General features: G+C 55.7%; 91 protein-coding genes and 5 tRNA genes (1 of these 96 running past the window's edge). 31 read left to right on the forward strand and 65 right to left on the reverse strand.

Annotated features, from left to right (window positions below):
• Positions 1 to 143: 143 nt before the first annotated feature.
• The gene (locus tag VF639_RS07615) at positions 144 to 1,661 is read right to left on the reverse strand and encodes an OmpP1/FadL family transporter (RefSeq protein ID WP_331145298.1); all 1,518 of its coding nucleotides are present in this window, start codon (positions 1,659 to 1,661) and stop codon (positions 144 to 146) included.
• 65 nt (positions 1,662 to 1,726) lie between these two features.
• The gene (locus VF639_RS07620) at positions 1,727 to 3,100 is read right to left on the reverse strand and encodes a hypothetical protein (protein WP_331145299.1); all 1,374 of its coding nucleotides are present in this window, start codon (positions 3,098 to 3,100) and stop codon (positions 1,727 to 1,729) included.
• Between the two features lie 200 nt (positions 3,101 to 3,300).
• Between VF639_RS07620 and proS the strand changes: the two genes are divergently transcribed.
• The gene (gene proS / locus VF639_RS07625; protein ID WP_331145300.1) at positions 3,301 to 4,776 is read left to right on the forward strand and encodes a proline--tRNA ligase; all 1,476 of its coding nucleotides are present in this window, start codon (positions 3,301 to 3,303) and stop codon (positions 4,774 to 4,776) included.
• Positions 4,777 to 4,855: 79 nt separating this feature from the next.
• On the opposite strand, the gene VF639_RS07630 is transcribed toward proS, so the two are convergent.
• Entirely contained in the window at positions 4,856 to 5,101 is a 246-nt protein-coding gene (locus VF639_RS07630) for a hypothetical protein (RefSeq protein ID WP_331145301.1), read from the reverse strand.
• Positions 5,102 to 5,502: 401 nt separating this feature from the next.
• Between VF639_RS07630 and VF639_RS07635 the strand changes: the two genes are divergently transcribed.
• The 3 genes from VF639_RS07635 to VF639_RS07645 all read left to right on the forward strand — a co-directional run bounded on the left by VF639_RS07635 (position 5,503) and on the right by VF639_RS07645 (position 8,473).
• Complete coding sequence (locus VF639_RS07635; RefSeq protein ID WP_331145302.1) at positions 5,503 to 6,006, forward strand: NfeD family protein; 504 nt, start codon at positions 5,503 to 5,505, stop codon at positions 6,004 to 6,006.
• 104 nt (positions 6,007 to 6,110) lie between these two features.
• A complete protein-coding gene (gene floA / locus VF639_RS07640; RefSeq protein ID WP_331145303.1) occupies positions 6,111 to 7,112 on the forward strand; it encodes a flotillin-like protein FloA in 1,002 nt (333 codons plus the stop codon).
• 161 nt (positions 7,113 to 7,273) lie between these two features.
• On the forward strand, positions 7,274 to 8,473 hold the full coding sequence (locus tag VF639_RS07645; protein ID WP_331145304.1) for a glycoside hydrolase family 26 protein: 1,200 nt from the start codon (positions 7,274 to 7,276) through the stop codon (positions 8,471 to 8,473).
• Between the two features lie 272 nt (positions 8,474 to 8,745).
• Here VF639_RS07645 and VF639_RS07650 read toward each other — a convergent pair whose 3' ends face one another.
• Positions 8,746 to 10,788 (reverse strand): OmpA family protein, encoded by a 2,043-nt coding sequence (locus VF639_RS07650; RefSeq protein WP_331145305.1) that lies wholly within the window; start codon positions 10,786 to 10,788, stop codon positions 8,746 to 8,748.
• A 370-nt stretch (positions 10,789 to 11,158) separates the two neighbouring features.
• Between VF639_RS07650 and VF639_RS07655 the strand changes: the two genes are divergently transcribed.
• A complete protein-coding gene (locus VF639_RS07655; RefSeq protein ID WP_331145306.1) occupies positions 11,159 to 13,165 on the forward strand; it encodes a hypothetical protein in 2,007 nt (668 codons plus the stop codon).
• Positions 13,166 to 13,319: 154 nt separating this feature from the next.
• Here VF639_RS07655 and VF639_RS07660 read toward each other — a convergent pair whose 3' ends face one another.
• The 6 genes from VF639_RS07660 to VF639_RS07685 form a co-directional block, all read right to left on the reverse strand.
• Positions 13,320 to 13,724 (reverse strand): response regulator, encoded by a 405-nt coding sequence (locus VF639_RS07660; RefSeq protein ID WP_331145307.1) that lies wholly within the window; start codon positions 13,722 to 13,724, stop codon positions 13,320 to 13,322.
• A 115-nt stretch (positions 13,725 to 13,839) separates the two neighbouring features.
• On the reverse strand, positions 13,840 to 15,543 hold the full coding sequence (locus VF639_RS07665) for an ATP-binding protein (RefSeq protein WP_331145308.1): 1,704 nt from the start codon (positions 15,541 to 15,543) through the stop codon (positions 13,840 to 13,842).
• Entirely contained in the window at positions 15,536 to 15,865 is a 330-nt protein-coding gene (locus tag VF639_RS07670; protein ID WP_331145309.1) for a circadian clock KaiB family protein, read from the reverse strand. Before VF639_RS07670 ends, VF639_RS07665 begins: the two co-directional genes overlap by 8 nt.
• A gap of 1 nt (position 15,866) precedes the next feature.
• Positions 15,867 to 16,205: a circadian clock KaiB family protein gene (locus tag VF639_RS07675; protein ID WP_331145310.1), complete on the reverse strand. Its 339-nt coding sequence runs from the start codon at positions 16,203 to 16,205 to the stop codon at positions 15,867 to 15,869.
• 7 nt (positions 16,206 to 16,212) lie between these two features.
• Positions 16,213 to 17,952 (reverse strand): circadian clock protein KaiC, encoded by a 1,740-nt coding sequence (gene kaiC / locus VF639_RS07680; protein WP_331145311.1) that lies wholly within the window; start codon positions 17,950 to 17,952, stop codon positions 16,213 to 16,215.
• A gap of 226 nt (positions 17,953 to 18,178) precedes the next feature.
• Positions 18,179 to 19,006, reverse strand: a complete 828-nt coding sequence (locus tag VF639_RS07685) for a hypothetical protein (protein ID WP_331145312.1) — start codon at positions 19,004 to 19,006, stop codon at positions 18,179 to 18,181.
• A gap of 137 nt (positions 19,007 to 19,143) precedes the next feature.
• Here VF639_RS07685 and VF639_RS07690 point away from each other — a divergent pair, with 137 nt between their 5' ends.
• Positions 19,144 to 20,121 carry an isopenicillin N synthase family dioxygenase gene (locus tag VF639_RS07690; RefSeq protein ID WP_331145313.1) on the forward strand — a complete coding sequence of 326 codons (978 nt, stop codon included), beginning with the start codon at positions 19,144 to 19,146 and terminating at the stop codon, positions 20,119 to 20,121.
• A gap of 121 nt (positions 20,122 to 20,242) precedes the next feature.
• Here VF639_RS07690 and VF639_RS07695 read toward each other — a convergent pair whose 3' ends face one another.
• The 7 genes from VF639_RS07695 to VF639_RS07725 form a co-directional block, all read right to left on the reverse strand.
• Complete coding sequence (locus tag VF639_RS07695) at positions 20,243 to 20,617, reverse strand: hypothetical protein (protein WP_331145314.1); 375 nt, start codon at positions 20,615 to 20,617, stop codon at positions 20,243 to 20,245.
• Positions 20,618 to 20,662: 45 nt separating this feature from the next.
• A complete protein-coding gene (locus VF639_RS07700) occupies positions 20,663 to 21,085 on the reverse strand; it encodes a hypothetical protein (RefSeq protein WP_331145315.1) in 423 nt (140 codons plus the stop codon).
• 105 nt (positions 21,086 to 21,190) lie between these two features.
• Entirely contained in the window at positions 21,191 to 21,568 is a 378-nt protein-coding gene (locus tag VF639_RS07705; protein ID WP_331145316.1) for a hypothetical protein, read from the reverse strand.
• A 38-nt stretch (positions 21,569 to 21,606) separates the two neighbouring features.
• Complete coding sequence (locus VF639_RS07710) at positions 21,607 to 22,173, reverse strand: hypothetical protein (RefSeq protein WP_331145317.1); 567 nt, start codon at positions 22,171 to 22,173, stop codon at positions 21,607 to 21,609.
• Positions 22,174 to 22,193: 20 nt separating this feature from the next.
• The gene (locus VF639_RS07715) at positions 22,194 to 23,006 is read right to left on the reverse strand and encodes a bacteriorhodopsin (protein ID WP_331145318.1); all 813 of its coding nucleotides are present in this window, start codon (positions 23,004 to 23,006) and stop codon (positions 22,194 to 22,196) included.
• Positions 23,007 to 23,060: 54 nt separating this feature from the next.
• Positions 23,061 to 24,068, reverse strand: coding sequence for a Brp/Blh family beta-carotene 15,15'-dioxygenase (locus tag VF639_RS07720; protein WP_331145319.1), 1,008 nt, complete (start codon positions 24,066 to 24,068; stop codon positions 23,061 to 23,063).
• Between the two features lie 208 nt (positions 24,069 to 24,276).
• A complete protein-coding gene (locus tag VF639_RS07725; protein ID WP_331145320.1) occupies positions 24,277 to 24,960 on the reverse strand; it encodes a carboxypeptidase-like regulatory domain-containing protein in 684 nt (227 codons plus the stop codon).
• A gap of 824 nt (positions 24,961 to 25,784) precedes the next feature.
• On the opposite strand from VF639_RS07725, the gene VF639_RS07730 reads away from it, so the two are divergent.
• Positions 25,785 to 26,459, forward strand: coding sequence for a hypothetical protein (locus VF639_RS07730; protein ID WP_331145321.1), 675 nt, complete (start codon positions 25,785 to 25,787; stop codon positions 26,457 to 26,459).
• A gap of 30 nt (positions 26,460 to 26,489) precedes the next feature.
• Positions 26,490 to 28,193, forward strand: coding sequence for a PAS domain-containing hybrid sensor histidine kinase/response regulator (locus VF639_RS07735; RefSeq protein ID WP_331145322.1), 1,704 nt, complete (start codon positions 26,490 to 26,492; stop codon positions 28,191 to 28,193).
• Between the two features lie 12 nt (positions 28,194 to 28,205).
• Here the strand turns inward: VF639_RS07735 and VF639_RS07740 are convergent, their stop codons facing one another.
• Positions 28,206 to 28,967, reverse strand: a complete 762-nt coding sequence (locus VF639_RS07740; protein WP_331145323.1) for a LytR/AlgR family response regulator transcription factor — start codon at positions 28,965 to 28,967, stop codon at positions 28,206 to 28,208.
• 576 nt (positions 28,968 to 29,543) lie between these two features.
• Here VF639_RS07740 and chrA point away from each other — a divergent pair.
• Complete coding sequence (chrA, locus tag VF639_RS07745) at positions 29,544 to 30,701, forward strand: chromate efflux transporter (protein WP_331145420.1); 1,158 nt, start codon at positions 29,544 to 29,546, stop codon at positions 30,699 to 30,701.
• An 87-nt stretch (positions 30,702 to 30,788) separates the two neighbouring features.
• Here chrA and rfbA read toward each other — a convergent pair whose 3' ends face one another.
• The 7 genes from rfbA to prmC form a co-directional block, all read right to left on the reverse strand.
• A complete protein-coding gene (rfbA, locus tag VF639_RS07750; RefSeq protein WP_331145324.1) occupies positions 30,789 to 31,667 on the reverse strand; it encodes a glucose-1-phosphate thymidylyltransferase RfbA in 879 nt (292 codons plus the stop codon).
• 21 nt (positions 31,668 to 31,688) lie between these two features.
• On the reverse strand, positions 31,689 to 32,696 hold the full coding sequence (locus VF639_RS07755; RefSeq protein ID WP_331145325.1) for an SDR family oxidoreductase: 1,008 nt from the start codon (positions 32,694 to 32,696) through the stop codon (positions 31,689 to 31,691).
• A gap of 104 nt (positions 32,697 to 32,800) precedes the next feature.
• Positions 32,801 to 33,856 (reverse strand): dTDP-glucose 4,6-dehydratase, encoded by a 1,056-nt coding sequence (gene rfbB, locus VF639_RS07760; RefSeq protein WP_331145326.1) that lies wholly within the window; start codon positions 33,854 to 33,856, stop codon positions 32,801 to 32,803.
• 87 nt (positions 33,857 to 33,943) lie between these two features.
• On the reverse strand, positions 33,944 to 34,966 hold the full coding sequence (gene galE, locus VF639_RS07765; RefSeq protein ID WP_331145327.1) for a UDP-glucose 4-epimerase GalE: 1,023 nt from the start codon (positions 34,964 to 34,966) through the stop codon (positions 33,944 to 33,946).
• Positions 34,967 to 35,064: 98 nt separating this feature from the next.
• Positions 35,065 to 36,360, reverse strand: a complete 1,296-nt coding sequence (locus VF639_RS07770) for a nucleotide sugar dehydrogenase (RefSeq protein WP_331145328.1) — start codon at positions 36,358 to 36,360, stop codon at positions 35,065 to 35,067.
• Between the two features lie 82 nt (positions 36,361 to 36,442).
• The gene (locus tag VF639_RS07775) at positions 36,443 to 37,036 is read right to left on the reverse strand and encodes an acyltransferase (RefSeq protein ID WP_331145329.1); all 594 of its coding nucleotides are present in this window, start codon (positions 37,034 to 37,036) and stop codon (positions 36,443 to 36,445) included.
• Between the two features lie 219 nt (positions 37,037 to 37,255).
• Positions 37,256 to 38,113 (reverse strand): peptide chain release factor N(5)-glutamine methyltransferase, encoded by an 858-nt coding sequence (gene prmC / locus VF639_RS07780; protein WP_331145330.1) that lies wholly within the window; start codon positions 38,111 to 38,113, stop codon positions 37,256 to 37,258.
• 162 nt (positions 38,114 to 38,275) lie between these two features.
• Between prmC and ribD the strand changes: the two genes are divergently transcribed.
• The 3 genes from ribD (at position 38,276) to VF639_RS07795 (ending at position 40,525) form a co-directional block, all read left to right on the forward strand.
• Positions 38,276 to 39,325: a bifunctional diaminohydroxyphosphoribosylaminopyrimidine deaminase/5-amino-6-(5-phosphoribosylamino)uracil reductase RibD gene (ribD, locus tag VF639_RS07785; protein WP_331145331.1), complete on the forward strand. Its 1,050-nt coding sequence runs from the start codon at positions 38,276 to 38,278 to the stop codon at positions 39,323 to 39,325.
• Positions 39,326 to 39,504: 179 nt separating this feature from the next.
• Positions 39,505 to 39,987, forward strand: coding sequence for a GAF domain-containing protein (locus tag VF639_RS07790; RefSeq protein WP_331145332.1), 483 nt, complete (start codon positions 39,505 to 39,507; stop codon positions 39,985 to 39,987).
• 16 nt (positions 39,988 to 40,003) lie between these two features.
• A complete protein-coding gene (locus tag VF639_RS07795) occupies positions 40,004 to 40,525 on the forward strand; it encodes a dihydrofolate reductase family protein (RefSeq protein ID WP_331145333.1) in 522 nt (173 codons plus the stop codon).
• 259 nt (positions 40,526 to 40,784) lie between these two features.
• On the opposite strand, the gene VF639_RS07800 is transcribed toward VF639_RS07795, so the two are convergent.
• From VF639_RS07800 to VF639_RS07825, 6 genes are all read right to left on the reverse strand, one after another.
• The gene (locus VF639_RS07800) at positions 40,785 to 42,302 is read right to left on the reverse strand and encodes a RagB/SusD family nutrient uptake outer membrane protein (RefSeq protein WP_331145334.1); all 1,518 of its coding nucleotides are present in this window, start codon (positions 42,300 to 42,302) and stop codon (positions 40,785 to 40,787) included.
• 19 nt (positions 42,303 to 42,321) lie between these two features.
• On the reverse strand, positions 42,322 to 45,534 hold the full coding sequence (locus tag VF639_RS07805) for a SusC/RagA family TonB-linked outer membrane protein (protein WP_331145335.1): 3,213 nt from the start codon (positions 45,532 to 45,534) through the stop codon (positions 42,322 to 42,324).
• Positions 45,535 to 46,123: 589 nt separating this feature from the next.
• Positions 46,124 to 46,804 (reverse strand): phosphatidylserine decarboxylase family protein, encoded by a 681-nt coding sequence (locus VF639_RS07810; RefSeq protein ID WP_331145336.1) that lies wholly within the window; start codon positions 46,802 to 46,804, stop codon positions 46,124 to 46,126.
• A 327-nt stretch (positions 46,805 to 47,131) separates the two neighbouring features.
• Entirely contained in the window at positions 47,132 to 48,421 is a 1,290-nt protein-coding gene (locus VF639_RS07815) for a Glu/Leu/Phe/Val family dehydrogenase (protein ID WP_331145337.1), read from the reverse strand.
• Positions 48,422 to 48,698: 277 nt separating this feature from the next.
• The gene (locus tag VF639_RS07820) at positions 48,699 to 49,643 is read right to left on the reverse strand and encodes a phosphatidate cytidylyltransferase (RefSeq protein ID WP_331145338.1); all 945 of its coding nucleotides are present in this window, start codon (positions 49,641 to 49,643) and stop codon (positions 48,699 to 48,701) included.
• A gap of 142 nt (positions 49,644 to 49,785) precedes the next feature.
• On the reverse strand, positions 49,786 to 50,835 hold the full coding sequence (locus tag VF639_RS07825) for a CPBP family intramembrane glutamic endopeptidase (RefSeq protein ID WP_331145339.1): 1,050 nt from the start codon (positions 50,833 to 50,835) through the stop codon (positions 49,786 to 49,788).
• Positions 50,836 to 51,054: 219 nt separating this feature from the next.
• Between VF639_RS07825 and dusB the strand changes: the two genes are divergently transcribed.
• A complete protein-coding gene (gene dusB, locus VF639_RS07830) occupies positions 51,055 to 52,044 on the forward strand; it encodes a tRNA dihydrouridine synthase DusB (protein ID WP_331145340.1) in 990 nt (329 codons plus the stop codon).
• Positions 52,045 to 52,101: 57 nt separating this feature from the next.
• Entirely contained in the window at positions 52,102 to 53,061 is a 960-nt protein-coding gene (locus VF639_RS07835) for a DMT family transporter (protein ID WP_331145341.1), read from the forward strand.
• Between the two features lie 187 nt (positions 53,062 to 53,248).
• On the opposite strand, the gene VF639_RS07840 is transcribed toward VF639_RS07835, so the two are convergent.
• The 5 genes from VF639_RS07840 to VF639_RS07860 form a co-directional block, all read right to left on the reverse strand.
• A complete protein-coding gene (locus VF639_RS07840) occupies positions 53,249 to 54,793 on the reverse strand; it encodes a B12-binding domain-containing radical SAM protein (protein WP_331145342.1) in 1,545 nt (514 codons plus the stop codon).
• A 143-nt stretch (positions 54,794 to 54,936) separates the two neighbouring features.
• Positions 54,937 to 55,917, reverse strand: coding sequence for a lipid A deacylase LpxR family protein (locus VF639_RS07845; protein ID WP_331145343.1), 981 nt, complete (start codon positions 55,915 to 55,917; stop codon positions 54,937 to 54,939).
• Between the two features lie 238 nt (positions 55,918 to 56,155).
• Positions 56,156 to 56,770, reverse strand: coding sequence for a hypothetical protein (locus VF639_RS07850; protein ID WP_331145344.1), 615 nt, complete (start codon positions 56,768 to 56,770; stop codon positions 56,156 to 56,158).
• A 2-nt stretch (positions 56,771 to 56,772) separates the two neighbouring features.
• The gene (locus VF639_RS07855) at positions 56,773 to 62,259 is read right to left on the reverse strand and encodes a DUF3320 domain-containing protein (RefSeq protein WP_331145345.1); all 5,487 of its coding nucleotides are present in this window, start codon (positions 62,257 to 62,259) and stop codon (positions 56,773 to 56,775) included.
• Between the two features lie 105 nt (positions 62,260 to 62,364).
• Entirely contained in the window at positions 62,365 to 64,128 is a 1,764-nt protein-coding gene (locus tag VF639_RS07860) for an amino acid permease (protein ID WP_331145346.1), read from the reverse strand.
• 216 nt (positions 64,129 to 64,344) lie between these two features.
• Here VF639_RS07860 and VF639_RS07865 point away from each other — a divergent pair, with 216 nt between their 5' ends.
• The 3 genes from VF639_RS07865 (at position 64,345) to VF639_RS07875 (ending at position 67,142) form a co-directional block, all read left to right on the forward strand.
• A complete protein-coding gene (locus VF639_RS07865) occupies positions 64,345 to 65,040 on the forward strand; it encodes a carboxypeptidase-like regulatory domain-containing protein (RefSeq protein WP_331145347.1) in 696 nt (231 codons plus the stop codon).
• A gap of 185 nt (positions 65,041 to 65,225) precedes the next feature.
• Positions 65,226 to 65,993: a carboxypeptidase-like regulatory domain-containing protein gene (locus tag VF639_RS07870; protein WP_331145348.1), complete on the forward strand. Its 768-nt coding sequence runs from the start codon at positions 65,226 to 65,228 to the stop codon at positions 65,991 to 65,993.
• 39 nt (positions 65,994 to 66,032) lie between these two features.
• Positions 66,033 to 67,142: a carotenoid 1,2-hydratase gene (locus VF639_RS07875; RefSeq protein ID WP_331145349.1), complete on the forward strand. Its 1,110-nt coding sequence runs from the start codon at positions 66,033 to 66,035 to the stop codon at positions 67,140 to 67,142.
• Between the two features lie 169 nt (positions 67,143 to 67,311).
• Here the strand turns inward: VF639_RS07875 and VF639_RS07880 are convergent, their stop codons facing one another.
• A complete protein-coding gene (locus VF639_RS07880; RefSeq protein ID WP_331145350.1) occupies positions 67,312 to 68,493 on the reverse strand; it encodes a HAMP domain-containing sensor histidine kinase in 1,182 nt (393 codons plus the stop codon).
• 355 nt (positions 68,494 to 68,848) lie between these two features.
• Between VF639_RS07880 and hemA the strand changes: the two genes are divergently transcribed.
• Positions 68,849 to 70,120, forward strand: a complete 1,272-nt coding sequence (gene hemA / locus VF639_RS07885; protein WP_331145351.1) for a glutamyl-tRNA reductase — start codon at positions 68,849 to 68,851, stop codon at positions 70,118 to 70,120.
• 318 nt (positions 70,121 to 70,438) lie between these two features.
• On the opposite strand, the gene VF639_RS07890 is transcribed toward hemA, so the two are convergent.
• Positions 70,439 to 70,747 carry an ArsR/SmtB family transcription factor gene (locus VF639_RS07890; protein ID WP_243798306.1) on the reverse strand — a complete coding sequence of 103 codons (309 nt, stop codon included), beginning with the start codon at positions 70,745 to 70,747 and terminating at the stop codon, positions 70,439 to 70,441.
• 244 nt (positions 70,748 to 70,991) lie between these two features.
• Here VF639_RS07890 and VF639_RS07895 point away from each other — a divergent pair, with 244 nt between their 5' ends.
• Positions 70,992 to 72,221 (forward strand): Glu/Leu/Phe/Val dehydrogenase dimerization domain-containing protein, encoded by a 1,230-nt coding sequence (locus tag VF639_RS07895; RefSeq protein ID WP_331145352.1) that lies wholly within the window; start codon positions 70,992 to 70,994, stop codon positions 72,219 to 72,221.
• A gap of 114 nt (positions 72,222 to 72,335) precedes the next feature.
• Complete coding sequence (locus tag VF639_RS07900) at positions 72,336 to 73,478, forward strand: mechanosensitive ion channel family protein (protein ID WP_331145353.1); 1,143 nt, start codon at positions 72,336 to 72,338, stop codon at positions 73,476 to 73,478.
• A 20-nt stretch (positions 73,479 to 73,498) separates the two neighbouring features.
• On the opposite strand, the gene VF639_RS07905 is transcribed toward VF639_RS07900, so the two are convergent.
• The 3 genes from VF639_RS07905 to VF639_RS07915 all read right to left on the reverse strand — a co-directional run bounded on the left by VF639_RS07905 (position 73,499) and on the right by VF639_RS07915 (position 80,083).
• Positions 73,499 to 76,033, reverse strand: a complete 2,535-nt coding sequence (locus VF639_RS07905) for a glycosyl hydrolase (RefSeq protein ID WP_331145354.1) — start codon at positions 76,031 to 76,033, stop codon at positions 73,499 to 73,501.
• 275 nt (positions 76,034 to 76,308) lie between these two features.
• Positions 76,309 to 77,223 (reverse strand): TerB family tellurite resistance protein, encoded by a 915-nt coding sequence (locus VF639_RS07910; RefSeq protein WP_331145355.1) that lies wholly within the window; start codon positions 77,221 to 77,223, stop codon positions 76,309 to 76,311.
• 310 nt (positions 77,224 to 77,533) lie between these two features.
• Positions 77,534 to 80,083, reverse strand: coding sequence for an AsmA-like C-terminal region-containing protein (locus VF639_RS07915; protein ID WP_331145356.1), 2,550 nt, complete (start codon positions 80,081 to 80,083; stop codon positions 77,534 to 77,536).
• A 163-nt stretch (positions 80,084 to 80,246) separates the two neighbouring features.
• Between VF639_RS07915 and VF639_RS07920 the strand changes: the two genes are divergently transcribed.
• The 5 genes from VF639_RS07920 (at position 80,247) to VF639_RS07940 (ending at position 85,384) form a co-directional block, all read left to right on the forward strand.
• Positions 80,247 to 80,321: transfer RNA gene (locus VF639_RS07920), tRNA-Val, on the forward strand.
• 23 nt (positions 80,322 to 80,344) lie between these two features.
• Positions 80,345 to 80,419: transfer RNA gene (locus tag VF639_RS07925), tRNA-Val, on the forward strand.
• A 301-nt stretch (positions 80,420 to 80,720) separates the two neighbouring features.
• Positions 80,721 to 82,322, forward strand: a complete 1,602-nt coding sequence (locus VF639_RS07930; RefSeq protein ID WP_331145357.1) for a hypothetical protein — start codon at positions 80,721 to 80,723, stop codon at positions 82,320 to 82,322.
• 77 nt (positions 82,323 to 82,399) lie between these two features.
• Entirely contained in the window at positions 82,400 to 84,088 is a 1,689-nt protein-coding gene (locus VF639_RS07935) for a hypothetical protein (RefSeq protein WP_331145358.1), read from the forward strand.
• 123 nt (positions 84,089 to 84,211) lie between these two features.
• Positions 84,212 to 85,384, forward strand: a complete 1,173-nt coding sequence (locus tag VF639_RS07940) for a GNAT family N-acetyltransferase (protein ID WP_331145359.1) — start codon at positions 84,212 to 84,214, stop codon at positions 85,382 to 85,384.
• Positions 85,385 to 85,552: 168 nt separating this feature from the next.
• Here the strand turns inward: VF639_RS07940 and coaE are convergent, their stop codons facing one another.
• The 8 genes from coaE to VF639_RS07980 form a co-directional block, all read right to left on the reverse strand.
• The gene (coaE, locus tag VF639_RS07945) at positions 85,553 to 86,149 is read right to left on the reverse strand and encodes a dephospho-CoA kinase (RefSeq protein WP_331145360.1); all 597 of its coding nucleotides are present in this window, start codon (positions 86,147 to 86,149) and stop codon (positions 85,553 to 85,555) included.
• A 166-nt stretch (positions 86,150 to 86,315) separates the two neighbouring features.
• Positions 86,316 to 87,278 carry a YbbR-like domain-containing protein gene (locus VF639_RS07950; RefSeq protein ID WP_331145361.1) on the reverse strand — a complete coding sequence of 321 codons (963 nt, stop codon included), beginning with the start codon at positions 87,276 to 87,278 and terminating at the stop codon, positions 86,316 to 86,318.
• A 120-nt stretch (positions 87,279 to 87,398) separates the two neighbouring features.
• Complete coding sequence (gene yajC, locus VF639_RS07955) at positions 87,399 to 87,716, reverse strand: preprotein translocase subunit YajC (RefSeq protein ID WP_331145362.1); 318 nt, start codon at positions 87,714 to 87,716, stop codon at positions 87,399 to 87,401.
• Positions 87,717 to 87,771: 55 nt separating this feature from the next.
• Positions 87,772 to 88,302 carry a DUF1573 domain-containing protein gene (locus VF639_RS07960; RefSeq protein WP_331145363.1) on the reverse strand — a complete coding sequence of 177 codons (531 nt, stop codon included), beginning with the start codon at positions 88,300 to 88,302 and terminating at the stop codon, positions 87,772 to 87,774.
• Between the two features lie 223 nt (positions 88,303 to 88,525).
• Positions 88,526 to 89,530, reverse strand: coding sequence for an isocitrate/isopropylmalate dehydrogenase family protein (locus tag VF639_RS07965; protein WP_331145364.1), 1,005 nt, complete (start codon positions 89,528 to 89,530; stop codon positions 88,526 to 88,528).
• 117 nt (positions 89,531 to 89,647) lie between these two features.
• The gene (locus VF639_RS07970) at positions 89,648 to 89,959 is read right to left on the reverse strand and encodes a YtxH domain-containing protein (RefSeq protein ID WP_331145365.1); all 312 of its coding nucleotides are present in this window, start codon (positions 89,957 to 89,959) and stop codon (positions 89,648 to 89,650) included.
• 147 nt (positions 89,960 to 90,106) lie between these two features.
• Positions 90,107 to 91,291: a transcription antitermination factor NusB gene (gene nusB / locus VF639_RS07975; RefSeq protein ID WP_331145366.1), complete on the reverse strand. Its 1,185-nt coding sequence runs from the start codon at positions 91,289 to 91,291 to the stop codon at positions 90,107 to 90,109.
• A gap of 116 nt (positions 91,292 to 91,407) precedes the next feature.
• Entirely contained in the window at positions 91,408 to 92,499 is a 1,092-nt protein-coding gene (locus VF639_RS07980) for a Glu/Leu/Phe/Val dehydrogenase dimerization domain-containing protein (protein ID WP_331145367.1), read from the reverse strand.
• 261 nt (positions 92,500 to 92,760) lie between these two features.
• Between VF639_RS07980 and VF639_RS07985 the strand changes: the two genes are divergently transcribed.
• Complete coding sequence (locus VF639_RS07985) at positions 92,761 to 94,548, forward strand: ABC transporter ATP-binding protein (RefSeq protein WP_331145368.1); 1,788 nt, start codon at positions 92,761 to 92,763, stop codon at positions 94,546 to 94,548.
• 342 nt (positions 94,549 to 94,890) lie between these two features.
• Here the strand turns inward: VF639_RS07985 and VF639_RS07990 are convergent, their stop codons facing one another.
• Positions 94,891 to 95,445, reverse strand: a complete 555-nt coding sequence (locus tag VF639_RS07990; RefSeq protein ID WP_331145369.1) for a T9SS type A sorting domain-containing protein — start codon at positions 95,443 to 95,445, stop codon at positions 94,891 to 94,893.
• Between the two features lie 512 nt (positions 95,446 to 95,957).
• On the opposite strand from VF639_RS07990, the gene VF639_RS07995 reads away from it, so the two are divergent.
• Both VF639_RS07995 and VF639_RS08000 read left to right on the forward strand, forming a co-directional pair.
• Positions 95,958 to 96,031: transfer RNA gene (locus VF639_RS07995), tRNA-Pro, on the forward strand.
• A 105-nt stretch (positions 96,032 to 96,136) separates the two neighbouring features.
• Positions 96,137 to 96,210: transfer RNA gene (locus VF639_RS08000), tRNA-Pro, on the forward strand.
• Positions 96,211 to 96,295: 85 nt separating this feature from the next.
• Here the strand turns inward: VF639_RS08000 and VF639_RS08005 are convergent.
• The 7 genes from VF639_RS08005 to VF639_RS08035 all read right to left on the reverse strand — a co-directional run bounded on the left by VF639_RS08005 (position 96,296) and on the right by VF639_RS08035 (position 103,869).
• On the reverse strand, positions 96,296 to 96,823 hold the full coding sequence (locus VF639_RS08005) for a hypothetical protein (RefSeq protein ID WP_331145370.1): 528 nt from the start codon (positions 96,821 to 96,823) through the stop codon (positions 96,296 to 96,298).
• Between the two features lie 12 nt (positions 96,824 to 96,835).
• Positions 96,836 to 97,993, reverse strand: coding sequence for a zinc-dependent alcohol dehydrogenase (locus tag VF639_RS08010; RefSeq protein WP_331145371.1), 1,158 nt, complete (start codon positions 97,991 to 97,993; stop codon positions 96,836 to 96,838).
• Between the two features lie 339 nt (positions 97,994 to 98,332).
• Positions 98,333 to 98,857: a hypothetical protein gene (locus VF639_RS08015; RefSeq protein WP_331145372.1), complete on the reverse strand. Its 525-nt coding sequence runs from the start codon at positions 98,855 to 98,857 to the stop codon at positions 98,333 to 98,335.
• A 114-nt stretch (positions 98,858 to 98,971) separates the two neighbouring features.
• Positions 98,972 to 100,696 (reverse strand): ABC transporter ATP-binding protein, encoded by a 1,725-nt coding sequence (locus VF639_RS08020; RefSeq protein ID WP_331145421.1) that lies wholly within the window; start codon positions 100,694 to 100,696, stop codon positions 98,972 to 98,974.
• Positions 100,697 to 101,101: 405 nt separating this feature from the next.
• Positions 101,102 to 101,893 carry a tRNA pseudouridine(38-40) synthase TruA gene (gene truA / locus VF639_RS08025; protein WP_331145373.1) on the reverse strand — a complete coding sequence of 264 codons (792 nt, stop codon included), beginning with the start codon at positions 101,891 to 101,893 and terminating at the stop codon, positions 101,102 to 101,104.
• A gap of 81 nt (positions 101,894 to 101,974) precedes the next feature.
• A complete protein-coding gene (locus tag VF639_RS08030) occupies positions 101,975 to 102,514 on the reverse strand; it encodes a GNAT family N-acetyltransferase (protein ID WP_331145374.1) in 540 nt (179 codons plus the stop codon).
• A gap of 152 nt (positions 102,515 to 102,666) precedes the next feature.
• Positions 102,667 to 103,869, reverse strand: a complete 1,203-nt coding sequence (locus VF639_RS08035) for a thiolase family protein (RefSeq protein WP_331145375.1) — start codon at positions 103,867 to 103,869, stop codon at positions 102,667 to 102,669.
• 90 nt (positions 103,870 to 103,959) lie between these two features.
• Between VF639_RS08035 and VF639_RS08040 the strand changes: the two genes are divergently transcribed.
• The gene (locus tag VF639_RS08040) at positions 103,960 to 104,436 is read left to right on the forward strand and encodes a DUF4293 domain-containing protein (protein WP_331145376.1); all 477 of its coding nucleotides are present in this window, start codon (positions 103,960 to 103,962) and stop codon (positions 104,434 to 104,436) included.
• A gap of 81 nt (positions 104,437 to 104,517) precedes the next feature.
• Here VF639_RS08040 and VF639_RS08045 read toward each other — a convergent pair whose 3' ends face one another.
• From VF639_RS08045 to VF639_RS08065, 5 genes are all read right to left on the reverse strand, one after another.
• On the reverse strand, positions 104,518 to 105,405 hold the full coding sequence (locus VF639_RS08045; protein WP_331145377.1) for a proline and serine-rich protein 1 family protein: 888 nt from the start codon (positions 105,403 to 105,405) through the stop codon (positions 104,518 to 104,520).
• A gap of 186 nt (positions 105,406 to 105,591) precedes the next feature.
• Entirely contained in the window at positions 105,592 to 107,520 is a 1,929-nt protein-coding gene (locus tag VF639_RS08050; RefSeq protein ID WP_331145378.1) for a CHU_0125 family OmpA-like outer membrane integrity protein, read from the reverse strand.
• A 107-nt stretch (positions 107,521 to 107,627) separates the two neighbouring features.
• Positions 107,628 to 108,113 carry a hypothetical protein gene (locus tag VF639_RS08055; RefSeq protein WP_331145379.1) on the reverse strand — a complete coding sequence of 162 codons (486 nt, stop codon included), beginning with the start codon at positions 108,111 to 108,113 and terminating at the stop codon, positions 107,628 to 107,630.
• Between the two features lie 212 nt (positions 108,114 to 108,325).
• Positions 108,326 to 109,186, reverse strand: a complete 861-nt coding sequence (locus tag VF639_RS08060) for a (Fe-S)-binding protein (protein ID WP_331145422.1) — start codon at positions 109,184 to 109,186, stop codon at positions 108,326 to 108,328.
• 142 nt (positions 109,187 to 109,328) lie between these two features.
• Positions 109,329 to 110,735: a (Fe-S)-binding protein gene (locus tag VF639_RS08065; RefSeq protein WP_331145380.1), complete on the reverse strand. Its 1,407-nt coding sequence runs from the start codon at positions 110,733 to 110,735 to the stop codon at positions 109,329 to 109,331.
• Positions 110,736 to 110,902: 167 nt separating this feature from the next.
• Between VF639_RS08065 and VF639_RS08070 the strand changes: the two genes are divergently transcribed.
• Positions 110,903 to 110,975, forward strand: a tRNA-Phe gene (locus tag VF639_RS08070).
• Positions 110,976 to 111,148: 173 nt separating this feature from the next.
• On the opposite strand, the gene VF639_RS08075 is transcribed toward VF639_RS08070, so the two are convergent.
• Positions 111,149 to 112,261 (reverse strand): acyltransferase family protein, encoded by a 1,113-nt coding sequence (locus VF639_RS08075; protein WP_331145381.1) that lies wholly within the window; start codon positions 112,259 to 112,261, stop codon positions 111,149 to 111,151.
• Between the two features lie 437 nt (positions 112,262 to 112,698).
• Between VF639_RS08075 and VF639_RS08080 the strand changes: the two genes are divergently transcribed.
• A complete protein-coding gene (locus VF639_RS08080; RefSeq protein ID WP_331145382.1) occupies positions 112,699 to 112,944 on the forward strand; it encodes a hypothetical protein in 246 nt (81 codons plus the stop codon).
• Between the two features lie 254 nt (positions 112,945 to 113,198).
• On the opposite strand, the gene VF639_RS08085 is transcribed toward VF639_RS08080, so the two are convergent.
• Positions 113,199 to 114,368, reverse strand: coding sequence for an efflux RND transporter periplasmic adaptor subunit (locus VF639_RS08085; RefSeq protein ID WP_331145383.1), 1,170 nt, complete (start codon positions 114,366 to 114,368; stop codon positions 113,199 to 113,201).
• Positions 114,369 to 114,481: 113 nt separating this feature from the next.
• Positions 114,482 to 115,343, reverse strand: partial view of a CusA/CzcA family heavy metal efflux RND transporter gene (locus tag VF639_RS08090; protein ID WP_331145384.1) — the 3' end only. The gene runs 3,533 nt beyond the window's last position; the window shows 862 of its 4,395 coding nt (coding positions 3,534-4,395); its start codon lies beyond the right edge, outside the window; its stop codon occupies positions 114,482 to 114,484.

Genomic DNA, 115,343 nt, shown 5'->3' on the forward strand with positions numbered 1-115,343 from the left:
TAACGGAACTGTCCAACGTGGCCGTGAACGAGCGGGGGATGCTCATGTTTGACGGGCTCTATTGGCCCTAGCCTCTAATCCATCTTGCTCCCGCCCGTTGCGTCAAGGCCTAAGTTTAAGCACTTGCTCAAACATAGGAGCCTCTAAAAGAGGAAGCCAGCAGTAAGAGTCGTGGTGAAGCGGTTGGTATCTACTACCACTTCGGGTGTGTCTTGCGGATTAGAAAGCGTGTAAGGATTGTAATACCGTTTTGCAGTGCCATACACGCCAGCCAGATCCAGGTAGAAATTCTTCTGGCGTAAGCCAACACCACCAGTATAATAGGTCTGTGACCTGTCGCGGCTGCTGTCCTTATAAGGGTCGCCGTAGCGGGCGAAGCCAGCTCGGAACCGGAAAATGTCGTAGCGCAGCTCGCCTCCAAGCCGTAAGTTTACAGTTGATTGGTAAAGGCTGCGAACCGCGTCGTTATCATCCGTAAAATCATGATCATTAACACTTCCTGTGGAGTTGTTGGTATCATCATTGGCAAGACGTATCTGCCCGTAGTTTACGTATTCTACGTCGCCACTCAAGAAGCCGTGCTTACCTACCACGATGGCGGCCCCGCCCGAAGCTCGAAAAGACGAAGTCAATGTATAATCTAAATCGAATACCCCTGGCTCCGTGGTGGCTGTCCCAGTCGTGTACGTTCGGTTCTCTACGGTGATAGGCTTGTCATATACCGCATTCAGCGAGGCGCTGTAGGTGTCTGACAGGGTGGAAAACGTAGGCGTCTGAATGGATGCGCCTAACCGCACGGCATCATTAAGACGATATAGGGCGCCAACTCGGGCATTGATGCCTGTACCTCGGGTTTCCTGTATTTCACGATAAGTAAGGCTGCCGAAAGAGGTGCCTTCCGTAGCATCAACTGAGGTTGGGTCGGTGGCAGTGAGGGTGTTAGTCGAGCTAAACCGGGTGTTGATAATACCAATGGCACCACCTAGATATAGCCGGTCGCGGTAGTTGGCTCCGTAGCCAATATCAAACTGGGTTTGAGAGCCAGTGGTTGTTATCGTTTGATCCTGGGTTAAAGGCCCGGTATTATCATAATCGCTAGGAATGTACGTTCCCTGATTATCCCGCTCCGTGACGAATGCTTCGTAAGCCAAGTCATCCAGCACTGTCAACTCCTTCTCTAAGGGATTACGCCCTAAGTAAGAGAACAGGTCACTGTTTAATTGCGGAACACCACGAAAGCGGAAGCTCTGATTGAAATCGTTAATGCGGTTAAGACCCAAAGCCAGTGTGCCTCCTCGCCAAGGATTATTGTCGTTGTCGGGACGACGGTTGGTAAACGCCACCCCGAGACTAGCAATATGCAGACTGTTACGCGCGTCGGTAGTCGTGTTGCCAAAAGCCTGGCTGCTCGTATTCCCAATTCCCACACCGGGTGTAAAGCTAATTTCCGAGCGTTGAAATAAGCCTAAGCCCGCAGGGTTAGTGACCAGATTTCCTATATCGGCTCCCACTGCTACGTTGGCGCCGCCCACACCTAATGAGCGGGCTGTTCCAGAGGGCTGTGTTTGTGAGAAGCGCAACGCATCTTGCTGATATTGGGCAAAGCTGTAGCTGGCCGGGCTCAGCAGAGCCACGGCAAGCCAGTATTTCAGGTTTTTCATCTTAAAGAAAAAAAGAAGTCGGCCACCAAAGGCCCGTCACAAATTAGGTTTCGGACAGGACAGAATTAGTTGCGCCCGCGGCCGCGGCCGCCGCCATTGTCGCCACCGCTGTTGGATGGGGCAGAGCTACGCGAAGGAGCTTCGTAGGACCGTGATGGCGCTTCGTAACTGCGCGCCGGTGCCTCGTATGTCCGTTGCGGTGCCTCATAAGTACGCTGTGGGGCTTCGTAAGTACGTTGAGGAGCTTCGAAAGTACGTTGCCGACGTATCGGCTGCGCGGCCTCTTGGCTCTGCCCACTGCTCTGGTTGGTATTAGTATTCAACTCACTGAAGCGGCTTCGCCGTGGTTGCGAGTACTGTGGCGTTGCCGCCTCAGTACCTGCCCCCGTTGTTTCGGCCACACGCCGACGGCTCCGACTTTCGTAGGTAGCCGGTTGTTCAACAGTACTGCCATTGTTGATTTGGTTGATTACGTTGTCGGTATTCTGTCCGGGTGTTGCATTTGCGTTTCGTGCGCGAACAATCTTTTCGGCTTGAATTTGGTCGGCAGTAATAACTCCGGGGGTAGCACCAGATTCCGTGGTACGGCTACGGCCCCGGCCGTTCGGCTGTGTGTTGCCATTACCCACTAAACCATCCGTGGCAGCTCGTCCGCCAGTTGGTTCTGCAACTCCGCCTGTAGCACGGCTACGTGAACCTATAACCGTACCTGCGCCTGAGGTGGAACGTCCGCCTGTAACCGCTTCGCCACCAACACTATTACCACGGCCGTAGCGCACGTTGCGCACCGAGCCTAAGCCACTCCCACTACCGTAATAGTTATTGACGTTATAGTAGTTGTTGTAGCCATAGCCGCCGTAGCCACCATAACCGCCGCCATAGTAGTTGTCGTAGATGCCACCATAGCCCCGGCCATAGCGCCATGGGTTGTAGCCCCAGCCCCAGGGGCTGCCAAAGCCAATATTGATGTTCACGTAGCTACCGAAACCTCCATAGCCCCCGTAGCCATAAGCCGGACCGTAAAAGGGGTCGTAGAACGAGTTGCCGTAGTAAGACGAGGAACCACCGTACCAGAAAGGATCGGCATAGACGAAGTCGTTGTAGCCGTAGCCGAAGCCGCGGTAGTAAGGCTGATGGAAGCGGCGAATGCGCGAGGAGTACGCGTAGTCGTCATCATAATATTCGGTCGACTCTGTTACGGTAGAACTCCGCTGGCCGTCCGTGGCATAGTCCGGATTGGAAATATCGTCGCCCGACTCTGCCTCCGCCTGTGCAGGAGCAGTGTTAGCCACCGAAGCGGTGGCATTTTGAGTGGTGCGGTCCTGAGAGGAATAATAAACACCGTCGCTCTCCGTAGTAGAGAGGGCGCTGGTGCCAGCACAACCACCCAACATAAGCAGGGCCAAGGCGGGCAATAGAGTAGGGAGGAGATTTTTCATGGCTGCTTGCTTGAAAAAAAGGCGGGCGAAATAAAGAGCAAGTGAACCGACGAAAGGTTGTTTGGGGTAGCAAACATTCCGTAAGGTCAGGCTTCAGTTTATTTATTAACGTAATTTGGCAGCGAAACGGTGCCGTTTTGGATATGACAAATTTTAGGCCAAACCGGAACTTTTCTATCTGACCAAAGATACCTTAAATCATGAGCAAAGGTTTGCCTAAACGCAGTGAAGATTACTCGCTGTGGTACAATGAGTTGGTAAAGCGCGCAGGACTCGCCGAAAACTCCGCCGTGCGGGGCTGTATGGTGATCAAACCCTACGGCTACGCCATCTGGGAAAAGATGCAGCGCACCCTTGACGATATGTTCAAGCGCACGGGCCATCAGAACGCTTACTTCCCGCTTTTTGTCCCCAAAAGCTTGTTTGAAGCAGAAGAGAAAAACGCGGAAGGATTCGCCAAAGAATGCGCCGTCGTAACACATTACCGCCTACAAACCGACCCGGACAATCCGGGCAAGCTGCGCGTCGACCCCAACGCCCGCTTAGAGGAAGAACTAATTGTGCGTCCTACTTCGGAAGCCATTATCTGGAGCACCTACAAAAACTGGATTCAAAGTTACCGCGACCTGCCACTGCTCATCAACCAGTGGGCCAACGTGGTGCGTTGGGAAATGCGCACCCGCTTGTTTTTACGCACCGCCGAGTTTTTGTGGCAGGAAGGCCACACGGCCCACGCCACCGCCGAAGAAGCCGTAGCCGAAACCCGGCAGATGCTGGAGGTGTACGCCCAGTTTGCCGAAGAATGGATGGCGCTGCCGGTCGTGAAAGGCGTGAAAACCGAGAACGAGCGGTTTGCCGGTGCCCTGGAAACCTACTGCATCGAGGGCTTGATGCAGGACGGCAAGGCCCTGCAAGCGGGAACTTCGCATTTCTTGGGTCAGAACTTCGCGAAGGCATTCGACGTGCAGTTCACCAACAAGGAAGGCAGCCTAGAACACGTGTGGGGCACGAGTTGGGGCGTAAGCACCCGCTTGATGGGCGCCTTGGTGATGGCTCATTCTGATGACGAAGGCCTGGTACTGCCTCCCAAGCTGGCGCCTATTCAGGTGGTGATTGTGCCCATCTACAAAACCGGCCAGCTCGACGAGTTACTGGCGCGCATTCGCCCTATGCAAATGGGTTTGATTGAGCGCGGCATCTCGGTGAAAGTAGACGACCGGGACACGGAGCGCCCTGGCTTTAAGTTCGCGGAATGGGAGCTGAAAGGCGTGCCCGTGCGCCTTGCCGTAGGCATGCGCGACCTGGACGCCGGTACGGTGGAAGTAGCCCGCCGCGACACCAAGGAGAAGATGAATCTGCCCCTGGCCGACATCGTGAACAACGTAGCCGCGCTGCTCGACGATATTCAAGCCAGCATCTACCGCAAGGCCCACCAGTTCCGCGAAGCCCACACCCGCCGCGTCGATACTTACGAAGAGTTCAAGCAGGCCCTGGAAGGGGAAGGCGGCTTTGTAGTAGCGCATTGGGACGGCACATCCGAAACCGAAGAGCGCATCAAAGAGGAAACCAAAGCCACCATCCGTTGCATGGCACTCGCCGAGCCCGACGAAGACGGCGTGGATATGCTGACCGGCAAGCCCTCGAAGCGCCGCGTGCATTTTGCCCGAGCTTATTAGGCTACTGCCGTTTGCAACCGCAACAAGAAAGCCCCACCGTACTCATTGCGGCGGGGCTTTCTTGTTGCGGTTGCGCTAGTTATTGTGCGGCGGCAATGGCATCGACTAACTCCTCGTCCGATAAATTGTCGAACCATTCCTTGTTCAACTCAAGGCGTACCGTTTGGGCACCCCCGCTAGGCGTACATACCACGGGCACGTCGCCGGCGTCTGTTTCGCTCAGTTTTGTAGCCTCCGCAGAAGCTGCGCTATCTACGCCAGCATAAGCTTGAACGCAGGTCCAGGTGGTGTGGTGTTGGTCGGTTACTTCGCGTTGCTTCATCATAGGTTCCCCTACGCACCGCGAGCGTGAAAGTCAGGAGGCGCTGCTGGAATATTCTTTCTTGTAATTACCAAGCACCCGGCGCTGCTCAGCTTAGACGACGGCCGCAGTTGGCTGTTGCACCTGCTGCGCGGGGCCTAAGACGTAAGTTGTCACAAAGAGCAGGTTCTCCGCTGGCACTCGATTTCACCATCCAATAGCTCGGTCAGTACTGCCTTATGGTTCAAGCTTTTGCCTCCGGCCGGTGTCAATAAACCTTGTACTATTGTTAAGATTCGGCTAGCCCTTTGTCCTTCAGTGGGCGTGGGCATACTTCAGAGCGAAATAGAGCCTAGCGCCCCTGCCTGCTAGTACCTTCTACCCACTCTTTCTGCGTATCTTTTCACGTCCAACAATTTATTGCTATGGATCTGCTCATGTGGACTCGCCTGCCATTGCCTATGGACTCACTTACTATTGCCTTGCTGCTTCTGTTCGGCCTGCTGTTCCTGGTGGCCGAAATCATCTTTATTCCGGGCACCACGGTGGTGGGGCTGGTTGGGTTTGGGCTACTGGCAGCAGGCGTGTGGTTCGCCTACCGCGACCTAGGCTCTAACACCGGTCATATTTTGCTGGTTGCCTCCTTGGCGGCTACGGGCTTGCTGGTGTATATCGGGCTACGCCCCAAAAACCTGGCCCGCATTGCCCTCAACGATGTAAACAACTCTCATGTGCGGGATGCCCGCTTACCCGACGTACTGCCTGGCACTACGGGCCGCACGCTCTCGGCGCTGCGGCCGGCCGGAACGGTGCTGTTTGAAGAAGACCGCCGGGAAGTAACTACCCGCGGCGAGTATGTAGCGGCTGGCACCGAGGTCCGCGTATTGCGCATCGAGCACAACCGTATAGTAGTGGAAAGTGTGGTATAAGCTTTAGCTTGTACCGGGAAGAGGAGGTAACCGGCAGGTGATAAAAACTTTTATGCCTGTCACCTCCTCCCCTGTCACTTGTTGCCTCTTCTAACAGAACCCTTATGAACTTTCCTATTTACCCACTGCTTGTTGGGGCCATCGTTCTGTTGGTCTTCCTCTATTTCTTCCCGATTAGCCTCTGGATTACGGCGGTTTTTTCGGGAGTAAGAGTGAGCTTGTTTCAGTTGGCATTCATGCGGGTTCGGAAGGTGCCACCTTCTCTCATCGTCAACTCGATGATTACCAGCACAAAAGCTGGCTTGGCGCTGACTGCCAATGATCTGGAAACGCACTACTTGGCCGGCGGCAATATTCCGAGCGTCATCAAAGCCTTGATTTCAGCCGATAAAGCCAATATTCCGCTCACCTTCAAGCAAGCTACTGCTATCGACTTGGCCGGCCGCGACGTATTTGAGGCCGTCACAACCAGCGTAAACCCCAAAGTAATCAACACGCCCAACGTAGCAGCGGTAGCGCAGGATGGCATTCAGCTTATTGCCAAAGCCCGTATCACGGTGCGCGCCAATATCACGCAACTGGTGGGCGGCGCCGGCGAAGAAACCATCCTGGCCCGGGTGGGCGAAGGCATCGTAACCAGCATTGGCTCGTCGAGGTCACACAAAGAAGTGCTCGAAAATCCCGACAAGATTTCGAAGCTCGTACTCAGCAAAGGCCTTGATGCCGGCACGGCCTTCGAAATTCTCTCCATCGATATTGCCGACATCGACATTGGAGAAAACATCGGAGCCAAGCTTCAGATAGACCAAGCCACCGCCGACTTGAAAGTAGCCGAAGCCAAAGCCGAGGAGCGGCGCGCCATGGCTGTGGCCGTTGAGCAGGAAAACCGCGCCAAAACGCAAGAGGCCAAAGCCCGCGTAGTGGAAGCCGAAGCCGAAATTCCGAAAGCCATGGCTGAAGCCTTCCGCTCCGGCAACCTCGGCATCATGGACTACTACAAGATGCGCAACATCCAGTCGGACACCGACATGCGCGACTCGATTGCCAACCCCGGCAACCAAAGTAGCAGCAGCAAACCTGGCCGCGACGAAACGCGACTATCGTAGCGTCTGCGCCGATAATTTTCTTTGTTTCAAACGCAGAGAAACCACTATCTCAACTTTCCAAGTTGGCGGCTAAATCGATTTAGCTATTTTAGGGCACCTTTAGTCACTGCACAAGCTTATTGGCAGATTGGCTGGGGCATGCCACCTAACGTTGCCGCTTTATGAAGTTGAGAACAGTGTCGCTGCTGATGCTCTTTACCACCGCTTGGCTGTTTGGATGCGGCAGCCTCCGGATGGGACGCTCCTTTCGCTACCCCATCCAACTGACCGATCCCAAAGCAACCTACCAGACCAAGGCGCTTTTCTACAACCTGCAACATCCGCAGCAAAACGGTATTCTGTTTGGGCAGCAAGACGCTACGCAATACGGTATTGGTTGGAAAGATGAACCCAACCGCAGCGACGTTAAGAGCGTGTGCGGCTCCAACCCGGCGGTTTACGGTTGGGATGTGGCCGACCTTGTGCGGGCCAGCCTGAAAGGAAACGTCAAAGGCAATGAGGCTCTGGAGCGCAACCGCAAGCTGGTGATAGAAGCGTATGAGCGGGGCAGCCTAAACACCTTCTGCTGGCACATGCACAACTTCGTGACCGGCAAAAATTTCTACGATACCACGGCCGTGGTAGCGGCCATCTTGCCTGGTGGCGCCCAACACGAGGCCTACACCCGCAGCCTAGATGTTATTGCCGATTACTTCCGGCACCTCAAGGCCAAAGACGGCACGCTGGTGCCAGTGGTGTTCCGGCCTTTGCACGAACACACCGGCTCGTGGTTTTGGTGGGGCAAGCGGCACTGCACCCGCGAAGAGTTTGTGCAGCTCTGGCAATTCACGGTGCAATACCTGCGCGACAAGAAAAAGGTGCACAACCTGCTCTACGCCTATTCCCCCGACCGGGTACCCAACTCCGCCACTTACTTCGAGCGCTACCCCGGCGACGCCTACGTAGACGTGCTAGGCCACGACAACTATTGGGATTTCAACGTCATATCAACTCCTAATAAAGGTGTATCGACCCTGGACACCCTGGTAGATGCCGCCCAAGCCCGCGGTAAAGTGGCCGCTTTGACGGAAACCGGTTTAGAGAAAATCCCCAACCCGACCTGGTATACCGATAACCTGCTGCAACAAATCAAGAACAGTCCTAAAGCTCGCCAGATAGCCTACCTCATGGTATGGCGCAACGCGCACGAAGGCCACTTCTACGCCCCCTACCCCGGCCATAGCAGTGTGCCTAACTTTTTGCAGTTCTATCAAGACTCCCTCACAACCTTCGAAAACGACCGGCCGCGGCTATATACGGCTCCGAAACCGACGCGAGAACAGCGGCGCAAGGCTTCTCAAGCAGTCAGTAAGTCTAATTGAGCGGCTAATTCGGAAGATGGAACGTCATTCCGATGCAGGAGGAATCTCGCGTGCTGATGTTGTAGCAGTAAATTCTGACATTGGAAGTGGCCATTGCACGCGAGATTCTTCCTGCGTCGGAATGACGTTCTGTTTCTCTGAAAGACTTTAGATCGTAAGTAGCTTCAGGAACACAACGCCCTGTCCAAATAAGATTGGACAGGGCGTTGTGTTTTCTCGTTTGAACACTAATGGGCGGCAACCTTCAGCCGCACTCGTAGGAAGAGGGTGGTCTACTTTTTGGTAATCCGGAACTCCACGCGGCGGTTGAGCTTGCGGGTTTCTTCTTGGTCGTTGTTGGCAATCGGCTTGGTGTCGCCGAAGCCTTCGGTGGTGATGCGGCTGCTGGAAATGCCTTTCGAGACGAGGTACTTTTTCACTTCGTTTACTCGGTCTTGGCTTAGTTTGAGGTTGAGAGCCGGGTCACCTTGGTTGTCGGTGTGGCCTTCAATCTTGATTTCAACCGTGGTATACTCCTTCAGCGTGCGAATGAGGCGCTGCAGCTCGGGGTAGGAGTTTTCGCGCAGGTAATATTTGCTCTGCGAGAAGAAGATGTTGTTTAGCTTGATGGTCTGGCCCACCGCGAAAGGCACCAAATACAAGTCCTGCTTCACCTCGGAGTAATTCTGACGGTCGGTTACGTCGAGGTTGTCGGATTCTGCCAGGTAGTTAGGTGACTCGGCGCGGTAGCCGTAGTGGACGCCCGAGGGCAGCACAATGGTATAAGAGCCGTCGACAGGGCTAGTTTCGGCCACGCCTATTTCCTCGCCCGTGAGCAGGTTTTCGTAGCGGATGGTGGCCATTACAGGCTTTTTAGTGGCCGCATCGAGCACTTGGCCCCGCACCAGCGTTACCACTTCGGGCTTGAACTGCGGCGTCAGGCCGATGCGGAAGATGTCTTTGGAGTTACCAGTACCGTTGCGGGCCGACACCAAATAAGCGTCTTCACCAGCGGCCGACACCACATAGTAAGCATCGAAATCGGGCGAATTTACGCTGGGGCCTAGGTTGCGCGGCTTGGTCCATTTGGTCCAGCTGTCGTCGAGGCGCTTGGAGTAGAAGATGTCGCTTTTGCCGTAGCCGCCGTGGCCTTCCGATGCGAAGTAGAGCGTCTTGCCATCGGCGGCCAGGAAGGGGGCAAACTCCGCCTTTTTGGTGTTGATGCTGGTGCCAAGGTTGATGGGCCGGCTCCAGGTTTTGCCATCTGCCTTGCGCAGCGCCACGTAAATATCCTGTTCGCCCTGGCCATCCTTGCGCTGTACTGCCATCAACAGAACTTTGCCGGAAGTGCCGAGAAAGTAGTCTACGTTTTCAGGATCATCGTTGTAGAAGTCGTCGATTATGATCTTCTGAGGCTTGCCCCAGCCAGTTTTCGTCCGTTTGGACATGCTTAACCCCTTGGGGTCCAGGGAACCGTCTTCGTTGTAGACGTTGATGAGCACCGCTGAATTTCCATCCGATGATACCGAAGCCAAGCCGTTCGGACCAGGAGTATTGATAGGCGAGCCAATATTTTTGGCGGGGTTCCAGGAATTATTTTTCGAATTGACCTGAGTGGAATACCACACATCCTGCACGTCGTTGGCGCCGCCCACGTTCTGGGGGCTTTCCTGGCGGGCAAAGAACAGCGTGCGGCCATCGGGCGAAATAACGGGGTGCGTATCGACGTACTTGGAGTTGACATTGGGCCCGAGGTTCACCATAGCCGAGTCAAACTTCACGCTTTCAGCTTCGCCTTTGAACTCCTTTTTCACCATGGTTTCGGCCACGTCGGCAATGCCAATGGCGTCAATCTGGTTCACCCCATTCACGGCTTTGGTATCCATGCTCACCACAACCCCAATGGTGCGATAAGTACCGGGCGAAAATGTAATTTGCAGGGACCGAAACTGTTCGGGAATCGGGCCAGGACTGTCGTTTTGATAGACCTGGTGCTTCTGTCCCCGCGTATCAACTAGCTCAATCTTCGATACGGAACCTGGATTGAAGTTTTCCACTACCGTAACTTGCTTGGCAACAAGCGACTTGCCGAAGCGCACCTCGATAAACTCGTTACCACTTTCCTTACGTGGGATCCAGGCTTCGTTGCTGACCTGGCCTAATGGCTGCGCGTTGGGCTCACCTAACACTTTCTCGGGTGAGAAGTCTTCTTTCCCCTCTGCCTTCTGCGATGATACGGCCACTATTTTGCCCGCCCAAACAGCGTGCTGTGCCTGTACGCCCTCAGAAATCCCTCCTATCATCCCCATCAACAGCAATACATATTTTATTCTCATAAGCTAGCTGACTGGCAAAACAAGGGCCGGTATCCACGTCTGGTGTTAGAGGTTGTAGGAGCTAATGAGACGTTGAAGAAGGCCGCGAAGTTTCGATTGCGAATTTAGGGGAAGAACAAAGGTAGCAATAGCACCTACTAGCGCGTGTAAATTTTGACTAATATCCGATTCTACTCGACGGTTGCGGTCCTCAGGTCGCTGAAGTAACTTGCTTGTCTTCACCTAAGAGGTGAGTTCCTTACGTCGCTGACTGCGGCCTGCTAAGCCAACTTCGCAATTGCATCTTATGGAGTTAACCTTTACTGACGCAAGGGCCACCTGCGAAGTTGCGAGAGGAAAAGGACCACCTGGAGCGCAGCAAATTTATGTTGTGCTTGGCATCACTCTGGTGCTGTGGTTTGCCCCTCTCACTGAACAAGCGCAAAGCCTCGTCGACGCTGGTAGCACCCCCCTGCTGGCGCGCACCGCCGTGGCGCCCCCCGATTCGCTGTTGCTGCTCTCGTTTCGGGCGCGGCGCGTCGGGGTGAGCACGTACGCACAGCGCACCGACGCGCTTGGCTACCTGCGCCTCTCTGCCCGGCAGCAGCTCCGCTATCGGCTGCAAAGCGAATGGATTTATGACTCGCGCGGAGAACCACCTTTTGTGCGCGAAGATTATGCCGCCGACGCTTTGCACACGCTTGATATAGGCCAGGGTTGGCGCATCGGGCAGTTTGTGCGCTACGAGCAAAGCCGGGCCAATGCTACGCGCACCGGCATGTGGCTGGGGCGCCTTGGATACGAGCACGGCCTACTTGGCTTTCGCCCCAACGATTCCTTGTCGGTAGTGCGCTACGTAGGATTTGCGGGTGCCGTCCAGGACGCCCGTAATGGCCGCCGCGATATGGGCTTGGCCTACGGGCTAGACTTTTCCACTCTATTATTTGCAAGAGGCGCCGCCGCGCCGCCGCTGGCGATACGGCTGCTTGGCACCCGAACGCAGCTAGGGCCGCGGGTATGGCAGCGCCTGCTGGCAGAAAGCTTTTACGAACACACTTTCGATGCGTATTCCAGCGGCAACGTGCGCGCTGCCTACCGGGCGCACCGGGCCGAAGACTACGTCCCGGGTAACGTGCAGCGCATTCAAAGCGATACGCTGGCTGGGCAAGTGAGCTGGCTGTACCGTCTCTCGGAGAAAATCTCGTTTCGCTCTGATAATGCGCTAGCCCTGCCAAGCCGTGCCTTCCGCTACCGACAGCTGGGACCCGAAGCCGACACGCTCCAGAACCTAGGCTATCAGCAGCGGGAATTAGACACGCGCCAAGAGCTTCGGCTTGGCAGCAAAAAGCTACAAGCAGTTGCCTCGTTTGGGTACCGTGAGCGTAACCGAGCTTACGAGCTCGACAACAATCGTTTCCTTACGCCAACCAAGTACGAGTTGGCTTTAGCCCGCGAGCGAGTCCGCGACATCAAGGAGCAAACCACGCACTGGCAAAGCGAGCTGACTTGGTTGCCCGCGCTGCGCCACTCCCTCTCCCTTACCAGCTTCGCTCAGTTGCTGCGCGTCACGGCCCCTAGCAAAGACAACCAACAGGACCGCGACGAAGCCCAGCACGGCCTGCGTCTCACCTGGACCGGCCGCTGGCGTGGCACCTTCCGCACTACCTTAGCGGTGGCAGGCGAATACCGGCAGTTCGTGTTTATCAGAGCCGCGCTCAGCGCCGAGAATTACACCGACCGGCTGCTGCACTGGGAGCCAGGCTTCACGTGGGCGCCTGGCAAGTTCAGTATTCGGAGCATGTATCATTTATGGGTAAGCTACCAAGTGCGCGACCGGGTCAGCGAGCAAAGCCGGAACCGGTCCAACCGGGTGTTGGAGCAGCAGCAGCACCTCACGTATCAGCTTCAGCCGCGCCTGCTGGCCTCCCTGGACTATGCCCGCCGCGAAAACCGTGTGGGCCTGCTCCGCTGGCCAGCCTTCAAGGAAAGCCCCCTCGACACCACTATTACGCATGATTTGAGCGGAAACTTGCGCTATGGCTGGAGTGGCCGCCGGCAGATGTCTACCAGCAACAGTCTGCGCCTAGGTTATCGTTTTCTAGAACAGCGCACGCAGGGCCGAGCGCTCTTGGTGCAGGATGCAGGGCCGTCCTCGCTTATTTATTTGCGCGCCATTACCCGTCAGCAAGGTCCGGATGTGGCTTATGAGCGGCGTGCTGGTAACCTCACGCTCTCAGCCAGCATGTGGCTACAACAGCTGCGCACACTTTACCGCTATCGGCTCGGCACCGGCTCCTTCATCGGGACCAGCTATACCGCTGCCGACCTAGAACGCACTACCAACGAGCTTTATCCTTACTTCGAAGTGGCGCTGGCCTGGCGGGTGCGGCAGTGGTAGGCAAAAAAGCTGGTAGTCGTACTACACGAACTGGCTGTTTGAGTTGAGCTAGATTGGCAACTCAAGCAGTGTTGCTGACAAATACGGCTGGTGCTGCTTCTCGAAGAACCCCTTGCCTGCAAACAGCCGCAATTTCTTGCATATCAGCAACTTGCTATTCGAAGTGGGCACGCAGGACATTCTCCACTTTCTCTTTGGTCAGGGGCTTGTTTAGAAAGCCGGCAATAGGCAGTTTTTCCAGGCGACTTACATCCTGCGGGTGCAAAGAAGTGGTCAGCATCACAATGATAATGGCCTGCTTGTGAGGCAGCGGCAGCTGCTCGTAAGCTTCCAAAAACTCGAAGCCATTCATGACTGGCATCTTTACATCCAAAAAAACCAGCATGGGCTGGCTTTCCCTTGCCTCTTGACTATGGGTTTGCAGCAGTTGCAGGGCTTCGGCGCCATTGAGCGCTACCAGTAGCTTATCGGTCACGCTTAGCCGCTTCAAAAGCAGCTGGTTAAGATAATTGGTAGTCTGGTCGTCATCAACCAGTAAGGTGCAACTAAGTTTGGGCATGGTAAAACTCTGCTTTTAATGAGGAACTCCTTGAAAAGCAGGAGTAGTACGTTGGCTTTGTTTGAACTTCGGGTAGGAAGCCAGACCAGTTCTTCGTTGCGCCGGCTTCCCTGCCTCACCTTCGCAAGTAAACCTTGAAAGTAGAGCCAACATTCAGTTGACTTTCCACCTCAATTCTCCCGCCGGCATTCTCTACTATTTTCTTGACAATGTAGAGCCCCATACCGCTGCCTTCTACGTGGTCGTGCAGGCGCTCAAACATGCCAAATAACTTTTCTTTGTTGGTCAGGCGGATTCCCAATCCGTTGTCTTGCACTATAAGTACGGCGTACTCACCGTCGGGCCGGCATTGAATCTGCACAGTGGGAGGCCGCTCGGGCGCACGGTACTTCACGGCGTTGCTAAGCAGGTTATAGATAATGCTACGCAAGTTCTTTTCCGTGAAGGACAGCATGGGCAATTCCTGCACATCCACCTGCACGTAAGCGCCGGCCTCGTTGATGTGCGGCAACAAATCCAACCGTACTTCCTCAATCAGCCGCACCAAGTCGACCGAAGCGGTAGGCTGGTCGGTTTCTTTTTGCAGCTTGGTGATAGTGGTTAGGTGCTCGATAGTCCGCTTAAACCGGTCCACCGAATCCTGCATCATGTTCATGATTGGGCGTACCTCCTGGCCTTGGTCGGGCAGTTCTAGCAGCAAGGCATTCAACAGGCCTTCGATGTTGGTAATGGGCGCCTTTAAATCGTGCGAGGCCGTGTAGATGAAGTTGTCGAGGTCGACATTAGCCCGGGTGAGTTGCGTATTGTTTTCCTGCAGCTGCTTCTGAGCTAAGTCGATACGCTCCAAATCCAACTTGTGTTGGTGAATGTCGGTGCACGTACCTATCCACTCGATTATCTGGCCCTGCTGGTTGCGCGAGGGCAGAGCCCGGCTCAGCATCCAGCGGTACTGACCGGCGTGGTTGAGCAAGCGAAACTCCGCCTCAAACACTTCTCCCGAGCGTAAGCATTCCTGCCAACGCGCGGCGGCGGCATCGGCGTCGGCGGGGTGTTGGTAGGGCTGCCACTGAAAATGCTGCGTGAGCCCCGCTTGCTGTCCGGTATAGTCAAACCAACGGCGGTTGAAGTAGGTGGTAGTTCCCGCGGGGTTAGCCGTCCAGGCAATCTGCGGAATGCCTTCCAGCATACGATTGGCCTCCGCAGCGGCCTGCTCTATCACCAGACGGGCAGCTTCCTGCACCCTTAGCTCTTCGTTCTTGCGGCTGATTACTGCATTCTGCTCGGTAACCAACGCCTGAATAATTTTGATTTCACGCTCCGCCGAGAGGTTAGTCAGGATGACGGCTACCACCAATGCCTCGTTGAAAGTCAGCACTTTTAGTGATAATGAAAGCGGAAGCAAGGCCCCGTTTTTAGTTTGCAGCGGTAACTCGCCCTTGCCGTGACCGGTCCAGCTCTGTGCCAGCAAGGCGCTCCAGTACGCCTGAAAGCTTGCCGGCACGAAATCGGCAAACGAGCCGCCCATTACCTCCTCCAGTCCCCGTTGCAGCCAACCAGCCAGGCAGGCATTGCAATACAGAATAGTGCCATCGTGGTTGAGCAGCATGGCCCCCTCGTTCATCTGCTCGATGAGGGTGCGGTAGCCTTCGTCGGCCCCTTGCAGCGTGAAAATACGCGGCCCCTCAGGGCTCTGAATGGCCAGCGCATCGACAGCTCCGGTGCGCACGGCATAGATAAGATCTTCGGCTTCTTGCAGCCGATGACGCAAGTCCTCGTTTTCACGAGCTAGCTCCAGCGAAGAAGATGAAGAATCAACCATTGGTAGAGTCACTAGGCGGAAGCGGGGGGAGCCCCAGGGCCGCCAGCACCCGCGCCCGGTCCGACAAGTCGCCGACCAGCCGTCGGACAAGGCCCGGCCGTTTTTTAATGAGAGTTGGAATGCCGATAAGCTGTTCTCCCTGCGCCCGTTCGGGTTGCTGGTAGATGTCAACAATCAGCAGCTCGTGCCGACCTTTCAGGTATAACTCGCAAATTTCTTTGATGTTGCGCACTGCTCGCGTGGAGTTGGGCGTAGCACCGGTAATGTAGAGATGCAGCACGTACTCGGCGCCGCCTTCGGGTGGATATTCATCGGGCTCCATACTAGCGGGTTACCTTGTCGCCAGCCGGCCGTATATCAAGCCCCACCAATACCCGTTCTTCGTTGGACAGGTCACCGATGATTTTGCGAATAGGAACGGGCACTTTTCGAACCAGCGTGGGAATGGCCAAAATCTGGTCGCCCTCGGCCAGCTGCGGATTCACCAGCAAGTCGATAACCTCGAGCTGATAACGGCCCTGGAGGTGCTGCGCACAATATTTTTTTAGGTTGGCCAAAGCGGCTACCGACTTCGTGGTTTGGCCGGCCACGTATAAGCGCAGCTCCCAATAATCCTCGCTGAGGCCCTGATCGGGGTTGGTTGGTTCAGTGTCCATGTCCATAAAAAGGCTACAGGTTAGGTTGCAAACCAGGCGTTGCCGCCTCATCACCGGCGGGCGCAGCGGGCGTTGCTTTTGCTTTGCCGCTGGTATTCGGTTGGTGGCGGTCGTGCTCTTGGCTGTTTATTTGCCGAAACTCTTCTTCCACCGACTCGAACTCGGTGCGTAGGTTCGCAATGGTTGCTTCCAGCACCCGCCGCCGGCGCTCCAGCTCCCGGTTTTTACGTTCCAGCTCTTGCTGCGCGGCTACGGCTTGCGCCTGCTCTTGCAGCTGCCGGGCTAGGCGGCTGGCCCCGGTCACGATACCCGCTGGCCCAACCACCACATCCAGCAGCTGAACGCCTTTATCGGTGATAATGAACTCCCGTACCTGATTGGAGTGGGCCATGCCCCGCGATTTCAGGATACTAAGCCCCCGGTTTCGCTCGCCAATACCTTCCAGGTCCCGCACGCTGATCCAGGTATCCACCAACGACGAGACGCCTTCCTCGGTGGTATCCATCTGCATGGAACCGCTGATGAGGGAAGTAAACAAGGCCGTGATGCTGTTTACCTTCAGAAAATCGATGAGGCGCGTCAGCATACTCCGCACCTCCGTTACATTCCCGACATTGATGAGGTTGCTGATCGGGTCGATGATGACGGCTGTTGGCTTAAACTCCCCCACCATCTTGTGGATGGTGACCAGGTGGCGCTCCAACCCGTTGAGCGTAGGCCGGGAAGCTTCGATTACAAGCTGGCCGTTCTCGACATACGTCTGCAGGTCGATGCTCACCGAGCGCATATTGCGGATAAGCTGCTGCGGCGACTCTTCGAAGGCAAAGTACAGGCAACGCCCACCCTGACGGCATACCTCCTGCGCAAAAGCGGCGGCCAACGTAGTTTTGGCGGTACCCGCCGTACCGGTTAGCAACACGCTGCTGCCAGCGTAAAACCCGCGCCGACCAAACATTTCATCGAGAGCCGCAACGCCCGTCGACACGATTTGGTCGGAAACTTCGTGCTCAAGCTTGAGCGACGTTACAGGCAATACCGAAATACCATCTTCAGTAATCAAGTACGGATACTCATTGGTACCGTGGGTGCTACCGCGGTACTTCACGATGCGCAGGCGGCGGGTGGTAATCTGGTCGATAACCCGGTTATCAAGCAGAATCACGCAATCTGACACGTACTCCTCCAGGCCTTGCCGGGTGAGCGACCCTTCTCCGCGCTCGGCCGTAATTACGGTTGTCACGCCCTTGTCTTTCAACCAGCGAAACAAACGCCGAATCTCGGAGCGCAACACGGCTTCGTTGGGGAAACCCGAGAAGAGGGACTCAATCGTGTCGAGCACCACCCGCTTGGCGCCGATTGTGTCGATGGCGTATCCCAAGCGGATAAACAAGCCATCTAAATCGTATTCTCCGGTTTCTTCTATCTCCGACCGGTCGATGTGTACATGGTCGACGCGCAAAAGCTTTTGGGCTTGCAACTCGGGCAGGTTGAAGCCGAGCGAGGCCACGTTGGCAGCTAGCTCTTCGGCGGTTTCTTCGAAGGCCATCAGCACTCCTGGCTCGTTGTAGACAAGCGCCCCACGCACCAGGAACTCGATGCCCATCAGGGTTTTACCACACCCGGCACTGCCGCAAATCAACGTTGGGCGCCCTTGCGGCAGCCCCCCTGCAGTAATCTCATCGAGGCCTTCAATACCCGTGGGAGCTTTCGGCAGCGCGGCAAGCCCCGACGAGGCAGTGGGATTTTCTTGCATAAACAAAATAATAGAGTATTCCGCACCCAACGTTGCGGAAGTCAGTACTACGTAGATTAACCTGATTCAGACGAGTTGCTCAACTCACTTGGCAAAATACAGCCTCATCTGTTAACAAAGGTACCGTCCTATCACAGACCTGCCCCCGGCTTTTTTAAAAAACCGGGGGCAGGCACCTGCAAAACCTAGACCTTATTGCCAGGTGTTGAATGCTAAATTATTGACACTAAGGCTGCAGCGAGAAGCTGCGAGTAACCGAATTGAACGGCCCCGGAATTAACTTTCCATCGGCATCTACCAGTTCCAGCTTCACGGTATTTTCGCCCATCGGCAGGCCTTCCATGGCGTAAGGGGCCCACTGGTCGAGCATGAACTCATTGCCGTTGACAGTGGCGCGTACTTGCGTGCCGCCAGGTTCGATGGTGGTGTTAACGAGGTAGAAATCCAGCATCACTTTCTGCGTGTCTTTGCCGGTGTACACGTCTTTGGGGCGGCTGTAGAAGAGGTGCGGCGCTTTTAAATCGAAGGTTGGCGCGCCGGCAACTGGTTTGCCCACCGTTACGAGGCGCAAATCGTAGGCGCCGCGGTGTTTGAGGCTCTCGTGGTAAGAGCGCGACAGAAACGACAGCACTACGTGCTGCCCATCGACCAGGTTTTTGGTGAAGCTGGTTTCGTAGTGCGCCGTGTACGGCTCGTTGTCGACGATATTATGGATATGCTGCCCCTTCATGGAGTTGGCCATGTCCTCGGCGTGCATGCCGCCACTCATCTTGGTCAGCAAGAAGTTGGTTGTCTCGTACTTGAACGACACGGCCCCGCTTGGCACCGTTGAGCCGGCCGCCGGAGTGGCCAAGCGCAGCTGCGCCGTTGGGTATTTGGGCGAGTCGAAGAAGGGCGTCAGGCGCAGCCCGTTTTTCTCGATACTGGCCGGCGAAATAGTGCTTGGCGCTGAGGTAGTAGTCGACGAAGTAGCTTCGGTAACTTGTTTGGCTGCGTCGCAGGCCGCTAGTCCCATCAGGAGAAGAGAACCTAAAAGCCGAGTAGAAACTTGCATAAAAAGAATGAGAAAAATGTTTAGAAATTGACTTGTTAAGCTAGAGGTGGTAGAACCGACAGCGCCAAAACGACGTTCGTTTTTTGAGTACCTTGCGCATACGCATTCATTGTTCAAAAGTATAGTAATTTTCTAAGATGGCAGACAAATTGCTGGAAGAAATTCCCTCCCTCGACCTCGCAGACTTTCGTTCTGGTGACCCCGAGCGCAAAGCCCGCTTCGTACAGCAACTCGGCGAAGCCTACCAGAGCATTGGCTTCGTGGCTCTCAAGAACCACGGCCTCACCGAAGAGCAGACCCAGGCTCTTTACGCCGACGTAAAATCTTTCTTTTCCTTGCCCGACGATCGTAAGCAGCGCTACGAGAACCCGGAGCTGGCTGGTCAGCGTGGCTACATCAGCAAAGGCAAAGAGCACGCTAAAGGCCGCAACACCGGCGACCTGAAAGAGTTTTACCACGTCGGCCAGGAGGTGGAAGACGCTGAGGACCCCATTGGCAAGGAATACCCTGCCAACATCTGGCCCGAGGAAGTGCCTTCGTTTCAAAAGAGCACTTTCACCACGTACCGCACGCTGGAAGCAGCCGGCAAAGACGTACTTCGCGCCATTGCGTTGTACCTGAATCTGCCCGAAAACTACTTCGACGATAAGGTACGCAACGGTAACAGCATTCTGCGTCCTATTCACTACTTCCCCATCGAAAACCCGGATGCCGTACCGGCCGACGCCGTACGCGCTGCCGAGCACGGCGACATCAACCTGATTACGCTGCTGATGGGTGCCAGCGCCGACGGCCTCCAGGTGAAGCGCCGCGACGACAAGTGGATTCCCATCACCGCCCTCCCCGACCAGATTGTGGTGAACGTCGGCGACATGCTGCAGCGCCTCACCAACGGCGTACTCAAGAGCACCATTCACCGCGTTGTGAACCCGCCCCGCGAGAAGATGAACTCGTCGCGCTTCTCGGTGCCCTTCTTTATGCACCCGCGCTCGGAAATGAGCCTGGCCGCCCTCGAAAGCTGCGTAACGCCCGACAACCCGAAGAAGGAAGTGGACATTACAGCCGGTGAATTCTTGAACGAGCGGCTGATCGAGCTAGGTTTGAAGAAGAAGTAGTTTATGTAAGTGAGCAGTTTGCTACCTACTCATGTAATAGACAATAAGTTCAGGCTCAAAAACAAGACCCGTTGGCAATTGCCAGCGGGTCTTGCTTTTGAAACCTAAACTCGTGCCTTGACTACTTGAGCACGTTGGTTTCGGCCTTCATTACCTGACGAGCAATGGCCAAGTTGGTATCACGGGCGTTTACTGCGAGGTAGATAAACTTGCTGCCGTCCGCCGACAGTTTGAGCAGGTGGAACTGGTCGGTCAGCGTGAGCAGGATGTCTTGAATAGTCTGGTTCAGATTCAGAGCCGAAATAGCTTTCAGTTTCTGCTTTACCACTTCGGTGTTGTAAGCAGCAGCCGTTTCGATATCGAAGTCAGCCATGTTGGAGTGCGAAGCCAAAGCCATTCCGGTTTCGGTTTCAACAACGGCCACCGCCAATAGCGTGGGCAGTTGCTTCAGGATGTTTTGAACAGTTTGAGCAGGAGCGAGAAGAGCGTTAGACATAAAACTTTTGAAAAATGGGGGTTGGAAAAAGTAGAAAATTAAAGATTAACGAGTGTGCTTGCGCATGATGTCCTTGACGATGGCCAGGTTGGTTTCTGCTTTCCCAACAACCAGGTAGCAGTACCACTGCCCGTGGTTCATGGTGCGAATACAGTGAAACTGATGGTCGAGGACGATGATGATGTCGTCGAGGTCTTGGTTTGACAGCCAGGAGTTTGCCAGGCTTTTGTACGTTTTGCCAATGACCTCTACATTGTACATGTTGGTCTTGTAGGGGTCGAAGCTGCTGGTCGACGTGAAGGCCGATAACGTGCGGCCAGACTTGATGTCGACGACGGACGCGGCTATCAGTTCAGGAATGGCTTGCAGTAGCCCTCTGACCACGGTGTCCGTTCTTTCGCGCTGGAGGCCAACAGCCTTGCCCGTTATCTTATTTATGATGGGCCGACCTAGATAGGAGAATTTCATTCCGTAACTCTTGAGAGTGACGCGGCCTTAAACAGGCCAATGAGTTTGATACTGAATGCGCAATTAGCTGCGCAGGAGGAAATCAGCTACTGGCTGAAACGCGTGCTATATGAACACATCAACTTGCCGACGGAGCACGTCGCGGGCAATAGCCAGGTTGGTATCACGCATGTTTACCACCAGGTACACGAATTTTTTGCCGTCGCCGAGCAGGTTAATCAAATGAATCTGGGTGGTGAGCGTGATAAGAATATCGTCGATGCGCTCGTCGGTCAGCTTCAGCGCCGACATGGCCTTCTGCTTTTGCTTTACTACCTCAGTGTTGTAAGCCGCTGCCGTTTCGGGGTTGAGGCTGGTAGTGGAATGGCTAGCCAAGGCCATACCGGAAGAAGTATCCACAATTGCAACTGCCACGAGGCCGGGCAATTCGTCGATGATGTTTTGCACGGCTTGGCCGGCGGGGGTAGAAGTTGAGTAGGCCATAACAGGTGTAAAAAGAGAAAAACAGTGAGTGAAATGCTTTAAACTGAGTGGCTGCGCAATACTTCGCGAGCTACACTTATATTGGTATCTTTCTGATTAACTGATAGGTACAGCAGCCATTTGGTGTCGTTGATTACCCGGATCAGATGGAGCTGCTGATTAAGCGTGATTAGTATTTCTTCGAGTTGCTCGTCGGGAAGCTCCAGCGCGGCCAGAGCCAGGCGCTGCTGCTTAACTATGTTCGCGTAACAAGAGGCCGCCCGGCCCACCGAAAAATCCTTTGCGTAAGCGTGTTTGGCTATGGGCTGGCCACTGTCGATGTCGATAATGGCGACACCTAAGAGTTCGGGCAAATCGAGTAGCATGCTCTGTACGGCTGTCTGGGCCTGCTCCTGCTCTAGGCTATCGAAGGTTTTGCCAGCTCTTGGCAAGGCAGATTTTGCTACGGCGGTGGCCACTGCTACCATCTCATTGACAGCCTGGACCGGTGATAAGGTATCCGTCTTAGCGCTGGCAGCTTTGGCGGCAGCCTGTTGTTCAGCTTCCAGTTCCGCCGCCAACTGCTCCCGTGTTTTTACAGTTTTAGGTCGAAAGGGGTTAAGCATGGCACTTAGAAGACAAACACTTAGTAAACTGGCTCAGGAATTTCTGCGACAACTGGCTCTGCGTAAACCGGCGCCACGTAGGTGGGCGCGGCACTGGCTATGGCCTGCTGCTGTGCCCGGCGAGCCATGGAATACACCACCAGCCCGAAGCCTACCTTGTTGATGGCATCACCAAAGTTGTAGACCAGGTTCATGTCCAGGTGCAGGTTCTGGAGCAGGTTGCCAGGCAGCATCATATAGCCAAGCGGATAGATGGCCCAGCCGATCAGGACGAAGTAGCCCAGGTAATTGAAGGCCTGCACCACTTCTTCGTTGTCCGACTTGTCTACCACCTTCGCCAAACGTCCGAACCACACTTCGTACACGATGGCCACGTAGCCGAACGTCGAGACGAAACCCCAAAGCATAGGATGGCCCGTGGTGGACACTTCGCCCACATACCCGAAAGCAATCATCCACAAGGCCCCGATAACCAGCGTCCAGAGGGAGCTCATCTTAGCACCGGCCCGGCTCAGCAGCAGGTAGAACTGCGCGGCCAGCATTGGTACAGTCAGCACCCAATCGATGTAGCGAAACTGGGTAGGCGACTCCCCTGTGGTCAGGTACAGGCCCCGCATGTAGAAATAGTTGACGCCAGCAATAAGGCAAATGATGCCGGCAACGGTCATGGAAGTGCGCCACTGCTGGGGCACATTGTTGCGCTCAGCCAGAAAAAACAGAGCCGCCGCCAGCAAAGCAAAGGTGCTCACGAAGAAGGTGAAGCCCACCACGTCGCCCTTGGGAAGGTAGTACTCCGAATGAACTGGCGCTTGTAAGAGTAATATTGGAAACATAACGAAAAGCAAGGAAGTAGCTGGATGGCAGGTATATAGATGGCAGCTTGCGCTTTAAATGATACTCAACCTATTTTCTGGACCGGCATCCGGAACCAGCCCAGGCGCACGGCGCCACTCAGCAGCATCCAGTACCAGGGTCACGAGTAAAGCATGGGGCAGCGTAACGACAGAAGCACAAATCAGAGCCAGTGGGAGCCAGAAAGTTGCCAGGGGCGCGTGCTGGCCCCACCAGCCATATAGGCCAAGCAGGGCTAGAACGCTCAGCAGCAACAGCGGCCAGGCTCGCCGACCGAAGAACTTCGAAGCTTCTATTAAGGGCTGCCCGGAAGTGTTGCCTTCCTTGTATCCCATCATATAATTAAGCCGGCGCACGTGTTGGAGGCTATGCCAAAACACGAAGTACACGCCGCTTGAGAAAACCGGGGGCAGTGCGGCCAGCATTGCACCCAAGAGGATGGTTTCCAGCACATCAACCGTGACCCGATCGACCCGATCTTGCAACAGATACCGCAGCCAGAGAACAGGAAAGCCTACACTCAACACCAGCCACAGGCCGCTAACGCCGGCCGTAAACATGGTATCCGACACGGGTGTAGCCCCTACAAACGTGAGCAATCCATTGATGAGGTCGGCGGTGGCAACCGGCTGGGCGACTCCCGGCACGGCGAATAAAAAGCATCCGCGAAGCACACTGTGTAAGATCCATTGGCTCCGACTACCTGTTATGGGCGCATCGGCTGAACCCCAATGCCACACCGTAAGCAAAAAGAATGCGGCTACGGCTACGGTCGGAATCCACCACCACAACATGATTACCACGGCCGCTAGGCCTAAGTAGGTAGTCAGGAAGTGCAACCAGTACCGGGCTAGCTTTACCCAACCAGTTGGTTGAGGAGCGGCTTGCAATGCCGGAATCACGTGATGGTCGCAGGCGCCGTGTGCGATGCCAAGTACCACCATTCCAGCTAGCAGAGGAAGGGGCAGTAGGCTTGTGGTGGCTGCCGGGAAAACAAACCCGATAAGCACTACAATACCAACAATTGCATAGCTATATAACACGGCACTAAGTGGTTATAGAATAAGCAGTATCAACGGGTAGTGAGCTTCTCAATCGGGAGGCTGCTAAAGCAAGAGCAGCGCAGGCTGCTCTTGCCTACTTGGTAATGTTGAACAGAGTACGCCCGTAAGGCAGGCGCAGCTGCAGCCACCGACGTAGGCTAGTGTGTTCGAACTGCCACTGGCAGATGTCGGTTAGGTTTCGGCCTGCTTAGAACAGAAGCCAGCGTTTAGCTTTCTTAGCTGGCTTGGCTGGGGCGGTTTCAGAAGGCACAAGCGTTACGTTCTCGGTGCGGTTACCCCGTACCTGAATTTCATCGCCCGTGTAGCCACTGTAGTCGTACGACAGTGTGGCAGCGCTGTTGGCTGGCACAGCCATTACGTACTCACCGTTAGCATTAGTGCTTACGCCGCGGGCGCTGCCTTTTTCCATAACCGTGGCGCCAATTAGCGGACGGCCATTTTCGTCGAGGATGCGGCCGCGCACAGTTACCATACGCAAGGACGATGCGGAGCTAGCAGCTTCAGTCGAAGCAACTAATTCTGCGGACGCTTCCGTATTGGCATTGGGCAAGTTGGTGCCGGCAAACACGGTACCGCCAATCAGAGCGATACCAGTAGCTACCGTACCTGCCCGGCGACGAAAGCGTTGTGGCTCGGTCCGGATGAGGTCGAACTGGCGCTGTACCCAGCCTACGGCCTGTACTTGCTCGCCAGCCTGCTGCATGGCATGGAAACGCTGCCAGGTTTGGTCACCCAGGGAGGCGTTTTTCTTTAAGTAAGCATCTACCAACGCGGTATTCTCGCGTGATAAATCACCCCTTAAATAAGCGTCGCGATACACCGGCATCAGTGCGCCGGTTTTCGCGTCGAAAGGGGAAGCTGATAGAACCATGTTGTTAAGGTTTGATAAGAGAGAATAGGACAATGTCGCCAAGCCTGTACACTGCTCATTGACGTTACAAGAGTAATTCTCTTCTGACGATCCTGAATTAGATTTAATCCGTATGTATGGATTTTTACAGCAAACAGCTTCTAATTTGCAGCGAACGTAAATCAAGTTTTTTCAAAAAGAATCAGTCTTTCTCAAAATTAAACTCGTCTATAGTGCATTTCAAGGACTTTTATGAGAAGTCCAATGCTAACTCATTTGAATTCGTCTCGATTTTGGAAAAAGTTGTGTAAGGCTTCACTTTCAGCTGAACCTAGTATCATCCACCCTGCCAGAACATCTCTTCACCTCAAAAAGAAGACGATTCAGCACAAAAAATAGTATTGTAAGATTCCAAGGGCGTCATTTACCTACTTCATCAGGTATCCCGTTCTTTCATGCTTGCCAACTCACCTTCTTTTTCGCCCACCGCTCTTGTTTCTTCGCATCGAATAAACGAGGTAGAGCAAGCACTGCGTCACGCAGAGAAGCGAGCGGCTATTGCCGAACACCGACTCGTACAAATAACCAATAGTCTTATTAGTGGGGTACTGCTTATTGGTAATAATGGCCTTATCACTTCGGTCAACGAATGGTACTGCCGGCTTGTTGATCTATTAGAACCGGCTGCCGCTACCTTCTACTGGATAGGCCAGCCGGCTTGGCTGCTAACCGAGCGCCTGCTTGCACTAGTTGAGCAACAACACCTATATACTCGCCGCTTGGCGCACGTTCGGGCCACCCAGCAACCTGTCTCAGGCGAAAGGCTTCAGCTAAGAGATGGCAGAATGCTGAGTTGGAGCTATGCTGTACTGCCTGACACCTCCGGAGATGCGGGCCCAATTGAGCTGTTCAGCTACCAAGACGTAACGCAGGAACGAAGCCCTGCCTTGTCGCAGCCTCAAGCGCAAATCACCGAGCAAAACCCTAATCCTATTGTTCAGCTCGACTCCCAAGCTAAGTTTGTGTATGCAAACCCGGCTAGCCGCCAATGCTGGAAGATTACATCTAAGCTTCAGCAGCGGCAAATAGTACGGCCACTGCGCCAGGCAACGGCCACTGCCCTGAGCAGCGGCACAGAAGTACGTTATGAGGTAACGGTAGGCAATTCCTACTTTGCTGCTTGCGTAGTGCCTTATCCGATTGAAAAATACGTTACGGTCTACTTGTTTGACATCTTGATCCAACGGGAGGCAGAAGCCGAACTGCGTGACTATCAGGCACTGTACCAAGAAGGTTTGGAGGCCACTTCCCGCGCTGTCTTTGTAAGTAGTATTGACGGGCAATACCTGTTCAAAAACAGAGCCATGCGGGAGCTCGAGCAACTGCTAGTGCCAGTTGGCATGTCTTTGCAGCAAGCCAAAGCCTACAGTCGAAAAGCAACTCGCCAGAGCGATGCCCGGGTGCTGGCATCGGGGAAAGAGATTACCGAGGAAACAAAATACATGCTGGCTTCAGGGTAAGAGAAGTGGCTGCAAACCGTGCAGCGGCCTTTGCAGCACTCCGACGGCTGCCTGTACGTGCTTGGCGAATGCACCGACATTACGGATATCATGCTTACCCGCCAAACACTGGAGCGCAGCGAAAAGCAGTATCGGGACCTTATCCTTTATTCCCCGGCAGTCATTTTCACGCATGATGCAACAGGTAAAATTCTGTCGACCAATCCTACGCTGACAAATCTGCTGCAGCTTACAGCCAGTGAGATTGAGGGCAAAACTATAGGGCACTTTATGCCGGCCGAACACGCCTCTCAAATAGCTCCTTACTTAAACCAAATTTCAGTTCAGCAGAAGCTAACAGGCATCTTTACCATTCAAACGCCCGAAAACCAGGTTCACCATTTGCTCTACCAAAGCTACCGCGTAGACGAATCCGGGCAGCCTTCCTACGTAATCGTATACGGCCAAGATGTGACGGAACGCTTGCGGGCCGAGCGAGAATTGAAGCGTGCTAAAGAAGCCGCCGAAGAAGCTGTACGGGCGCGTGAGAGTTTTTTGGCCAACATGAGCCACGAAATTCGCATTCCTATGAACGGGGTACTCGGAATGGCTCGGCAATTAGCTAAAACGCCGCTAACTCCGCCGCAGCTAGAGCAGTTGGATGTTATTTCTTCTTCGGGTCAGCACTTGCTGCGTATTCTCAATGATGTGCTCGACATGGCCAAGATTACATCGGGCAAGCTGGAGCTAGAGCACAAGGTATTCAACCTCTGTCATTCGCTGAGTGAAGCCATCGAACCACTAATCGTCCAGGCTGTTGAGAAAGGAATTGTGTTTTATAGCACCCGGTTGCAAGAGAGTTGTGCTAGTGCTTGGGTGTTAGGCGATTCGCATCGGCTCAATCAGGTGTTGATCAACTTGCTTTCCAACGCTATAAAATTCACTCCTGCTGGCGCTAGCATTCATGTGAAGGGCGTCGTGCTGAGCGAGACTACCACCCATCTTACAATCGAGTATAGTGTGCGCGACACTGGTATTGGTATTGCAGCCGACAAACTAGAGCATATTTTCCAAGACTTCACGCAGGCCAGCACCGATACCACGCGCCAGTTTGGCGGTACCGGCCTCGGCTTAAGCATTTGCCGGGCTTTGGTCAACCAACTCGATGGCCAGCTGACGGTAGATAGCACATTGGGGCAAGGCAGCACCTTCCGGTTTGTGGTGACACTGCCACGGGCTACTGCCGTAAATGCCCCTGTGCGCCGAGTTTCTTTTGATACTGGCGCTCTGCGTGGGCGGCGCGTGCTGGTAGTAGAAGACAACAGAATTAACCGCTCGATACTCCGGCTGCTACTGTCGGAGTGGGGAGTGGAAGAAGCGGAAGAAGGCGTTACTGCTGTAACCCTGGCAAGCCAGCATTCCTACGATGCCATCCTAATAGATATTCAAATGCCTAACATGAGCGGCGTAGAGGCGACCTTGCAAATCCGGCAGCAATCGAAAGCGCACCACGCCAAAGTGCCCATTCTGGCACTAACTGCTAACGCTTTTCTGGCGGATCGGGAGCGGTACCTGGCAGCCGGCATGAACGACTGTTTGACTAAGTCTTACGAGGAAGCAGAACTGTACCAGAAGCTGGTCGCGCTGATTGAAAACCGGGTTATATTCTACAACCTGGCAGGGCTCTATGAAACAGCACGGGGCAACCACGCTTTCGTGCAGCGCATTGTTCGCTCGTTTCTGACGCAGACCTAGCAGTAAGTTAAGCTACAGCGCGCGCAGGCGCAACGTGAATTCCTCTTGATAAGACTTCCCCACCGGAACTTCGTGCGCTCCCAAGCGCAAACGGTTATCTTCCATTGCATCGACACGATGCAGGTTGACGACATAGGACCGGTGTACGCGCACGAAATGCTGAAATGGCAGCCGCGCCTCAATGCTTTTGAGCGTTCCTCCAACAATGAACTTCTGCTTTGCCGTAACTAGCACTACATAAGTAGAAAGCGCCTCGATATAAAGCACTTCGCTAAAGTTGATGCGCATTAGTTTGCCCTGAACCTTCACGAACAAGTCGGTGCCATTGGCTGACAGGTTATTATCGATGGTTGTGCTGGCGGAAACGGGCGGGACCTGTAGTCGCTTAAGCACCAACGATACGGCTTGGCAGAACCGCGCATACGCTACCGGCTTAATCACATAGTCCACAACTTGCAGGTCAAAGGCATCCACTGCAAATTCTGAATGCGAAGTAACCAAGACCACAGCTGGTTTGGGTTCCTGTAGCAAACGAATAAGCTCGAGCCCATTCAAATGTGGCATTTCTATATCTAGCAGAATAAAATCGGCCTGCCCACCGCCACGGAAAAATTCTAATGCCGCCACACCGCTTCCTATGGAAGCCACTAAGCTGAGTTGCTCGTGCATACTCACGTAGTGCTCGAGGGTCAGACGGTTAATCTCATTGTCTTCAATAATGACGCAGGTGAAGATGGAAGGATTTAATGGCATGAAAATTAATTTATTAGGCAATAGGGTAAGAGGCGCAGCGAGTTTTGATCTTTAGGTTATCAGATAGATACGGGCATGTAAAAAGAAACCACTCCTTAAAGATGTTTAAAAATTCTTCATATTTATATACTTATATTACTGTTGAGCTTACTGCTGATCCACGAATTATTACTTATTCCATAGCCTTTATTGAAAGCATTGTCTGGAAAGGCCACAACACCGGCCGGAACCGTCCAAAAGCTTTACCGCATATAGAAGTAACTTAATAGTTGATCGTGGTTGCTGATGAGAGGTACTTGTTAGCGGTTCTCGTCGAGTAGGAGGACCGGAAGTGCTTAACTTTATCTTTCCCTAGGCTCTTGGCTCCTTTAGCATTGCATAAAAATGTGCCTCCACAGTTGTTAAAAAACAATTAGCTCTTGGAAGTAGACAACATTTTTTTGCGTACTTACTCTCATCACCGCAGCTGAGCCCCCAATCCGACCACCTGAACCCACCATTCTGCCAGTGTTTCCCTCGCCGTCTGCGCCGCCGCCCACCGAAGTCAAACTCAGTCCGCCACGCGGCCGTGGGCGGCGCACTCGTCGAGTACGGGGGATCATATTCCTGAAGGACGTAGCCGCCTTGGCTTGTACTGCTTTTGGTGGGCCACAGGCACACACAGCCATGATGCTCCGGCTGCTAGTGGACAAGCGCCGGTATCTGACCTCGGCTGAATTGCTTGAAATAATGGCTTTGTGCCAGTTGCTGCCCGGTCCCACTTCCACCCAAACAATTACTGCTATCGGCTTTCGGTTAGGTGGCCCTAATCTGGCCTATCTGACGCTCTTCGTCTGGATGCTGCCGGCCGTCGCCATCATGACCTCCGCCGGCCTAGCCATGAGCTACCTCGACAAGCAGCAGGTGGCCGGGCTGGTGCAGTACATTCAGCCCATAGCTGTAGGCTTTGTGGCGTATTCGGCTTATAAAATTGCCGAAAAGGTCATTCATACCAAGACATCAGTAGCGCTGATGGCGGCGTCGGCTCTGTTGGCTTATCGTTTCCAGCTACCAACCATACTTCCGCTGCTGCTGCTAGGCGGTGGACTAGTCACTACGTTTCGGTACCGCAAGCTCACCCCTATTGCTGACAAGCAGCCATTGCGTATTGAATGGGCCAACTTCGTGCTGTGGCTCGGGGTGCTCGTCGGAGCGGCCATATTAGGGCATTATACCCGCGCCTTACCGGTGCTGCTTTTCGAAAACTTCTACCGCAACGGCTCCCTGGTATTTGGGGGCGGCCAGGTGCTGGCGCCCTTGCTGTTTGCCGAGTTCGTGGAGTTCAAGCATTACCTTACTGCTCCCGAGTTTCTCTCCGGCTACGGTCTCACGCAAGCTTTGCCCGGTCCCAACTTCGCTTTCGCTTCCTACATCGGGGCCTTGTCTATGCGTGAATATGGCGTAGGAGGTCAGATACTAGGCGGCTTGGTGGCCGCGGCCGGTATTTTCATGCCGGGTACACTACTCATCTTCTTTCTAATTCGGTTTTGGGACCAGCTCAAGCAGTACCGCGTGGTCAAGGCGTCTTTGGAGGGCGTAAATGCTGTATCGGCGGGACTCGTATGTGCGGCCGTGTTCCTGCTCTACCATCCCCTGCCCGATACACCTATTAACCTCGGTCTTATCGGCGCAACGTTTCTGCTTCTGCTTTGGGAGAAAGTGCCTTCTTACGCCATTGTAGCCGCCGGCTTGCTGGCGGGAGCGTTGTTCAATTAGTTAAGGATTATAAGCCAAGAAGCCGCAAGCAACAACCGTAGGGTTTGTTGTTTGCGGCTTCTTGGCTTACAGCTCCTGATACCTGACTTACTCTTGCACCACCAAGTGTCCGGGTAGCTGCATCAAATAGTCGCCGTACCCACTCTTGCGTAGAGGTTCAGCGATTTTACGCAGCTGGTCGGCATTGATAAAACCTTGACGGTAAGCAGCTTCCTCAATGGAACCTACTTTCAAGCCCTGGCGCTGCTCCAATACCCGCACGAACTCACCGGCTTGCATCAGGCTTTCGAACGTGCCCGTGTCGAGCCACGCGGTGCCCCGGCCGAGAATGCCTACTTTCAACTTTCCGCGCCGCAAATACTCCTGGTTGACGTCAGTAATCTCATATTCGCCACGCGGACTAGGCTTCAGGTCACGGGCTATCTGAATGACCTCGTTGTCGTAGAAGTATAAGCCGGGCACGGCATAGTTGCTTTTCGGCTCTTTAGGCTTCTCTTCGATGCTTAGGGCTTTTCTCTCTCCATCAAACTCCACTACGCCGTAGCGTTCCGGGTCGTGCACGTGGTAGGCATATACCACGCCTCCGTCGGGGTTATTGTTGGACTTCAGTAGCTCTTCCATGCCTTCGCCGTGGAAGATGTTGTCGCCGAGCACTAGCGCTACCTTGTCGTCACCGATAAAATCAGCACCTAAGACGAAGGCTTGGGCCAGTCCGTTAGGCACTTCCTGAATAGTGTACTGGAAGTTGCACCCTAAATTCTTACCGTCGCCGAGCAGCTTCTGGAACTGTGCCTGGTCGTGGGGCGTGGTGATGATAAGTATGTCTTTGATGCCCGCCATCATCAGAATAGACAGCGGATAATAGATCATCGGCTTGTCGTAAACGGGCATGAGCTGCTTACTAACAGCCAAGGTAAGCGGGTGCAATCGGGTACCGGAGCCGCCGGCGAGGATGATGCCTTTCATGTGGAATGGTTGAATTACCAACTAATTTCTAACTGCAATAAACTCCTCATTGGCTTTAAACCAGGCCAGTGTTTCTTGCAGGCCTTCCCGGATGCGAATTTGAGGATCGTAACCGAGCAGTGTTTGGGCCTTGCTGATGTCGGCCAGCGAGTCGCGGATGTCGCCGGGGCGGTCGGGGCCGTACTCGGGGGTGATGGTGGAGCCGGCTTCTTCCTTCAAGATGTTGAAGAGGTCGTTGAGGGAAGTACGGTCGGCCACGGCAATGTTGTAGACCTGGTTCACGGCCTCCGGATTCTGCACTAAGGCCGCCTTGATATTGGCTTGCACGCAGTTTTCTACGAAGGTGAAGTCTCGAGTCTGACCGCCGTCACCGTTCATACGCGGCGGCTTGCCTTCCAGTACCGCATCAATAAAGAGTGGAATGACTGCTGCATAGGCGCCGTTCGGGTCTTGGCGTGGGCCGAAGATGTTGAAGTAGCGCAGCCCAATGATTTCCATACCATAGGTTTTTCCAAACACGTCGGCATACAGCTCGTTGGCGTATTTGGTAACCGCGTAGGGCGAAAGAGGCTTGCCAATTCGGTCCTCCACTTTCGGCAGTGCCTTATGGTCGCCGTAGGTGGAAGAGGACGCGGCGTACACGAACCGCTTGATGCCTGCTTCCTTCGCCCCGACTAACATATTTACAAACCCGCCCACGTTGACGTCGTTGGTGGTGATGGGGTCGTTGATGGAGCGCGGTACCGAGCCTAAAGCTGCTTGGTGCAGTACAATGTCGATACCCTGGCAGGCGTCAATACAAGTTTGCCGGTCGCGGATGTCGCCTTCGATAACGCGCAAGGCCGGATTGCCGTCAAACAAGGCCACGTTCTTGCGGAAGCCGTTGGAATAGTTGTCGAGCACGCGCACCTCTTTGGCACCGTATTTCAACAGATACTCAACCAGATTAGAACCGATAAAACCGGCCCCGCCTGTCACCAAAAAAGCAAGATTATTGAGCGGCTGGTCGTGAAAAGGAATATCGTACATTATTTAATTCTGAATGATGAATTATGAATTCTGAATTATGGCTTGCACTGAGCCCGTAACGCAGAACAATTCATAATCCAGAATTCATAATTCAGAATTGACGCCTAGCGGCTGGCGTATTGGGTGCGGTAGTAATCCTGGTAAGCGCCGCTGGTCACGTTTTGCAGCCAGGCTTCGTTTTCCAGGTACCAGTCTACGGTTTGGGAGAGGCCTTCTTCGAACGTGACCGAGGGTTTCCAGTCTAGCTCGTTCATGATTTTGCTGCTGTCGATGGCGTAGCGCAAATCGTGGCCAGCGCGGTCCGTTACGAAGGTGATAAGCTTGCGGGAGGTGCCTTTTTCCTTGCCCGTTTTCTCGTCGAGCGTGTCGCAGAGCAAGTGAATCAGCTCAAGGTTGGCCCACTCGTTTACGCCGCCAATATTATAGGTTTCACCGACTTTGCCTTTGTGAAACACGGCATCAATGGCGGTAGCATGGTCTTTCACGAACAGCCAGTCGCGCACGTTTTCGCCTTTGCCGTACACCGGCACGGGCTGGCCATGCTGAATGCGGTGGATGGCCAGCGGAATCAGCTTCTCGGGGAAGTGGTTGGGACCGTAGTTGTTGGAGCAGTTGCTGAGCTTGATGGGCAAGCCGTAGGTGTGGTGCCAAGCCCGCACAAAATGGTCGGACGCAGCCTTGGAGGCCGAATAAGGCGAGCGAGGATCATAGGAAGTTTCCTCCGTAAACATCTCCGGACCAAAGTCCAGGGAGCCGTACACCTCATCGGTGCTGACGTGGTAGAAGATTTTGCCTTCGTAGCCGAGTGGCTTCCACAAGTTCTTGGCAGCCTGCAACAAGTTCACGGTGCCGAGCACGTTGGTTTTCACAAACGCCAGCGGGTCGGTGATGCTCCGATCGACGTGACTCTCAGCGGCAAGGTGAATAACCGCATCCGGCTCCTCGTTGGCAAACAGCTGATCGACATAGGCTTGATCGGTGATGTCGCCTTTTACCAGCCGGTAGTTGGGCGCATCTTCGATGTCGCGCAGGTTTTCCAGGTTGCCCGCATACGTCAGCGCATCCAGGTTCAGGATCTGATACTCAGGATACTTGGTTACGAACAAGCGCACCACGTGCGACCCAATGAAGCCGGCCCCGCCGGTGATAATGATTTTCATTTATTTAATTGTTGCATTGTTAAATAATTAAATGGTTGACTATTCAGCATACTATCAAAACAATCAACCATTTAACAATTCAGCCATTTAATTATTCAAACCCTGTTGCCACTTCCAGGCGCTGGCTAAGGCTTCTTCCAGCGTGGAGGTAGTTTGGAAGCCGAGCACTTCCCTGGATTTGGTGACGTCGGCGTAGATGGCGGGCACGTCGCCGGGGCGGGCAGGACCGATGCTGTAGTTGAGCTTGGTGCCGGTGGCGTGCTCGAAAGCGTGCACCACTTCCAGCACACTATTGCCGCGGCCGGTACCTACGTTAAACACTTCGAGGGTTTCACCCTTCTGGTCGAGCAGGCGCTGTACGGCTACCACGTGGGCTTTGGCCAGGTCTACCACGTGCAGATAGTCGCGGATGTTGGTGCCGTCGGGCGTATCGTAGGTGTCGCCGAAAATGGTCAGCTTCTCGCGAATACCGGCGGCAGTTTGGGTGATGAACGGCACCAGGTTTTGCGGCACGCCGAGCGGCAACTCCCCGATTTTCGCGGAGGCGTGCGCCCCAATTGGGTTGAAGTAGCGCAGCAGAATTGTGCGAAGCTTGTTGGTAGGCGCGGCGGCAATATCCGTGAGGATGTCTTCGCACATTTGTTTGGTAGCCCCGTAGGGCGAGCTGGCCTTTTTGGTCGGCGTCAACTCGGTGACGGGCAAGGCATCGGGCACTCCATACACCGTGCACGACGACGAAAACACCAATGCCTCCACTCCAAATTCGCGCATCACCGATACCAGCGTCAGCAACGAAACCAGGTTGTTGCGGTAGTACTCCAGCGGCTTCTGTACCGACTCACCTACTGCTTTGAAAGCAGCAAAGTGAATAACGCCGCGCAGGTTGCCTTCCTCGGCAAACACAGCCCGCAAAGCTTCTTCGTCGTTGCAGTCGATGTTGTGGCTCGGCACCCGCACACCCAAAATAGCCTCGATACCGGCCAGCACCGACTCCTGCGAATTGCTGAAGTCATCGACTATTACTGGCTGAAAACCAGCCTCATACAACTCTACAACGGCATGAGAGCCAATATACCCCGCTCCCCCAGTGACCAGAATCTTCGTACGCATCTTTATATGGCTTAATGGTTTAATTGTTAAATGGTTATTCGTTCTTAAACTCTTAGAACATTCAACAATTCAACAATTCAACAATTCAACAATTCAACCTACAAACTCCAATACTGCATCTGCTGAATCTTGCCGCGGTACAGACCTTTGATATCAATCAGCACCGCGTTTTCTGACGTAATCGACTGGAAATATGCCTCGTCTTTGGTGGCGTAGGGTGCGTGACTAACAGCTACAATCACGCCGTCGTAGTCGTCGCGCAGTTCGGTGGCGGACGTGAGGCGGAAACCGTACTCGTGGTGTAGCTCGTCGGAGCTGGCGTGCGGGTCGACGATGTCTACGTTCACCGAGAAGTTCTTTAGCTCCTGAATAACGTCGGCGACTTTGGAGTTGCGGATGTCTTCTACGTTTTCCTTGAAGGTGGCGCCCATCACCAGCACGCGGCTACGGGCCACGTCCTTGCCTTGGCGAATCATCATCTGCACCGTTTTGCGGGCGATGTACGCGCCCATGTTGTCGTTGGTGGTCCGGCCGCTCAAAATCACCTTGGCATCATAGCCTAGCTCTTTGGCCTTGTAGGTGAGGTAGTACGGATCAACCCCGATGCAGTGGCCGCCGACCAGACCGGGCGAGAACTTGAGGAAGTTCCACTTGGTGCCGGCCGCTTCCAGCACTTCGTAGGTGTTGATGTTCATTCGGTCGAAGATCATCGACAGCTCGTTCATCAACGCAATGTTCACGTCGCGCTGCGTGTTTTCGATGATTTTGGCGGCTTCGGCCACCTTGATGCTGCTGGCCCGGTGCACCCCGGCTTTCACCACCAGCTCGTAGGTTTTGGCGATGTTGTCCAACGACTCGTCGTCGCAGCCGGCTACCACTTTCACGATGGTGGAGAGCGTGTGCTCTTTGTCGCCGGGGTTGATGCGCTCGGGCGAGTAGCCCACTTTGAAGTCCTCGTGAAATTTCAGGCCCGAGAGCTTCTCCATCACCGGAATACAGTCGTCCTCGGTGCAGCCGGGGTACACGGTGCTTTCAAACACCACGTAGTCACCTTTCTTGAGCACCTTGCCCACCGAAGTAGAGGCGCCGAGTAGGGGCTTGAGGTCGGGTTGGGCGTGCTCGTCGATGGGCGTGGGCACGGCCACTACATAGAACGTGGCCTCGCGCAGCACGTCCAGCGAATCGGTGAAGGTGATGTCGCAGCCTTCGAAATCCTGCGTTTCCAGCTCGCCGCTCGGGTCGATGTGGTTGCGCATCATTTCCACGCGCTTGGCATTGATGTCGAAACCAATTACCTGCAGTTTACGGGCAAATTCGAGGGCAATGGGCAAACCCACATACCCAAGGCCGATAACGGCCAGCTTCGCTTGTTTCTGAATAAGTTGCTCGTACACGGATGAGGGTCTTAGGATCTTAAGGACGTAGAGTCTTGGTCTGGAATTGCCAATTAGCAACGAAAACCAGCAACCAGAAACATTATGAATCGGGGCCAACGCGGCGAACCTGCCCGTCGGCTAGCAAGTACTGTTCCCCACTCTCGGGGCAGGTGGCCTGGCCGGCTTCGGTGAAAGCAAGCTGGTGGCCGTGCGCGCTCATCCAGCCGCGCCGGCGGGCGGGGTTGCCGTACACCAGCGCGTAGGGCGCCACGTCTTTCGTAACCACCGAGCCGGCTCCTACGAAAGCATATTCGCCGAGCTGCACGCCGCACACGATAGTAGCGTTGGCGCCAATGCTGACCCCACGCGCCAACACCGTTGCTTGGTACTCGTGCCGGCGCACCACGGCGGCGCGGGGATTGAGCACGTTCGTAAATACGGCGGAAGGACCGATGAACACGTCGTCGGCGCACTCCACTCCACTATACAAGCTGACGTTGTTTTGCACCTTCACATTTCGGCCTAACCGCACCCCATCTGCTATAAACACATTCTGGCCTAAGCTGCATCCTTCGCCCAACTCAGCACCGGCGCTAAGATGGCAAAAGTGCCAGATACGACTGCCTGCTCCAATGCGGCATCCGTCGTCGATGACGGCGGTGGGATGCGCAAAGTAGGGCAACGTATCGGGCATAGACGGGCGTTGGTTTTCAGCCCGCAAAGGTAGAGCTTTTAGGAGTTTGCCACGAAATTCCAACGAAAAGCTTCGCGTTTAGGCCCTATTTAGCTAGCTAATGCAGGTTATCTTATCATTCAGCTCGAATACAACTTTTTTAGAGTCAATTGGCGCTGGCTTAGATACCATTTTTAACTCTAGTGTATCTTGCTCTAGTGTATCTTGCCTCTGAGCTTGTTAACGCGGCCAGGTAGCGCGCACCATCCGCTCTTTATCGAATATGTCGGGGCGGGCTGCTACGGCAGTGTAGCCTAGCCCGGTCAAGAGGCTTACGGTTTGGTTGGCGTATTGCTCGTTGATTTCGAAATACAAGCTACCTCCAGCCTTCAGCAGCATAATGCCGAGCTCCGCAATGCGCCGGTAAAACAGCAACGGGTCGTTGTCGGGCACGAAGAGAGCCGTGGCCGGCTCGAAGTTCAGCACGTTGGGCCGCATCGAGGCCCGTTCGTTTTCCAGCACGTAGGGCGGGTTGCTTACTAGCACATCCAGGGTGTGCGGAAGTATCCTGTGCGGTGTTTCCTTAAGGATGTCAAGTTGCTGAAAGTCAATTTCACAGCCGTAGCGCACGGCGTTGCGGCGGGCTACGGCCAGGGCTTCGGCCGAAATATCGACGGCCGTAACCTGCGTGGGCTGCAAGGCGCGGCACAGCGCCAACGGAATGCAGCCGCTACCCGTGCCCACGTCCAGCACAGAGTCTACCTCGCTGCACTCCTGAATGATGAGCTGCACCAACTCTTCGGTTTCGGGCCGCGGGATGAGGGTGGCGGGCGTGACTTCCAACGTCATATCCATAAACCAAGCCTCGCCGAGCACATACTGCAGCGGCTCGTGCTGCAGCAAGCGGGCTTGCAGCGCTGGCAACTGCTCTTCTACTTCTTCGGGCACGGGTTCCTGCGCCTGCATCCGGCGCTGCAACGGCGTAACGCCAAGCAAATGCTCCAGCACCAAGCCAGCAATGCTGTCGGCTTCCGACGCGGGATAAACGGCTTCCAGCGACGAAGCAAGAGTGAGAGAAAGTTGGCGAAGCGTAGACATCAGGCGAAAGTAACGCGGAAATCCGTTCCGCAACAGCACAACGAGTTTCTATGCGGCAGCACCAGCGGCGCATAGAAACCAGAGGAAACCCGCTTCGCTCGTACGCCAAGCCAACGCTTAGCGTTACTTTCGCTTATCCTACTCTCCTGCCCCACTCTGTCCATGTCTTACTCTCCCTTCGACCACCTCATGATGCGCCGCGCCCTCGATTTGGCCCGGCTTGGCATCGGTCATACCCGCCCCAACCCTATGGTAGGTTGCGTAGTTACGCACGGAGGCCGCGTTATTGGAGAAGGTTGGCACCGGCAATACGGCGGGCCCCACGCCGAAGTAAACGCACTGGCCGCCGTAGCCGACGAAACCCTACTGCCCCAAAGCCGCGTCTACGTGACCCTTGAGCCCTGCGCCCACCACGGCAAAACCCCGCCCTGCGCCGACTTGCTGGTAGCTAAAGGAGTGGTCGAAGTAGTGGTTTGTAACCTCGACCCTAATCCGCTGGTAGCCGGCCGCGGCCTGGAGAAGCTGCGCGCTGCTGGCATCCACGTCGAGACGGGGCTGCTGGAAGCAGAAGGCCGCTGGCTGAATCGGCGCTTTTTTACATCGCAGGAAAAGAAGCGGCCCTACGTGGTGCTGAAGTGGGCCGAAACGGCGGATGGCTACCTGGCTGGCCCCTACTTTCAGCCAGTGCCCATCAGCGGGGAGCTGGCCCGCGTGGCGGTGCATCAGTGGCGAGCCGAGGAACAGGCCATTCTGGTAGGCACCCGCACCGCCCTTCATGACAATCCGCACCTAAACGTGCGCGAATGGCCCGGCCCCAATCCCATTCGTGTCGTCATCGATAAAAACCTGAGCTTGCCGCCCACCCATCACCTCTTCGACGGCAAGCAGCCTACCGTGGTGTACACCTACCGCGAAAAGTCCAACAAGGAGCACCTAGACTACGTGATGCTATCGGAAGCGGAAGACTTGTTCCCGCAGATTTTGAGCAGCTTGCACCAACGCAACGTGCAGTCGGTGCTGGTGGAAGGCGGGCCTACCGTGCTGAACTCGCTGATGAAAGACGGCCTGTGGGACGAAATCCGGGTGCTACGGAACCCGCGGCGGCTGGCGGGCGGCGTACTCGCCCCCAAGCCTGGCCTCAGCGGCCTGCGCGAACATCGAAAGCTAGGCGATGATGAGCTCTTTGTGTATGTGAACGGGGGGCACAGGTAGTGAGGCAGGAGTTGACCAACAACGAGTTACGAGGGCAAGCAGCCAGCTAAATGGCTATGCAGGCTGGCCGAACTATATTCGCGCTGTTGCACCACTGCTGCTACTTCTACGGTGCAGGAAATCCTTCTTACCGGTTTCCTGTTACCTGTCATTCCTTCACCTGTCACCTTTACAGTACAATGGCCGAAGAACTCACGCTCGATACCACCCTCACCAAAGCCGAGCAATACCGCCAGCTCCTGCCCCAGATTGAAGCCCTCACGACTGGCGAGCCAGACTTGGTAGCCAATCTGGCTAACACCGTGGCGGCGCTACGGCAAGCCTTCGGTTTTTTTTGGGTTGGATTCTATTTGGTGAAAGACAACGAATTGGTATTAGGGCCATTTCAAGGACCGATTGCCTGCACCCGCATCCGGCACGGCAAAGGGGTGTGCGGCAGCAGTTGGGCTCAAGCAGCCACACTGCTGGTACCCGACGTCGAGCAGTTTCCCGGCCACATTGCATGCAGCTCAGAATCGAAGTCGGAAATTGTGGTGCCAGTGATCAACAACGGCACCGTAGTAGCCGTGCTCGACGTCGACAGCGACCAGCTCAACGACTTCGACCAAGACGATCAGCAGGCCTTGGAGCAGCTCATGACACTGGCGGCACGCTGGTTTTAGGTTTGCTTTCTAGCGTATGCGCAAAGTTGTTTTTTACATTGCTGCCAGCCTCGACGGCTACATTGCCTCGCCCGACGGCTCGGTGGATTGGCTGCCCCCTCCGCCACCCGGCGAGGATTATGGCTATGCTGATTTCCTAAGCACTGTTGATGCTACCTTGCTAGGCCGCACCACCTATGAGCAGGTGCTCGGCTTTAGCGAATGGCCTTACCCGCGGCTCACCAACTATGTCTTCACCCAAAATCCCCCGCAGGAGGCCACGCATCCATCCGTTGGGTTTGTGGTGGAAGAGCCGGTTGAGTTTGTTCGGAAGCTGCGGCACGAGGCGGGCGAAACCATCTGGCTTATTGGCGGCAGTACGCTAGCAGCCCCATTATTGGCCGCCGGGCTAGTCAACGAGTTGATGCTGTTTGTAGTGCCCCGGCTGCTAGGCGCAGGTATTCCGCTGTGGCGGCAGGGCCCCGCGCAGCCGCTGCAGTTGCTCCGAACCCACACCTGGCCCGACGGTATGACACTGCTTCACTATAATCTAGCTTGAAGCCGGTATATTTCCCGATGAACTAGCACCCTGGACTACCATATCCAGCAGTTTATTATGTATCTAAGAATAACGGGGTCGTTCTCATCTGTTCTCCAAACAACGTGCTGGAGCCATAGGCTGGCTCCTTCAAAGGCCATCCGCCGCCGACTCCTGACACACAATTCCGCATTGATAAGCAAGAAAAAACCGAGCGACTTTGGAGTCACTCGGTTTTTTCTTGCTTATCAATGCGGAATCGGCAGACTAACAGAGTTCCTTACCAGGGAGCATTCTGCGTGATGTTGGGGTTGGTATTCAGTTCCCCTTGTGGAATAGGGAAGTAGGCGTGCTTCGCCGTGAAGAATTCCTTACCCACTTTGTCGCTGTTCTTGATTTCCTGCTCCAATATGCCCCAACGCTTCAAATCATAGAAACGCTGACCTTCGCGGAAGAACTCCAGCATGCGCTGATGGCGAATTTCATTTATCATCTGACTGGCGGAGAAGCCGGCGGCCAAAGGAGCTAACTTACCCCGCGTCCGAATACGGTTCACCAACGGATACGCCTCGTTGGTACGGCCTTGCATCGTTAGGGTCTCGGCGTAAAGCAGCAGAATGTCGGCATAGCGCAACACCTTTTCGTTTATCTCCGAGATGTAGATGCCTTCGTTGTTGTCGTGCCAGTTCTGGTATTTGCGGATCAGGGAGCTGTAGCCAAAGACGAGTTTGAAATCTTTGAAGGGCTTGTTGTAATACATGGCGCCCGGATAATCCCACACCAGGGTGGCGTACATGCGGGCATCGAAGTCGTTGGCGGGCGTCTTCTCCTTCTTAAACTCGTTGAAGAGCTTATCGGTGGGCGACACTTCAAACCAGCCGGCTACTTCAGTCGGGGCAAATTCCTGGGCCGTCGTTACCCCGAGGGCTTCGTTGGCGTTTTCACCCGCCCACGGCTGCGAGCCGCCCACGTTCTGGTTCTGAATCTCGAACAACGACTCTACGTTGTTGTCGCTCCCTTTCTGAAAGTTGTCCTCGAAGTTAGCCACCAGATCGTAGGTGAAGGGAGCCTGTGGTGCACCACTCAACTGCGCTAGCTGCTTGAAGATTTTTTCTGCTTCGGTCCAGTTTTTCTGATACACGTAGGCTTTCCCTAGCATGCCCAACGCGGCACCTTTCGTAGCGCGGCCCACCGACGATGTGGGGTACACGGTAGGTAGTCCCGCGGCGGCAGCCTGTAAGTCGCTCACTACCTGCGCCCATACGTCCGCTTCCGGCGACTGCGCTACAAAATACTCAGAGCGCTGCACAGGCACTTTGGTGATGATGGGCACTGACCCAAAGTTGATGACGGCAAAAAAGTAATTCAGGCCCCGCAGAAACTGCGCCTCAGCCACGTACTGCTTCTTCGCTTCATCGGAGAGAGCAGTGGCCGCAGCGGCCTTCTCGATGATTTGATTGGAGCGGAAAATACCGGTGTAGAAGCCTGTGAAAATCGAGCCCGGGGTGCCAGTAGTAGCGTTGTTGGTGAAGGTGGAGAGCTGGTACAAATCCTTCACGTCGTTGCGGATGAAAAAGTCGTCGCCGCGGCCGTTGATGGTTTCTATGCCCCGCACCCCGAAATAGCCGTTGTTCACATCGTGAAACACTTTGTAGGTAGCCGCCAGACCCGACATGAAGTCGGCTTCGGTTTTCCAGAAATTGGTTTCGACAATGGTGTTGGGGTTTACCTGCTCAAGATCTTTCGTGCAGGCACTAAGGCCTAGCACCAAAAGGGAGGTATACAAAATTCGTTTCATCGTTGGGGAAGTTTAGCTGTTAGAAAGAAACCTGCACGCCGATGAGCGACGTCCGCGCCAGCGGGTAGGCTACGTGAGGAAAGTCTACGCCTCGTGCGAGAATATCGCCACCCGTAGCACTAGCGTTGTAACGACCCAGGTCAGGGTTGAAGCCCGTGTAATCGGTGATAGTGAACAGGTTATCGAAACTGATGTAGACGCGGCAGCTGTTCATCTTGGCCGTGTTCAGCAGGCTCTTGGGCAGCGTATAGCCCAGCTGCAAGGTCCGCATCCGCAAGTACGAGCCACTCTCCAGAAACCGGTTCGAGGTCTGGCTATTCAGGTTGGGGTCGTTGATGACGGCGCGCGGAAAGTTCGTGTGGTTATCCGGAGTCCAGGCATTCAGCGTCGCCGGCGAGTAGTTGAACTCCAGGTTCATCCCTTCCAAGTCTTCGCGGGCGCCGTTGTAGATCTTGTTGCCATACGTCCCCTGGAAGAAGAAGCTCAGATCAAAATTCTTCCACGAAGAATTAGAGCCGAAGCCGTAGCTGAACTTCGGCGTGGGGCTGCCGCAGTACTGCCGGTCGTTCTGGTCGATCTGCCCGTCGTCGTTGGCATCCACAAACCGGATGTCGCCGGGCTCGGCGCTGGGCTGAATCAGTTTACCCTCTTTGCTGTAGGCATTGATTTCATCCTCGGAATTGAAGATGCCCGCCGTCTTGATCAGATAGAAAGCGCCCACCGGGTAGCCAGCCTGCGTGACGGTGGCCGAGGCGCCGTGGTGGGTCGGCTGGCCGCCGAAGATCTGCTGCGTGCCCGTGCCAAGGAAATCAACGTTGTTGTTGATGGCCGTGAAAGTGCCCGTCACCTGGTAGTTGAACTCGCCCACCTTGTTGTTATACGACAAGGCAGCTTCCAATCCTTTGTTGGTGATTTGCCCGGCGTTGATGTACGGACTACTACCGCTCGCACCCGTACTCAAAGGGATTGGCACCTGAAGTAAAACGTCCGAATTGGTGCGCTTAAAGTAATCAACCGTCAGATTTAGCTTGTTTTGGAAGAAGCCTAAGTCAGTACCAATACCGAAGGTCTTCGATTTTTCCCACCTGATATCTGGCGTAGCAAAGGCTGTTTGGATTGAGCCCGACCACAACTGCTGCGTCTGGCCAAACACATAATTGGCATTGGTTCTGATAGAGGGAGTGTACTGATAGTTTGGAATTTCCTGATTACCCAGGATGCCGTAGCTAGATCGTAATTTGAAATTGGTTACCACATTTTGCAGAGGTTGGAAAAAGCTCTCATTTACTACATTCCAGGCCAACGCGACTGATGGGAAGTTGCCGTAGCGATACGCTGGCCCAAAGCGCGAGGACCCATCCCGACGGAAAGTACCAGTCACTACGTAACGGTTGTCATAGGAATAAACCAGACGGCTCAGGTAGGAAAGTAGCACGCTCTCGGAGGCACTGCCTCCACTAGCCGTGTTCGTGGTGCCAGCATCCAGAACCATAATTCCGGGAGAGCCACCGCTTTTGTAACCGTTGAGCTCATTGTATTTCGTGTTTTGATAAGTGTAACCCGCAAGGGCATTCACACTATGCTTACCGAAAACTTTGCTATAGTTCAGCGTGTGTTCCTGCAAGAAATAGTTCTGCTCGCTTTTGCGTTGGTATAAGTCGGCATCCGTGTTATTAAATAGGGCACCTACTTTGTAAGGATAGGTATAGTCGCTGTTAGCGCCGAAGGTACCTGTATAGCCTAAATTAAGCCGATAGTTGAGACCTTTGATAATTGACACCTCCGCAAAGCCATTCAGAATGGCTACTGTGCTGCGAGTTTCGGGAATCTCCAGGTTAAGCTGCGCCACCGGATTGGCGACGTTTACCACTGGGCCGTAAGCCCCACCGTACCCGCCAACAGCGGTAGGATCATACACGTCAAACACCGGGATCATCTTCAGCGCCGAGCCAACAGGGTTGCCGCCTTGGCCGCCCCAGCCGCCAGCCATAGTACGCCAGTATTCTCTCGACAGAATAATAGTTTCGCCAAACCTCACCCGACCTTTAGTATAGTCAGTTTTCAAGCGCAGATTCCAACGGTCATAGTCGGTTTCCTTCACGATACCCTGCTGATCCAAATAGCCGCCCGACAAGTTGTAGGTGAAATTGTCGCTCCCCCCACTGGCTCCAACCGTGTAGTTCTGCATGGGCGCAGTACGATAAATTTCCTTTTGCCAGTCGGTACCAGCACCCAGATTTTCAGGATTCTGAGCAAGTTCCAATGGTTTAATTTTAGGATCATACAAAGCAGCATTGTTATGTGCAGCATTGCTTACTGTAGCCCATTCAGAAGCGTTTAGCACATCTATCTTCTTGGCAATCTGCTGCACCCCGTAGTAAGCATTGACGTCGATGCGGTTTTCGCCTTTCTTACCGCCTTTGGTCGTAATCAGCACTACCCCGTTGGCCGCCCGCGAGCCATAAATAGCGGCGGCAGAAGCGTCTTTCAGCACGTCGAACGAAGCAATATCGGTGGGCTGGAGGTTGTTGATATTATCGACCTGCACCCCGTCCACAATGTAGAGCGGGTTGTTGTTGTTGAGCGAACCAGCGCCCCGGATAATCACTCGCACCCCCGAGCCAGGGTCGCCCCCCGACGACTCCACTTGTACCCCCGCAATGCGCCCTTGCAGCGACTTCTGCACCGTGTTGGAACCCTGGGTACGAATGTCCTCGGCTTTCACTGACGATATTGCGCCCGTCACGTCTTCGCGGCGCTGCGTACCGTAGCCGACTACCACCACTTCATCGAGGGCCTTGGTGTCGTTTTGCAGCGTGATATTTAGCTCGTTGCGGCCATTCACAGCTACTTCCTGGTTGGCAAACCCAATCGAGGAAATAACCAACGTGGCGTTGCCATCGGGCAGGTTCAGTGTGAAGTTGCCGTCTGCGTCGGTGGCTGTGCCGAGCGTACTGCCCTTCACTACAATGGTTGCGCCCGGAATAGCCTCGTTGTTCGGACCAATTACGCGACCACGCACCGTAACCGGCACCAACCTTTCATTGCCAGACGAAAAATCAGCTCGTGCAATCGTTTGCGTTGAAAAATTCAACGGAATATCTGTTTTTATGCGTTCGGCACGGGTGCGCGCCAAGGCATTCGCCAGGGGGCTCTCTGCAACAGCCAAACCAGGCTTGGGCGTGCAAAGCAGCAAGAGCGAAAACAGCTTAGGGAAAGTAGATTTGGCCATAAAAATCAGTTAAGTGTTGTGAAGAATGGAAGAACACCATGCTGACCATCAACATGTTAAGTAGGAAAGTTTTTATGTTTAAATAAGCGGGCCGACCAATTTGTAGTATTGTCATAAGCTAGCTTTTGGGTGGCAGCAACAACCTCTTTGGCAACAAAGGCAATAGAATGGTCAAGCTCTTCTACCTCCCGCCCCAACCTCGCGCAATGCAACACCACTACTGTGTTGCTCCTCCGTACGGTAGCCTAACTTCTATGAATCAGGCTACGAGATGCAATTATACGCAAACGATTGAATTACGCGCACTAAACGTTATCCATTTCAATCATCAAATCTTTTTATTGACTTTAAAATTCGCAGGTCAAAGCTGTGCTCTTAAGCGGCAGTGCTATCTTCTTGCTAGAAAAGCAACTTCACAGCACCCTCCAAGCTCTTCCGCTAAAAATTACATCGCGCCACTTCTTTCTTGCCCATTGCATGACAGTCAGAAAATAAATGGCTTTTACTCGGTGGAAAGCTAAAACAGGAGCGGCCCACTATGCAAAGTGCATGATGGGCCGCTCCTAAAACCTATCGCAGGTTGTGTAACCTAGAAAAGGCTTGGCGTTTCGGTTTTCAATTGTGCAATAACGGTCTGACCGCCTTTCACTTTCTCACCGAGCTGCACTTTCACCTCGGTGTCGATGGGCACGAAAATGTCAACGCGGGAGCCAAACTTAATAAAGCCGAACTCTTCACCCTGGCTTACCTCATCGCCCTCGTTTACATACCACACAATGCGACGGGCCATGGCGCCGGCAATCTGGCGGAACAGGACTAAGGGGCCAGCTTCGCTTTCCACTACGACGGTGGTCCGTTCGTTTTTGGTGCTGCTCTTGGGGTGCCAGGCTACCAGGTAGTTGCCCGGATGGTACTTGAAGTAGCGCACAATACCCGAAATCGGGTTGCGGGTGATGTGCACATTAATTGGTGACATGAAGATGCTGATTTGCTTACGCTCATCATTGAAATACTCTGTTTCCTGCACATTTTCAATTACCACTACCTTCCCATCGGCCGGGGCCGTAATGAGGTCTTCGTGGGTGAAAAGGCGGCGGGCCGGGCTCCGGAAAAATTGCAGCAGCGTCAGAAACACAGCTACCGAAATACCCGCAAAAATCTGGTTGAATGTGGCGTGTCGGGAATTCACGCGAAACAACAGCAGGTTAACAGCCAGCAGCGCCAACAGGGTAAAAAACAGAATACGTCGGCCTTCTTTGTGTATCTTCATAGATCACTGGTTTGCGCTGATTAATCGTGATTTCACTGATTCAGACGCATGTACTAGAAACTCGTGTAGCAAACAGCAGTACGTTCTGATACGTGCCAATTTAAAATTCCGCTGCTCTTTCTCGCAGCGGCCCAACCTGAACTACACAAAGATAGCCCGGACGAACAGTCCGGGCTATCCGAAAGCAAATATAGAGGCTGAGATAGTGAAATGGTGAGGCAGTGAAATAGTGAGTTCAACGTTCGGTCTGCGCTACCGGCCCGAGTTACGCCAACTGCACGATTAATACGTTGAATTCACTATTTCACTGCCTCACCATTTCACCTTTTAGAAGCCGCCGCGGAACTTGTAGGTCTGGGCTACTTTGTCGATGGCTACCACGTAAGCGGCGATGCGCATCGGCACTTTATATTTCTGAGAGGTAGCATATACTTTCTCGAAAGCATCCGACATGATCCGGTCGGCGCGCTCGGTCACCATTTCTTCGGTCCACTTGAAGCCCTGGCGGTTCTGTACCCACTCGAAGTATGACACGGTTACGCCCCCGGAGTTGGCCAGAATATCCGGCACCACCATAATGCCCTTCTCGTTGATGATTGGGTCGGCGGAAGCAGCCGTGGGGCCGTTGGCGCCTTCTACAATTAGCTTGGCTTTGATGTCGTGGGCGTTGTGCTCGGTGATGACGTCTTCCACGGCAGCGGGCACCAGCACATCTACGTCGGTGGTGAGCAGGTCATCGGCGTTTTCCATCAGAACCGCGCCAGTGAAACCATCGAGCCGGCCTTTGTGCGCGTTCTTGTAGGCTACAGCATCGTCGATGTTGATACCGGCTTCGTTCCAGTAAGCACCGCTGATGTCGGAAATGCACTTGATGCGGACGCCCTGCTCGCTGAGGAGTTTGGCCGCCCAGGTTCCTACGTTACCAAATCCTTGCACCGCTGCTGACACTTGCTTGGGGTCCATGCCCAGCTTCTTCATGGCGGCCAACGCCGATACCATTACGCCGCGGCCCGTAGCCTCAGTACGACCCAAAGAGCCACCCATTACCAGCGGCTTACCCGTCACGACGGCCGGCGACGTGGCACCTACTGTCTTCGAGAATTCGTCCATCAGCCACGCCATTTCGCGCGGGCCCGTGCCCATGTCGGGGGCCGGAATATCTTTATCGGGACCGAATACGTCTTTCATGGCCATAGTATAGCCACGAGTCATCCGCTCGATTTCGCCGGCACTCATAGTGGTTGGGTCGCAGATGATGCCGCCTTTGGCACCGCCGTAGGGTAGGTCGACTACGGCGCACTTCCAAGTCATCCAGGCAGCCAGGGCCTTTACCTCGTCGAGGTGCACGTTTTTATCGTAACGGATGCCGCCTTTTGAGGGGCCAAGGATGGTGTTGTGAATAACGCGGTACCCTTCGAAGACCCGCACCTTGCCGTTGTCCATCGTAACGGGAATGTGTACGATTACCTGCTTATCGGGCGCTTTCAGCACTTCGTAGGTTTCATCATCGAGACCCAGGATTTCGGTGGCCACGTTGAAACGTGACATCATTGATTCGAGGGGGTTTTCACGGTCCAAAAGTGGAGCCGGTTCTTTGTACACCGTGGTGGCAGCCATACGTGTAAGGATTGGGGTTGGGGGTGGGGAAGAAAATAAAAAACGGCAGCTATGAGCGGTGGGATACCACAGCCGCGCGCGAGATTTTTGACAGGTCAAAGGTAGTGGGTTTCGCACATACGAGAAGCGGCACAACGAGGTGCTACCATCTCGGCCTCAACAGGGGAGACGACGTTAACCATTTACGAATCACTATATTATGAACAGCTATAACACAGCTAATAACGCTTCTGCAAATTCCAATCCGACAATTATAAAATCACATAATTTATTTTATTCAACCGGCTACTAATTGCAGCAGCGCCAGCACCGGCAGGATAAAAAGAAAGGCATCGAACCGGTCGAGCAGCCCGCCGTGGCCAGGCATAATACGGCCCGAATCTTTTACGCCCACACTACGCTTGAGCATGGATTCGGCCAAGTCGCCGAGGGGACCGAAGACGGCTACTACGCCGGCTACTGCTAAGCGGTAGGTTACGGACAATTCGGGTAGCAAGTAGCCGAGCGCCCACCCCATGCCGAGCGTAAGCAAGAACCCACCGATGGCGCCTTCCCAAGTCTTACCAGGCGAAATTTTCGGGGCCAGTTTGTGCTTGCCGAAGGTTTTGCCGGCCGCGTAGGCACCAATATCCGAAGACCACACGAGCAGCAACAGCACCAGGACGCGGCGGTAGTCGTAGCCGGCCGGGCCATAGGAAACCACATTCAAAAAGCTCATCGGGAGGCTCACATACAGCAACCCTAGCAAGTTGATACCTACGTTGGCAAATGGGTTTATCTCCTGATTCTTGCGGGGCCACGCGTACATCTCACGCAGAATCAGCAAGATTGGCAACAGTATGATGGGTGCGCTTAACAGATAACCCGGAAAAATAACTGTGTGCCAGCCAGAAGAAGCTACATAATCGAAGCTGTTAGGACCGCCCTGTTCAACGCTGAAGAAGAAAAAGGAAGCGAAAATCAGCACGCTAATACCACCCCCCAATAGCGCCGCCGGCTTATAGCCTGCCTCCCGCATCATGCGGTAAAACTCCCACAGCATCCGCGTCTGCACGAGCCCGAAAAACAAGGCAAACGTCCAGACGCTGTACCACACACAGAACAGCAGGATAGCCGCGCCAATAACTGCAAATAGTATCCGTTGCGAGAGGTTGGACATCGGTTTTTTGCCCGGCGCAGTGGATTCGGGAGAGGCAGTAGTGGCGGTAGGTGCGTCGGACAAGGGAATAGAGTTTGTTGAAATTTCTGATTGCTTGCTGCTGGCCTTTACTTGCTACTCCACCAGCTTCTGCTGGCATGGCAACGAATAACCTGCAGCTTTTAGCGGAACGATAATTTTAGAATTAGCAACCGTAAACCAGAAACTAACCTTTAGTAACATCCACTCCTTCGTGGTTGATGGTGCGACCAACAACAGGAGCCGCAGGAGTGGTATGGGAAGCTACGCCACCACCACTGAGGGTGCGCAGTTGCGTGGGCAGCGGATCGGCAATGGGGCGCAGGGTGTGCTGGTAAAGCCGCCAGAGCAGCATCCCCGTCAAAATCAAGGACAGCAGCTGCAACCACCACGGCAAGGCCTCGGTAGAATCGGGGTCGAAGGTAGCGGTGTTGAGGAGTTGGCGCTGCTGCATATAGAGCAGCACGATCTGGAAACCGTTCTGCGTGAAGTGGGCCGCCATGGGTACCAGGATGTTGCCGCTCCACTCGTATAAGTAGCCGAGTACGAGGCCCAACACAAAGCGCGGCACAAAGCCAAAAAACTGGAAGTGAATGGCGCTGAAAATAGCGGCAGCCAACCACACGCCTACGTGCCGGGAGTTGAACCACTGCACCAGATTACGCTGAATCACGCCCCGAAAGACCAGTTCTTCACTAATGGCCGGCACCACCGCAATAACAATCAGGCCCACTATAAACCGCCCGAACGTGGTAAACTGCGTCAGGTATTTGGTAAGCACCTGCGCCCGGTCTTCCATCTCGCGGGCGTTTTTCTCGAAGCCTTGCAAGAAGCCGGGGAAATGCGCTTTCGCGTTCCACTCCACCAGCCCCGACATGAACGGCACGCTCAGCAGGATGATGCCACCAGCCAGCAACAACCATTTCAGCGGCACTGGCCGGCGCGGAGCAAAATATTCTTGCCAGGAGTAGCCCGTCAGCAGGGGCAGTGCCAGCGCCGCGCCCCCAAAACCCACGAACAAGAACACGCCTTGCGTAAGCATCGATACGCCCCAACCATTGGCGTAGGTATCGGGCTTGTTGGTGACGTTGCCGATTTCCAGTAACCCCACGCCGAACAGTAGATTACTAAATACGGCCATCAGAAAGCCGGCCACGCAGGCAGCCAGCAGCATCAGCACAACCAGCAGCAATAAGTTGGCAAAAGGGTGCAAACGGCTGGACACGAAACCTTTCATGTTTTTTTGGTGCTTAGTGCTTGGTATATAGTGCTCAGTTGGTAGTGTGGCTTGTTTCAAGGCTATTAGGCTGGGGCCGGCGGGTTGTGTTCAAGCGTGCTGTAGCTTGTTGTTCACAGCAAGCTAATGCAGCAGAAGAACGACCAAAGCACCAGGCACGACGCGCTAAGCACTAGATATGTCGTAAATTTGCTGAAAATCCGCTAACCTTCCCTATCCGTGGTACACATCCGCGACCTTGCTCTGCCCGATTTCCCGTTGCTGCTCGCGCCCATGGAGGACGTGTCGGACCCGCCGTTCCGGGCCGTGTGCAAAGCCAACGGCGCCGATTTGATGTACACCGAGTTTATTTCCTCGGAAGGCCTCATCCGGGATGCTGCCAAGAGCCGCAAAAAGCTCGACGTGTTCGATTACGAGCGGCCCATCGGCATTCAGCTGTTTGGCTCCGACGTGGAGACGATGGGCGAGTGTGCTCGCATCAGCACCCTGGCCGGCCCCGACCTGATCGACATCAACTACGGCTGCCCCGTGAAGCAGGTAGCCTGCCGCGGCGCCGGTGCTGCCCTACTGCGCGACGTCCCGAAGATGGTGGAAATGACCTCGGCCGTCGTGAGGGCTACCCACTTGCCCGTGACTGTAAAAACCCGCCTCGGTTGGGACGACGCCACTAAAAACGTGGAAGACGTAGCCGAACGCCTGCAAGACATTGGCATCGAGGCGCTTACGGTGCACGGCCGCACCCGCGTGCAGATGTATAAGGGCGACGCCGACTGGCGCCTGATTGCCCGCATCAAGGAAAACCCGCGTATCCGCATTCCCATTTTCGGCAACGGCGACATCGACTCGCCCCAAAAAGCCGTGGAATATAAAAACCGCTACGGCGTAGACGGCGTCATGATTGGTCGGGCCAGCATTGGTTACCCCTGGATATTCCGGGAGGTAAAGCACTACGTGGCCACCGGCGAACTGCTGGCCCCACCCACCGTGGAGGAACGCGTGAACATGTGCCGTATGCACTTCGACAAGAGCATCGAGTGGAAAGGCCAGCGCGTGGGCATCTTCGAGATGCGCCGCCACTACGCCCAATACTTCCGCGGCCTCGAAGGTGCCAAAAGCTGGCGTATGCGCCTCGTTGAGACTGACTCTGTGGAGGAAGTGCACGCCATTCTCGACGAAATCATTGCCGCCGAGCCCGTTCTGGTGGGGTAATTGTTCTGTTAACAGACCGTCATGCTCTATCTGGCGTCTGCTCAACTCCGTTTTTTCATGCCCACTCCTCCCGCCCCGGCCGTTACCACGGCTCCATCTTCGCCGCCCGTAGCGCCGCCCCCACCCCACCGGATTCCGGCTTCGGCTTGGGGGCTGCTTGTTATTCTGGCTAGCATTTGGGGTACTTCCTTTATTCTGATGAAGAAAGGCTTGGTGGTGTTTTCGGCGTTGGAGCTAGGAGCGGCGCGTGTGAGTGTGGCGGCACTGCTGCTGCTGCCTTTCGCGCTGAAGCATGTGAGCAAGGTGGACCGGAGCCGGATTAAGTGGCTGCTGCTCAGCGGGGTGGTAGGCACTCTGGTTCCTGCCTTTCTATTTGCTTACGCCGAAACCCGGCTGGCCTCGGGGCTGGCGGGTGTGCTCAATGCCCTGACGGTGGTGTTCACGCTGGTGGTAGGCGCCGCCTTTTTCGGGCAGAAGCTGACGGGGCTGCGGGTACTCGGTATTGTGCTTGGGCTAGTAGGCACCGTGGTGCTAATGCTGTTAGGCGGCAGCGGCGGGGCCGCCACGCCTACCGGAGAAGGCAATGCCTGGTACGGCCTTTACATCGTGCTAGCCACCTTCGGCTACGGGATAAGCGTGAACATCATCAAAAACCACTTGCACAGTATTCCGGCGGTGGCCGTCACCAGCTTGCTGCTGCTCTTTATTGGCGGTCCGGCCTTGGCTTTCCTGCTGCTCGGCACCGACTTCCTGCCCAAGCTGGCTTCGGTGCCGGGCGCCTGGCCGGCCTTCGGCTATATTGCCCTGCTGGCTACTATGAGTACGGCCGTGGCGATGGTGCTTTTCAACAAGCTCATCCAAAGCTCCACCGCCCTTTTTGCCGCCTCCAATACCTACCTCATACCCATCGTAGCCCTGGGATGGGGCCTGCTCGACGGCGAAGATTTCAACCTCTGGCACCTACTCGGCATGGTGATTATTCTAGCCAGCGTCGCCATTATCCACCGGGCTAAATAAGAGTTGCCGGTTGTGAGTTACCAGTTGCGAGTTGTCCGGTTGCCAGTTAGGGCGTCCTGCTCATCTGGCGTCGGCGCAGGCGTAGGAATAGCACTGCAACGAAGCAATAGAGATGCTTCGACAAGCGGACGCCAGATCGAGCAGGACGCCCTAACTGGCAACCGACAACCGATAACTCGCAACTAAACTAGGCCGTTAGCGCTGTGCCGTTTTTCTTGTGCAGGTAGGCGTTTTGGTTGTGCTCCATGGCGCCTTTTGGTAGCCACTCCCACCAAATGCCTAAGTCGTTTTGGATGATCTGCTTGTAGAAGGCAGGGAGTTCCTGCGACTCGCCTTCAAAGTATTGCCGGAAGGCCCGGTCGTGCACCAGTTTCTCCCGCACCTGCTTAAAGAACCGGATGCGGCCGTAGCCCTCCGACGATATAGCTCGCATGGTGTTCATCCATTTCGAGGCGCGCGAGGGCGAGGCCATGTAGCGTCGGTAAATGGCTTTCTTCGAGAAGGTGTAGGAGGTCAGGTCGATGACCTTGTCGTAGAAGTCCACCCACTCGTAGTTAGCGGGCTTCACGTTCATGGCCAGGTGGTTGTTGAGGAAGTGGAAGGGAAACGGCAGCACCCGATTGTTGCGCTGATAGTCGAGGTTGAGCGGGGCCGCTTCGCCGAAGGCGCTCAGCAAGGAGTAGCCGGGGAAGGCGGCCGGAGCCAGGTCCACAAACTTCTTGGTGAGTTCGAACGGTTCGTCGCCCATGTCGCTGTCGAGGCCGAGCACGAAGTTGGTTTGCACGTACGGCACGTACTTGAACATCAGGTTGACGTGCTCGGCTACGCGCTTCACCTTTTCCTCGCCGGCCAGCCGGGAAGTGCGCGACTTGTTGCCCAACTCGTACCACGACTCCACGCCCGGCAGCAGGGCTTCGAAGCCGTGGTTGTTGAGCACCTTCAGGTGGTCTTCGGTGAGGATGGACAAGCTGCTTTCGGCCAGAAAGCGGAAGCTTTTCAGGGGTGCCGCCGCCTCAATGGCATCCATCGTTTCGTGGAACCGGACACCGAAGTTGGGGTCGTGCCAGCCTACTACAGGCTTCTTGAATTTGGTGAGCAGAAAGCGGAGGTCTTCCTTGATGATGTCGACGCTCATGGGCTGGTAGTCCACGGTGGCATCGATGCAGAAGGCGCAGGTGTAGGGACATCCGACGCTGCCAATCATGGGCACCATCTTCAGTACCGGCGCTTTTTTCAGGGTCGGCTCGATGTACTTCCACCGCTCCCGCACACCGGGCAGGTGGCTCGGCTGCTTGCCGGCCGAGAGGTGCTTGCCTTCGGGGCGCTGCGGCTGGCAGTTGTGCAACACCTCCTGAATGGTGCCCTGATTGGTGAAGCCAAGCACGAAGTCGAAGTACTGCACGGCGTCGTCGGGGTAGCAGCGGGCGTGGGGGCCGCCGAGCACCGTTACGGCGCCTTGGCTGCGGAAGTAATTGCTAAGCGCGTAGGCTAGCAACGCCGATTCGGTGAAGGCACTGATGAAAATCAGATCTACGCCTTTGGGCAGCTCTTTGCGCAGGTCTTCCAGGCCGGTATAGCAGATCAGCTTCACATCGTGCCCATCCTCTTCGCACCAGGTAGCCACTACTTGGGGCATGATACTGGCCAGATTCGCGTGCATAGCGCGGGCCCATAGGGTGGTGGTGGGGCCTTTGCAAACCAAGTCGATTACGCCTATTTTCAGTCGTGACATTTAGCAGAGATAGAAGAATTACGAAGTCAGTTTCAGCAAGCTAACGCTTTAAAGTACACCACCCAGTTACGCAGGCAGGTCTTACCTGGCTGGTAATAATAAAGTTTCTTGCTGCAATAAGACAAATAGCCAATGAATGTTTGTCAGAAAGCCGCTTGTAACGTCAACTGCGTCCACTTGTGCGTGCGGCCGCCTTTAAACTCCGGCGACACCCATACCGCAGAAGTTTCCAACCGTACCCCTTCCCATCCGAGCCCAAATGTGCCGGTGCCGCGGGCTACCGCACGGCGCACCGCGCTGGCCGGCAAGGTGTACGGATTGTCTTGGCGCAGCAGGCCACCTTGCAACGTAGCATTGTAGCCCACAAGCCGGCCTTCCACTTGTGCTTCCGTATAAAATTGCACCCGCCGCTGCCCAATTCGGTTGCTACGGCTGGCCACACCTAGGTTGTCGAGGTAGGGGTTCAGCCAACCCACCCGCACTTGGCTGCCGGCGCTGGCGTAGGTTTGCAGGGTACTCAGTGAGGCCTGCGTCATGCCTAGCAGCTCCAGTCCGCGCCCTACGGCTAGCAGCTGCTTTTCCAGCTTCGCCTCGTAGCCGAGCACCAAGTCGTTCTGAATCTGGTAGTCCCAACCGCGGGGCGTGGGGGCATCGAGCAGCTTGTGCAGTTTGGTTTGGAAGCCTTTGGCCCCGGCAGCCGGACCCATGAACCCGAGGTTCACGGCAGTTGTCAGGCGTAGGCGGCGGGCGGGCTGGTCTGCTACCCGAAACAAGTCGGCATAGATGTAGGAGGCATAGGGCCGGTCATTGAGGCGAATGAAGGCATCTTGAATACGCAACGGCGTGAACCCATCATAGTGCAGCTTGATACCGTGGTAGCGGGTGCTGCCTACTGGCACCGGCCCCAACACCCGATTGACAGGTGAATGTTGCAATCCGGGCAGCACCAGCAGCAGCGTCATGCCCTGCGTGAAATAATAGTCGGTGCGAAAAAAGGCATCGTTGGCGAAGCTGTACGCTACGAGCCTATCTGAACTAGTTGTACTGCTGTCGGGGCGTTGTGCCCGTGCAGGCATGGCGACGAAGTTGAAAAGCAGCAGGAACAGCCAGGGCACATAACGCATCAGAAAGGAAAAGCGAAGTTCAAGCTACCTACGCGCCTACCTCGTCAGAGGACTTACTTACAGGAAGGTTTGCTGCTGCTTCTGAGGCAATAGCACGAAGTCCTGGCTTCACGCACCGTTACCGAGGTTAAACGCCACAACACTAAGCTGCTTGACGACTCTTCATACAACATCGTTGCTACGTGACCTTGCTGGTCGTTCAACGAGGCGCGAAGCGCCGGCTTCGCGCCACAGCCGTTTAGCGACTGGCGCTTGGCGGCAGGCTGTACACGTAGGGCCAGTCGTGGTAGCGTTCCGGTATCTTCAGGCGGGCAGCGTGGCCGAGGATGTAGCGCTGAATCTGGACCAGCTCGGCGGCATCTGCTATGGCATAGTCGTAGGTACCGGTTTGCCAGAAGTCGGCTTCGGCGGGTAGTTGGCCGCGCAGGATGCGACGGGCCTGCGCGGCCGTGCGCTGGTGCAGCAGTTCCAAGGCCTTGTGCACCGACAAGTTGCTGCTGGCCGGCTGGTGCAGCACGGCGTGTACGTGGTTGGGCAGCACGGCGAAGCATGGCACCATAAAGCCTTGCTCCTCCAGCATGAGCAGCTCGCCGGCTACGACGTCGGCTACCTTCTCTTTCTCCAGATACACCGATCCTACCGTTGCCGCGTTTAGCAGCGCATCAAAGCCCACGAAAAACTGCTTCTCGATGCGGCGGTGAATTGCCGGAAAGTCGGGCGCCGCGCGGGCGGCTTCTTGTGCCGCCTGCCGCTGCTGGTGCAACTCCCGCGCCGCCCGCATCGGCACGGAGCCGGCGAGGCGGAGCGTGATGAACAGGGTTTCGCCGGGTGGCAGATCGGCTATATCAGCCATTTTTAGCAGTCAATCGGTTTCAGTACACCATTCAACTCTTCCAACTCATTTTGCTCTAGCATAGCAGTTAACACCGCATCTAACTGCTGGCGCATCTCCTCGCTGAGGCGGTTGAAGCCGAGCAGACGGATGGCAGGCAAATAGGCCGCCTCTCGCGGTAGCGCAAAACTCTGCTCCACCACAGTGCGCAAGGCACAAGCCAGCTCTTCGGGCGCTACAAAAGCAAGCTTGCGGGAAATAGCAGGCAGACTACCCCGGTCACGAAGCGTAGGCGGCTGCATGGTTGGTGCCCACAGAAAATCACCTTGGCGGCGTATGTAATGCAGGTTGACCGCCAACACAGCCGCGTCCTGACCGGTCTTCCGAATTCGGGCTCCTACTTGGGTAGCTCCGCTGGCCTGCGCCAGACGACGAGTTGCTTCTTCGATGTGAATGGGGCTTTCAACCAGCACCACGCGCGTAAGCCAGTTGGCCAGCTGCCCCAAGCTATATTGATGCAACTCCTGGTTGCCCGCTAACGCCGGAAGTTGAGCTATCTGGTAAGGCTCAGCCACTGCTGTAGTTGCAGCAGTCACTTCTTCACGCGCAATGCCCATTGGTTCAAACTCATGCTCAATCAATTGCACCTCTTCTAATTTGTCGGGCTCATCCAGGGCCGCCAGGCGGCGAGCCTTCTCGATAGCCTCAATAGCCCGCTCCGTTTCGCGGGTTGGGTCTCGGAACCAGTCGGTGCTCCAGATGCGGTGCAGGCGCCAACCTACAGCTTCGAGTACTTGCTGGCGCAGCCGGTCCCGGTCGCGGGCCGAGCGGGCGGAGTGGTACATGGCGCCGTCGCACTCGATGCCAAGCGCGTAGCGGCCGGGCTGATCGGGGTCTACCACCGCCAAATCGACGTAAAACCCTTGTGAGCCAATCTGCGGCCGCACGGTGTAGCCCCGCGCCGTAAGAGCCCGATACACGGCTTCTTCAAATGGCGACTCCATTTCGCGGCCGGTTTCCTCGTTCTGGTTCAGACGCCCATGCTGCGCGAAGTTGAGGAAAGTTTTGAGAGCCGCCACTCCTTTAGCTTGGGTGCGGCTTAGGTCAAGGTCGTCGGCCGTGAGGTTGGTAAATACTTCGCAGCGCTGCTTGGCCCGCGTGATGAGCACGTTCAGGCGCCGCTCTCCGCCCTCGCCATTGAGCGGCCCAAAACTCATGGAAAGGTAGCCTTCCTTGGTGCGCCCGTAGCCGAGACTGATCAGGATAACATCCCGCTCGTCGCCCTGCACATTCTCCAGGTTTTTGATAAAAAACGGCTCGTGTGGGTGGCGGCTGAAAAAGGCTTCGGTTTCAGGATGCCGGCGGCGGCCAACCTCTACGGCGTCCTGAATAGCTTGGCGCTGTACCGTGCTAAAGGCCACTACGCCCAGGGTGAGCTTGGGTGTGGTGCGAGCGTGCTGCAGCACTGCTTCGGCCACGGCAGCCGCCTCAAGCGGGTTGGTGCGCGTGGTGCCTCGCTCGTAGTGCGTATTGGTTAAATGATGATACACCAGCCCTAATTGCCCCTGCCCGCCAGGACTAGGAAAAATCACCAGCTTGTCGTCGTAAAACAAATGGTTGGAAGCCGCAATGAGCGACTGATGCAGGCTCCGATAATGCCAGCGCAGCATCCGCTCAGGCATCTGGCGGGCCTTACAGAGCTCCAGAATGCTTTGAATATCAGCTGTTACGTTCTCCTCGTCGGCTGCTTCGCCGGTGCCCGTCAGGGAATCGAAGAAACTGGTGGGCGGCAGCTGCTTGGAATCGCCGACGACAACCAGCTGCTTGCCCCGCGCTATGGCGCCTAGCGCGTCAACGGGTTTCACCTGGCTTGCTTCATCGAACACCACCAAATCAAATTCAACTGCGCCCGGCGGCAAAAAGCTGGCCACTGACAGCGGCGACATCATAAATACTGGCTTGATGGCCTGCACTGCCAGCCCGGCCTGCTGCATCAGCTTGCGCAAGGGCATGTGCCTGGCCTTTCGGGCAAACTCGTTTTTGAGCACCCGCATTTGCCCGCCGGCCTGCGGCGAAAACTGGTTAGGCAAGTTGTCGAAGTGACGTCGCATGGCGCGGGCCCGGTTGTGCACGAGGCTGGCGCGGTCGGCGGCGCGGAACTGACTGGCCGCGTCTTCGTGGCTGGCCCGCTCGAACTGTGGCAGCGCCGGAAACTGCGTGTACGCCAAGCGCTGCAAAAACTCCAGCCAGGTTTGTCGCACTACGGCCACCAGGTGCCGGGCAGCTTCCGGCCAGGTTTCGGCTAACGGCAGCAGTTCCGGCCGGCTTTCGGCACGTACGGCAGCCGCTACGTTATTCCACTCGATAGCCCACTGCAAAGCCGGCAAGTTGGTTTTCCAGGCAGCTAGCAAGTTCACTTGATCAGCTAAAGGCTGCGCAGCCAACGGTCCGGCACTTCTAAAGCGGCGGGCTTCGTCGAGCAGTAGTGCTTTGCTTACCGCCTGCATGGCATCTCGATGCTCCATCAGGCTAACTTCCACGGCTTGCAAGCTTTCCGTGAGTTTTTCTGGCCGGGGCGTAGCAGCTACCCAAGCCGTCAAAGCGGCTAGTTGAGTGGCAAATGGTTGGCTGGCCCATTCTTGGTCTAAGCCGAAGATAAACTGCTTGGAAGCTGGCACTGCGGCCCCAATTAGCTGGCTGGCTGTAATGAATTGTTGGAGTGCGGCTTCACACGCAGCCACACGGCCGGCCACATCGTCGGCGCGGGGTGTACCGGCAATCCAGGCGATAACCTCGCGGATCTGCGTGTCGAAAGGCTGATCGAACAACTCGTCGTTCGGGCCGGAATTGCGCGTATCGTGGGGCTGACAGGCTGCGGCGGCAGCTTGCAGCGCGCTTTGATGCGGCGGCAAAGCAGCCGTTAGAGCGGCCAGCGGCGCGGTTAGGGCCGCGGCGTTGGGGCCAGTGGCCAGGTAACTTAGCAGAGCCACGGGCAGCCGCTGTTGCGCAACCAGCTGATGGGTGTGGGTGAGGTAGTCGGCAGCTTGCATCAGTGCGGGCCAGTCGGAGGCTTCTGCTTTCCAGGCCGGGCCAAATAATCTACCGCCCAACGAGTCGATTTCGCGCAGGGCCTCCGTGTGGCGGGCGGCTTCGTGCAAGGCATCAATGGCGGCTACCACTTCCGTCAGTTGTTTGGGCAGCGGGTTTCGCCAGAGCTGTTGCAAGCGGCGGCGGGCCCGCCGGTAGTCGCCACTCAACAGACGCCACCATTTGGTACCCGTTGTAACAAGCACTGCCCGCTCAGCTTTCAGCTCCTGGCTCCAGGCGTCAGGCAGTAGCATCCTATCGTATTGCTGATGCAGCTGGTTTAAAGTCGCCGCCGCTTGCTGCACGCTTGGCAAAGGGCTGTTGGGCTGCGTCCAAAAGGCATCGTTGATGGCTATACCTAGCAACGATGGCGCCAGGGCCGCATGTTCGGCAATGGGTACAAGCGTTTGCGCTGCCGGGCGGTCAACTGGTGTGGGCAACTGCAACATAGCAGCTACCGCTTTGGCGGCGGCTTGCACTGCCACAATAGCCCCCGGTAGCTCCCCTGAATGCGCGACCAATGCCTCGCCGTAGGTATGGCGGGCGGTGGTAAGCAAGGCCTCAACGGCTGGACAATCGGGGGGCGCGGGCAGTTGCAGCAAGTCAGCTAAAGCAGTAGCTGTCGTTTGCAGGTTTTCCGTGAAACTTGGAACGTTGCTTTGGTGTGCGGCCTGCGCCTCCTGTCGGGCCTGCCAGGCAACGGGGCACAAGGCCTCCACCGAAGCCACGTCCAGCGCTTCTGGTGTATTCAATAAACTAACCAGCGTTGCGCCAACAGTTTGCAGCTTGTGTACAGCAGTATGCGCGTTGCGCAACTCAGCTAGCAGCGCTTCTTCATCGGCTGGCAGCAACATGGTCAAACCAGTACCCCAAAACAGTAGTTGCGGGGGTGGTCCGATCTTTTGCAGCGTGGCTTGCAATCGGCCCGCCAGCGCTTCGGCACGGGTCGCGTCGGCATCGGTCCAGGCAGGCAGGTCCGAAAACTCCAGACGCGGTAAGGGCTGTCCGTTGATTTCCTCGCGCAGAACCAACAAGGCGCCGGCTACCTGCTGCGCCGTGCGCCGGCTACTGCCTAACGGCGAATTCACGGCTGTCGCGTAGGCGTTCAACTGCTGGCGCAAGTGCGGAAGCTGTGCGGTCTGGTCGTCGAGGGAGGGTGCGGGAGTTGGACGCCCCAACGACAAGGTGCGGCGCAGCTCGTCGTGCAGGGCTTTTTTGTTGGTCTTGTGGCTGTGCAGCTCCAGACAGGCAGCGCCTAAGCCCAGGTTATCCAGACGACGCTTCACCACTTCGAGCGCCGCCATTTTTTCTGCCACAAACAACACCTTCTTACCCGCTCCAATAGCCTCCGCCAACAGGTTGGCAATGGTTTGCGACTTACCCGTGCCGGGCGGACCTTGCACCACCAGGTTTCGCCCTTCATGAACAGCAAGCAGCGCCAGCAGCTGCGACGAATCGGCATCCAGCACCTGATGCAATTCGGCGGCCGGGCTTTCGGTGTCGAGAAACGCGGTTTCGCCTACACTCGGCGCAGCATCCGGAAATCCCGCTTCAACTCCTAGCAGCGCTGCTATGGCCGGATGACCTAACAGAGTGGACGTGCCGGTGGCGGTGGCCGGCCAGATGGCCGGGTCCAGGTCGCGGTACAACATCAGCTTGTTGAAAGAGAAGAAGCCCAAGGTGATACTGTCAGCCTCAACGGTCCAGCGGGCACGGCCTGCCACGGCTTCCTCTACTGCGATGAAGTAGTCGGCTACTGGCTGTTCTTCTAAGTCAGGCAACGGCAGCACAATGCCAAAATCGCCTTTCAACCGCGCTTGTAAGCTTAGATTACCTTCTATTTCTGCGCCAGAATGCGTGAGCTTGAACCGCTCCGCTACAGTTCCCCGCTCTAGCGCTACTGGTATCAGCACCAGGGGGGCCTGCCGGGGCTCGGTGCTGCTTTCGGTTTCGTACCAGCTCAAACGCCCGAGCGCCAGATACAGAATGTTGACCCCGGTTTCTTCTAAGCTGGTGCGCGCCGTGTAGTAGGTATTCAGGAGCCGGGCTTCTAACCGGGCCAGCGGCTCGGCCGTTTGCAGCTTGTTATCAATCAGCATTGCCTGGCGCTCCGCCTCGGTTGGTAGCAACGGCGGGTTTTCCTTGAAATACGTTTCCAGGCCTGGCAGTTCGCCACTGGTCAGATCGATTACGGGTTGAACAGCGGCCCCGTTCTTCTTGGGCGGTTCTGGCGCCGCCAAAAAATACATAGTCTTGCCCTGCCGCACCAACAGCTCCAGTACCTGCGCCGATTCTTCCTGCACCACGGCCACCCCTTGCGCCTTGGAAAGACGGAAGTTTAACAGGGGGTTGCGCATTCCTAGGTCCAATAACTCCTGACGTGAACTCTCAAGACGAATAGCTAAAGTTGCATCAATAGGCATATCAGACGGGTTTTAGACAAGGTAAGTATAGCCAGATCACAACCTATGATAAAACCCGCTACCTGATCCAGATAGCGGGTTTATTAGGCGCAGCCGATAAGCTGCTTAGCGGCCAGCGGGCATGTGCTTCAGCCGCAGCTTGCTGTGCTTGAAGCCGTAGTTAAAGTACAGCGCCAGCCCGATGATCAACCAGCCGAAGAACAGCAGCCAGTTGTTCACGCCAAGCTGCGTCATCAAATACAGATTGGTTAGCAAACCAAGCGTGGGCAGCAACGACAGCCGCTTGCGGAGCGACAGCCACGCCAGCACCACGCAGAACACGAAGAATACCAGCATCGGAATGTAGTGGCGAGCTTCCTCGTAGCCACTGCCGAGGGCTTTCTGAAATTCCTGAATACCCGCTTGGTTGTAATTGACTACCAACACAATGCCAACGACCATCAGGAGCGGCACCAGAAACTGCCCGTTGATGTACGGCACCTTGAAACGAGCGTTCGAACTGCCGTACGGGTCGATGATGAGGATGCCGCCGCACACCAACGCAAACGCGAACAGCGTCCCGATGCTGGTCAGGTCGATAACTAAGTCCATGTTGAGCAGCATGGCCGGCACCCCGACGAAGAAGCCCGTAACGATGGTGCTGAACGAAGGCGTATGAAACTTAGGGTGCACCCGGGCAAACACCGGCGGCAGCAGACCGTCCCGGCTCATGGTCATCCAGATGCGGGGCTGCCCAATTTGGAACACGAGCAGCACCGAGGCCATGGCGAAAATGGCACTCACGGCCACTACCCCCGCCAGCCAGTTGAGCCCAACTTTTTGAAACACAAACGCCAGCGGGTCGCCCACGCCAAGCTCGGTGTAGCTTACCATGCCCGTGAGCACCAACGTGATAATCACGTAAAGTACCGTGCAGATAATGAGGGCGTAAATCATGGCGCGGGGCAAGTCACGTTGCGGATTTTTGCACTCCTCGGCGGTGGTGGAAATAGCGTCGAAGCCGATATAGGCAAAGAACACGGCCGACACGCCTTTGAGTACCCCGCCAATGCCATTCGGGGCGAAGGGCGTCCAGTTGGCAGGGTTCACGTAGAACACGCCCACCCCGATAACAGTGGCCACTACAATCAGCTTCAGCAATACCAGCAGGTTGGAAGCGTTTTTCGACTCCTTGATGCCGATGTATACTACCGCCGTGATAAGCAGCGTAATAAGCCCCGCTGGCAAGTCGATGACCAGCCGCAACCCGCCTGGTAATTGTGGCGCGGCTGCCCAGGCCTGATACCCGGCTAGCTGAGTGGGTGTAGCTTCAGCTAACGGCTTGCCTGCCTGCATCAGTTCCAGCACCTCGTTGTAGTGCTTATGGGCGCTTTGCATGCCCATGGTGAGCCAGACCGGAATGTGCGCTCCAATTCCATCCATGAGGCCCGTAAAGTAGTCCGACCACGAAATAGCCACCACAATATTGCCGACGGCATATTCCATAATCAGCGCCCAACCAATTATCCAGGCCGCCAACTCGCCAAACGAGGCGTAAGCATAGGTATAAGCCGACCCGCTGACCGGGATAGTAGCCGCAAACTGCGCGTAGCACAGCGCCGAAAACGCGCAGGCTATGGCTGTAAACACGAACAGCAACGACACGGCCGGGCCGCCGTCGTGCGAGGCGTTGCCGATGGTGCTGAAGATGCCTGCCCCAATAACGGCGGCAATACCCAGGGCCGTCAGGTCGCGGACGGTGAGGTGCCGGGCCAGGCCACCGGTAGCGCCGTGGCCGTCGGCATCGACGGGCGGGTTAAGCAAGAGGTCGTCGAGGTTTTTGCGGCGAAAAAGGCCGGTCAGGCGGCTAGGAGGAAGCGGTGTAGACAAAGTCGTGGAAAGGTTGAGAGGGCAAAAGATACAGAATATTGGCGGGCGGCTGCACATTAGCCCCTAATGCGGCATATTGCCGAGGCGTACGCAAGGGGCACTAGTATTGGCCAGGATGCTTGTTGAGCCTTTCGTTTTTGATAGACTGTGTTGCGTCGTTACAGAATCTAGGCAAAGCCGACATCTAACTACTACATCAAATCAACCTTCTTTTCTGTGGCCTTCTCCGTTCCGAACCCCTGCTCCAAATCCTGGGCCGCTATGGCCCCCACCGCCGACGGCCGCTTCTGCGGCAGCTGCCAGCACGAAGTCGTGGACTTCTCGCGCATGAGTGAAGCAGAAGTTGTGGCTTGGCTGGCACGACCTAATGCGGGCAACGTCTGCGGCTTCTTCCGCGCTGGGCAGTTTGCAGCGGTGCCTGTAATGCAGCCCCGTTGGCGCCGCTGGCTGGTGACGGCCGTAGCGCTGCTGGGGCTGGAGCCAGTACTTACTGCCTGCCAAAGCACCGCCCCCCAGAACCTGCCAGCTGCTGATGCCACCGAACAAGCTGATACCCACGCCACCGCGCCCGAAGGCCAGGTCACGATTCGGGGCCGCGTGCTAGATGATTCCACCGGGTTAGCAGTGGCCGGCGCAGAAATTTTCATCGGCGACACCAAGTACGGCGCCGTCACGGATGAGCAAGGCAACTTCAGCTTCACGATGCCGCGGGAGTGGGAGGCCGTGCAGAACGGCTCGGTCGTGCTGCGGGTACAAGGCAGCCCGTTTGTACACAAACAGCAAGTGGTAGCTATAAAAACTTCGCCTGCTCCTGACCCTCTCACGGTTCGCCTACAATCAATGCCGGGCCGGGGCCAGATTAAGGGCAAGATCATGCGCCACGACCCACCTATAAAGCCACCGCTGAAGTAAGAGCAACTTATTGCGCAGTGGTGCCACGACTTTTTCGGTCGTGGTACCACTATCGTTGAACGATTCCTCTATGCGGAAGTCAGCAATGCCAGTAGTACCACCCAAGTATTAGAAATAATTAGCCGCCGTGTGTGGAATCCGGCACGGCGCAGCATCAAACAGCTAGACCTCACCACCTAGCCGCCATGCCAACCCGTACCACGCTCACTATTCCAACACTCTGCCATGAGAGCTGGGCTGCCATGACACCCGCCGCCCAGGGCCGCCACTGCGCCGCCTGCGCCAAAGTGGTACTCGACTTCACTCAGAAAACCGACGCCGAAATCCTGACCTTGCTCGGCCGGTCCAGCTCAACCTGCGGCCGGTTTCGGGCTGACCAACTGAGCCGGCCGCTGCTGCCACCGCCCGTACCCGCGCCGCGCTGGCGGACGTGGCTGGCGGCCACAGCAACGGTGCTAGGGCTGCGAGAAGCAGCCGCCGAGCCCATTGCAGCGCAACAACCAATAGCTGTTTCTCCTGGCTTGCTTATTCACAACGAACGAGAAATCGGGGCGCTTTGGCAACAGGTACACCCCGCACCCGACACGGCAAACCAGCTACTACGTGGGCAGGTCGTAGACGAAAGCACTAGTAATGGTCTGCCGGGCGTAATGGTCTTGCTCAAGAACACGCAAACAGGAGTTTCTACGGCCGTTGATGGCACATTTGAACTGGCACTACCAAGTGACCGTGCGGCGACAAAATATGTAATTCAGTTCTCTTCCATAGGGTATATATCGGAGGAAAGAGCCCTGACTACCATGCTTGGGCAGAAAGCCGTAGTTACGCTAGTCCAGGACACGCAAGCACTGGCAGGAGAAGTGGTAGTAGTGGGTGGTCTTGCTTATCGCCAGCCTTGGCCTTGGCATCCTCGGGCTTTATGGTTTCGTCTCCGGAACGCTTTTAACCGCTAATGCCAAACCTTTCCGCCCTTAAAATCCTTATTGGAGGGTATGAAGAATTTGCTGCTCGTTATAGTATTCCTTGTTTTTGCCACCACTGGCTGCTCCCTCAAACCCACCAATAAGTACGACGTTTCGGCCAAGCGGGCCCAGCTGCCGCAGGAAGAAGCCGTGCATAAGCAGAACTCGTTGGAGTGGTGGTACTTCACCGGCCACCTGCGCGACAAAGCCACCGGCGAGACATTTGGTGTGGAATACGTGTTCTTTCACTTCAACGTCACCGGCAAAAAGGATTGGCAGATGGTGAACTTCGCCCTCACCGACCCGCAGCAAAAGCAGTTCCGCTACGACTATAAGGTAGAGCGCCTGCCGCAGCTGCTGGCGCCCACCCTGCCCCTCAACCTCGCCACTCAAAAACAAGCCCAACGCTGGACCCTGACGGGCCAAGAAGGATGCTACCACCTGCAGGCCCGCATGGCCGCTCACCTCGGCCAAGCCATCGACCTCACCACTACCCCTGTCAAACCCGTGCTCTTGCACAGCGGCACTGGCTACGAGCAGTATGGCGCCACGGCTACGGCCGGTTATTACACTTACCCTCGCCTCACGGCTACCGGCACGCTCGAAATAGGCGGCAAAACCCGTCAGGTAGAAGGGGAATTGTGGTACGACCGGCAGTGGAACTGCAACAGCGTCACGACCAAAGGCTTGGGCTGGGACTGGTTTAGCATTCAGCTAAACGAGCCCCAGGAGGAAATAATGGCCTACCAGCTCTACAACAAGGCCACCGGCCAGCACATCGGCGGCGGCTCACACTACGGCGCCCAGGCCCAGAACACCCACCTCAACGAATCCGATTTCCAGCTGGAAACCACCGACTACTGGACCAGCCCACACTCCAAGCTGCGCTACCCTAGCAAGTGGCGCCTGCGCATCCCCAGCCAAGGCTACGACCTCACCATCACGCCCGTCATGCCCGACCAGGAGTTGACGCTCAAGCTATTTGCGGGCATCAAAATGCACTATTGGGAAGGCATGTGCCGCGTAGAAGGCACCCACCACGGCAAACCCGTAACCGGCAACAGCTACGTGGAAATCACCAACCGCAGCGAAGCCAAGAAAGCAAAGGAAGCCGCCGAAACCGTCACCGCTAAGGAGTGAATGAGTGAGTTTTGACGTTCGGTTGGCGCAACTGGCATGAGCCGAGGTGGTACCACTATCGTTGCACGACTCCTCTTGTTCAGCATGAGGCAGACATCAGCAACGATAGTGGCACCACCCCGCCCATTCGTGTTGGCCAAATGTCAAATTCACTAAGTCGCTAAATCACTTATCCTTTCAATATCAGCCGGAAAGTGGTGCCGCGGCCGACTTCGCTCCATTTCACGAAGAGCTTGCCTTGGTGGTAGTTCTCGATGATGCGCTTGGCCAGCGCCAGGCCCAGGCCCCAACCTCGCTTCTTGGTGGTGTAGCCTGGCAGGAATACCCGGTCGATGCGGCTTTTGGGAATGCCTTTGCCGGTGTCGGTGATGTCGATGGCAATGGATTTTTTGTCGCGCACGGGGCGGCGCAGGTGTAGCGTGATGCTGCCGCGGCCGTCCATAGCGTCCACGGCATTCTTGCAGATGTTCTCTATCACCCAGTCGAAGAGGGGGATGTTGACCAGCGCGGGCGTATCGGTGGGTAGGTCGGTCTTTATTTCAAACACCACCTTTTTCGACACTCGGTTTTGTAGGTAATCGATGGCATTGCGGGTGGTGCGCAAGATGTTTTCTGGTTTGAGCACGGGCACCGAGCCGATGTTCGAGAAACGTTCGGTAATGATTTGAAGCCGCCGGATGTCTTTGCCCAACTCTTCTACAATAGGCTCATTCTTAAATCGTTCACTCTCGCTCAGGTAGGTTTGCCAGGCCATCAGGCTGCTAAGCGGGGTACCGAGTTGGTGCGCGGTTTCTTTGGCCAGCCCCACCCACACCCGGTTTTGCTCGGAGCGCCGCGAGTAGCTGAAGGCGAAGTAAGCAATGACGCCGAGGCAGGCAATAACGGCCAGCTGCACCAGCGGGTACGTCCGTAGCTGGGCCAGGAGCGCCGAATCTTTGTAGTAGATGTAGCCGCGCTGCGCACCGCCCAGCTCGATGGTGATAGGCGGGTGCTGCAGCTTCATCACCGCAATTTCTCGTTGCAGAAAAGTGCGCTTAGCTTTATCACTTAGCCCCTTCGGAATAGTAACATTCTTAGCATCCACTATGTCGCCATCACCGTTGGCCAACACTACGGGAATGGTGGTATTGGCGTCGATAATCTCGTCCATCAAAAACGACAGATTCGACTCTTCCTCCGTGTTGATGATGTAGCGTTGGGTTTTCGCGTAGAGGGCAATCTGCTGCTGTTCCCGCTCCGATACGCGCTGCACCAGCACGTTGGTATAAATGACGGTGGCCGCCGCAATGAGCAAGGCCACCGCTATAATGAGCAGCTTAATGCGGGTTTTTTGGTCGTAAATGGCTATCAAGGACGTAAGGAAGGCAACGAAAAGTGAGGCGGCTCGCGACGTTGGGCCCAAGCAACCATATGGTCTGCCAATACGAGTGGTCTAGCAGAACGGGTGCTTGCGCGAAGGTACAACTCCCGCCGTTACCCTTACCGGCTCCTGCACACCAGAGTTGAAGGAACCCCAAACGTCGTTTTTCGAGCACCACAGAGGCATCAGCAACAACTAATTTCAGTGGTCAGACAACGTAAAATGTTGCTTACAAGTGTCTCACCCGTAATTTAACTTTCTCTGAACCACACGGTCCTTCTCGCTGTTTTCATAGTATCGATTTGTGCCGTAATTTTGCCGCCTGCAATTGCAGTTGCCATTCGCTATGCCTCACCCCTTCAAGGCCATCAGCCTGTCCTTTAAAAAAACTCCTCTCGAGATTCGGGAGTTGATTGCATTGGATGAAGCTGCCTGCCGCCGTTTTCTGCATACCCTCCATCACGAGCTAGCTCTTACTGATCTGCTGGTGCTTAGCACTTGCAATCGGACCGAAGTTTACTACGCCGCCGACCGTGACCAGAGCCCGGCCATCATCGAGGCTCTAGGTGAACTCAAGAATTTGGCGAACCTCAGCCAGTATTTTTCTTATTTCGATATCCTGAACGATGCCGACGAGGCTGTGCAACACCTCTTCGAGGTAAGCATGGGCCTTGATGCGCAAGTAGTTGGCGACCTTCAGATCAGCAACCAAGTAAAGCAGGCCTACCAATGGTCGGCCGACGAGGATGCGGCCGGGCCGTTTCTGCACCGGCTGCTGCACACGGTGTTCTTCACCAACAAGCGCGTTCAGCAGGAAACCTCGTTCCGCGATGGGGCCGCTTCCACTTCCTACGCGGCGCTGGAACTGGTAGAAGAATTGACCGCCGACGTAGCTAACCCGCGCGTACTGATTGTGGGCTTGGGCGAAATCGGCGAAGATGTTTGCCGCCACTTCGGCGACAGCAAGTTCTTCACCGACGTCACCATCTGCAACCGCACCCGCTCGAAAGCATCCATGCTCGCCGGTGAGTGCGGCCTCAAGATTCTGAACTTCGAAGATCTGGTGCAGGGCCTCAAAGAGGCTGACGTTGTTATTTCGTCCATCAACGCCGCTACGCCTTTCTTCACCCGCGAGCTGGTTGCCAACCTCGATGTGCTGAGCTACAAGTTCTTCATCGACCTTTCGGTGCCCCGCAGCATCGAGAGTGAAGTAGAGAACGTACCCGGTGTACTGGTTTACAACATCGACTCCATCCAAAGCAAAGCCTCGGCCGCGTTGGAGCGTCGTCTGGCCGCCGTGCCGCAGGTACGTTCCATCATTACCGAAAGCATTGCCGGCCTCAACGACTGGAGCAAGGAGATGCTGGTATCGCCAACCATCCAAAAACTAAAGAACGCCCTAGAGCAGATTCGGCAGGAAGAGATGGACCGCTTCCAGAAGAAGATGAGCCCCGAGGAAGCCCGCCGCATGGACGAGGTAACTAAGTCGCTGATGCAGAAGATCCTCAAGCACCCGGTCATTCAACTCAAAGCCGCCTGCAAACGCGGCGAAGCCGACCAGCTCATCGACGTCCTCACCGACTTGTTCGATCTGGAAAATCAACCGACTGTTGCTTAGCTACCCAACCAAAACAACGAGCCCCTGCCGCTAGCTAGCGGCAGGGGCTCGTTGTTTTGGTGGATTTGTATCTACCTCAAAGCACGACTGTCATTCCGACATTCCACTCATCAAGTGGAGAGAGGAATCTGAGTGTAAATCGTTGGATCAGCTAACTCAGATTCCTCTCTCCACTTGATGAGTGGAATGTCGGAATGACAACTGCCCTATTGATGCTTATAACACAGATTGGTTTGTCGGCTTGACCGGACTTGGCACCCATGAAAAAAGACCGTCATAAGGCGGTCTTTTTCAGGTGCACGCAAGCCAAGGCTTACACTACATGGTGTCGCAGCATTCTTCGAGTGAGTCAATCACGTCGAGCAGCTTCGGAATGGAAAGCGAGTAATAGATTTTGGTACCCACTTTGAACGAGGACAGAATGCCACGGTCTTTGAGGGTAATCAGGTGCTGAGAGGCTATAGCCTGAGGTAAATCGAGCGTACGGTAGATTTCCGTTACGGTCATTTTATCCTCTTTGCCGAGCAAGTCAACGATGGCCAAACGCTTTGGGTGGGCCAATACTTTGAGCATGGCAGCGGCCTTATCTACTTTTTTGGATTCTACGCGTGAGAGCAAGGGTTTCATACTTATGGTCAACGGTGGCTGAAAAAGAAAAAGAGCAGTTCCGTCAGGAATATGACTAATACGATATTTCTGATGGAAAGAGTTCCTACGAATGAAAATCCCCTACAAAAAATTTGGGTGCTCCTCTAACGCGCGAGGTTCCAAAACATGTGCATTAGGAGGTCCAAGACCCGAAGCTCTACGGGAGCGACGTACCTTTGTTCATCGAAAATTCATTTTTTCTCGCTTATCCCATAATTTTTTCATGAAAGACCTACTAGCTAAGTTCGAGAACAAGCGTCCGGAAATAATATTTGAATGGAAGGATGCCGAAACCGAAGCAGAAGGTTGGGTGGTAATCAACTCGTTGCGGGGCGGCGCCGCTGGCGGCGGTACCCGTATGCGCAAAGGCCTCGACAAGCGCGAAGTGGAAAGCTTGGCTAAAACCATGGAAGTGAAGTTCACGGTATCCGGTCCGGCCATCGGGGGCGCCAAGTCCGGCATCAACTTCGACCCGCAGGATCCGCGCAAGCGCGGCGTGCTGGAGCGCTGGTACCGGGCCGTTATTCCGCTGCTCAAAGCGTATTACGGTACCGGCGGCGACCTGAACGTAGACGAAATCCATGACGTAATTCCTATTACCGAAGACTACGGCCTCTGGCACCCGCAGGAAGGCATCGTGAACGGACATTACCGCGCCACCGAGCCGCAGAAGATTCAGAAGCTCGGCCAGCTACGCCAAGGCGTGGTAAAAGTGCTGGAAGACGCCAGCTTCACGCCCGACTTGCGCCGCAAATACACCGTGGCTGATCTGATTACGGGCTACGGCGTAGCCGAAGCGGTACGGCACTACTACGAGTTGTGGGGCAGCCGGTCGGTAGCGGGAAAGCGGGCCATTGTGCAAGGTTGGGGCAACGTGGGTGCGGCAGCAGCTTATTACCTGGCCAGCCAGGGGGCACGCATCACCGGTATCATCGACCGGGCCGGCGGGCTGCTGAACCCCGAAGGGTTTACCTTGGAAGAAATCCGGGCGCTGTTCCTCAACCGCATCGGCAATGCTCTCACGGCTGACAACCTGTTGTCGTTCGAAGAAATCAACCAGCAGGTTTGGCAATCCGGAGCCGAGATTTTTATTCCGGCCGCGTCGTCGCGGTTGGTTTCGCGGGGGCAGGTAGAGCAGCTGATTGCGGGCGGGCTGGAGGTTATTTCGTGCGGGGCCAACGTGCCGTTTCAGGATTCGGAAATTTTCTTCGGTCCTACCGGCGAGTTTGCCGACCAAAACACCTCCGTTATTCCCGACTTCGTGGCCAACTGCGGCATGGCCCGCGTGTTTGCCTACCTCATGGAAACCAACGCTGAAATCACCGACCAGGCCATCTTCGGCGACACCTCCCGCGTGATTCGGCAAGCGCTGGCCCGCACCCGGCAGCAAGACGAGCACACGACGGGGCTGGCGCAGAAGTCTTTTGAGATGGCACTGCGGCAACTCGTATAGGTTTAGTTCAATTGGTACGATTTTAGCAATATTACACAGCTTGTTTTTAAAAGGATTTTACCTATTATCTTCTTTATTTTGTACTACTACTTACTTTTCATCAACTACTTCAAGATGACTCTTCATGAATTCCTGAACTATCGTTTCCTTGGCAACGATGTGCAGGCGTATTTGTGGTGTGTGGGCATTCTGCTGTTTGGGTTTGCCTTCAAAACCTTGCTGTCCAAACTGCTGTCGAAGCTGTTGTTCCGCTTTATTCGCACCAAAACCGAAGGCGTAGCCGAGCATCATTTTCAGGCCCTGCTGATTCAGCCGATATCGGTGGTTATCTTCCTGGTCAGTACCTACTTTGCGTTCCAGGTACTCGATTATCCGGTGCGCAGCGACGAAATAGCGCACAATGAGCCGGCACTGAAAGTGTTTTTCTTTCGGCTGTTTCAACTGGCCGTTTTCTCGGGGGTGGGCTGGATTGCGCTGCGCATCATCGATTTCGCCGTCATGGTGTTTCAACGCCGGGCCGAAGCCACTCCCTCGCACCTCAACAACCAGCTGATTCCCTTCGCCAAAGACTTATTGAAAGTGCTGGTTATCACCATCACATTTTTGGTGATGCTAAGCCGCGTGTTCGGGGTCAATGTTACGGCCCTGATTGGGGGCTTGGGCATTGGCGGGTTGGCCGTGGCCTTCGCCGCCAAAGAAAGCTTGGAAAACCTGATTGCCTCGTTCACCATCTTCCTCGACCGGCCGTTTGCCGTGGGCGAATTGGTGACAGTGGGCGGCATTACGGGCACCGTAGAGAAAGTAGGTTTCCGCAGTACCCGCTTGCGCACGGCCGAGAAAAGCTACGTCACCGTGCCCAACAAAAGCATGATCGACAAGCCGCTCGACAACCTCTCGTTGCGCACCGCCCGCCGGGTGAGCTTCACCCTAAACCTAAGCCAAAGCACTACCAGTGAGCAAGTACGCGCCATTGTAGAAGGCGCCCGGGCTGTTATTGAAGCGCACCCACTGGTAGAAGAACAGCCCGAGGTGAAGTTTGCGGCCCTCACTCCTACGGCCAAGGAAGTAACCGTGCAGTACTTCGTGCACACCAATAGTTACCCCGAATACCTCGACGTGAAAGAGGAACTGAACTACAGTCTCATTGAAGTAGTAGAGCAGCACGGCGGTCAGTTTGCCAACTCCGGTACCACCATCGTGCAGTTAACTAACCCCACCGACAGCCTCAACCCGGCTATGCCTACTCTGAGCAGGTAACATCCAGCACTGTGAAGCGCCTATTCTTCCTTGGTGATGCGCACAGGCCCTAGCAAGCCCGAAGCAACCAAGGGCGAATCTTTATGGAAGTAGTTCCAGGTGGTAAAGCAATACCGGCCTTTCGAGGGGCGGGGCTGCTTGCGGAGAAACCAGTCGGGAAATTCTTTCAAGTAAAAGGACCCGGCCGCGAGGTGGCCGGGCAGCCACTCACAGTCGGCTGGCTCTTGCTCGTCTCCGATGAGGCGGTTGGCCCACACGTTGGTTACTTCGATTGCCAGCTGGTTGCCTTTGCGCTTCAGCAGAGTTGCCGGAATTTTCACCCGCCAGGGAGCCGTCCAGATTACACCTAGGTCTTTCTTGTTGAGCATGACCCGCGCCACGTGCTTGACGGTGCCTAGATCGAGGTAGAAATCCACTGGTTTGGCGGTTTTTTGGATAGCGGCCACATCGAAGGAAGTTTGGTAGCTGGCCGTACCGCTGAAGTACTTGATGCCGGGCTCGGCATTGGTGGTCCAGTCTTCGAGTTTGGCGAAGGCCACTGGCTTGGCCGGGCCGCCCCAAGCTGGATCGAACTGCACTTGCCACGGGGTGCGCAAAACCGTTACTTCCTGCTGAGAAGGAAAGTTGACTTTCGGTCCCGTCACTGGTTGATTCGCCGCCGTACGGAAAACGATAAAAAAGCTTTGAGCTTCCTCGAAATCGAGTGGTATCGTGGTTTTTCCGTCTTTCTCCTCGAACTGCGGCAGCAGCCGGGCACTGCCCGTTACCGGGTCCCATAGCTCGGGCCGCCGGCCTGCCACCTTGAAACTACAGCTGGCCGAACCCGCTTTACGCGCCGTGTTGGCCACAAAATAAATGTCGGTGTCGGCCTGGTTGCGGTGAATGAATTTCAGGGATGCGCTGCCCTGCGCGTTGCTTGTCGTGAAATCCTGCTTATCGGGTAACACAATGCGGCCCCATTGCAACAGCGCCTGGCAGCGCTGCCAATATTCGACCATGGCTTTGCCGGGCTTCCACCAGGTTTGCGTGCGGTCGAAATGAGTGCCCCACTGCCCCATAGTTGCGCCTGGTTGGTAGCGGTCGTCCCAGGGTTGCTGCACAAAGCGGTGCAGCACCATGCGGTTTACCCCGTCGCAGAAAGCCGCATCGCCCATGGGCTTCAGCCAGGCCGGGGTCTCGTTCCACTTACTGTCGCTCGGGTCGCCCGTAAAAGCTTCGGCTTCAATAAGGTTCTGCCCGGACTTGCGCAGCGCGGCTACGGTTGGCTCCAGCTCGTAGGGTGAGTACTGCCCTTTGTGGGTCCAGAACTCGGTCATTACGTTGTGAACCAAGGGCATCACCTCGTTTTGTCGCCAGGGGCCACCGTAGGGCTCGCACAGAAAGGTGAGGTTGGCCGCCTTCAGCTTGTTGGAGATGGTGGTGAAGTAAACATCCCGGTACAAGTCCTGAATTGTGGCTTTGAAGTCGTTTCTGAATTTAAGAGAATCTTGCTTGCTGCCGATGGTGCGGCCCGCCAACAGGGGCAGAAAAGGCGTCAGGTCGTATCCTCTGCGGGCCGCAAACTCCTCGCGCATCTTCGGGGTCCAGGTGGGAGTGCCGGCTTCGTAGCTGTCGAAGTGCACGTGCGTGAAGCCGGTACCTATCAGGTCGCCGAGATGCTTCCGTATTTCTCCCACAACGTGGTCCAGGTGAAAGTCCACGGCGGTCTGGCTCATTTTGTCGCACTCCAGGCCGGCGGCTTTCCACTGCGCTGGCTGAATGAGCGTGCCCGTGGTGGTATGGCCGAAACGATAGATGGTCCAGTTGCCGGCGGGGGCGTCCCACGCCAGCTGGCCATCGGCTTTCAGCTTGCTGCTCAGGTTGATAACCTGTTCTTTTGAAACGACGCCACTCGCGGGCACCGCCAGCACAGCTATATCTTTGTAGTACGTTTTGCGGGCTTCTATTTCGGGTTTCTCCACCAGTCCGGTTCCGGGATTGTACACCGGAAACGGCGTCTTCCCCCGCGGATTCACTTTCGGCTTTTCCAGGGTCAGCTGCAGCCCTTTGCGGCCGGCTACCTCCTGCTTCGACCAGCAAACCTCTTGCATGGAAAGCTCCGGCGTAATCCACACCCCACCGCTCGACTCGTAGCTAGGCCCGTTGAACATACCGAAATCCATGCCTAGCCGCTTCGACTCTTCGGCCGCGTGGCGCACCAGCTTCCACCAGGGTCCGGTCCAGGAAATAATTTCGGGCGTGGGACTCTTACCGATTTCGCAGGCCCACGGCGTGGTGATGTCGGCCAAGCTGAACATGGTGGTGCGGTTGAAGCCTTCTGCCTTCAGCGCTTCCAAATCCCGGGTGATGCCTTCTGCACTCAGGTTGGCTCCCATCCACATCCACAAGACACCGGGCTTCGCGCTTTCGGGTGGGTTGGCAAAAATCTTGGCAGGGTCCGTGACTGGCCGTGTGCTTGTTGCCGAGGGATTTGAAACTATCTGCGCAGAAGCTTGAGCAGCAATAAAAAAACAGGCCGCTGAAAGCTGTAATTTCCTTACAAGGCTGTGACTCATAGGAAGGAAACAAGGATGAACTAGGATGGAAGTGGCAGGAATCCGCTGAAGGTAAAAGAGCCGAGAGCCTCAACTGCCATGTAGTGTCCTGGCCGACCCTTACTTTAAAGCAAGCCGCTCTGGTTGGGCATGTTACAAACCAAAACTATGGCGCCGGCAGGCACAAACAACGCAGCATTTGCTAACGGCAAGACGCGCTCAAGCACTCCACAAAAAAGCCGGCTGCTCCTGATGGAGCGGCCGGCTTTTCAACTGCGTTTTAATTCGCTCTAGTGCTAGCGCCCGCCCAACAGGCCACCAAGTAAGCCGCCCATGCCGCCACCGCCGCCGAGCAAGCTACCAAGGCCACCGCCGCCCGCGCTACGTGGCGCCGAATTAGGCTGCCCGCCAAGACCTCCTAAAATAGACATGAGCGAGCCAAGTCCCCCGCTGCCTACGTGCGAGCCTTGCTGCGGCAGATTACCGTAGCTGCTTTGGGCGCCACCGCCGCCGAGCACACTGCTCAGCAGACCACCACCCAACAAACCACCTAGCATACCGCCCATTGAGCCGCCGCCCATAGCACTGCCCATGGCGCCGCTTAGCAAGCCGCCCATCGAGCCACTACCGCCGAGCATACCGCCGCCCATCGAGCCACCGCGGCCACCCATCACCCGCGACAGCACCATCGGGGCAGCAACACCGAGCAGGCCAGCCATCAAGGCTCCTTTCGGAATGCCCACGCTGGAAAGCTTGTCGGTAACACCGCTCAAGAAGCCTTGCTTGGCTGGATCGTTGGCGTCGTGCGGCACGCTGGCGGCTTGGTCAACTACTTGCTCCAGTGCTTGCGTCTGCTGCTGATTTACCCCGAGGTAGCTGGCAATCTTGTTTACCATGGCTTCCTCGTCGTTGGCGTACGAACCATCGGCGCGGGCGAAACTAATCAGGTCTGTTACCAGGGAGAAGCGCAACTCACTGCCTTTTAGTGCATCGAGATTAGCCTGAACAGTTTGGTTGGTAGAATCTTTAGCTGCCGCCAGCACTTGCTGCGTGGCACCACCCGAAAGGCCTGCTTGGTGCGAGAGTTGCTGCAAAAACTCGATTTCGGCGGGCGAGGCTTCCCGGTCAGCAGAAGCTAAGCTGGCAATAACACTCAAATAAGCCGCCTTTTCTTGGTCAGAATAGTTTTGCAGGAGTTGGTTGTCGTTCATGATGTTTATTGGCTAGGAAGGGGTGGACAAGTAATTTGAAGTTCTTAACGCACGCGCTTCGATTAGGTTGATTTCGGTGGCCCGCTGCCAATTGTATCTCCTTCTTCTGTTTCTTACCAGTAACAACGTTCCTACCCGGTCACCGTCCTTGCGCACACCCAAACTTTACTCAATAAGTTACGCGCTTACTCAACAGCAGTAACCACCTCCACTCTCTGCTGAACAGCTATGTTTCCTTTGATGACCCTCCCCGCCAAAAGCTACCTCAACACTTGACACTGTGCGCGTTAGTTCCCCCTACTAGCTGACACTAAAACTCGAAATACTCGCCGGTTTGGGGTTGGGCGGGTTTCTTCTCCTGCTTCTTCAATTCAAAAGGCTTGCGAGGCTCCGCGGGTGGCGCAGGTGTAGTGGCCGCGGCAGGGCTTGTGATAGTGGGCTTCAATAAACCATCGAGTAAGCCGGGCTTGCGGGTAGTTGCCGAGCCGCTCCCCGAGGAGCGCATGGCCTGGGCCCGCGCCCGGTCGTAGCTCACCCGGAAGTTGTTTTCATCGCCCTGAATGGCCAATAGCAAACTAGGACCCGCCGTGTTCCCGTTGGAAACCACCTTGGACAGCAAGCCCGGCAGAATGGGAATGCTCAGGTGGTAGTCCATTTGCTGATCGAAAGTGTGCGTGCCGGTAACGCGCACCAACGAAGCGGCTTTCACGTTCGAGCGAATTTCCATTTCCGGCAAGTACACCGTTCGGCTTTGAATGTAGACGGGGGTAGTCAGCTGAGCGAAGCGCAGATGCCGCAGCCGCTCGCGCCCGGCAATCATGGACAGCTTTTGCAGCGGCATGAAATTGTTGAGCTCTCCATTGCGCACTGTTACCTGCACTTCGGCTTGCAGCTTATCGGTGAGCGGATCGAGGTTGTTGCTGAAGTACATGTCCGATTCGGCAGAGGCGGTGAGCGTACCACGCAGGTGCCGCGCCGTAATAAACTGCTGTCCAAAGTCTTCGAACACATAAAACAGGCTATCGAGGGGTAGCTGCTGGCAGCTGGTACTGGAGCTTAGGCGCAGCAGCTCGGGCCGCCGGGCGTCGAGTGTACCCCGGAAACTAGCACGCCCACCCGCCGCCGCCACCGAAAGCGAAGGCGCGCTCAGCACTTGGTTTTGCAGCCGGATGGTACCCCGCAGATCCTGCCCCCGAAACCGCCGAAACCTGGCTCTTTGCGCCTGCACATTCACATCGAGCGCCAGGTTGGGCGGCAGCCGAAACCCGTAGCCACTCCCCGAAGAAGTTGAGGTCGAAGCGGCCGCCCCGGCCGAAGAACGCAAGCTGAGTAGCTGGTCGAAATTCAACTGCCTAGACCGTACATCAGCTTCCACTAGCAGTTGCTGCCGCGGCAAGAGCAGCCAGCCAAGCGCATTCTTGAACATGCCGCTCATTTGGAAATCAGATGCTCCAACCCGCCATGTGAAGCTATTGACGGCTACATCGTTGCGGCGCAGCAAAAAGCTGCCGTTCAGGCCAGTGAAGGGCTGTGTGAAGTCGCGCAGCCGCAACTGCACGCCCCGTAGCGCTAGCTCTCCCGCCGACTGCACAGCCGCCGTGGCCGGGCTGGCGCGAAACTCCCGCATGTTGCCTGCAAACGACACTTGCAGCTGCGCCGTGCCGCTCCCACTCCGCACGCCCGCCACCGGATAAAACTGCAAGACCCGCGCTACATCCAAGTCGGCGTTGAGACTCAGTGCCACCTGCGGGTCCTGAAAGTTACTGTAGCGCAGGCTGCCACTGAAAGGTCGGTTTTGCAAAGTGCCGCGCACGTCGCGCAAATTCAGCTCCGAGGTGCTAGCCGACCGCGCCGTGCCGCTGCTGAACGTAGCGGTCAAAAAGACATGCTCCACGGCCTGCTTGTATTCGGGGTGATAAAACGAAGCATCGCGGCAGCCGAACCGAAAATCCAGACGTGGATTTTCTTTGCCGGCCAAGGTCCCTTTCACAGTACCCCCGAAGTACACGTCGCCGCGGCTGCGGTAGGCGCTCAGGCGGTTGGCCACCCGCGGCGGCAGCAGCGCCAGCACCGACTGCACATCAGTATTGCGCCCATCCAGCTTGACATCCAGGTCGGTGGCCTGCCGGTAGCTCACCTTGCCTGCCACCCCATACGCGGCACGGCCTATAGTCAGTTCCGAGGGCTGGATGGTAACCAGCCGGGCCGCCCGGTCAACCCGCAAACGAGTAGTAACCTTTAAAGCTTTGTCACGAAAATAAACATCCGAACCGAGTTGCAGGGCTTCCACGTGCGTATCGCCTTGGGCTGTCACATCCACCAGCATGTCGTTCACGTCCAGCTCGGCCTGCATATCCTCGACGCGCACCGTATAGCGCTGCTCCCGCAGTTGGTCATCGTAGGTGGTATGAATTCGTTCTAGGTGCACGTTTTCCAAACCGAAAGCCAAGGGCTTGTCGGACGGGCCGGCAGTGGTATCGTAACGGATGACATCGTAGTTGGGGCGGCCTTTCACATCATGACCCACGTACACGCGGCCGTCGGTGAGCGTCACGGCCCGGATGCGGTAGTGCCCGCGCCAGATGTCCCAGGCATCGAAGGCACAGTACAGGCGCCGGACACGCGCCAGGGGCACTGTGTCTTGCGAGATTGAGCCGCTTACGCACACCTCGTGCAACGTGATAGATACTCTCGGAAACTGATCAAGCAGAGACACTTCCATCTTGCCTACTTGCACTGGCGTACGCAGGTAGCGGTTGACCTCTTGTACAAACAGCGCAATTATACGGTCCTGCCCCAGCCACACGCCCGCGATGGCGCCGCCAAGTAGCAACGCCAGGCTCAGCAAGAAATAAAGCATGTATCGCCGCAGCTTTTTCAATCCCTTATTATTTCTTGACTCTAAAAGAGTTGAACATCTTTACTTCCCTAGCAAATGAATTTCTAGGGGTAAAGTTCGCATAAAGAGTTGCGTAATCGAAAATGACCCTGCATATTTGCAATCCCAAACGGGAAACGCCCTTGGGAGATTAGCTCAGCTGGTTCAGAGCATCTGCCTTACAAGCAGAGGGTCACTGGTTCGAACCCAGTATCTCCCACTTTTCATAGTACGCATGCCTCCGGGAGATTAGCTCAGCTGGTTCAGAGCATCTGCCTTACAAGCAGAGGGTCACTGGTTCGAACCCAGTATCTCCCACCCTTTAAAAGGACAACCGATGATCGGCTGTCCTTTTTTGTTTTAGACTATTTTGACTTCGTGGCGTCAATTCTACTTGCTGCTATCTTTACTTAATGCCTGTCATCTGCCAATCCTGACCGTTTGCGGCTGATTCCCCGCGACTCTCTGTTCGCACCAGCCCGCTACTAGCATCCGCAGCCTTTCAAATAGTTTAGGCTCATAGGGTTACACAGTACAAGCAGAAGGCAGGCGAGTTTTATCGGCATTCCGGCGCTCTAGCGGCCAGCCCTTCAACTAGATATAAAGTGACACTGCTTTTATGACTGCTTCCAGCAAAGCATCCAAATACATAGTAGGTGTCTTTTTCGGCTTGCTGCTATTGCTGGGAATTAGCTTGCACCGCGACTATGGCGTGTCCTGGGACGAACCTACCGACCACCAGAACGGAGCAGTAAATGGGCGTTACGTAGCGGAATTGTTGTTTCCTGATTTGCTGCGTGGCCATCCTACTTTAGCCACCATCCCGCCCTTGGCTAACTACGCCGACAATGACCATGGCGTATTGTTTGAACTACCGGCCGCTGCTTTAGGGCTGCTACTTACCCCAGGAGATTCTCAAGGCTATTATTTTTTGCGGCACCTGCTCATTTTCTGCACTTTCGTGCTTGGCATCTGGGCTCTTTACAAGTTAGGGAGTGTTTATTTCAACAGTTGGCAGCTAGGGCTACTGGTGGCCCTATTGCTGGTGCTCTCCCCCCGAATGTTTGCCGAGGCGTTTTTCAACGGCAAAGACATACCCTTCATGGTATGTTTTACGCTAGGAATTTATACGCTAGCTCAGCTACTGGCTTATCCTACCTGGCTACGCGCACTGGCACACGCCTTAGCCACCGCCGCCGCTATCGATATTCGAGTGCCTGGTGTGTTGCTTGTTGCTTTCACGGCCGGCATGGTAGCCTTAGAAGTGCTATGGCCTACTGAAGGCCGGCAATATCCCCGTCGCCACTGGCTGGGCCTTAGTGCCGTATACCTGGGTGCAACGGGGGTATTTGTAGTGGCTGGTTGGCCGGCACTGTGGGCCGACCCATTCACCCACTTCCGTATGGCTTATCAAAGCATGAGCCATTTCAATTGGCCTACCAAAACCATTTACTACCTCGGCCACTACGAAATAGTCGATCAGTTGCCTTGGCACTACATCCCGGTATGGGTGATCAGCACATCCCCGTTATTATATGTAGCCGCCGCTTTGGTTGGCTTGGTGGCCTCACTCAGCCAAGCTTACGCGGGGGGTAAAGCGTGGCTTACCAGCTCAGCGGGCCGCCTCGACTTGCTGCTGGCGGGCTGGCTGTTTGGGCCTGGTCTTATCGTTGTGGTTTTACACTCAGTGGTTTACAACGGGTGGCGGCACTTATATTTTATTTATCCAGCGCTCTTGCTGTGGGCAGTTCGGGGCTTGGTGTTTATCATTGCTTTGGGGAAAAGCCGCTATAAGGCTTGGCAGCTAGGCGTTGTGGGCCTCGTAGTGGTGGAGCTTTTTCATATTGCATGGCAAATGACACGCCTGCACCCTTACGAGCACCTTTATTTCAGCACGTTGCCCCCTGATGCAGTGGAGAGGCTGCTGGAACGAGACTATTGGGCGCTCAGCTATCGGCAAGGTCTGGAATGGATTGCAGCGCATGACACGGCCTCGCAAATCACAATAAACCCCTCCAATCGGCATCCCCTCTACAACAATACCCTAATTCTTAATCCAGCAACTCGGGCACGTTTTCGTTATCAACCCAACAAAGAGGCCCGGTACTTTATTACTAACTACCGCCGGCACCCGCAGTCCTACCTCGACTCTATGGGGACGGAGGTGTATGTCATTCGAGCTGGGGGCATAAAAATATTATCGGTTTTCCGCCAGCCTTAGTCTACTCGGGTGCTGGTGGTCTGCTACTAGACTACCTGTTTCCTGTACTTCGTACCCTCCCCGCGCTTCTTACCTACATGCTAACTTCCACTAAGGCGGCTAAACTTACTATAGGCGCGTTTTTTGGCGTGTTGCTTGGCTTGGGTTTGCTGCTGGTGCGCGACTACGGCGTGTCTTGGGACGAGCCTAACAATCACCTCAACGGGCTCGTCAACCTTAAGTACATAGCTAGCCTGGTACTACCGGCCGAGCAGATACAGCAGAATCCCACCTTTGCCACCACGCCCGACATCCGAAGTTTCCCGGACGCGCACCATGGGCCGGTCTTCGAAATTTCGGCCATCCTGCTGAGCTACCTGCTCACCGACCATGACTCCCGGTCGTATTACTTGGTGCGGCACTTCTTGGTGTTCAGCGTGTTCGTGTTGGGGGTATGGGCCTTGTATAGAGTAGGGAGACACCGCTTCCGAGACTGGCGTTGGGGCTTGTTGGGGGCCGCGCTGCTGGTGCTCTCGCCGCGGTTCTTTGCCGAAGCCTTCTACAACGGCAAAGACATCGTGTACATGGCGGTTTTTGCGCTGGCCGTGTTTACGCTGCTCCGCCTGCTCGACAGGCCAACAATGGGCCGCGCCATCGTGCACGGGCTGGCAACGGCGCTGGTGGTCGATGTCCGGGTCCATGGCTTGCAGTTGCTTTTGTTCACAGCCTTAGGGCTATTCCTGGAATACCGCTTTAATGCCGCTCGACCACTGACTGCTCGTCGAACCTGGAAACTGGCAGGCGCTTCTGTTGGCACGGCAGGCCTAGGCATCCTAGCTGGCTGGCCTTACTTGTGGGCGTGGAGCATACCCGAGCTGCTATTGGTGGCGTCGCACGCGGTGCGTTACCCGTGGGGCTTTACCAACTTTTATTTGGGTGAACAGCTGCTGACCAAGGACTTGCCCTGGCACTACATTCCGGTGTGGATGCTGATCACTGTTCCCTTGCCGTATTCATTGGCGGCGGGTGCGGGACTATTGAGTTGGGTGCGGCACCTCTGGCAACAAGGATTCAGCTCCTACCTACGCACCTTCGAAGGCCGCACTGATTTGCTGCTGGCGCTGTGGCTACTCGCGCCGATAGGGGTTGTCATCATGACGCACACGGTGGTATACGAAGGCTGGCGTCACCTGTATTACATCTACCCGGCCCTACTATTGTGGGCGGTGCGCGGCTTTTGGGCCCTAACTAAATTAACTCGAAATAGAACTAATGGGCGGCTGGTAGCCCGCACGGTGTTGGGCGTTGCGGCACTCGAAACAGCTCACACCGCCGTGCGCATGGTACAGATGCATCCGCATGCCAACGTGTACTTCAGCTTTCTGCCTGGCGCTACCGCCGAACAACTATTCGAGCGCGACTACTGGTGTTTGGCGTACCGACAAGGGCTGGAATGGGTGCTGGCTCACGACACCGCCTCCGATGTGACCGTCAATGCCTTCTGGCATTACCCGCTCTACAACAACTCACTGATTTTGAAGCCCGAACAGCGCCGACGTGTCCGGTACACGCCTGGTAACACGGCGCGCTATTATCTGGCTGGCTACCGCTGGCACCCGCAACCCTACCTCGATTCGTTGGGAGCAGAGGTATATGTTATTCGGGCCGGGGGCATTAAGGTATTGTCAGTGTTCAAACGGCTGCCGCAAACGCCGGCCTGGAAGATGAATCCGCCCGCTAATAGTGTTAGCTCGCAACGGCTTCCAAGAGCCGCGAGCGGCAATTAATAGTCGGCTAGTAGCATCGTTGCCGGAATTTATACTTGCATACGCCGACAGATCCGCGGCTTATCCGTAATCTTTGGGGCACCTATTGCTGTTTGCTCGCTAGTTTCCTTTTTGCTGCTTTTCATGCCTCTGCTCGAAGTCACGACCCCGGCGCAGGTCCGTCAGTTCCTGGCGCTGCCCACCCGCATCTACCAAGCACACCCCAACTGGATTTCGCCGCTCGACCACGAGATTGAAGCCGTTTTTGATGCCAAGCGCAACCCGAACCTAGCTCAAGGCGCCGTTATTCGCTGGATACTGACTGATGCTACCGGCGAAACCATCGGGCGGGTGGCAGCCTTCGTGAACCCCGCCACGGCCCATACCGATGCTACGCTTCCAACTGGCGGCATGGGCTTCTTTGAGTGCATCGACGACCAGGCAGCGGCCAATATGCTGTTTGAAGCTTGTCGTGCCTGGCTGGTTGGCCAAGGGATGGCAGCCATGGATGGGCCCGTCAACTTCGGGGAGCGGGACCGGTTTTGGGGTTTGCTGGTAGCAGGCTTCACTGAGCCCAACTACGGCATGTTCTACCACCCGCCGTATTATCAGCAACTGTTTGAAAATTACGGCTTTCAGGTATACTTCAAGCAGTACACCTGTTACCGCGAGGTGGCTATGCAGCTGCACCCAAGCTTCAGCAATGCCGCCGTACGCTACGCGCAACAGTACCCAACCTTTCAGTTTCGCCACGCTAGCAAGCGCGACCCCGAAAAGATGGCCCGTGACTTCCACCATGTGTACAACCTGGCGTGGGCCAACCATAGTGGCGTAGCGGCCATGTCGTTGGAAAAGGCCCGTGACCTAGTGAAGCAGATGAAGCCCGTGCTGGATGAGCGGTTGCTCTGGTTTGCCTACCACAATGAGGAGCCCGTTGCCTTCTTCGTGAGCTTACCCGAGCTGAACCAGGTTTTCAAGCATGTGGGCCGCAACTTCAACTTGTGGGGCAAGCTGCGTTTCTTGTGGGAGAAGCGTCGCTACGACCAACGAACTGACAAAAAGCTGTTCGGCGTCATCTTTGGCGTGGTGCCGGAGTGGCAGGGCAAAGGAGTGGAAAGCGCCCTGATGGTGCACGCCCGCGCCGAGTTTATGCGGGCCGGCTACACCGAAATCGAAATGAACTGGATCGGTGACTTCAACCCCCGAATGCTGGCTATAACCCGCTCCATCGGGGCCCGCATCTACAAAACGCACATCACCTACCGCTACCTGTTCGACCGGGAACGGCCCTTTGAACGCAGCCCTATCATTCGGTGAAATAGTGAGATTGAGACGTGAGGAGACGGTCATGCTCATCTGGCGTCCGCGCAGGCGTAGCCGTAGTCGAAGCATCTTGCTAGTGTGCTACACCATTACAACGAAGTGGTAGAGATGCTTCGACAAGCGGACGCCAGATAGAGCATGACCGTCTCCTACCTCAAATCACTATTTCACCAACTCACCGTGTAGCGCCAGCACCTGCGGAATAAGTGGTTGCTGGTCGTCGTTATATACCACATGCTCGGCGCGCTGTACTTTCTCTTCCTCGCTCATTTGCTTGCCAATGATGGCCAGTATGTCGTCGGGGGTGCGGTGTGGGTCGCGGCGTAGTACGCGGGCTTGGCGCACAACTTGGGGCGCAAAAACGGTGATAATCTGGTCGAGCTGCCGGTAAGCCCCTGATTCGTAGAGGAGAGCCGCCTCTTTGAGCAGATAACGGTAGCCTTCTGCCTTTCGGGTAATCGACCACGCTTCAAAGTCGCGGCCGACGGCGGGGTGAACCAAGGCATTGAGGCGCGCCAGTTGCGTAGGATCAGTGAAAGCCACCCGCGCCAGATACACCCGATCAAGCTGGCCGGTAGCTGCATCGAAAGTGGCCGGACCAAACGCTGCCGTTAGCTCGTCGCGCAACGTAGCATCATGTCCCATTAGCCACTTAGCCCGCGCATCCGAATCGTACACGGGCGCACCCAATACTTGAAACAAGCGACAAACAATGCTCTTGCCAGAGCCAATTCCTCCAGTTATCCCAATGCGAAGCATACTTACAACGAGTTTCTGGTTGCTTGTTACTGGTTTCTACTTGCTGTTCAACTGCTCATAAGCGTTGTGCGGGGTTCGGCAACCGCATGAACAACCTACTATACAGACATCCATCAATTGCTAGCCACTTAATGAGCCGCGTCAATGACCATCAGAAACCCAAAACTCACTTAGCACTGACCTGAACGGCGCGGGTGATGATACGGCTGCCTCGGGCAACGGCTGGCGTGCCAGTTAGCAAGGGCTGCAAGCTGGAATCGGGACCAGTGAAGGAACTAAAGTGCAGCTGCACGTGCACCTGGCTACGGTCGAGGCGGGCTGTGTCTTCGGCAAAGCACTGGAGCTGTACCTGCACTGTAGCTGGCTGCAACTGATAGTCGCGGCCCGGTGGGAAACCGGCTAGCTCCGGCACTACCTGCACGGGTACGCTCACCAGCGGGCGGGCTTGCAGGCGTACCCGCACCTCAGGCACATTGGTTCTAACTAGCTCCGGGCCGCCAATGGGCACCCGTAGCGTGCCGTTGGTGCTGCTAGCCGGAGCTTGAGGCAAGTGCACCGGGTACGGATTAGCCAGCGCTTCTACCTGACGAGCAGGCCCCCGAAACACAACCACTTGCGGCTCGAACCGAGCCGCATAGGGTAGCGCCGACCCATCGGCAGCCGGACTAAGTGTGAGTGACAGTTGGCGGCTCACCAGCCGGTCGAAGCTTACCCACAGCGTGTCGCTAACCAAGTAGTTGAACTGCAAGCCTTCCATGGCCGCCTGCAAAGCGGGGCGCACGGCGGCTCCGGTTACGTAGCGAGTAGTTGGCAAGCCGCGCAACAAGGGTATTTCGGCTGGTTTTACGTCTAGCATCAGCTCCTTCCGCAGCAGCTTCCATCCTCTCCCAGTCACGTTCACGGCTACTTCGGTAGGCAACGGCTGCACTGGAATGTAGCGGGTATCGTCGTAGCGCCACGCCAACGGGTAAACGATGCGGGTCGTGTAGGTTTTGTTTAGCGCATTGAGCAGCCAAAAGGTACTGGCCGCCAGAAAACAGCTCGTTACAACCCGCCAGTAACTGCGCCGCTCCTTGTGGAGCGGGCTAACAAACCAGCGCAGCAAACTAATAGAGCGAACGAGCGGCATGCTTCTTTCAACGAGGAATTAGCAAGGAGGAGTTGAGAAGAAGGAAAAATGAAACCATTGTCTAAGCTTCTGTAAGTGAAGTAGTAAGCAGACAATTCATCTTTCCTAATTACGCTTTTCTTACTCTACTGCTACCGGTTTTGCCGGCTTCACTTCCCGCGCAATAGCCGAACGGTCGAACTTCAAGCGAGTACCCCGGTCCACTTCTATGGTCACAGAATCCTCGTTCACGTCCAGCACCTTTCCGTGCAGGCCGCCAATGGTAACGACGGTAGAACCTCTGGCAATAGATTCACGAAATTTCTTGGCTTCTGCCGCTTTGCGCTGCTGCGGCCGGATCATGAAGAAGTACATCACCACCGCAATACCAATCAGCGGCAGAAAAGAAGCCCAACCCTCCCCGGCGGGTCGAGCTTGTAACAAGAGCGTAAGCAACATATAGCTTGAGTAAGTGAGTGAGAAGAGCAACGGAGCAATTACTCCTTACTCTTTTTTATTGCGCCAGCGGGCCTTGGGAGCCGTCGGAGAGGATGTTGGCTTTGATGCTAACCACGGTGATGCTCGGCGCGGTGTTGGCTCGCACCGATACTTGCTTGTTTTGGATGCCCGATTTGCCGTGGCTGTCAAACTGCACGTCGATGGTGCCTTTGGCGCCGGGAGCTATGGGCTCTTTGGTCCAGTTGGGCGTGGTGCAACCGCAGGAAGCCGTGGCATTTTCGATGAGCAGCGGCGACTTACCGGTGTTGGTAAACTCGAACGTGTGCTTTACCACGTCGCCGGGTTTGATGTCGCCGAAGTCGTGCTCAGCTTGCGCAAAGCTCATAACCGGCGCGTTCGGGTTAGGCGTTTCCGTATCCGACACCACATTAGGGTTGTCAACGGTCGGGTTGGCAGCGGCTTCGCTGGCATCGGTGGCCGCGGCGTTCATGCCTTCGGCGCCTACTTCGGTGGTCTTATCTGTGTTGCAAGCGCTTACCAGCAGAATGCCAGACAGTAGCAGAGAGGAAAAAAAGGTGCGTTTCATATCGGTTTTAGAAGCCACCAGCCCGGCGGCACGGCGTAAAAGTTTCGGTAAAATTACGGTTTATTCGCGGGTCGTCCTGCACTGGCACAGGTGCCTTGTAGACTTTAGAATGTAACGCGAAGTTCCCCTTCGCGCCGCGTTGTCCGAAACGTATACTGCCATTCGAGCAGACGTTGGTCACGTGGCGCGAAGGGGAACTTCGCGTTACACTATTTCAAGCAGCTTACTTACCGAGGTTGCTGATGATGGTTTGCGCAAACTCACTGGTTGATGCCGTGCCGCCCAAGTCGCCGGTGCATTTCTGCTTATCTTTGAGCGTGATTTCCAGCGCTTTATCAATGGTATCGGCGTACTGGTGCTCGCCCAAGTGGTGCAGCATCATCAGGGCCGAACGCAGCAAGGCCGTTGGGTTGGCTTTGCCTTGACCGGCAATGTCGGGGGCCGAGCCGTGCACGGCTTCAAAGATGGCCATGTTGTCGCCGATGTTAGCGCCGGCCACTACGCCCAAGCCGCCTACCAAGCCTGCGCAAAGGTCTGATAAGATGTCGCCGAACAGGTTGGTGGTAACTATCACGTCGAACTGCTCGGGCTTGTTGACGAGCTGCATGCACATGTTGTCGATGATTTTGTCTTCAAACACGATGTGCGGAAACTCGTTGGAGGCTTCCTTACAGGCATTTAGCATGAGGGTGCCCGCCATTTTCAGGATGTTGGCCTTGTGGGCCAGCGTCACCTTTTTGCGGCCGTGCCGGTCGGCATAAGCGAAAGCCGCGCGGCTGATTTTGCGCGAACCTTCCTTGGTAATGCGGTTAAAGGAGTCGGCAATGCCAAGGCGCTCGTCGTACACTTCGAGACCCGAATACAGGCCTTCAGTGTTTTCGCGAAACAGTACCAAATCAATGCCTTCGTAGCGCGTTTTGATACCCTCGGTGGTTTTCGAAGGGCGGACGTTCTGGTAGAGGTCGTACTTCTGGCGCAGCGTTACGTTGATGCTCCGAAAGCCCTTGCCCACTGGCGTCGTAATCGGGCCTTTTAGCGCCACCCGGTTTTTCTCCAGCGACGTAAGCAGTGCCTGCGGAATCAGCTCTCCCGACTGGTCGAAAGTGGTTTGACCGGCGTTTTGCTCTTCCCACAACACGGGCACCTGCGCCGCCGCAAAAATATCAGTTACCGCTTTCGTGATTTCGGGGCCAATGCCGTCGCCGGGGATGAGGGTGATAAGGTGCATGTGTTGAATGGCTAAATGGCTGGATTGTTGAATGGCTGAATTGTTAAATTGTTGGTCGCTGTAACGAGACGTCAGAACGACCAACAATTAAGCAATTCAGCCATTCAACAATTTCTATTAAATCGTCTTGCGGGAATTGATTTGATTGATGAGTTGGTCGACGTCGCCGAGCAGTTGTTCGGCTTTGCTTTTGGCGTCCTGAATTACGCGCTGGCCTTCGCTTTTGGCGGAAGACGGCCCCATGTCAGAACGACTCGTAACTAAGTTCTCGGTAAGGTCGGCCAAGTTCTCGCGGTATTTCTCCAGCTTATAGCTCAGCCAGCTACGGGTTTCGCGGCCCTTTTCGGGAGCATACAACAATCCGAAGAGGGCACCGGTGAGGGCACCGCCCGTAAAGCATACAAGGCCAGTTATGGTTTTGCTACCCATGAGATTTAGGAGTGAGTATTAGAGGGATGGGAACTGAGACAAGGAAAGTGAACTTAAGTACGCAGAAGTTACGGATGAGTATAAGAAGCGAATACTCAACATTGATTATCAAATGCTTATCACTTAGCACCCTACACTCAATACTAACTACTGATTGTCCAGCAACCCGCGGCCCGACTTGCGGATGGCTCCACTAGCCGTCAGATCCTGCGCCAATTTATCTAGAATCCCGTTCACAAACTGCTTGCTCTTAGGAGTACTGTAAATCTTGCTGATTTCTATGTACTCGTTGATGGTCACTTTCACCGGGATACCCCGGAAAAGGTGCATCTCACACAGCGCCATCTTCAGCAGAATCTTGTCGGTAAGCGCCACACGCTCCACGTCCCAATTCTGCGTCGATTCGGCAATGAGCTTCTCGTATTTCTCGTCCTCGGCCTGCGTTTGCTTGTAGAGGCTTTCGGCAAACTCCTTGTCTTCCTGCCAGTTGGCCGACAATGACATTAGCTCCAAGTTCTCGTCGGCGGCTTCGTCGAGCATCTTCACCGTCTTCAGCACCAGATTCTTGACGATGGGCCGGTTTTCCTCCCAATTCAAGTCGTCTTGCTCGAGGTAGCGGGGCAGGCTTTCGCCCTTAAAGACGTAAGTTTTGTAGAGGTGCTTCAGTGTCTCCTGCTCCTCGGTATAGCTGCCGGCCGGCGCGGCCAGGTAGCTCAGCAGTTCCGGGTCGTTGCGCATCTCGTTGCGCCAAGCCAGTCGTAAGGCTTCCCGCTCGTCTTCGCCCTGCCACCGCTGCGAGCGGCGAATGGTGAGGTCGATTAGCTGTTTGTTGCTTATCAGCTTGGCAATGACCGAGTTCTGCTCGAGCCGAGTGGTGTCGAGCAGCGGCTCTTTCGAGGCCAAGTGTTTGCGGGCTTCGCGGCCTTTTTCTTCTTCTATGATTTGAAGTAGCGCCTCCGGGATGTTGAGCAGGTGCAAGTACTGGTCGTGAATGCTTTCGGCGGCGTGCACCATCTGGCCGGCGTAGAACGAGGCGTCCTTGGCTACGGCTTTCTGGTAGTACTTGATGGCGTCCGCCACGGCGTCCTGCACGTCAACGTCGTCGCTTTTTTCCGGCTCCTGGCCGGTTTTGTGCCACTCCTTGAACGTGAGTTCGGCCATCTTCTGCTGCCCTTTCAGCAGGCGGCGGTCCTGCGGTTCGGGCGAGGTAAGGTCGGGCGCGAAGGTGTCCGCAATCCGGTCATTGGCCAGTAAAAAATCAGACCCTACGGCCTGATGGTAGGCGTACAGGGCCTGCATGACCTTGATGCGAAGCGTGCGACGGTTGAGCATGGGTTGGTTATTGATTGTTGATTGCTGATTGTTAGTTGTTGATTAGTAAGTATCTGGCTTGCGCGCCGAATAGGCTAACAATCAACAATTAACAATCAGCAATCAACAACCAGCTATTAATAAGTTGATTTGACTTTGCCGATGGCGGCAATACGCTCTTCGGCCTGCCGGATGGCGGCAGCTTGAGGGTGAGTGTGTTCTTGTTCGGCTTTGAGCAGCACCTGCGTGGTGTAGTCGTAGATTTTTTCGGTTTGCACAAGGGCCGTCTGGCGGCTACCCCCAATTACTTCGGAGTAGACGTTGATGAGGCCGCCGGCATTGATAAGGAAGTCGGGGGCGTACACGATGCCGCGGTCCACGAGGGCGGGGCCGTGCACGTTCTCGTTTTCCAGTTGGTTGTTGGCGCAACCGGCTACTACGCGGCAGCGCAGGCGGTCAATGGTATCGTCGTTGATGGTGGCACCTAGCGCGCAAGGCGAGTAGATGTCGACGTCCTGGTCGTAGATTTCGTCTAGACTTACGGCCAGCGCGCCAAAGCGGGCGGCAGCTTCCAGGGCGCGGTCTTCGTAGTAGTCGGTGAGCACGAGCTTGGCGCCTTCCTTCTGCAAGTACTCCAGCAGGTAGGTGCCCACGTGGCCCACGCCTTGCACGGCAATGCGCTTGCCAGTGAGACTATCGGAGCCGAAAGCTTTTTTGGCGGCGGCCTTCATGCCCATGTAGGTGCCGTAGGCCGTCACTGGCGACGGGTCGCCGGAGCCGCCCATGCTTTCGGGCAGGCCGGCCACGTGCTTGGTTTCCATCCGGATGTACTCCATGTCCTTGGTGGTCATGTTCACATCTTCGGCCGTGATGTACTTGCCGTTCAGGTTCTGCACGAAACGACCAAATTTGCGCAGCAAACCTTCGGTCTTCATAGTGCGGGCGTCGCCGATGATAACAGCTTTGCCGCCGCCCAAATTCAGGCCCGAAATAGCGGCCTTGTAGCTCATGCCGCGGCTTAGGCGCAACACATCGTGCAGTGCTTCGGCATCGGAGGCATAGTGCCACATGCGGGTGCCGCCGAGTGCGGGCCCGAGCACCGTGTTGTGAATGCCGATAATGGCCCGCAGACCCGTTTCGTGGTCGTGGCAAAACACCACTTGCTCGTGCTGATGCTCGGCAATCTGGCCGAAGACCGACGTATCGGTCGCCTCGTGAAATTCAACCATTAGGATGGGAAATATGGGGTGGGAGTTTGGGGGAAGAAAAGAGCGGAACTTGGTTGTTGTATCTTTGAGGACAGTAACGCGAAGCGCTGCGACCTAGTTATTAGCGTCTTTCCGTAGATCAACGTTTAATAGCCCGCAGCACTTAATGGTGCCTCCCTCAATTCGGGTGCAAAAGTAACTTTATTTCCGGTTCCGGCCATTGGTTATGCTATCTACGCGGCCGGCCGGGTCGCTGTTTTCCTGCCTCTATCCCCTTCCCTCGTGCGCGCTCTTTCTGCTACCAATAAATACCTGTACCGCTACAAATGGCACTTCCTCGGAGGAGTGCTGTTCGTGGCGCTGAGTACCTTGCTGGCCATTTTTCCGGCCCAAATTGTTCGCTACGCTTTCGATCTGGTAGGCGAGGGCATCGACCTGTATCACTTGTTTGCCGGTACTTCCTCGCAAACCGAAGTGTACACGCTGTTTGGCCGCAACGTGCTGCTGTATGGGGTACTGATTATCGTGCTGGCGTTGCTGCGCGGGGTGTTTCTGTTCTTTATGCGCCAAACGCTTATCGTGATGAGCCGGCACATAGAAAACGACCAGAAAAACGAAATCTACCAGCACTACCAGTCGCTGCCCCTGGCTTTCTACCGCCGCCACAGCACCGGCGACCTGATGTCGCGCATCTCGGAAGACGTGGGGCGGGTGCGCATGTACTTCGGGCCGGCCATCATGTACTTCATGCAGCTGGTGCTGCTGTTCGTGCTCATCGTGCCGCTTATGTTCCTAGTAAACGTGAAGCTGACTGTTTACACGCTGCTGCCGCTGCCTATTTTGAGCGTCAGCATCTTCTACGTCAACAACCTGATCGAGCGGAAATCCGACGAAATTCAACGGTCTTTGTCGGGCATGACCACGTTTGTGCAGGAGGCGTTTTCGGGTATTCGGGTGCTGAAGTCGTTTGTGCGTGAGGAGGACTCGCACCAGCAGTTTACGGCGGCTTCCGATGAGTACAAGGAAAAGGCGCTGAGCTTGAACTTCGTGAACTCGCTTTTCTTCCCGCTGATTTTGTTTCTGGTGGGTTTGAGCACCATTATCACGGTGTATGTGGGCGGGCAGGAGGTTATCCGGGGCACTATCACCACGGGCAGCATTGCCGAGTTCCTGATTTACGTGAACCTGCTCACCTGGCCCGTTACGGCGCTTGGCTGGACTAGCAGCCTCGTACAGCGTGCCGAAGCTTCCCAAGCCCGCATCAACGAGTTCCTAGATCAAAAAACCGACATCATCTCGCAGCAAGACATCGAGCAGGAAATCGTCGGCGACATAGTCTTCGACCACGTCTCCTTCACCTACCCTGACACCGGCATCCAGGCCCTGCGCGACGTTTCGTTCCGCGTCCGGCCGGGCCAGACCTTGGCCATTATCGGCAACACCGGCTCGGGCAAAAGCACGGTGGCCGTGCTGCTCTGCCGCCTCTTCGACGTTACGACTGGCACTATTCGGGTGGACGGCGTGGACGTGCGCGACTTCTCGCTGAACTCGTTGCGCGAGCAAATCGGCTACGTGCCGCAAGACGTGTTTCTGTTCTCCGACTCCATCCGCAACAACATCAACTTCGGCCTCAGTGACCCCACCGAAGAGCGGATGCAGCAAGCCGCTAAAGACGCCAACGTCTACGAGAACATCATCCGCTTCCCCGAAGGCTTCGACACCAAGCTTGGCGAACGGGGCATCACGCTTTCCGGCGGCCAAAAGCAGCGCGTCAGCATTGCCCGCGCCCTGGTGAAAGAACCCAAAATCCTGATCTTCGACGATGCGTTGTCTGCCGTCGACACCAACACCGAAAACGCCATTCTTGATGCGCTTCAGCGCATCATGCACAACCGCACCAGCCTCATCATCTCGCACCGCGTCAGCTCCGTGAAGCTAGCCGACGAAATCCTGGTCCTCGACGACGGCGTTATCGTGCAGCACGGCACCCACGAAGCTCTCATGCAAGACGCCGACGGCTTGTATCGCGCCCTGTACGAGCGGCAGCTTCAGAGCGAGGATGTAGCGTGAAAAAGTTTACAGCTGACAAGGAAAGAGGGTGTATGAAATAATTAATCTCATGCAGTCCGCATTGCCCTCCGAGTGGCCTCACCCCCTAGCCTCTTCACCATCAAGTCGTTAGCTACTAGCTGTTGGCTGTTAGCTTTCTGGTTCTCTACAGGTTAGAGCCAGAAAAAGAAGCTATGACTAGTTCCCCCTTTTCACGGGAGAGGGGGTTAGGCCCCGCATGAACGACTTACACAACGTAACAGCAGTAATTGAGACAAGCAGAAAGTTGTGAGTTCAACAACACACAAAAACGCCCATCCGGCTCGTACCGGATGGGCGTTTGCAATGGGAATGAGGAGAGAATTACTGACCTACCATAACGCGCTTCATGCCGCGCCGCTCACCGGAGGTGCACTGCACGATGTAGGCGCCGGGTGGCAGGTTGCGCACATCTAGCACAGCCACGTCGTTGCTGCTGATTAGGTCACGGGTGATAACCGGGCGGCCATCAGGACCATTTATTTCGACGCGCGTGGGGTTAGGCGAGTTGGTACGTACGGTGAGGCGCCCCGTTACAGGATTGGCATTGGCGAGCACCTTTAGCAAGGTGGTATTGACAGCTGGCGCCACCATCTTGTCGGTGACTAGTGCTACGGGGGCTGGCTCGGGAGCAGCTGGCTTGACGGGGGCTGTTTTAGAGGCAGGAGCCGTAGCTGGCTTAGCGGCGGTGGCAACAGGCTTGGCTGCCGGAGCAGCTGGTTTTTTTACTGCTCCTGGCACTGGTTTCTTGACCGCCGAAACGGCAGTTTTTACCGGTGGCTTAGCGGCTGGCTTAGGCGCCGCTTTGGTTTGCGCCTGCGTCGAGGTGCAGAACAGCAAAGTAGCTAGCAAGCCAATAAAGGTGAATAGAAGTTTCATACGCACGCCTAATGTTAAAGTGAGCTGTAGTGAATTCTTGTAAAATTAATTAAATATACGCCTATATCAGACGTTTTCCTCAGAATATTATAATAATGAATATTTTCCTACACTCCATTATACATACTAAAAACACCATAAATGACTAGGCCTTGGTAGTAGAAGTAGTGAAGCTGAACCATACAATGATGCCAGTACATAAGCTGAGGATGCTACAAGCTTAATGCAGGCCCTTCGCTGCTGCTGTCTTCTCGTGTGCTGCTTCCTCTATAACCGCCACAGTAAAAAGATCTTTCAAACAAGGCAACTAGCACGCCAGCTAGTCAGCCCACACTATCGGCAACTAGATGGTTATAAGCCGCAGTAAATGAGTGTTCTGCTGGGCACTCTTCATAAGAGCAGACCTGAGAAAAGTTGAGTGCAGAAGCGCTTAAGGCTACACCTGATAGAATTTTCTTGAGCGGAAGTTGCGCGACTTCCAGATTCTCACTTACCTTTGCCTCATAATTCCTCGGGGTGTAGCGTAGCCTGGTATCGCGCCAGCATGGGGTGCTGGAGGTCGTAGGTTCGAATCCTGCCACTCCGACCGAAGAACTTAGTGTCCGAAGAGCCTCTGGGAACCCCACCCGGAGGCTTTTTTCGGCCATACCAAGTACCATCTCTAGGCGTACAAGTTGCCCAAGGGTCCTCTCGGGGTGTAGCGCAGCCCGGTAGCGCGCGTCGTTCGGGACGACGAGGCCGTAGGTTCGAATCCTGCCACCCCGACTGCTATTTCATGCAAAAAGCCCGCTGCGCAGGTGCGCAACGGACTTTTTGCTCTTAACTTTAACTGCCTCAGACGGCTTTTAACTTATCTGTAGAAGCCACGACGCTTTTGCATATTCGGCTTTTTGCTTCCCGAGCTAAGCAGTAGCACAGTGCCGGCCGTTACCGCTACAATAGTGGCCATTTTGGTTACGAAAGCGGTGCGATTGTGCTTCCACTCCACGGCGTAACCTTTTTCGGCGAAAATGTTGGGCACTTTGCCATGGGCGAAATCTTCGATAATGCCCTCAACCACATTTACCCGGTCGGCCAGCAGCAGGGGCAGCCAGTGCGCGTAGTGCGATTCGCTGTACTTGAAGGCAAACCGCCGAATCATGCCGCTTAACCCAACCGGGGGCGACGATTCGCCGAAAACGGCTGATACGTTCGGACGCTCAATGGACTTCAGCACTTCAACATCTACCGGCTGCAGGGAAGCGGGCCGGTGTTTATTATCGGGGTCCTGCGATACATTCAGGCGGGGTTCCCGCATGGGGTAGGTAGGATCGTTTTCAGGGTTCGCATCAATTCCCCAACCGGGTAGCTTTCGCGGATCTAGCAGCGTATTTTCCATGGTCAGTTGACGTTAGATTTTGGGAGTAGGGAAAACCAGCAGAGGCTTGATGCAATTGTCGAGTTTAGCTGAGAACAGGCGGTAGCCATCGGCCACTTCCTCGAGCGGAATCCGGTGCGTAATTAGCGCCTTCGGGTTGATCACCCCATTCTGTACGTGCTCGATCAGGCGCGGTAACAGGCGCTTTACCGAAGACTGATTGCCTCTGATTGTGAGGCCTTTGTTCAACACGTTGCCTATCGGCACCAAGTTGTCGGTAGGACCATAGACGCCCACTATGGATATTACGCCACCCTTCTTTACAGAGTTGACAGCCCAATGAAGTGCCGTAGCCGAGCCTGCTTGCAAAAGCAGCTTACGGCCCGTGATGGTTTGCATGGCGTTGCCAGCTGCTTCCGCACCTACGGCGTCAATCACGCAGTCAGCGCCGAGGAAATCAGTGGTTTTCTTGATGAACACCACCGGATCGTCCATGTCTTTCTCGAAGTTGTAGGCCTCGCAGTTGGCGTAGTTGCGGGCAAATTCCAGGCGATAGTCTTCCTTGTCGATGATGATGACGCGGCCAGCCCCAAACAGCCAGCAGCAGCGCGCGGCCATTATGCCTACCGGGCCCGCCCCGAATACTACCACTGTGTCGCCCGTTTGAATGCCAGCCATTTCGGCGGCTTGGTAGCCGGTAGGTACTACGTCGGTCAGCAATACGGCATCGTCGGGGTCCATGCCCTCCGGAATTACCGTAGGACCAACGTTAGCGTAAGGCACCCGAGCGTACTCGGCCTGGCCTCCATTATAGCCACCGGCCGTGTGGGAGTAACCAAATATGCCACCCACGGCACTGGCTTGCGTGTTCGATTCGTGGCAGTTGCCAAACATACCTTGCTTGCAAAAGTGGCACTCGCCGCAAGCTATATTGAACGGTACCAGCACGTGGTCACCCACCTTAATTTTGGTGACATCCGGGCCTACTTCCTCTACAATACCGGTGAATTCGTGCCCGAAAGTCATCCCGACGCGGGTATCTGGTACGTTGCCGTTGTATAGGTGCAGGTCGGAGCCACAAATGCAGGAGCGCGTAACCCGGACGATGGCATCCTGTGGATGCTTGATTTCAGGCATCGGCTTTTGCGTGGCACGGACCCTTTTCGGGCCCCGGTAATCCATTGCTAGCATAGGAATTTGGTTTTGGAAGTGGAAATCAGGCGGCGGCAGCTCCGCCGTTTTTCGAGGATGACGTGAATCCGACGAACCCGAAAGCGTTTTTAGGAGCTGTTAAGCTGTACTTACCTCCTTGCCTAAGGTTCTTGTAACTAGCGCAATCACTTGGAATTACGCATTAATACGGACTCGTTTTGCAGCTAGACTGCTATAAATACTGAGTTTAGGTTGTCCCTGTAATGGCTGCTTCAATTCTTGGCCTACAAACAATAACCCGGCAGCATCTGAGTGGAAAAACTATCCGCTCAGATGCTGCCGGGTTACTTTACTTACAATTCGTTGTGATTGTTTTCCCTACTTCACCACCGCCCACACCTCTACCGGACCGGTGTTGGGAAACCGTTCCAGGTACACGTTCTGCAAGGTGATGCCGTTCTGCTTGGCCTGGTCTCTCACTCCGGAATACAGCTTGTCGGGAGCTACGAGGTAGCTGGCTTCGATGCTGGCGTGCAACACCCGCTGCCCGGCCGGAAACACCCGGTACTTATATCCTGCTGGCAATTGCTGCGACACCGTATCGTCGACCACGAGACCTACGAAAACCTTGGCGGCTTCGCTGGAGGAAGCAGGATCGTTGTAGAAGATGTTGCCGAAGGTGCCCCTCAGCTTACCCGAGCTGCGGATTTCGTACGCCTTGCGCGTTAGGTCGCCGAAGGCTTCGCTGTTGCCGGGTCCTTCGAAGTAGCTGCCCGCCAGAAAGATAGGCTGCGTAGTAGTTTCCAGCTTCACATCGGCGTGCTTGAAGCCGCCTAATGCGTAATACGCTACCCCAACCGCGATAATAAGAACTATAGAGAGGATCAGAAAGACGCGGTTCATTTAGTTGAATTTGTGATTGTGTTGTAAAGCGAAGCGCTCATTCCAACGCAGGAGGAATCTTAGCTACTTACTCTAACCGCTTCGTCCATATTCCGCTTGCCTCGGAACGAGAGTTTAGCTTTCGTTCTTGACCACGCCGAGCACGTCGCGGTACTGCATCTGGTAGAGTTGAGCATAGTAGCCACTCTGGCGCAGCAACTCTTCGTGGCGGCCCGACTCCTTGATTTCGCCGCGGTCCATGACAATGATACGGTCGGCTTTTTGGATGGTGCTCAGGCGGTGGGCAATGACCAGGGCCGTACGCCCCTGCATCAGCTTCTCGATGGCCGCCTGAATCAACTCTTCGGTTTCAGAATCAACCGACGAAGTAGCTTCGTCGAGCACGATGACGGCGGGTTGGTACACCATGGCGCGCACGAAGCTGATGAGCTGCCGCTGCCCCACCGACAAGGTGGCCCCGCGCTCCATCACCGGATAATTGAGGGAGCCGGGTAGGCGCTCGATAAAGCGGCGGGCTCCTACGAGGTCGGCGGCTTCCCATATTTGCTCGTCGGTGATGTCTTTGCTGCCGAGCGTAATATTGTCGCGGATGGTGCCGGCGAAGAGAAACACGTCTTGCAGCACCACTCCAATGCGGCGGCGCAGGGCATTCAGGTCATATTCTTGCAAGTCGTGGCCGTCGACGCGGATGTGGCCGCGGTTGATGTCGTAGAAGCGGCTGAGCAGGTTGATGATGCTGGTTTTGCCGGCGCCCGTGGCTCCTACAAAGGCTACAGTTTGACCCGCCTCCACCTTGAAGCTGATGTCGCGCAGCACCCATTCCTCGTCGTTATAGGCAAACCACACTTTATCGAACTCCACTTCGCCGTGCAACGTGGCCGGGGCCAGTGTGCCGTTGTTGGGAATGTATTCTTGGCTGTCGAGCAGCTTCAGCAACCGCTCGGTGCTGACCAAGCCCAACTGCAGGGTATTGAACCGGTCGGCAATCTGCCGTATAGGTCTAAAGAACAAGGCGTTGTACATGATAAAGGCAATGAGGGCGCCTTTGGAAATAGTGCCCTCAATCTGCCCCTGCGCCGCATACCAAACCAGCAAACCGACCCCAACGGCGCCTAACACTTCGGCCACCGGAAAGTAAATAGAGTAGTAAAGCACCGACCGGATATTGGCGCGGGTATGTTCTTTATTCAAGGCCTCAAACTTGCGGTATTCGCGCTGCTCGTTGTTGAATATTTGCACCACGTTCATGCCCGTCAGGTGCTCCTGCACGAAGGCATTCAGGTTGGCCACGGCCGTGCGTACTTCCTGAAACGACTTCTTCACTTTCTCTTTGAACACATACGTGCTAAAGAGCAGCGGCGGAATCACCGACAAGCTCACCAAGGTCAGGCGCCAGTCGATGTAGAACATGAAAGCCATGATGAAAACCAGCTGCAAAATGTCGCCGAGCATGGCCGCCAGTCCTTCACTAAACACGTCGGAGAGGGTTTCGACGTCGGAGATATTACGGGTGGTGAGTACCCCAATGGGCGTCCGGTCGAAGAACTTGAGGCGCAGGTTGAGAATGTGTTTGTAGAGGTCCACCCGGATGTCGCGCACGATATACTGTCCGAGCCAGCCGCCAAAGTAGGTTTGCAGATAACTCACCAAGGCATTGGCCACGAGCAGCACCAGCAGCAAAGCAAACATCTTGTTCAGCCCGAGCCAGTCGTTGTTTTCAATGGTGACATCGACCATCCGCTGAATCAGGAACGGCCGTAAGGTGCCGAGCACGGCCGCGGCCACCGTCAGGAATACCAGCAGGTAGAAAATGCGCCGATACGGCCGCACGTACACCATGAGCCGGCGCAGCACCTGCCAGTCGAAGATGTTGCCGGATTTGGTGGCAGGAGTAGTTGGGTCCAAAGTAGATGGGATTTGAAAAGTAGTAACCAGCGTCAGGCGCAGGAGGTTGCATATGCTGCTTAATAGAACGCCATACAACGGCGAGGAAGCACCTGTTTAGAACGGTGAGGTAGCGCGGAAACCACAGGAAACCACAGGAAACCACGGGAAACTCATTCTGCAACTAGTTGAATGAATACTCGGTACCGCACCGCGTAACTCATACGCGTAGGAACTCGCTGCGCTCGTCGCGGAACGGATTTCCTGTGGCTTCCGCGCTACCCTCGCTTAACTCCAACCGGCCGCTTCAGGCTGCTTGGTTGCGCGGAATGCTAGTAGGGATGTTCAACCTACCGCAGTTTAGCGGCCTACAAAGTACGGCAAACCGGGTGGCAGTAGTTGTGCGGGCACCACATCGGGCATGTATTCCACGCGGCTCAGGTACAAGCCTTGGGCCGGGGCGGCACCGCTGGCATCCACCCGGCTTTGAGCATGCAGAATCTGCTGAAACTGCGCCGGTATAATTTTCCCGCGCCCCACCGTTAGCAACGTACCCACCACCAGCCGTACCATACCCCGCACAAACCGGTTGGCCCGAATCCGGAACACCAGGCCACCCGGCATGACGTGCCAACCCGCCTCATACACTACGCAGACGTAGTGATTTTCGCCCCCTTTCACCTTCGAGAAAGCCGTGAAGTCGCGCGAGCCAAGCAGAAACGCGGCGGCTTCGTTCATGGCCGCTATATCAGGCGCCCGGTCGAGGTAAAGCGTGCGCCCGATGCTGAACGGGTCGGGTACGAGGCGCACGTAGTACTCGTAGGTGCGGGCATCGGCCGAGAAGCGGGCATGGGCTTGGTCGGGCACCGGATGCACGGCGTAGGCAGCAATATCGGGGGGCAGCGCACGGTTGAGCCGGTAGAGCGCGGTTTCTAAATCCAGCGTTTCCGGCAAGGTGGCTTCGAAGTGCGCAACCTGGTGGCTGGCATGTACGCCCGTATCGGTACGGCCACTACCAAGCGAGTACACCGGCTGCCGCAACACCTGCGACAGGCAACGGTCCAGCTCTTGCTGCACCGTGAGGGTATTGGGCTGCACCTGCCAGCCGTGGTAGCGGGTACCGTCGTAGGCAAGGTGAAGGAAATAGCGCAAGGGTGAATTGAAAATTATGAATTAAGAATTGGCTGTTCAACGCACACCATATACTCGTACGGCTTTCAAAGGAATTAATTCTTAATTCACCCTAGCGTATAGGCGCGAGTCGAGCATCTGGCCGTCTTTGACTATGCTTTTACGCATAATACCTTCTAGCTCGTAGCCGGCATTTTCCAGTACGCGCGCCGACGCCAGGTTCGTACTAAACACCACCGCATACAGCCGGCACACATCAAAGTGCGCAAATACATACGTTGACACCAACTGCACGGCAGCCGTGGCGAGCCCGCGGCCCCAATACGGCTGCCCGAGCCAGTAGCCTATTTCGGCAGAGCGGCGGCGCACATCGGTTTTAAAGTGTACTCCTATACTGCCTACGGCCCGCCCATCCACTTCCAGCGCCAGGTGCAAGTCCCGCTGCTGGTCGGCCATCAGGCACAAGTAAAACTCGGCGTCTTGGTGGGTGTAGGGGTGAGGAAACGTGTCGCGCAGATTTTGCGCGACGCGCTGGTCGTTGGCGTATTCCACCAAAGCCGGTGCGTCGGCAAAGCACCACGGCCGCAGCCTAGCCTGCAACTGTGGCAACTCCAGAGTAGGCGCAAGCAGCGGGTCAATCATGGCTCGTTTTTCTCGTTTTTCGTTGTTGGTTTTTCGTTTTTCGACGCAGTTGCTAGTTGGTTGTTAGCCTTATATCGAAAAACGAAAAACCAACAACAAAAAACGAATCAAGCCTTGTGTCGAGAAACGAAAAACCAACAACGAAAACCGAATCAAACTTTCTCGTAGATAACGGCGGCGCCCTGGCCTACGCCTACGCACATCGTCACGAGGCCGTAGCGTACATCCTGGCGGCGCTGCATTTCGTGCAGCAGCGTGGCCGTAAGGCGCGAACCACTGGTTCCCAGGGGGTGCCCGATGGCAATGGCTCCCCCATTCACGTTCACAATTTCGGAGTTTAACTCCAAGTCGCGCATACAGGCAATGCACTGCACGGCAAAGGCTTCATTAAGTTCAATCAACCCTATGTCCTTGAGGGTTAGGCCCGCCCGCTTCAACACCTTTTGCGTGGCCGGCACCGGCCCGAGGCCCATGTAGGCTGGGTCGACGCCGGCTACTGCCGAGGCTACTACCCGGGCCAAAGGCTTGAGGTTGTAGCGCTTTACCGCCTCTTCGTTCACTACCATCACGGCAGAAGCACCATCGTTGATGCCGGCCGAGTTGCCAGCCGTTACAGTACCATCGACGGGCTGGAAGGCCGGCTTCAGAGTGCCTAGCTTTTCCAAGGTGCTCAAGCGCGGTGGCTCGTCGGTGTCGAACAGGGCGGCGTCGCCTTTCGGAATGGCCACGAATACGGGTACTATCTCCTTGCGGAAACGACCCTTCTCGGCTGCCCGGTGGTAGCGGCGCTGCGACTCAAATGCATACTCATCCTGCTGCAAGCGGGTGATACCGTACTTGCGAGCCACGTTTTCGGCGGTTTCGCCCATGGCGTACGGATGGTGCATCTTGCTCAGCTTGGGATTGGTGAAGCGCCAGCCCAACGTCGTATCGTGGGCCGTCAACTCACGGCCGAAAGCCGTTTCCGACTTCGCCATCACGAAGGGCGCCCGGGTCATGCTTTCGGCACCGCCGGCCAGGTACACGTCGCCCTCCCCCGCCATGATGGCGCGCGAGGCATCCATGATGCTTTGCAGGCCGGAAGCACAGAGGCGGTTCACGGTTACGCCGGGCACCGTAACGGGTAAGCCAGCCAGCAGCGCCGCCATACGGGCCACGTTGCGGTTGTCTTCGCCGGCCTGGTTGGCAGCGCCCATTATTACGTCTTCAACGGCCGCTTTATCCACGGAGGGGTTGCGGCGCAGCAGCTCGCGCAGCACATGCGCGGCCAAATCATCGGGGCGGACGCTACTCAGCGCACCCCCAAACTTGCCGATCGGGGTACGGACGGCGTCAACTATATAAGCAGTGGGCATTGTCTATTTTGAATGCAGTTATTCCAGTTGTTGTTGGCTACTTTTGCCGGCCCACCCGCCTAAGGTGGCTTAAACAGTCAAAACACAAAGATGATACAAAGAATCCAAAGCGTATTCCTGCTGTTGCTGGCGCTCTGCATGATTGCCGTACTTTTCCTTCCTCTGTGGCATAAAGCCGACCCAATTACGGGGCAAGAACTAGTCCTGAAGGCTACCAGCCTCACCTACAACAAGCCCGGCGCCGGGCTGGCAGCGCCCGGCAATATCTGGCTTATTGCCGTGTTTGCCGTAGCTTCTGCTGCCGTAGCCTTGTTCGAGATTTTTCAGTTCCGTAACCGCTTTCTGCAACTTAAGTTGGGCATGCTCAATCTGCTGCTCATTTTGTGCACGATTGGGGTGGGCTTCTATTTCTCGAACCTCGGCGAGCAAATGCTGAACATTAAGATGCTCGGCTCTTATCAGGCAGGCTTTTACCTGCCTACGCTGGCTCTGATGCTGAACCTGCTAGCCAACCGCTTCATTCGCCGCGACGAGCAGCTGGTGCGCAGCATGGACCGATTGCGGTAGTAAGCCGTTTCGACTTACTCTTAACACACAAAAAAGGCTTCCGTTCGCACAGAAGCCTTTTTTATTGCCGAAGCATATCAACTAGCGCGGCTGTTGCGCCAGGTATTCTTGCAGCTTACTAGCCGACGACGAAAATGTAAAACCATCGTTGAGGCGGTAGAGGTTCTGGCGGTCGGTTACGCGCGACGAACCGTACTTGGCCAGCTCCAGCTTGGAGCCCTCAAAGCTCAGCTCCTTCATGAGCCGGGTCAGGTCTTCGGAGCGAATAGACGATTCGCTCAGGGCTTGCTGAGCCATAGGAAATCGGTCTTTGTCGAACGACTGCTGGTGCATGGCATTTACCAGATTATCAACATCTTGCGGGCTCATGGTGCGGTTGTAGCTCACGCTGCCACCTGCATAGCCGCCGCCGTTGTTGCCACTGGGGTTGCTGCTGCCATTGCTGTAGCCGCCGTTGTTATACCCTCCATTGTTGTTATATCCCCCGTTGCCAGGGTTAGCAGGCTGCTGGTTGCCGTTGCCGTAGTCGTCGCCTTCGTAGTCGTCGTTATCTTGGTTTTGGTAGCCGCCTTGGCCACCGCGGGGCCCGCTGTTGGGGTAACCGCCGTAGCCCGGACCGTAGCCGCCGCGCAGGGGCACAGCCGCTACTTTACGCAGCTCAGGCGCAAAGCCTGGCCTCGTCAGCAGCACATAGCTGGTTTCCAAGCCGGGGTCAAGGAAGACACGGGTGCGGTAGTTGACAAACCGGCCGTAGCCGACTGGAATAGCAAACTCAGCCCAATGCACACCTGGCGCAATTCGGTCGATGTGAACTTGGCGGGCGCTGCCGCGAGTCAGGGCCCGGCCGTCGAAGCGCAGGTTGAAAGGAACGCCGCGCTCGGAAGAGAAATTCACGTTGGCCGGAGCGGCCTGAAGTTGCGCTGCAGCCAGCAAGAACAAACTGAAGCAGAAGAATAGCGCCTTTTTCATGGCAGTAGGATGTTGCACGAAAGCAGTTTGTTTGCCTTCGCGTTTACTGCAATTTCAAGGATTGTGCCACTTCCTGAAATCGCGCTTTGCAGCCATTCCACAACTATTTTTGGTAGCCGAGGAGCACAAACAAAAAGCCCCCGCAACCAGAAGGCGCGGGGGCTTTTTGTAGAAAACCAAATTCACTTATTCAGCAATCTTGGTAACTTTGAATTCCGTGCGGCGGTTGCGCTGGAATTCATCTTCTGTCTTGGCATTCTTGATAACTGGCTGCGCTTCGCCGTAGCCCTTGGCCGTGATGCGGCTCTTATCAACGCCCTTGGAAATAATGTAGTCTACGGCCGACTGCGCACGTTTCTGCGAGAGGGACTGGTTGTAGGCGTCCTTGCCGCGAGAGTCGGTGTGCGAGCTAAGCTCGATGGTAATTTTGGGGTTGTCGTTGAGCGTCGACACCAGCTTATTCAGCTCGGCGGCAGCATCGGGCCGGATTTCCGCTTTGTCGTAGTCGTAGAAGATGTTATCCACCACAATGGCCTTGTTCTTCACGATCTTGGTCAGCGTCAGAGTTACGGGCACTGCAATATCATTCATCTCGTTCGGCAACTGGTCCTGCGAGGGTTTGCGACCGATCGTGCTGAGCGAGTTACGCGCCGCGAAATAACCCGGCCGGTCGGCAATCAACGAGTAATCGGCGGCGGCCGAGTCGAGCTTCATGTTGAATTTGCCGTCGGCGCCAGAGGTTACTTCTTGCAGCTTCTGGCCGCTTTTGCCGAACAGCGTCACGGTTTCGCCGCTTACGGGCAGCGTCTCGCCGGTTTTGTCGTTGCGCTCTACCAGAGTACCATCAACAAAGAAGGCAACGAGCTTGAGCGGCTTTTTGCGGAACATATACAGGTCGTCGGACCCTTTACCCCCGGCCCGGTTCGACGAGAAAACGCCCACGTCCTTGCCCGTGAAATATGGCGCAAAGTCGTCGCCGGCGCTGTTGACGGGCGTGCCTAAGTTGACCACTTTGCCTTTGTCAACCATGAAGATGTCAAGCTTGCCGAGGCCGGGCTGTCCGTCGGAAGAGAAGTAGAGCGTGTTGTCGGGCGCTACGGCTGGGAAGTTCTCGTTGCCTGGCGTATTCACTTGGTCGCCAAGGTTTTCGGCGGGCGAAAAGCGGCCGTTCGGACCGAGAGTAGCTTTGTAAAGGTCATTGCCACCCAGGCCACCGCGGCGGCTGGAAGTGAAGTAGAGCGTCTGCCCGTCGGGCGCGAAGGCCGGGGCAAAGTCGTCGGTGGTGCGGTCGTTGATGTTGGCCAACACGGGCTCCGACCAAGCGCCGTTCTTGAAATAAGAAATCCACAGGTCCACGCTCAGCAGACCCTTCTTCGTGCCATCGTTGGAGCGGGCAAATACCATCGTCTTGCCGTCGGGCGTGTACGTGGCGCTGGCTTCGTGCTTGTTTTCGGTGTTGAAAATAGGCTCCAGCTTACGTACCGTACCGCCAGTCATCTTATTGGCGTCAGTGAATTTAACTGCGTACAAGTCGCTCAGATTCTCACCGTTGCCGAGGAACTTCTTGCCTTCGCGCCCGGAGGCAAACACCAGCTCTTTGGTGTCGGGCATGAGCGTAGAGCCGAACTCAGACGACGGCGTGTTTACCTCATCGAGCGCCATTACCTCGTTGTTGGAGCGCATGGCCACAATAGTGTTGGCCATCTTCGCGTTCTTCGACTCCATTTCGGCTAGCGGGGCCAGCTTCCGACCTGCGCTCTTCTCCAGGTACGCATCAAATTGGGCGGCCGCCTCATCGAACTTGCTGTTTGCTTTCAGGGCTTGTCCGTAGTAGAACACTACATCAGGTGCCTTCACGCCGCCATCGATGGCGGCTTTGTAGTACGTTTCGGCTTGCTCTACCCGATTGGAAAGCCGATACGCCTCGCCGATGCGGTAGTTGTTCATAGGCGCGTTCTTACCACGGGTTACTTCCGCCTTATATAGCTGAATAGCAGTCTCATATTCGCCCCGGGCAAAGCGTTTATCTGCTTTGCTCATGCTGTCGGTAGTCGCGCAGCCGCTCAGCAAAGCCGTGGAGCCAGCTGCAGCGCAAACTAGTAGAAGTTTCCTCATTGGTGAAGGATGGAAGTGAAGACGAGCCATGATGAAAGGAGGCTATATAAGCCTAATAATACTAAGTTTGAACAGGATAATGGCAGTAAAGCCAAATTTTTCCCGGCTTAATTAAAGTACCGGGAAAGCCAGGTTTGGTTGGCCGCTGCCGGGAAAGACTTTTGCAACTCATCCTTACGTGCTACGGTAGCATCGAAGTAAGGCGTACTCGACAGTAGTCGACCTTCTGCAACGGCGGTTTTCAACTCCCGCCGGTCCAGCAGTTGCACCTGCCCATCTACCAGAAACGCCATCCGAGACTTCTCCAGTAACGATACACCCAAAGCTTCTTCCACACTCCGCACAAACCGCACTGAGGCATCAATCGAGCAACCGCTTGCGTCGGCCACGGCTTCATCAAGCCCAATGATTAGGAATTGGCGGTGCAATATTTCAGCTGAGGCCTGCAAGTTGCGGCCGTGGCTGGTCCACTCGTCGGCGAAGTGGTGTAGGGCAGGCTCCACCGCAGCCACCTCGGCTTCGGTTAAGGGCCGGTTGGACTGGTAGATCCAGATGCGGGCCGAATCGGGTAAGTCACTGAAAGGAACGTACATGGCAGGGGTCGGTGGTCAGGAGGCCTGACGTTCTGATTAAACGACAAACTTCACTGATTTATTTTCTATAAAAGAACAACCCCGCCGGTAAGTTCCAGCGGGGTTGATGTGAGGTGCTGATTGTTGATTGCTAGTTGTTGATTGTTATTAGAAACATTCTTATCGAATAATCAACAATCAGCAACTAGCAATCAACAACTAGCAACCAACAATCACGCATTCAAGCCTTCGGCTGAAGCTACTAGCTCGGCCAAATCGAAGACTTGGACGTTGCTTTCGCGCTCTTTGTTCTTCACGCCGTCGCTCATCATGGTCATGCAGAAGGGGCAGCCGACGGCGATGATGCTGCCTTGGGCGTTGGCTTTGGGAGCAGGGGTAGCACCCGCGTTGCCACTCTCCACGCCGTAAAGGTTGTCGAGGGCGGCAGCGTTACCGTCGAGGGTGGCCAGGGCTTCCTCGGTGCGTTCGATGTTAACGTCTTTCTTGCCGGGCTCGGGCTCTTTCCACATTTGGGCGCCACCGGCGCCGCAGCACAGGCCATTGGCTTTACTGCGCTTCATTTCCACCAAATCGGCATCCAGCGCTTCAAGCACGGCACGGGGGGCCTCGTAAATGTTGTTGGCGCGGCCGAGGTAGCAGGAATCGTGGAAGGTGATGCGGCGGCCCTTATACGATTCGCCGCCTTCCACTTTCACGCGGCCCTCGTTGATGAGCTGCTGCAGGAAGGTGCTGTGGTGAATCACTTCGTACTCGCCGCCTAGCGCCGGGTACTCGTTTTTGATGGTGTTAAAGCAGTGCGGGCAGGCCGTTACCACTTTCTTGATGCCGTAGCCGTTGAGCGTGGTGATGTTCTGCATGGCCTGCATCTGAAACAGGAACTCGTTGCCGGCCCGCTTGGCGGGGTCACCGGTGCAAGATTCTTCCATGCCGAGCACGGCGTACTTCACCCCTACGTGCTCGAGAATGCGCACGAAGGCCCGGGTTACGCGCTTGTATCGGTCGTCGAAAGCACCGGCACAGCCCACCCAAAACAGGATTTCGGGGGTCTCGCCTTGGGCGGCGAGGTCGGCCATGAGGGGCACACTTATTTGTCGTTTTTCCATTGAGGAGCTAGGAGTTAGGAGCTAGGAGCTAGGAGGTTAGCTAGCAGCTCACAGGATATAAATTCAAGAAGCTTGGAAGCTGGTAAGTAGGATGCAGAGGATATTCTAACTTCTAGCTCCTAACTTCTAGCTCCTCTTTTTCCGCTACATACAGGTCGTCGGCCCAGTTGAAACGGTCGGAAGGGGAGAAGGCCCAAGGGGCGCCGTTGTTTTCGATGTTGCTGAACATCACGTTCAACGAGTTGGGAGCGGCCGACTCTTCCAACACCAGGAAGCGGCGCATTTCCACGATGCTTTCTAGGGGGTTGATATTCACGGGGCAGGCTTCCACGCAGGCGTTGCAGGTAGTGCAGGCCCACAGCTCTTCGGGTGTTACGTAGCCGCGCAGCAGCGTGTGGTTTTCCTTGTCGAGCACCTCTTGGCTTTCGTGCTTCACTTCCTGGCCGTAGAGGTTGGGGTTGAAAATCAGTGGCGAGTTGTATTTCTCTTCCATCCGGTCGCGCGTGTCCATGATGATTTTGCGCGGGGAGAGCAGCTTACCGGTGATGTTGGCAGGGCACACGGAGGTGCAACGGCCGCATTCGGTGCAGGAGTAAGCGTTGAGCAGGTTGGTCCAGGCCAGGTCATTTACGTCCTTGGCGCCGAAGGGCGTGGGGGCCAGAGCCGAGCCATCGGGGGCAGTGGCAGGAGCGGGCACCTCGTAGCTCGGGTCCATCATGGCTTTCACCTCGTGGGTGATGCTTTCCACGTTCGAGAACTGCCCCTGCGGCACCAGCCGGGAGTAGTACACATTCGGGAAGGCCATGATGATGTGGAAGTGCTTGGAGCTAGGCAGGTAGTTGAGAAAGCACAGAATACCCACAATGTGCGCCCACCAGCCCATGCGCTCTAGCACGTGCAGTGCTGCTTCGCTGCTCGGAAACAAACCCACCAGCAAGCTACTAATGGGGAAAGTGCCAGGCATTTCCAGGTTGCGTAGCTGATGCAGCTTCAGGTCGGCGGTATTCATCGTGAACAGGGCCGCCATCAATACTACTTCTACATACAAGATGATGTTGGCATCCAGCCGCGGCCAAGCGCGCAACTCAGGACCCTGAAAGCGGCGGACCGGCGGCTTGCGGTTGCGGCGCCACCAGAATGCGGCTACGGCAACAATAACCAGTGCGCCTAGTATCTCGTTGGTAGCCATCAGCACGTCGTAGAGCGGGCCGAGGAACTGCAGGAAACGGTGGGTACCGAAAATACCGTCCACCATGATTTCCAGCACCTCGATATTAATCACCAGAAAGCCCACGTACACAATCAGGTGCAGGAAGGCCGGCGTGAGGCGCTTGAACATTTTGGATTGGCCGAAAGCTACCAGCAGCGTTTTGTTGAGCCGCTCGCTTACATTGCCGCTCATGTCCCGGTCGCGGCCGACCAGGATGTTGGCGCGGATTTTCCGGGCCTGCCACGCAAACAGGCCGAAGCCCGCAATAGCGACCAGCAGGAAAAGAAAGTTTTCGATAGAGAAATGCACGGGAGAGAAATTGGGTTGGAATTCAGGTGGAAATATACTCGTTATGCATAACAATTTACGGCTTTTCCACTGGAAAGATTTTTTTAAGATAAGTGTTGCGGGTTGATTTTGGTTTACTACTTTTGTGCTCCCCAACGGCTAAAAGGCCTTCGGGGGCACCAAGAGCTGGTAATGTAGCTCAGTTGGTAGAGCACAGCACTGAAAATGCTGGTGTCGTTGGTTCGATTCCAACCATTACCACGAAGACCCCGTTTCTGCTACAGAGACGGGGTTTTTTGTTGTTGGTGCACACAACCAAAGTGTTGGCACGATTAAAAGCAAAAACGGGGTCCTGTATCTGAAACCGTGCAAACGCCGATAAAGTGCGCAGCCCTAGCGAAACGCAATACGCCGCTCTTGGATATAGATGTTTGCTACGTCAGTCGCTTCCGCAAGGCCATAACTGGCACCTCAAAGTACTTGTACATCAACGTGGCTAGTGGCAAAGAAGCTAGCCATAGCATGCCAAGGCCTAGCAGCGGCCTTAGGGCTTGCGGCAGAGGCAAGGAGGTAGCTAGTGGCAAGGCAATATTCAAGTTGACTACCGTGCCGTGCAGCAGATACAAGCTGTAGGAAACCAGACTAATATGCGTCAAAGTGGCGGCTAGCAATCCATTGGCCTGCCTCCACTCGCTGAGTAGTGGAAGCAGGCAGACAACGGCTAGCGAAGCGCAAGAAAAAGAGAAAACGCAAGCAAACAGAGTCAAGTCGGCGGGGCTGATGGGGTTGGTAATCAGGCTAAGCCCCACGAAGCCGGCCACGAAAAGGGGCCGCTTGGCCTGCAACCAAACGGCCCGATGGTAATAGGCTACCCAAGCCGCCAGCACGCCGTACATGAGCGAGTCGAGCCGCAGCAGCACGATTTTGCGGAAGTGGACATCCCATTCCTGCCACGTTGTCGGTTGATAGTCTTGGAAGTGATAGTAGCGGTAGGCCGTAGATCCGATTAGAAATAAGCCCGCCGCTAGCAACACGCCGTAACGGGGCTTAAGCAGGCTAGCAAGAAGGAAACAAGCCGGCGCCGATAAGAGGTAGAACCATTCCTCCACGGCCAACGACCATGCCTCAAGAAATGCCGGCGGATGCGTCCGGTTGAAATTTTGCAGGAAAACGAAGTAGGGCGCATAAGTGCTGCCCGGGAAGTCGCTGTGGCGCAGCTCCAACGGCATGACCAAGAGCAGCGCCAAGAAGTAGGGAGGCCCTGTTCGGATCCAGCGCCGCACCCAAAAGTCCCACAGCTTATTTGGGGTGGCCCCACCGGTTTCCAGCGTCCGGATGAGAATGGTGCCAATCAGAAAGCCTGATAGCACAAAGAAGATACCTACCCCATCGTAATGCCGCACGAATTCATGAAAGAAGGTGAAGCGCGGGGATACCCACATGGAACTGTGCTGAACTATCACCATCAGGATGGCAAAGGCGCGCAGAGCATCTAAACCAAACACTCTTTTACCTGGCGCCAGACGAAAAATAGCCGGCAATTTCATTCCCAACAATCCTATCCCCTCCCACGAAAAAGCCCCGACCCTTCTTGCCTATACTCATCGGCATGGTCTTCTTTGGGCACTTGTCACGGGTTACACGCTGTAATTTTCAGTTAGGTTTCACAAAAAGACTCGATTTTAGCTATCAGTCCCTCAAGTTCTCAATCACCCAAGATCCTAGTTGACCTCGTGAATGATGCTATTTCTTTTGCTCGCCTGCGTTTGATTTATGCTTCAGCTTAAGCGATTAATTCGTTTACTAGTCTGGTTATCAACAACCCTAAGGACTTGCCCCGCGTTTGTTTCCTACATCACCAATCGTACGGCACGTGAAGTATGTAGTAGTGGCAATACTGAGCGGCGGTTTGCTGCTGTTAGCCTCACATTTGATGAGAGACTCAGGTGCCTTTATGCAACAACCTCAACCCTCCCCTACTCCTATGAACGACTCTTCAACCTCCGACAACTCACAGCAGAGCAACGACATGCAAGCCACCAACGCGCAACAGGCGGTGGAATCCACGACCGAGCAGTCAACCGAAGCCAATCCGCTTAAGCGGTACCAGGAACTGGTGAACTCGCCTACCACGCCCGACGGCCACAAAGTAGTAGCCGCCGTAGCCGCCGCCAGCACCGTAACGGTAGCAGCCGTAGCAAACTGGCTGATGAAGGCTACCAAGAAGTAGCTTTTGGCGCGCCTGTAGCGCGGAAATTCGCTTTGCTCGTCGCGGAACGGAAGCCATAAGATTTCCGTGCTACAGGCGCGGTATCAGATACGCGCTTTGCTCGTTGCGGAACAGATTTCCTGTGGCTTCCGCGTTACAGGCACTCGAATAGTTTGTAAAAAATACCACAACCCGAACAGCTGCGTTACAGCAGCATGTTCGGGTTGTGGTATTTATAGCAGGCTGGAAACTAGCTGCGTAGCTACTGGAAAGGGCTATTCTTCTTCGGCGTTTTTCATTTTGGCCAGCAGCGAATAGGCGCCCTCTACTACCAGGCGCGCGGAGTCTGGCGCGGCGGTGGCGGGCAGTTGAATGGCGATATAGCCATCTTCACTTAAGCCGGGCTGCACTTCCACCATGCGGTAGTGGCCGGCTTGCCCTTTAGCGGTGTAGATGTAGTGCCTGCCCTCAAACTGCACTACGGCCTTTTCGGGCACGGTGGGGAGGGTGGCTCGGTTGGTTTCGATGATGGCGCGCACGAAAGTGCCGGGTAATAGGGCGTGGTCTTCCTGGTCGAGGTGGGCATGGACGCGCACGGTGCGCTCGGCGCTAATGGCCCGGCTGATGAGGTAGACCCGGGCGGTGCGCTCGGTGCCAGGCGCGTCGTTACTGAGGCTGAAGCGGACCAGCTGGTTTTTGTGCAGCTGCGGCACGTCTTTCTCGAACACCGTGAGTTCGACGTGCAGGTGTTCGGGGTCCACAATTTCAAACAGCACATCGGTAGGCGTTACGCTCTGACCAACGGTGACGTTGACAGTTTTGACGAAGCCACTTACCGGCGCGCGCAAGGCCGTTGTCGTGACGATGGTGCCGCCTACGGGCAAGCCGGTGGCGCGGAGGCGGGCAGCTAGGGCGGCGGCTTTGGCTTGCAGGCCCTGGTATTCGGCTTGGGCTTTTTGGTAGTTTTTCTGCGGGGCTACTTCTTGGCGGTACAGCTCGGCCTGGCGCTCATACTCGGCTTTGGCGTAAGTAAGCTGGCTGCGAGTTTCGAGGTAGTCTTGCTGAAGCTGCGCGAAATCGGGGTTACGGATAGTGGCTAGCACCTCCCCTTTCCGAACTCGGGTGCCTTGCAGCAAGGCCGTGCGGTCGACGAACCCACCAAGCGGCGCACTGACGGAAGCTAGCTGGTCGGGGGGCACATCAAGTACGCCGTTCACTTTCAGGCCTTGGCCCAGGGCCCGACGGCTGACGCCACCCAGCCGCACTCCGCCTAGCCGCTGCTCTTCGGCAGATAAAATCACCTCGTCAGGGGCGGCTTCGGGTTCCTCCTGCTTTTTAGCTGAATCAGCTAGCTCTTCGGGCGCGTCTTTGGCTTTGGCTGCTTCCTCGCTTTTTCCGCAACTGCTTGCTAGTAGAGTCAGTAGCAATATGATTGGGTATTTCATGAATGACGCTTTACGAATTGATGGGCGCAGGATGCGGACCCACTTCCCGGGGGAAAGGTGAAGTTGTGAAACATGAAATTGCGCGCAAGAACATCCTTCACCCTCTCCCAACCTCACCTCTCCCCCAGCAGATATTCCAGCTCTACCACTGTTTGGTTGTGTTGCAGCAGCAGGTCGAGGTGGTCGGTGCGGACACGTTGGGCGCGTTCCAGGTTGAGGAGGTAGTCGGAGTAGGTTGTTTCGCCGGCTTTGTAGGCGCGGGTAGCCAGGCGGGTAACAACGGCAGCTTGAGGCAGGCCGACCTGCCCGAAAAAGACGAGCTGACGCTGCTGCTCGGTGTGGCGGATTTGCAGCTCATCGAGGCGGGCGGCTATTTCGGCGCGGTAGCGCTGGTAGGTGGCGGCGGCGGCCTGCTCTTGCAGACGAGCGGCTTGCACCCGGGCCCGTTGGGGGCCGCGCAGGATAGGCACGGCCACCCCGGCGTGGACGCTGTGGAATCGGTCGGCGGGGCCGTAGGTGCGGACGGTGCCACTTTCGGTGTAAGTGCCGCGCAACGATTGGTTGGTGTAGCCCACTACTACGTCGGGGAGGCCGCGGGCTTTTTCGAGGCGGGTTTCAGCCTGGCGCTCCACTACTTGCTGCTGAAGCACTCGGCCTTCGGGGGTAGCCGCCAGGGCGGCGGTATCGGCGGGGGGCGTGCTTAGGGGCAGGGGTTGCAGGATGCTGTCGGCAACTGTAATGGGTTGAGGGCTTTGCAGCAGGGCCTGGAGTTGGCGTAAGGCAATGCGGAAGTCAGCACGGGCCTGCGCGAGCTGGTTTTGGGTTTCACCTTGCTGGATGAGGGCGGTGGCAGGCTCGATGCGGGCGGTTTCGCCGGTTTTGAAGCGGAGTTGGGCGGCGCGCAGGAATTCGGTGTACACACTATCGAGGCTGCGCAGCACGCGGAGGCGGTGTTGGGCGTGCACGGCGGCCTGG

This window comes from Hymenobacter sp., assembly GCF_036387835.1.
Classification (GTDB): domain Bacteria; phylum Bacteroidota; class Bacteroidia; order Cytophagales; family Hymenobacteraceae; genus Hymenobacter.

What these genes read in the sequence shown, in the direction of transcription:
- ribD (WP_331145331.1), top strand. Translation starts at nt 38,276, where the DNA reads ATGTCTTACTCTCCCTTCGACCACCTCATGATGCGCCGCGCCCTCGAT.
- VF639_RS08050 (WP_331145378.1), bottom strand. Translation starts at nt 107,520, where the DNA reads ATGAGGAAACTTCTACTAGTTTGCGCTGCAGCTGGCTCCACGGCTTTG.
- rfbB (WP_331145326.1), bottom strand. Translation starts at nt 33,856, where the DNA reads ATGAAAATCATTATCACCGGCGGGGCCGGCTTCATTGGGTCGCACGTG.
- VF639_RS07980 (WP_331145367.1), bottom strand. Translation starts at nt 92,499, where the DNA reads ATGGTTGAATTTCACGAGGCGACCGATACGTCGGTCTTCGGCCAGATT.
- prmC (WP_331145330.1), bottom strand. Translation starts at nt 38,113, where the DNA reads ATGTCTACGCTTCGCCAACTTTCTCTCACTCTTGCTTCGTCGCTGGAA.
- VF639_RS07910 (WP_331145355.1), bottom strand. Translation starts at nt 77,223, where the DNA reads ATGAACGACAACCAACTCCTGCAAAACTATTCTGACCAAGAAAAGGCG.
- VF639_RS07905 (WP_331145354.1), bottom strand. Translation starts at nt 76,033, where the DNA reads ATGAGTCACAGCCTTGTAAGGAAATTACAGCTTTCAGCGGCCTGTTTT.
- VF639_RS08035 (WP_331145375.1), bottom strand. Translation starts at nt 103,869, where the DNA reads ATGCCCACTGCTTATATAGTTGACGCCGTCCGTACCCCGATCGGCAAG.
- VF639_RS07635 (WP_331145302.1), top strand. Translation starts at nt 5,503, where the DNA reads ATGGATCTGCTCATGTGGACTCGCCTGCCATTGCCTATGGACTCACTT.
- VF639_RS07875 (WP_331145349.1), top strand. Translation starts at nt 66,033, where the DNA reads ATGAAGAATTTGCTGCTCGTTATAGTATTCCTTGTTTTTGCCACCACT.
- VF639_RS07895 (WP_331145352.1), top strand. Translation starts at nt 70,992, where the DNA reads ATGAAAGACCTACTAGCTAAGTTCGAGAACAAGCGTCCGGAAATAATA.
- VF639_RS07835 (WP_331145341.1), top strand. Translation starts at nt 52,102, where the DNA reads ATGCCCACTCCTCCCGCCCCGGCCGTTACCACGGCTCCATCTTCGCCG.
- VF639_RS07685 (WP_331145312.1), bottom strand. Translation starts at nt 19,006, where the DNA reads ATGCAAGTTTCTACTCGGCTTTTAGGTTCTCTTCTCCTGATGGGACTA.
- VF639_RS07800 (WP_331145334.1), bottom strand. Translation starts at nt 42,302, where the DNA reads ATGAAACGAATTTTGTATACCTCCCTTTTGGTGCTAGGCCTTAGTGCC.
- VF639_RS07665 (WP_331145308.1), bottom strand. Translation starts at nt 15,543, where the DNA reads ATGGTTGATTCTTCATCTTCTTCGCTGGAGCTAGCTCGTGAAAACGAG.
- VF639_RS07660 (WP_331145307.1), bottom strand. Translation starts at nt 13,724, where the DNA reads ATGCCCAAACTTAGTTGCACCTTACTGGTTGATGACGACCAGACTACC.
- VF639_RS08075 (WP_331145381.1), bottom strand. Translation starts at nt 112,261, where the DNA reads ATGAAATTGCCGGCTATTTTTCGTCTGGCGCCAGGTAAAAGAGTGTTT.
- VF639_RS07915 (WP_331145356.1), bottom strand. Translation starts at nt 80,083, where the DNA reads ATGCTTTATTTCTTGCTGAGCCTGGCGTTGCTACTTGGCGGCGCCATC.
- VF639_RS07700 (WP_331145315.1), bottom strand. Translation starts at nt 21,085, where the DNA reads ATGAAATTCTCCTATCTAGGTCGGCCCATCATAAATAAGATAACGGGC.
- VF639_RS08015 (WP_331145372.1), bottom strand. Translation starts at nt 98,857, where the DNA reads ATGAACCGCGTCTTTCTGATCCTCTCTATAGTTCTTATTATCGCGGTT.
- rfbA (WP_331145324.1), bottom strand. Translation starts at nt 31,667, where the DNA reads ATGAAAGGCATCATCCTCGCCGGCGGCTCCGGTACCCGATTGCACCCG.
- VF639_RS08030 (WP_331145374.1), bottom strand. Translation starts at nt 102,514, where the DNA reads ATGATTGACCCGCTGCTTGCGCCTACTCTGGAGTTGCCACAGTTGCAG.
- VF639_RS07710 (WP_331145317.1), bottom strand. Translation starts at nt 22,173, where the DNA reads ATGCTTAACCCCTTTCGACCTAAAACTGTAAAAACACGGGAGCAGTTG.
- proS (WP_331145300.1), top strand. Translation starts at nt 3,301, where the DNA reads ATGAGCAAAGGTTTGCCTAAACGCAGTGAAGATTACTCGCTGTGGTAC.
- VF639_RS07615 (WP_331145298.1), bottom strand. Translation starts at nt 1,661, where the DNA reads ATGAAAAACCTGAAATACTGGCTTGCCGTGGCTCTGCTGAGCCCGGCC.
- VF639_RS07960 (WP_331145363.1), bottom strand. Translation starts at nt 88,302, where the DNA reads ATGAAACGCACCTTTTTTTCCTCTCTGCTACTGTCTGGCATTCTGCTG.
- VF639_RS07675 (WP_331145310.1), bottom strand. Translation starts at nt 16,205, where the DNA reads ATGGACATGGACACTGAACCAACCAACCCCGATCAGGGCCTCAGCGAG.
- VF639_RS07840 (WP_331145342.1), bottom strand. Translation starts at nt 54,793, where the DNA reads ATGTCACGACTGAAAATAGGCGTAATCGACTTGGTTTGCAAAGGCCCC.
- VF639_RS08085 (WP_331145383.1), bottom strand. Translation starts at nt 114,368, where the DNA reads ATGAAATACCCAATCATATTGCTACTGACTCTACTAGCAAGCAGTTGC.
- VF639_RS08005 (WP_331145370.1), bottom strand. Translation starts at nt 96,823, where the DNA reads ATGGAAAATACGCTGCTAGATCCGCGAAAGCTACCCGGTTGGGGAATT.
- VF639_RS07805 (WP_331145335.1), bottom strand. Translation starts at nt 45,534, where the DNA reads ATGGCCAAATCTACTTTCCCTAAGCTGTTTTCGCTCTTGCTGCTTTGC.
- VF639_RS07810 (WP_331145336.1), bottom strand. Translation starts at nt 46,804, where the DNA reads ATGAAGATACACAAAGAAGGCCGACGTATTCTGTTTTTTACCCTGTTG.
- VF639_RS07645 (WP_331145304.1), top strand. Translation starts at nt 7,274, where the DNA reads ATGAAGTTGAGAACAGTGTCGCTGCTGATGCTCTTTACCACCGCTTGG.
- VF639_RS07845 (WP_331145343.1), bottom strand. Translation starts at nt 55,917, where the DNA reads ATGCGTTATGTGCCCTGGCTGTTCCTGCTGCTTTTCAACTTCGTCGCC.
- VF639_RS07850 (WP_331145344.1), bottom strand. Translation starts at nt 56,770, where the DNA reads ATGGCTGATATAGCCGATCTGCCACCCGGCGAAACCCTGTTCATCACG.
- VF639_RS07935 (WP_331145358.1), top strand. Translation starts at nt 82,400, where the DNA reads ATGCTAACTTCCACTAAGGCGGCTAAACTTACTATAGGCGCGTTTTTT.
- nusB (WP_331145366.1), bottom strand. Translation starts at nt 91,291, where the DNA reads ATGCTCAACCGTCGCACGCTTCGCATCAAGGTCATGCAGGCCCTGTAC.
- VF639_RS07630 (WP_331145301.1), bottom strand. Translation starts at nt 5,101, where the DNA reads ATGATGAAGCAACGCGAAGTAACCGACCAACACCACACCACCTGGACC.
- VF639_RS08045 (WP_331145377.1), bottom strand. Translation starts at nt 105,405, where the DNA reads ATGAAAAAGGCGCTATTCTTCTGCTTCAGTTTGTTCTTGCTGGCTGCA.
- VF639_RS07970 (WP_331145365.1), bottom strand. Translation starts at nt 89,959, where the DNA reads ATGGGTAGCAAAACCATAACTGGCCTTGTATGCTTTACGGGCGGTGCC.
- VF639_RS08020 (WP_331145421.1), bottom strand. Translation starts at nt 100,696, where the DNA reads ATGGTGTACGTGCGGCCGTATCGGCGCATTTTCTACCTGCTGGTATTC.
- VF639_RS08055 (WP_331145379.1), bottom strand. Translation starts at nt 108,113, where the DNA reads ATGTACGTTCCTTTCAGTGACTTACCCGATTCGGCCCGCATCTGGATC.
- VF639_RS08010 (WP_331145371.1), bottom strand. Translation starts at nt 97,993, where the DNA reads ATGCTAGCAATGGATTACCGGGGCCCGAAAAGGGTCCGTGCCACGCAA.
- VF639_RS07650 (WP_331145305.1), bottom strand. Translation starts at nt 10,788, where the DNA reads ATGAGAATAAAATATGTATTGCTGTTGATGGGGATGATAGGAGGGATT.
- VF639_RS07930 (WP_331145357.1), top strand. Translation starts at nt 80,721, where the DNA reads ATGACTGCTTCCAGCAAAGCATCCAAATACATAGTAGGTGTCTTTTTC.
- VF639_RS08060 (WP_331145422.1), bottom strand. Translation starts at nt 109,186, where the DNA reads ATGGCCGACCTCGCCGCCCAAGGCGAGACCCCCGAAATCCTGTTTTGG.
- VF639_RS07825 (WP_331145339.1), bottom strand. Translation starts at nt 50,835, where the DNA reads ATGAAAGGTTTCGTGTCCAGCCGTTTGCACCCTTTTGCCAACTTATTG.
- VF639_RS07670 (WP_331145309.1), bottom strand. Translation starts at nt 15,865, where the DNA reads ATGGAGCCCGATGAATATCCACCCGAAGGCGGCGCCGAGTACGTGCTG.
- VF639_RS07715 (WP_331145318.1), bottom strand. Translation starts at nt 23,006, where the DNA reads ATGTTTCCAATATTACTCTTACAAGCGCCAGTTCATTCGGAGTACTAC.
- VF639_RS07755 (WP_331145325.1), bottom strand. Translation starts at nt 32,696, where the DNA reads ATGTACGATATTCCTTTTCACGACCAGCCGCTCAATAATCTTGCTTTT.
- coaE (WP_331145360.1), bottom strand. Translation starts at nt 86,149, where the DNA reads ATGCTTCGCATTGGGATAACTGGAGGAATTGGCTCTGGCAAGAGCATT.
- VF639_RS07815 (WP_331145337.1), bottom strand. Translation starts at nt 48,421, where the DNA reads ATGGCTGCCACCACGGTGTACAAAGAACCGGCTCCACTTTTGGACCGT.
- VF639_RS07730 (WP_331145321.1), top strand. Translation starts at nt 25,785, where the DNA reads ATGCTGAGTTGGAGCTATGCTGTACTGCCTGACACCTCCGGAGATGCG.
- VF639_RS07725 (WP_331145320.1), bottom strand. Translation starts at nt 24,960, where the DNA reads ATGGTTCTATCAGCTTCCCCTTTCGACGCGAAAACCGGCGCACTGATG.
- VF639_RS07790 (WP_331145332.1), top strand. Translation starts at nt 39,505, where the DNA reads ATGGCCGAAGAACTCACGCTCGATACCACCCTCACCAAAGCCGAGCAA.
- VF639_RS07870 (WP_331145348.1), top strand. Translation starts at nt 65,226, where the DNA reads ATGCCAACCCGTACCACGCTCACTATTCCAACACTCTGCCATGAGAGC.
- VF639_RS07940 (WP_331145359.1), top strand. Translation starts at nt 84,212, where the DNA reads ATGCCTCTGCTCGAAGTCACGACCCCGGCGCAGGTCCGTCAGTTCCTG.
- VF639_RS07900 (WP_331145353.1), top strand. Translation starts at nt 72,336, where the DNA reads ATGACTCTTCATGAATTCCTGAACTATCGTTTCCTTGGCAACGATGTG.
- hemA (WP_331145351.1), top strand. Translation starts at nt 68,849, where the DNA reads ATGCCTCACCCCTTCAAGGCCATCAGCCTGTCCTTTAAAAAAACTCCT.
- VF639_RS07775 (WP_331145329.1), bottom strand. Translation starts at nt 37,036, where the DNA reads ATGCCCGATACGTTGCCCTACTTTGCGCATCCCACCGCCGTCATCGAC.
- VF639_RS07795 (WP_331145333.1), top strand. Translation starts at nt 40,004, where the DNA reads ATGCGCAAAGTTGTTTTTTACATTGCTGCCAGCCTCGACGGCTACATT.
- VF639_RS07690 (WP_331145313.1), top strand. Translation starts at nt 19,144, where the DNA reads ATGGCAGACAAATTGCTGGAAGAAATTCCCTCCCTCGACCTCGCAGAC.
- VF639_RS08080 (WP_331145382.1), top strand. Translation starts at nt 112,699, where the DNA reads ATGAACGACTCTTCAACCTCCGACAACTCACAGCAGAGCAACGACATG.
- VF639_RS07705 (WP_331145316.1), bottom strand. Translation starts at nt 21,568, where the DNA reads ATGGCCTACTCAACTTCTACCCCCGCCGGCCAAGCCGTGCAAAACATC.
- floA (WP_331145303.1), top strand. Translation starts at nt 6,111, where the DNA reads ATGAACTTTCCTATTTACCCACTGCTTGTTGGGGCCATCGTTCTGTTG.
- VF639_RS07990 (WP_331145369.1), bottom strand. Translation starts at nt 95,445, where the DNA reads ATGAAACTTCTATTCACCTTTATTGGCTTGCTAGCTACTTTGCTGTTC.
- VF639_RS07620 (WP_331145299.1), bottom strand. Translation starts at nt 3,100, where the DNA reads ATGAAAAATCTCCTCCCTACTCTATTGCCCGCCTTGGCCCTGCTTATG.
- VF639_RS07855 (WP_331145345.1), bottom strand. Translation starts at nt 62,259, where the DNA reads ATGCCTATTGATGCAACTTTAGCTATTCGTCTTGAGAGTTCACGTCAG.
- galE (WP_331145327.1), bottom strand. Translation starts at nt 34,966, where the DNA reads ATGCGTACGAAGATTCTGGTCACTGGGGGAGCGGGGTATATTGGCTCT.
- kaiC (WP_331145311.1), bottom strand. Translation starts at nt 17,952, where the DNA reads ATGCAAGAAAATCCCACTGCCTCGTCGGGGCTTGCCGCGCTGCCGAAA.
- yajC (WP_331145362.1), bottom strand. Translation starts at nt 87,716, where the DNA reads ATGTTGCTTACGCTCTTGTTACAAGCTCGACCCGCCGGGGAGGGTTGG.
- VF639_RS08040 (WP_331145376.1), top strand. Translation starts at nt 103,960, where the DNA reads ATGATACAAAGAATCCAAAGCGTATTCCTGCTGTTGCTGGCGCTCTGC.
- VF639_RS07695 (WP_331145314.1), bottom strand. Translation starts at nt 20,617, where the DNA reads ATGTCTAACGCTCTTCTCGCTCCTGCTCAAACTGTTCAAAACATCCTG.
- VF639_RS07950 (WP_331145361.1), bottom strand. Translation starts at nt 87,278, where the DNA reads ATGCCGCTCGTTCGCTCTATTAGTTTGCTGCGCTGGTTTGTTAGCCCG.
- VF639_RS07890 (WP_243798306.1), bottom strand. Translation starts at nt 70,747, where the DNA reads ATGAAACCCTTGCTCTCACGCGTAGAATCCAAAAAAGTAGATAAGGCC.
- VF639_RS07965 (WP_331145364.1), bottom strand. Translation starts at nt 89,530, where the DNA reads ATGCACCTTATCACCCTCATCCCCGGCGACGGCATTGGCCCCGAAATC.